Genomic DNA, 115,343 nt, shown 5'->3' with positions numbered 1-115,343 from the left:
TGTGATGATTGCAACTTATTTATTTAAAATAAATTAACTTAGACTTTCACAAAAAGTACTGAGACTTTTATTTTAAAATCTTATCAATGAGAAAAAAAACTCTATTTCTACTTATTTCTATAATTGGTCTTTTCATATTATATAATATATCTGCTCCTCAATCTAATTTTTTTGAACACTATAAAAAGAATGATATAGCTTCAAAAACCTTAAGAGAATTTCAAAACAGAAAAACAAAAAAGATAACTGTTAATTCCGTTTCCTGGCAATATTTATCAACAGGAAAAGGAACAAAAACAATTGTTTTTTTACACGGAATGGGAGGCGCTTATGATTTGTGGTGGCAACAAATAAACTATTTTGAAAATGATTTTAAAATTATTACCTATACCTTACCAGATGAAATTGATAATTTAAATGATGCTTTAGCAGGAATTAAGTCGATTTTAAAGGAAGAAAAAGTTGATAAGTTTATTGCTGTCGGAACTTCTATGGGAGGATATATTACACAATACATTTTAAAATCAATCCCAGAAAGAGTTGAAAAAGTTGTGTTTGGAAATACTTTTCCACCAAATGAAGATTTACTAAAAGATAATTTATTAAAAAGTAAAATTATTCCTTTTTTACCAGAAATTGTAATCTCTAAATTAGGAGACAAAACATTAAAAGATAAACTGCTACCAGCCGCAAAAAACGATACGCTTTTAGCTTGTTTTTTACCTTCGTTACCCTTTTCTAAAAAGAGTTTTATAAATAGGTTTAAAGTAGTTGTAGATCCGTTTACAATTAATTCTACAGAAAATAAATATAAACAGATTTCTAAACTTATTATAGAATCTGATAACGATCCTTTAATACCTAAAAAATTAAGAAAAGAGATAAAAGAGTTGTATCTAAATGCAAAAGTTTACACCTTTCATAATGAAGGTCATTTTCCATATATAAACGCTTCAAATGAATACAATAAGGTTTTAGATTATTTTATAAACGATAAAACACCTAAACTTAAGTAAACAAAAAACCTGAAGAAAATTCCTCAGGTTTTTTTTATATAATATCTTATAGTGTGATTAGTTTTCTTGCTTCCATTTATTATAACCTCCTAAAACATTAACAATTTTATAGCCTTTTTCTTGCAACATTTTGGATGCTTTTAAACTTCTGCTTCCGCTTCTACAATACAAATAAACCACTTTGTTTTTATCTATTTGTTTTGTAGCATCTGTATAAAAACTATCACTATAAAAATTTGCAAACAAAGCTGTTTCTATAAACCCTTGTTTCGTTTCTTTTGGCGTTCTAACATCTATTAGTTGTATTTTTTCTTTCGCCAATAAATCTTTTAATTCTGATGTTGTTATCGATTTTATTTCTTGAGAATTACCACATGAGATAAAAAACAAACTCAAGAAAAAACAAGTTATTACTTTTTTCATTTTATGATTTTAAAGTTGACGGACAAACTGTTGCTGTTCTTTTGATATTGGTTTTTTTTATTTCGTCATAACCCCCAGCAACATCTATTACGTTATGAAATCCACGAGCTTTTAAAATTGACGATGCAATTACAGAACGATAACCACCAGCACAATGCACATAAAAATCTCCTTTTTTAGGAAATTCAGAAATATGATTGTTTAGAAAATCTAAAGGTGTATTTTCTGCAACTTCTATGTGTTCACTAGTATATTCTCCAGGTTTTCTAACATCAAAAACAACTGCGTTTTCTCTTATTTTTTCTTCTAAAACAATTGCAGAAACAGATTCTAAAGTATCCACTTCTTTATTTGCTTTCTTCCAAGAATCGAAACTCCCATCTAAATAACCCAATACATTATCAAAACCAACTCTAGACAAACGAGTTATAGTTGTTTCTTCTTCTCCTAAAGGGGTTACTAATAAAATTGGTTGTGTCACATCTTTTATTAAAGCGCCAACCCATGGTGCAAATGTGCCTCCTAACCCAATAAAAATTGATTGTGGAATAAATCCTTTTATAAATTCTGATTGATGACGAACGTCTAAAATAATAGCATCCGTTTCATTAGCAATCAATTCAAAATCTAAAACCGACAATGCTCTTGCACTGTTCTTAATAATTTCATCAATTGACTTATAACCTTCTTTATTCATTTTAACATTTAACGGAAAATATGCAGGAGGAGGTAATAAACCATCTGTAACTTCTTTAATAAATTCTTCTTTAGTCATGTCTGCTCTTAGCGCATAATTGGTTTTCTTTTGATCTCCAATAGTTCCTACAGTTTCTTTACTTAGGTTTTTACCACAAGCAGAACCTGCGCCATGTGCAGGATAAACAATAACATCGTCTGCTAAGGTCATTACTTTATTGCGTAAACTTTCATATAAAAATCCGGCTAAATCTTTTTCTGTGATATCTCCTTTTTGTGCTAAATCGGGTCTTCCAACATCTCCTAGAAAAAGTGTATCTCCACTAAAAATAGCAAGGTCTTTTCCTTCTTTATTTTTCAGCAAATAACAAGAACTTTCCATTGTATGTCCTGGAGTGTGTAATACTGTTATTGTTAAATCACCAACATTAAAAACTTGTTGATCTTCTGCTATAATTGCTTCGAAACTTGTTTTAGCTGTTGGGCCATATACAATTTCTGCACCTGTTTTTTCTGCTAGTGTTACATGACCACTAACAAAATCTGCATGAAAGTGGGTTTCAAAAATATATTTTATTTTTGCATTGCTCTTGCTAGCTTTGTCAATATAATCTTGCACTTCTCTTAATGGATCTATAATTGCTACTTCACCTTTACTTTCTATATAATAGGCTCCCTGTGCTAAACAACCTGTGTAAATTTGTTCTATTATCATGCTTTAATTTCTCTATTTTTAAACTTCAAAAAAACATTATAAACCATATATTTAAAATGATATTTATCAGTAACATTTATAATTATTTGTATGCTTGATGTATATATTTTGCATACTTTTCTTGATGTTTTCTATCTCCTGTTTTATAAAATCTAACAGCTTGATTTACTTTCATAAAGAAGTGATTGATACCTATAATATCTAAAATTCCACTTCTAAAAAAATCATCTCTTACTGGTCCTTTAACTCCCGCAAAATAAAAAACTACTCCTTTTTTCTTATAGTACTTAATGCGTTCTTTTAACATTTCTACACCTGTACTATCTACTCTATTAATACTCTCTGCGTCTAATACAATCAATTTTAATGCCTTTCCTTTTTTAGCTGCCATTTCGTCTAAATTATCTCTAAAATAATTCGAATTTGCATAAAATAATTGTGCATCAAACCTAAACACTAAAATATCATCTTCAATAATTACTTCTTCAAAACGATTTTTATTTCTGTAAAAATTAGAATCTGGAACTTTTCCTAATTCAGTTACATAAGGTCTTGAAGTTCTAAATATTAAAACAACTAATGACAAACCTACACCAACTATGATTCCGTACTCAATTCCAAAAAAAAGTGTTCCTAGAAAAGTAGCAATCATTAACCAAAAATCTAAAATATTTGCTTTCCATAAAAAAGCTGCTTCTTTAAAATTTATCAAACCAAAAACTGCTACGATAATGATTGCAGCTAAAACTGTTTTTGGCAAATGGTAAAAAAGGGGCGTTAAAAAAAGTAAGGTTATCATCACCATTACTACAGAAACTAATGCTGCCATTCCCGTTTTTGCGCCGCTTTCTTGATTTATTGCAGAACGAGAAAAACTTGAAGTAGTAGGATATGCTTTGAATAATGATCCTACCATATTTCCTAATCCTAAAGCAATTAATTCTTGATTTGGTCTTATTCTATATTCATCTTGTTTGGCTTCTAAAGATTTTCCTATAGAAATGGTTTCTAAGTAACCTACCATTACTAAAGTTAGAGCAATGGGTAACAATTGTTTTATTTGTTCTAAATCGAATTCTGGAATTCCAAATTTAGGTAAACCTGAAGGAATATCTTTTACAATAGACACATCTGAAAAACTATTTCCAAAATATTTCATGGAAACAATACCAAGAACAACAACAATAAGTGCATTTGGAATTTTCTTATTAATTTTTCTAAATACTATAATAATAAACATAGATATTACACCTATAGTAGTCGTATGCCCGTTAAATCTTAAAATTTGACGCCAAATATCTTCAACTATAACGTGAATTTGATCGCTTTGAATAAAATCTACACCTAATAAATTTCTAAATTGATTAAGTCCAATAATTAATGCCACAGCAGATGTAAATCCTGTAATAACTGGTCTAGATAAAAAATTAACAATAAACCCTAAACTAAAAATTCCTAAAATAAATTGAATGGTCCCAACCATTAACGCCAATAAAATAGCAATAGAAATATAACTATCAGAACCTGCTAAAGCCATTGTAGAAACACCTGTTGCTACAATTAAACTATCCATGGCTACAGGTCCAATTGCTACTTGTTTTGATGATCCAAAAATAGCATAAATAACTTGTGGCATTAGCGCACAATACAATCCATAAATTGGAGGTAAACCTGCAATTAAAGCATAGGCTATTCCTTGTGGAATTAAAATAATACTAACAGTAATACCAGCAACTAAATCTCCTCTAAAAAGATTTTTTTTATAGTTAGGTAACCATTCTAAGATTGGTATTATTTTTTTAATATTCATCTTTTAAAATAATTCTCCTTGATTTTTTTCTTTTGTTCTTCCTAGGTGTTTATAAGCCAATTCGGTAACCTCTCTTCCTCTTGGTGTTCTCATAATAAACCCTTGTTGAATTAAAAAAGGTTCATATACTTCTTCTATGGTTTCAGTATTTTCACTAACGGCTGTAGCTATTGTGCTAATACCAACAGGACCTCCTTTAAACTTATCAATAATGGTTGCTAATATTTTATTATCCATTTCATCTAAACCATGCGCATCTACATTTAATGCTTTTAAAGCATATTTTGCAATTTCTATAGTAATGCTTCCATCTCCTTTTATTTGCGCAAAATCTCTAACTCTACGTAGTAAGGCATTTGCAATTCTTGGAGTTCCTCTACTTCTTCCTGCAATTTCAATTGCAGCTTCCATAGAGATAGGAACTTTTAAAATAAAGGCACTTCTTTGAATAATAGTTGTAAGTAATTCTGTTTTGTAGTAATGCAATCTGCTACTGATTCCAAAACGAGCTCTCATTGGCGCTGTAAGCAAACCAGATCGGGTTGTTGCTCCAATTAAGGTAAAAGGTTCTAAATTGATTTGAACAGTCCTAGCATTGGGGCCAGACTCAATCATAATATCAATTTTATAATCTTCCATTGCAGAATATAAATACTCTTCTACAATTGGGCTTAAACGATGAATTTCATCAATAAATAAGACATCCCTTTCATCAAGATTCGTTAACAAACCTGCTAAATCTCCTGGTTTGTCTAAAACCGGTCCTGAGGTTACTTTAATTCCAACTTGTAATTCATTTGCTAAAATATGAGCTAACGTTGTTTTTCCTAAACCAGGAGGACCATGAAATAATGTATGATCTAAAGCTTCATCTCTTTGATTAGCAGCTTCAACAAAAATCTTTAAGTTATCAATTGCTTGATCTTGTCCTGTAAAATCTTCAAAAGAAAGTGGACGTAATTTTTTTTCTACATCTAAATCTTCAGTTGATAAGTTGTCGTTTTCAGGATTCAAGTTCTCATTCATAGATACAAAGATAATATTATTTGAGGTACATTTTTGGTATGTTTTGTTACATAACAAAAAAACCTTTCCAAAAATATGGAAAGGTTTTTATTAAATTATATAAAACATTATTTATGATGGTTCTTCACCATCTAATAAAGGTGTTGTTTGTAACACAAAGTCTTCTCCATGTAAAAAGTCACTGTCATCATCATTTGGATCTACACGTTTACTATAATCGTATGCCCATCTGTGAACTTCAGGAATTTTACCTGGCCAGTTACCATGAACATGTTCAATAGGTGTTGTCCATTCTAATGTATTTGATCTCCAAGGATTTTGGGTTGCTTTTTCTCCTCTATAAATAGAGATAAAGAAATTTGCTAAAAATATAATTTGAGCTAAACCACCAATCAAGGCAAAAATTGTAATTACAACGTTGATATCTGCTAAATCATCAAATAATGGAAAATTTGTATTTGTATAGTATCTACGTGGTAAACCTGCCAAACCAATAAAGTGCATTGGCCAGAAAACACCATAAGCACAGATTATTGAAATCCAAAAGTGCCAGTAACCTAATGTTTTATTCATCATTCTTCCATACATTTTAGGGAACCAATGATAAACACCCGCAAACATACCAAAGATGGCAGAAACTCCCATTACTAAATGGAAATGCGCAACAACAAAATACGTATCATGTACATTAATATCTAAAGCAGAATCTCCTAAAACCAATCCTGTTAAACCACCTGTTACAAATGTTGAAACCAATCCGATAGAAAATAACATGGCAGGATTTAATTGTAAATTCCCTTTCCATAAGGTAGTAATATAGTTAAATGCTTTTACCGCTGAAGGTATTGCAATTAATAAAGTTGTAAATGTAAATACAGAACCTAAAAATGGGTTCATTCCAGAAACAAACATATGATGTCCCCAAACAATTGTAGATAAAAATGCAATTGCCATAATAGAACCAATCATTGCTCTATAACCAAAAATAGGTTTTCTAGAGTTTGTTGATATAATTTCTGATGTAATACCCAAAGCAGGTAATAAAACAATATATACTTCTGGGTGACCTAAAAACCAAAATAAATGTTCAAACAATACTGGTGAACCACCTTGATAATGTAAAACTTCTCCAGAGATAAAAATATCTGATAAATAAAATGACGTACCAAAACTTCTATCAAAGATCAACAATAATGCTGCTGATAATAATACAGGGAAAGAAACAACACCAATAACTGCAGTGATAAAGAAAGCCCACATTGTTAATGGCAATCTTGTCATTTTCATTCCTTTTGTTCTTAAGTTGAAAATTGTAACAATATAGTTTAATGATCCTATTAATGATGAAGCAATGAATATAGCCATAGAAACTAACCATAAAGTCATACCTAAACCAGAACCTGGAATTGCTTGAGGTAAGGCACTTAGAGGAGGATATACTGTCCAACCTGCTGATGCAGGTCCCGCTTCAACAAATAAAGAAATCACCATGATTATACTTGATAAAAAGAATAACCAATACGATACCATATTTAAGAAACCAGAAGCCATATCTCTAGCTCCAATTTGCAATGGAATTAATAAGTTAGAAAATGTACCACTTAAACCTGCAGTAAGTACAAAGAATACCATAATGGTACCATGAATTGTTACAATTGCTAAGTAAATATCTGGATTCATAACCCCATCCGTTTGATGGTGCCCTAAAAACGCTTCAATAATAGAAAACGATTTTTCTGGCCATGCAATTTGCATACGAAATAACATAGACATAAAAACTCCAATAATCCCCATAAATATACCAGTTATTAAGAACTGTTTAGAGATCATTTTATGATCTTGACTAAAAATATATTTAGTTACAAATGTTTCTTTATGATGATGTTCTGACATAATCTTTTTATTTGTAGTATCTTTTAATTTAATTATTTAATAACTGATGCTAAAGTTGGTTGTTCTGCAATCCACTTGTTGTATTCTTCTTCCTCTACAACTGTAATTTTCATTTGCATATTATAGTGAGAAGCTCCACAAATTTTATTACATAATAACAAATAGTCGAAAACGTAAGGGTCTTCTCCTTTTTCTTTTCTTATTTTGTTAATTCCTGCAGTTTTTTCAATTACCTCAGATTGTTGTCTCATTTCTTCAGTAGTATACTTAGGAGTAAAACCGAATTGTGTTACCATACCAGGTACACAGTTCATTTGTGCTCTAAAATGAGGCATATAGGCAGAATGTAAAACATCTTGAGAACGAAATTTAAAGTGAACTTTTCTACCTTTAGGTAAATATAATTCAGTTACATGTTTATCGTCTAAAGCATTTTTATCTGTCATATCAACCCCCATTGTGTTAATACCTTTTATGTAATTTACATTTCCATATCCTAATGTATTGTCTTCTCCAGCGTAACGTGCGTCCCATCTAAATTGTTGAGCATAAACTTCAATTACAATAGCATCTTTATCATCAGACAAGTCCATGGTATTATTCCACTGCCAAAGACCATAACCAATTAACACCACTAAAACGGCTGCAGGTGTAACGGTCCAAATCAATTCTAATTTATGACTATCTGCATAAAATTTAGCCTTTTGACCTTCTCTTCCCCTATATTTAAAGGTAAAGTAAAAGATTAAAAACTGCATTAAAAATTGCACAATACCAATTAACCAGAATGTAATATCAAATAGATTATCATCGTGTTCTCCTTCAATAGAAGCAGATTCTGGTAACATTATTACATTCATGAAAATTAAACAATAAATCATCATTCCATATAAAAATGCCATGAATGCAAGGGCTAATTTTCCTTGTGTAGCGTTGTCCTTATTGGTAGCTATTGAACTTCTTAAGTTCATGATTCTGGTTATTTGCCAAAAACTTACTCCTATTGCAACAACTATAAAAATATAAAATAGAGCTAACATACTTATCTCGTCTTAATTATTTTAATTCAATTATTTATTAATGATGATCTCCTGATCCTTCTCCTCTGTGTTCGATGTTATAGTAGTGAAAGTGTTCACTCTCTTTTAAGAATGGATTTCCAACTGGTATAGGATTTGCTTTTGCAAATGCACTAAAAACAGTAAAAATAAATACTCCTAAAAAGAATAACAATGCACTAAATTCTGTAATACCAAAAGACCAATGTGCTCCTACAGTTGCAGGCATAACCATTACAAAAACGTCTACATAATGTCCTAACAATATTACAACACCTCCTATCACAACAAACCAAGGAATACTTTTAAAATCGCTATTTAATAATAACAATATTGGAAAAACAAAGTTCATACCTAGCATTCCAATAAAAGGTAATTTATATTCTTCAAATCTCATAGCAAAATATGTAGTTTCTTCTGGAATATTTGCATACCAGATTAACATAAACTGAGCAAACCATAAGTAGGTCCAGAAAATAGAGAACCCAAACATAAACTTAGCCAAATCATGAATATGACTATCATTCACTGCTGGTAAAAAACCTTTAGAACGTAAATAAATAGTAACAAAAGCGATTGCTGTTAATGCACTTACTAAAAAACCTGATAATACATACCATCCAAATAATGTAGAGAACCAGTGAGGATCTAATCCCATAATCCAATCCCAAGACATCATTGATTCGGTTAACATAAATAAGAAGATAAATCCAACAGAAACATTATAGTTTAACTTGTAAGTTTTATTAGCATCATTTGCAGTATCTTCTTTAATAGAATTTCTACGAATAAACCATCTATATGCATTCCATATCAATAAATACACAACACCTCTAATAGTCCAATCTGGAATATTCATCCACCAAGATTTACCATCTATAATTGCATCATAATTTTCATGACCTGGAGTAAAAGTTCCTTCTGCCATCCATGGAAATATATGATTCATATGCATAATACTTGCTACAATAAAGAGTAACATAAAAATAGAAGTTGGTACTAAGTTGGCTGTTATCGCTTCCATCACTCTAAATAGAACAACAGACCAAGCCGATTGCGCTACTCTTTGCGATGCATAAAAAGCTAAAACAACTAATGAAATTCCTAAAAAGAAAAACAAAGCTACATAAACTGCAGACCAAGGTTTATTTTGTAATTGATGAAAAACATGCTCGTCATGAGCTGCATCATGATGTTTGCCATGAGCATCTGCAGAAACATGAGCTTTATTTGCATCATGATTTTCGGTTGCATGTTCAATTTTTTTAGCATCTTCATGTAAAACTTCATGACCGTTGCCATGAGAGTCTACTTGTTGTGCTATAATGTCTTTAGCTTCTTCTACTGTTTTTGGTGCAGTAAAAAAACCATATGTAATTCCTAAAGCGCCTAAAAGAATTAGAGCTAATGAGAATGTTTTTAATTTACCAGAGAATTGATACATATCTTTCGTATTCTTTCTTTTTGTAATTATTTTGCTAAATCTGAACGTAAATGTTCTACGTATTGTACTATTTGCCAACGTTCTGTGTACGTTAATTGAGAAGCATGAGATCCCATTAAACCTTTACCATACATAATTACATGATAAATAGTTCCTGCGTTTACATCTCTATCTTTATAGTTTGGAATTCCTTCAAACTTTTCTCTTTGTGACAAAACTCCATCACCATCTCCTTTTTTACCATGGCAAGATATACAATAAATATCGTACATTTTTTTACCATTTTCTAAATTAGCTTCTGTAGCTTCTAAAGGATTGGTTAATTCTGCTTTTGCTTTATCGTAACCTTCGTTAGTGTTAGGAATATCATAAGTGGGATGTCCTCCTCTTGCAATTGTTCCTGCAACTGGTTTTAAGTTAACTGGTTTACCGTTTAAACCTTCAGCACCATTTACATCATAAGGTACAGATACATACATATCTGGCATATATTGTAATTTTGGTGTACGTTTATTACAAGATACCAAACTTGTAAATATTACTAAAGCGATAATTAATTTAAAATTCTTCATTATCTATAAATTAGTGCTTGTCTACTATATTAATTTCTACAGCTCCTGTTTTTTGTAATAATGCGGTTAATTCATCTACATTATTATGTACAGGGATTTCCATTAAGAAATGATCATCTGTAGTTCTAGGATCTGGATTTTCAGCTTCTTTAAATGGCCAAATTCTACTTCTCATATAAAAAGTAATTACCATTAAATGGGCTGCAAAAAACACGGTTAATTCAAACATAATTGGCACAAAAGCTGGCATATTTTCTAACCAAGAAAAACTAGGTTTACCTCCAATATCTTGTGGCCAATCTTGAATCATCATATAATTTGTCATCCAAATAGCAAAACATAACCCAGTGATCCCATAAAAGAAAGCTGTAATAGCTAATCTTGTAGGAGCTAAGCCCATTGCTTTGTCTAATCCATGCACTGGAAATGGACAAAATACTTCTTCAATATGATGATGTTTTGCCTTTACAGTTTTCACTGCATCTAACAAAATCTCGTCATCCGTATAAAACGCGTGAATAACTTTTGATGATTCCATAATTATTCTTTATCTTTTTTATCTGATTCACCCTCTAAGTTTGCTATTTTAATAGCAGGTTTAGTTGGTATACCTTGTTCACTTCTCTTCTTGTAAAACTCACCAGAAGATTTCAATATTGTTTTTACTTCTGCTTGCGCAATAACTGGGAATGTTCTTGCATATAATAAAAATAATACAAAGAAGAACCCAATAGTTCCAATAAAGATACCTACGTCTACAAATGTTGGTTCAAAACGCCACCAAGTAGATGGTAAATGACCTTTACTTAATACAATTGCAATAATATCAAAACGCTCAAACCACATACCAATATTAATAAATATTGATATAATAAAAGACCAAATAAAACTTCTTCTAATCTTTTTAAACCATAATATCTGTGGTGTTAAGATATTAAAGAATAATAAAGAATAAAATGCCCAAGCATATGGTCCAGTTGCAGCACCTACTGATAAATATGTGTAATTTTCATAAGGCGAACCTGTATACCAAGCTATAAAGAACTCGGTTGCATAAGCTACAGCAACAATTCCACCAGTTAAGATAATAACAATGTTCATATATTCCACATGCATACGTGTAATATAATCTTCCATGTTTGTAACCTTTCTCATTATACCTAATAAGGTTTGCACCATAGCAAATCCTGAAAAGATTGCCCCAGCTACGAAATAAGGAGGAAAGATTGTTGAGTGCCAACCTGGATTAATAGATGTAGCAAAATCCATTGATACAATTGTATGTACAGAAAGCACTAATGGCGTTGCTAAACCGGCAAGTACTAAAGATACTTCTTCAAAACGTTGCCAATCTTTTGCTCTACCAGACCAACCAAAACTTAATAAAGCATATATTTTCTTTTGGAAAGGTTTTACGGCTCTATCACGAATCATTGCAAAATCTGGTAATAAACCTGTCCACCAGAAAACTAATGATACAGATAAATACGTTGAGATTGCAAAAACATCCCACAATAGTGGAGAGTTAAAATTTACCCACAATGATCCAAATTGATTAGGAATTGGTAATACCCAGTATCCATTCCATGGTCTTCCCATGTGAATAATAGGAAACAATCCTGCTTGAAAAACAGCAAAAATGGTCATTGCTTCTGCAGAACGGTTAATTGCCATTCTCCATTTTTGACGGAATAATAAAAGCACTGCAGAAATTAATGTTCCTGCGTGACCAATACCTACCCACCAAACAAAGTTGGTAATATCCCAAGCCCATCCAATGTTCTTGTTTAATCCCCAGACTCCAATACCAGTTCCAACTGTATAGAAGATACATCCAAATCCCCAAAGCATTGCTGCTAAAGAAATATAAAATGCTATATACCAATTCTTATTTGCTTTTCCTTCTATAGGCTTTGCAATGTCTTCGGTAATATCGTGATAACTTTTATCACCTAATACTAAAGGTTCCCTTATAGGTGCTTCGTAATGAGACATATTCTTATATCTTAAATTTTAATTACGCTTCGTTTGTATTTCTAACTTTCACTTGATACACTACATTCGGTTTCGTTTGTAGATAATCTAATACGTGATAAGCTCTTTTATCTTTTGCTAATGTTGCTACTTGGTCTTTTTCATTATTAACATCTCCAAAAACCATAGCTCCTGTTGTACAAGCAGATGAACAAGCTGTTTCAAACTCATCGGTATCTACAGCTCTTCCTTCTCTTTTTGCTTTTAAAATAGTTACTTGAGTCATTTGAATACACATAGAGCATTTTTCCATAACTCCTCTAGAACGAACTACAACATCAGGATTTAACACCATTTTTCCATACTCATTGTTCATGTTAAAGTCAAACTCGTTATTATTAGAATAATTAAACCAGTTAAAACGACGAACTCTATATGGACAGTTGTTTGCACAATATCTTGTACCTACACATCTGTTATATGCCATTTGATTTTGACCTTGACGACCATGTGATGTTGCTGCAACAGGACAAACAGTCTCACAAGGAGCATGATTACAGTGTTGACACATCATTGGTTGAAAAGTAACCTCAGGGTTTTCTGCTTCAGTTTCTAAAGCTCTATAGGTATCTCCTCTACTTAACCCTAATTCTTTTGCTTCTTCTCTAGTTTCTACTTCAGAAGAATAATATCTATCAATACGCAACCAGTGCATATCTCTACCTACTCTAACTTCATTTTTACCAACTACAGGAACATTGTTTTCTGCATGACATGCAACTACACAAGCCCCACAACCAGTACAAGATGTTAAATCTATTGATAAGTTAAAGTGATGTCCTATTTCTCTATTGTGCTCATCCCAAATATTAATGGTACTAGCTTCTACTTCATTATGATCATAAGAAACAAATGCAGGCTTATTCCAAGAATGCTTTGGATCTGCAGAACTATTATATTCTTTTAAGGTTGCTACTTTTAAAATATCATGACGACCTGCAATTGTTTTTTGTACTTGTGTACAAGCAAACTTATGCGTTCCTGATACTTTTTCTATAGAAACATTATACTGTATATTATTTCCATTAGTGTATAAAGTATATGCATTAACACCAACTTTCATTTCATCTTTCAAACCAAAAGTTCTTCCATAACCTAAAGCTAAACCTACAGAACCTTTTGCTTGACCTGGCTGAACCATTACTGGAACAACAAGTTCTTTTCCATTTACAGAAACTTTTGCATAGTCTCCATTAATTGCTCCATTATCTTTTACAGGATTCGCAAAACCTAACGCTCTTGCATCAGCAATAGACATTGTTAAGTAGTTATCCCAAGAAGCTCTAGTTAATGGGTCTGGAAACTCTTGCAACCAAGGATTGTTTGCTTGTTTACCATCTCCTAAACCAGTTTTTGTATATAAATTCAATTCAAAAGCAGATGCTTTTGTTGATTTTAATAATTGAGAAGCAACGTCTGAAATAACTATATCAGAAACCGTTGTTTCTTCAACCTCTAAAATTTCTTTTTTATGAAAACCATTATGTAAAGCTGTATTCCAAGAAGCCCCATTTAAAACATTTGTCAAAGCAAATCCTTTTAAATATTCATAATAACTTACAGAATTGCCTGTCCATTTTAATAGTACGTCTTGAATTTGACGGGTATTAAACAATGGTTGAATTGTTGGTTGCATTAAACCATAAGTTACTTGATCGAATTGAGTATCTCCCCAAGACTCTAAAAAGTGTGGTGTTGGCAATGCAAAAGTAGAAGCATCAACAGTCTCATTATTTTCTATTGATAACGCTACAGATAATTCTACCTTTTTAAGTCCTTCAGAAAAATCCGATGAATTTGACAATGAATAAATTGGATTAACATTGTAAGAAATTAATCCTGCAACTTTACCAGATTTCATATCAGAAACTAACTGAGCAACTTCTGTATCATTTCCTTGACGGACATTCAATGTATTATTTACATCAATGATTTCACTATTCAATGCCTTATTGATTGCCAAAGCAACTAGTTGTGCATTTTTATCATTCAAACCTGTTAAGACAACCCCTTTAGCACCTGCTTTTTGCAAAGACTTTGCTGCTGCATTAACATCTGCGTCTACCGAAGTTGTTTTTGAAGGAACATTTGAACCTGTGATTATATTATATAAATTTAACAACGCAAAAACCTGATCAGAAGGCTTTAAAACCAAACGTTTATCAGAATTTGCACCTGTTAAAGACATATTACTTTCAAACTGAATATGGTATGACATATCTCCAGTTTCTGGTTTTCTACCAGCTATATATTGCTTCTCAAACCCTCCGTGAAAATCTCCTAAGAAATCTGCACCAAAAGAAACAATTGTTTTTGCTTTATCTAAATGATAATTTGGTAGTGTACGTTTACCATACATTGCCAACATAGCATCTGCTGCTCCAGATTCTGAAACGGCATCATAAACTACATGTGATATATTTGGATAAGCTGCTATAAACTCTTCAACTATTTTAGATGTTGAAGGACTCGCCATCGTTCCTGTTAATAAAACAACTGGTTTGTTTGCCTCCTTTAATTCGTTTAATTTAGCTGCAATTTCTTTATCTGCATCAGACCAAGTAATTGTAGCTCCACCTTTAGAAGGCTCTTGTAAACGTAATTTTTCATCATATAAAGACAAAACAGCAGCCTGTACTCTAGCACTGGTTGTTCCGTTTGCATCTTTATTTGGCATTATTTGAATTGGACGACCTTCACGTGTTTTAACTAACACATTAGCAAAATCATAACCATCAGCCATAGAAGTTGCATACCAATCAGCAACTCCAGGAGTTACATCATTAGGTTTAACAACATAAGGAATAGCCTTTCTTACTGGCCCCTCACAAGCCGCTAATGAAGCTGCAGCTGTAGTGAAACCAACATATTTTAAGAAATCTCTACGTGAAGTAGAAGAATTTTCTAATGTTTCTTTATCACCTAAAAAATCATCTGTAGGAATTTCTTCCACAAATTCTTTTTTACTTAACGTTTCAACAATAGAACTCCCTTTAAGTTCCTCAACACTTTGCCAGTATTTTTTGTTTGAAGCCATTTATACTTTTTATTTAATGATTGAAAGATTTCAAAACAAAGTTTCTTAATCTTTTAATTTTTAATTTATTGAATTAGTAGTGACATTTACCACATTCTTTACCTCCTAATTGTGCAATTGTTACTTGCTCAACATTATACTTCTTAGCCAACTGCTCATGAATTTTTGTGTAATATTCATTACCTTTTACATCCACTTTTGTTGCTTTATGACAATCGATACACCAACCCATTGTTAATGGAGAGTATTGATACATTTCATCCATTTCCTCTACTGGACCATGGCATTTCTGACAAGCTACCCCTGCAACAGTTACGTGTTGTGAGTGATTGAAATACACAAAATCTGGTAAATTATGAACTCTTACCCATTTAATTGGTTTTGTATTACCTGTATACTCTAAGTTATCAGCATCCCAACCAACGGCATCATAAATTTTTGCAATTTCTTTATCTAACTCTGCTTTACCATAGGTCATTCCATCCCATTCAACTTTTGTATCCTCTGCAACTTCAGAAATATTTTTATGACAATTCATACAAACATTTGCTGTTGGTATACCAGAAGTTTTACTATGTTTTGCTGAAGAGTGACAATATTGACAATCAATTTTATTATCTCCTGCATGAATTTTATGTGAGAATGCTATTTCTTGAAGAGGCATATAATCTTGATCTACACCAACTTTAAACAAAGTTCCGAAAACCACATATGCTCCCATTAATAAAATAAAGATTGTACACATTACTTTTAAAAATGTGTTCTGTTTAAAACCTTCCCAAACTTCATTTAAACTAGCAATTGCTCCAGGTGTTTTTGGCGCTCCTTTTAATTCGCTAATTGTTTTTAACAAACTAGCAATAATCAAAAACGCTACAATAATTGCTGCGGCTAAAATATAAATCAACCACTTTGGGCTTTCATTAGACTTTTGACCAGCTTCAGTAACTACAGCAGCCCCTTTTTTTACAGGATCTCCAACAGTAGTATAATATAAAATATCATCTATATTTTGATCTGTTAACTGAGGAAAAGCAGTCATTGACGCTCCATTGTACTCATCAAAAATTGCATTTGCGTCAGAATCTCCAGAAGATCTTAACGCTGCATTGTCTTTAATCCAAGATTTTAACCAGTCATTTTCTCTACGATCTTCTACACCACCTAAAGCTGGCCCAATAAGTTTCTTGTCTAACTTGTGACAAGAAGCACATAAAGATTTAAATAATTTTCTTCCTTCTTTTTGACGAGCTTCATCTACATCTTGAGAATAAGAAGACAAGCTAAATGCAAAAAATAAAAGTAACGTAATACTCTTTAAAAGTAATGAGGTTAGTCTATTGTGTAGTGCTACACTTTTCATATTTACAAACTATTATTTTAGTAATGTGTATAAATTCGTTCAAAAACATACTTTTCAAACAGTTTGACAAAAGTACTACTTATTGCTAAATTTTTAAAAGCTAAAAGAATGTTAAATTTAATTTATAATAATTCTAAATAAGATTTGACTTCAATTTATTCTATTACAAGTCGTTATTTTTGTAGAAACAAAATTTAAAATGAAGAAAACGATACTAATAACCCTATTTTTAACTGGATTTTTTGCAGGAACTGTTAAAATTTCTGCACAAAACAACACAAATAGCAGTAAGAAAGTAAAAGAATTAATAGAAAAGAAAAGGGCTTATAATAAAAAATTTGGTTTCGGATATCGAATTCAATTATACAATGGACCCGAACAAAAAGCTAGAAGTTTACATAGTAAGTTTAAAGTATTATTTCCTGATGTGTATTCAAAATTAAAATTCGACTCTCCTGATTGGAAGGTACAGGTAGGAAATTACAAAACTAGATTAGAAGCAGATAAAGCTATTGTTAATTTCTCTGAAAAGTTTTCTGGAATTATTGTTATACCTATGGGGAAATAATTAAAAAAAGAGCAAACATAAAAAAGCCGAAATTCAGAAGAATTTCGGCTTTTTTTGTATATAAAATATTCGTTTATTTTAGCTTCTTTTTAACTGCAACTTCTTTATAAGCTTCAATTACATCGCCTTCTTGAATATCATTATAGTTCTTGATCTGAAGTCCACAGTCATATCCTTTAGCAACTTCTCTTACATCGTCTTTAAAACGCTTAAGTGATGTTAAAGTACCGTCATGAACTACAATTCCGTCTCTAATTATTCTTATTTGAGAATCTCTAAAGATTTTACCAGACATTACCATACAACCTGCAATGTTACCAACTTTAGAAATTTTATAAACCTCTCTAATTTCTACGTTACCTGTAACTTCTTCTTTCATTTCTGGAGATAACATTCCTTCCATGGCATCTTTTAAGTCATTGATAGCGGCATAAATAATAGAGTAAGTTCTAATATCTACTTCTTCTCTATCTGCTACGGCTCTTGCATTTCCTTGAGGACGCACATTAAACCCTACTATAATTGCATCAGAGGCGGTTGCTAATAACACATCACTTTCTGTAATGGCTCCAACTCCTTTATGCAAAATATTTACTTGAATTTCTTCAGTAGATAATTTTTGGAAAGAATCTGTTAATGCTTCTACAGAACCATCTACATCACCTTTTAAGATAATATTCAACTCTTTAAAGTCACCTAAAGCAATTCTACGTCCTATTTCATCTAACGTTAATGTTTTCTGAGTTCTTACGGATTGCTCACGTTGAAGTTGAGAACGTTTAGATGCAATTTGTTTTGCTTCTCGTTCATCATCAAATACAACAAATTTATCACCTGCTTGTGGCGCTCCATCTAAACCTAAAATAGATACTGGAGTAGAAGGACCTGCAACTTTTAAATTATTTCCTTTATCATCAAACATTGCTCTAACTTTACCACTGTGTTTACCTGCTAACAAGTAATCTCCAATTTTTAAAGTTCCTGCTTGTACTAAAATTGTAGAAACATATCCTCTTCCTTTATCTAGTAAAGCTTCAACAACCGCACCAACTGCATTTTTATTAGGGTTTGCTTTCAATTCTAAAATTTCTGCTTCTAATAACACTTTTTCTAATAATTCAGGAATACCTTCTCCTGTTTTAGCAGAAATATCTTGCGATTGAATGTTTCCTCCCCATTCTTCAATTAATAAATTCATTGAAGATAATTGTGTTTTCACATTATCCGGATTGGCATTAGGTTTATCAATTTTATTAATAGCAAATATGATAGGAACTCCCGCTGCTTGCGCATGAGAAATTGCTTCTTTTGTCTGTGGCATCACATCATCATCTGCTGCAACCACAATAATTACTAAATCTGTTACCTGTGCTCCACGTGCACGCATTGCTGTAAAGGCTTCGTGACCCGGTGTATCTAAAAATGCTATTTTTTGATCTCCTACATTTACAGAATAAGCACCAATATGTTGCGTAATTCCTCCACTTTCTCCATCAATAACATTTGCTTTTCTAATATAATCTAATAAAGATGTTTTACCATGATCTACATGCCCCATTACCGTAATAATTGGTGCACGAGTTTCTAAATCTTCTGGTTTATCTACTACTTCTTCAATAGATTCTTCTACTTCAGCTCCAATAAACTCAACTTTATGATTGAATTCTTCCGCAACAATAACCAATGTTTCTGCGTCTAAACGCTGATTCATTGTTACCATCATACCTAAAGACATACATGCCGAAATAATATTTGTTACAGGAACATCCATCATCGTAGCAACTTCACTTACCGTAACAAATTCTGTTACTTTTAAGATTTTATTATCTAATGCTTGTGCTTCTTGTTCTGCCTCTGTTTGTTCTCTGTGAGCATCTCTTTTATTTCTACGGTATTTTGCACCTTTTCCTCTAGAAGATTTTCCTTGAAGTTTTTCTAGAGTTTCTCTAACTTGCTTCTGGATTTCTGCTTCTGTTGGTTCTTCTTTTTTAACTGCTGCAGGTCTTTGGTTTCCTCTTCCTCCTCTGAATCCTGGTCTATTATTTCCTTGAGCCCCTCTATTATTTCCTTGACCTCCTCTATTACTAGAATTTGTTCCAGGCTTGCTTACGATACGTTTACGCTTCTTTTTAGCGTCTGCATTTGCATCTTTTTTAGCTTCAGGTTTTTTCTTTTTAGGCTTTTCGAATTGTTTTAAGTCGATTGTTTTTCCTGTAATTCTAGGACCATCTAACTTTTTATACTGAGTTTTGATAGCTTCTGCATTTTCTGCAGTAATTTCTTTAGGGGTTTCTTTTTTTACCTCAACCTCTTTCTTAATGTTTTTCTTAACCTCTAAGTCTATAATTGCTTCCTTTTTAGCAGCAGGCTTAACTTCTACTTTCTTAGGCTTTTCTTCAATAGGCTTAACAGATTCTTTTACAGGCTTCTCTTCTGTTTTCTTTATTTCTTCAACAACAACTTCTTTTTTAGGCTCTTCTACTTTCTCTAGAGGTGGTTGTTCTTCTTTCTTTACTTCTTCTTTTTTAACTTCAGCTTTTTTATTACCGATATTTTCTATATCGATTTTACCTACAGTTTTAAACTGTAATTTATCTGCCTTGGCTTTAAGAATCTCTTCCTTCTTAACCTCTTCTGCTCTTTTCTTTTCTAACTTAGCTTCATGTTCAAGGCGAATTGCTTCTTTCTCTTTACGTTTTTCTTCGCCAACTTCTTTAGATGCAGCTTTTTTGCTAGCATCTGTTTGGAAGCCATCTAGTAACACTTGATAGACATCACCAGAAATTTTAGTAGTTGGTCTCGATTCTATTTCATGACCTTTATCTGCTAAGAATTCTACTGCTCTATCAAGAGAAATATTTAATTCTCTTAAAACCTTATTAAGCCTCATTGTTTTGCCTTCAGACATATATTATTTTTTAGCCTTTAATTTGTAAAAATATACTTTTCTTACCGTACTTTAACTGTTGATTATTCTTCGAACTCTTCTTTCAAGATTCTTTGAACATCTAAAATTGTTTCTTCTTCTAAATCGGTTCTTCTAACCAATTCTGCCACACTTGTTTCTAAGACACTTCTTGCTGTATCTAAACCAATTTTTTTGAATTCTGTTATTACCCAGTCTTCAATTTCATCTATAAATTCTGTTAATTCTACATCTTCTTCTTCTAAACCTTCTCTCTTAACATCAATTTCGTAACCTGTTAATTCACTTGCCAAACGAATATTAACACCACCTCTACCTATTGCTTTAGAGACTTCTTCTGGTTTTAAAAGCACGCTTACACGTCCTTTTTTACCGTTTCTTTCTTCATCATACATTTCTATTTCCATTGATGTCACTTTTGCAGGACTTAAGGCTCTAGAAATAAATAACTGTTCGTTTTTAGTATAATTGATTACGTCGATATTTTCATTTCCTAATTCGCGGACAATGCCGTGAATTCTAGACCCTTTTACACCAACACAAGCTCCAACTGGATCTATTCTATCATCGTAAGAATCTACAGCTACTTTTGCTTTTTCACCAGGAATTCTTGCGACACCTTCAACTGTAATTAAACCATCGAAAACTTCTGGTATTTCTTGTTCAAATAATTTATTTAAAAACAATGGTGAAGTTCTAGAAAGTATTATTGCTGGCTTATTACCTCTTAATTCTACCGATTTGATAACCCCTCTTACAGAATCTCCTTTTCTAAAGAAATCTGAACGAATTTGTTCACTTTTTGGCAATACAATTTCATTACCATCATCATCTAACAAGATAATTGCATTGTGACGAATGTGATGTACTTCTGCTGTGTACAAATCTCCTTCTAGATCTTTAAAATGTTTAAAGATATTTGTACTATCGTGTTCGTAAATTTTAGAAATTAAATTTTGTCGTAATGCTAAAATAGCTCTTCTTCCTAAATCAATAAGTTTTACCTCTTCAGAAACATCTTCGCCAATTTCAAAATCTGGCTCAATTAATCTTGCCTCTGCAAGTTCTATTTCTTCGTTATCATCTTCAGAAAAACCATCGGCAACAACAACTCTATTTCTCCAAATTTCTAAATCTCCTTTATCTGGGTTAATAATAATATCAAAATTATCATCAGACCCAAATTTACGTTTTAAGGCAGCTCTAAATACTTCTTCTAAAATAGACATTAGAGTTACCCTGTCTATACTTTTATTATCTTTAAATTCTGAAAACGAATCAATTAATGCTATATTTTCCATTACATTTTTGCTTAAAATACAATCTTCACTTTTGCTTCTTTAATATCCTTATATAGAATAGTTGCTGTTTTTTCTACAGTAACTTTTCCTTTACCTATCGGTTTTGGTTCTCTTGCTTTCCAGTTTAAAACAATTTGATTTTCATTAGCTTCTACTAAAGTGCCTTCAAATTCTTCATCTGTGGTTTTTACTTTTAACAATCTATTAATATTCTTAATGTATTGTCTTTTTACTTTTAATGGATGCGAGATGTCTGGAGTAGATACTTCTAGCGAAAAATCTTCTTCTTCTCTATCTAAATTGGCATCTATACTTTTACTAATCCTAATACACTCACTTAAAGGGACTCCATTATCTCCATCTACTATAACTTGAATCTTATTGTTTGAAGATATTTCTAAATCTATCAAATATAATGATTCATTCAACGCCAACGCTTCATCTACTAAATCTCTTACCTTAGTTTGGTCCATTTAAATCTTAAAATAAAATATAAAAAGAGGGGACTTATAAGTCCCCTTCATTTTTCATCTGTTATAATTTTCGGTGCAAATATACTAAATGTTTGCGACTTACCAAATTGAGTTTAATTCAAATATTTTTTGTAACTTTAAATATCCATTAATTTTAATTCTAATTCCCAAGTTATGAAAAGAATTTTAGTCCCAATAGATTTCTCAAAACAATCTGAATACGCAGCAAAAATGGCTGCTAGAATTGCTAAAAAATCTAACAGTGAAATTTTTCTTTTACATTTAATAGAATTACCCTCAGGTGTTGTAGACATGGGGTCTGGGAGTAAGTTTAGCATTCCAGAAAGCATGCTTTATTTAAGAATGACAAGAGAACGTATCATTAGTTTTAAAGAAAATTTCTTTTCTAAAAAAACTCGAGTTTCTTATTCTATTAAATTACAAAACCCTCATGAAGGAATTCAAAAATATGCAGATAAAATTAATGCAGATTTAATTGTAATGGGTTCTAAAGGTCATTCTGAATTTGAAGAAATTTTAATTGGATCTAATACAGAAAAAGTAGTAAGAACCTCTACAGTACCTGTTCTTGTAGTTAAAAAAGACGATGAAAAATTTAAATTAAAGAATTTAGTCTTTGCATCTAGTTTTAAAAACGACAACAAAGAAGTATTTCGTAAGTTTTTAGATTTCGCAAATGCTTTTGATAGTAAAATTCATCTTTTAAAAGTAAATACACCTTCAAATTTTGAAAGTACTCACGATGCAAAAGAAAAAGTAAAAGGTTTTATAAAAGAATTCAAACTACCTAAGCATTCTATAAACATTTATAATGATACGTCTATTGAAAGTGGAATTTTAAATTTCTCTAGAGATATCAATGCCGATATTATTGCATTGAGTACACATGGTAGAAGTGGTTTGTCTCATTTATTCTCTGCAAGTGTTACTAAAAACCTATCAAAAAGCGCCTTAAAGCCAATGTTAACAATTAAAGTATAATCATAGAAAAACCTTCTTTTGCTGAGTTTACTTCGGCAAAAGAAGGTTTTTTTTGGTATAGACTAGTTTTAATTTTTATTACAAAATATAATCAGTACTAATAAAATTAGATGTTTTCTTATCTAATAATTCTTGTAAAATTGCATTGTTATATTCCGTGTCTTTAGAGGCAACAAATGTTCTAATTGAAAAAGACCGCAATGCATCATGTACACTTAAGGTTGCTACTGCAGAATCTTTTCTACCAGTAAACGGATATACATCTGGTCCACGTTGACAAGAACTGTTTAAATTTACTCTACAAACCAAGTTAACAAGCCTATCAATTAAAGGAGCTAATATTGCTACATCACTACCAAAAACACTTACTTGTTGTCCGTAATTAGACGCCGCCATATCATCTAAAGGCTCATTAATATTTTTAAACGAAACAATTGGAGTTACGGGTCCAAATTGCTCTTCATGAAAAACACGCATTTTTTTATTTACAGGATATAAAACTGCGGGAAAAATATAATTTTCTGAGGTTAATCCTCCTTTTTTATTAATGATTTTTGCTCCTTTTTCTTTGGCATCATCAATTAGTTCTTGAATATAAGCTGGTTTACCTGGTTCTGGCAAAGGAGTTAATTTTACATTTTCTTCCCAAGGGTTTCCAAATTTTAAAGCATCTACTTTTTCAGAAAAACGCTTATTAAACTCTTCAACAACATTCTCATGAACGTATAATATTTTTAATGCAGTACAACGCTGTCCATTAAAAGATGTTGCACCTGCTAAACATTCATTAATAGCCAAATCTAAATCAGCATCCGGTAAAACAATTGCTGGGTTTTTAGCCTCTAAACCAAATACCAAACGCAATCTGTTTTTATTTGGATGATTTTCTTGTATTGCATTTGCAGATTTACTATTTCCAATCAACGCTAACACATCTACCTTACCAGTTTTCATAATTGGCGTTGCCAAAGTTCTTCCTCTACCATAAATAATATTAACAACTCCAGCCGGAAAACTATTTTGAAAAGCTTCTAATAAAGGAGACAATAATAAAACACCTTGTTTTGCAGGTTTAAAAACTACTGTATTTCCCATTAATAATGCAGGAATTAACAAAGCAAATGTTTCATTTAAAGGATAATTATACGGAGCTAAACACAATACAACTCCTAATGGTCCTCTTCTAATATGTGCATGAACTCCGCTATGTTTTTCAAACTTAGCAGAATCTCTATCCATTTGTTTATATTCCTCAATAGAATCATAGATATAATCTACAGTTCTATCAAATTCTTTTTCTGAATCTGTTAAAGATTTACCTATTTCCCACATTAAAAATTTTACAATTTCTGCTCTTTTGGTTTTCATTTGGGCAGTAAATTTTTCCATGCAATTAATTCGGTCTTCAACCTTTGTCGTTGGCCACAATCCCTGACCTCTATCATATGCTTTATTGGCAGCTTCTAAAGCCTCTAAAGCTTCTTTTTCTGTTAATGTTGGTATGGTTCCTAACAAGGTAGGTTTGTACACTTTCGTTGATGAAATTGTAGAAGTAACTTCTGATGTTGCTCCTGACCATTCTCTTAATTCACCATCTACTAAATATGTTTGTTGATGCAGCAATGCATCTATTTTATATGCATTTGGAATTTCTAAAAACTCTTGTTTCATAAATTTTGAATTTAGAATTGAAGTCTAAAACTTCAATAATCTATTTAGATTAAAATTAGCAAGTTCAAATTAACGAAAAATAACACTAAAACACCTTTAATATTGCAAATAAAAGGTGTGAAAAAACGAAATAAATGTTGAGTTCTTTTGTCTTATTTAGATAATAAAAAGGATACAACTAAACCAAAAACTGAAATAAATCTGGCTTATTGTTTAAATAATCTCCAAAGAAATTTCTTTCTTTCATCTTAAGAATTAATGGTTCTAAATCTTTAGATGATTTTAACTCTAGACCTACAACAGCGGCACCGTTTTCTCTATTTGTTTTCTTAGTATATTCGAAATGGGTAATATCATCATTTGGCCCTAAAATATCGACCAAAAATTCTTTTAAAGCACCTGCTCTTTGTGGAAATTTTATAATAAAATAATGCTTTAAATCTGCATATAACAAAGCGCGTTCTTTTATTTCTGCAGTTCTTGTAATATCATTATTACTTCCACTGATCACGCAAACTACATTTTTCCCTTTTATTTCATCTGCAAAAAAATCTAATGCAGCAATACTTAAAGCACCGGCAGGCTCAACCACTATTGCATCTTTATTATACAAATCTAAAATTGTTTGACAGATTTTTCCTTCTGGTACGGTAATCATATCATGTAAATTTTGCCGACAAATTGCAAAAGTTAAGTCGCCCACTTTTTTAACAGCTGCTCCATCTACAAAAGCATCTATATGAGTTAAAGCTGTATTTGTTTTATTTTTTAAGGATGTTAACATAGAGGGTGCCCCTTCTGGTTCTACTCCAATTATTTTTGTTTCTGGTGAAAACTCTTTAAACACTGATGACAAGCCTGAAGACAAACCACCACCTCCAACAGGCACAAAAACGTAGTCTATTTTTTTATCTGTTTGACTCAGTATTTCCAGACCAACTGTTGCTTGCCCTTCAATCACTTTTTCGTCATTAAAAGGATGAATAAATGTTTTCTCTTTTGCTTTACAGTCTACAATTGCTGCATGATAAGCATCGTCAAAAGTATCACCTTCAATAACAATATTTATAAATTCTTCACCAAACATTTTTACTTGCTCTATCTTTTGATTTGGTGTTGGAGAAGGCATGTAAATGGTTCCTTTTATTTGCAATAATTTACAAGACAATGCAACACCTTGCGCATGGTTTCCTGCACTTGCACAAACAATTCCGTTTGCTTTCTCATCCTCAGTTAAAGAAGACATTTTATTATACGCACCTCTAATTTTATAAGAGCGTACAACTTGTAAATCTTCTCTTTTAAACAAAATGTTACTATCAAATTTCTTTGAATTCTGTAAATTTAGCGTCAAAGGAGTTACAGATGCTACATCTTTTAATCTTAAAGATGCAGCTTTTATATTCTTTATACTTGGAAAATATATGGTTTCTGTTTCCATAAATGGAATTATACTTCGGTTTTTATTACTTTCATTGCAGTCATAGACGCTCTTAATTTTGCTCCAACTTTTTCTACAGGATGATTTCTAATAATACTATTAACTCTAATTAATTCTTGGTTATCAACTTCATTTGAATCCGTAAATTTCTTACCAATAACATCCGTTGAAACCGATTTCATGAAATCTGCTAACAAAGGCTTACAAGCATGATCGAATAAGTAACAACCATATTCTGCCGTATCAGAAATTACACGGTTCATTTCATATAATTTTTTTCGTGCAATTGTATTGGCAATTAATGGTGTTTCATGTAAAGATTCATAATATGCAGAAGCAGCAATAATTCCTGAATCTGTCATTGCTTCAAAAGCTAACTCTACACCCGATCTTACAAAGGCAACCAATAAAGTTCCATGATCAAAATATTCTTGTTCAGAAATTTCCTGATCTGTAATTTGTTGTTTTTCAAATGCAGTATCACCTGTTGCTGCTCTCCAAGTTAATAAATTTTTATCATCATTTGCCCAGTCTTCCATCATTGTTTTTGAGAAATGCCCCGTCATAATATCATCCATATGTTTTTGAAACAACGGACGCATTATGTCTTTTAATTCTTCTGAAATTCTAAATGCTTCAATTTTTGCAGGATTGGACAATCTATCCATCATATTAGTAATTCCTCCATGTTTTAAAGCTTCTGTTACTGTTTCCCAACCAAATTGAATTAATTTTGCAGCATAACTTGGCTCAACACCTTCTTCTACCATTTTATCGAAAGATAGAATTGCTCCTGTTTGTAACAAACCACATAAAATCGTTTGTTCCCCCATTAAATCAGATTTTACCTCAGCAACAAAAGAAGATTCTAAGACCCCTGCCTTATGTCCTCCTGTGGCTACTGCATATGCTTTTGCTTGTGCCCAACCTTTTCCTTCTGGGTCATTCTCTGGATGAACTGCAATTAAGGTTGGCACTCCAAATCCTCTTTTATATTCTTCTCTAACTTCAGATCCCGGGCATTTTGGGGCTACCATAATTACCGTTAAATCTTTACGAATTTGAGTTCCTTCCTCAACAATATTAAATCCGTGAGAATACGATAATGTTGCTCCTTTTTTCATTAAAGGCATTATTGTAGCCACAACTTTTGTGTGTTGTTTGTCTGGAGTTAAGTTAATCACTAAATCTGCTGTTGGTAATAATTCATCATAAGTACCAACTGTAAATCCGTTCGAAGTTGCATTTACATAAGATTCTCTTTTTTGATCAATTGCTGCCTGCCTTAATGTATAAGAAATATCTAAGCCAGAATCTCTCATGTTTAAACCTTGATTTAAACCTTGTGCTCCACAGCCCACAATAACAATTTTCTTTCCTTTTAATGCGTTTACTCCATCTTCAAATTCAGAAGCATTCATAAAGCGACATTTTCCTAATTGTTCTAATTTCTCTCTTAATGTTAATGTGTTAAAATAATTTGACATTTCTTTTTATTTAATTATTGTATGTTTCTAACAAGGTTGATATTTTCATTTCTTCTTTAGTTACGGATATTCTTCCAGAACGAGTAAATTGCATTATTCCAAATACAGATAACTCCCTGTATAGTAATTCTATTTCTTCTTTTTTTCCTGATTTTTCAATCACAAAAAAATCTTTATTTACGGTAACAATTCTTGCGTTACTTTCTTTAATAATATTCTGAATTTGACGTTCATCAAAAAGTAAATCTGATTTCATTTTAAAAATGCAAGATTCTTGATAAATCGTTTCTTCATCATTATGATAAAACGCCTTTATAACCTCTATTTGTTTTTCTATTTGACCTATAATTTTCTTCATGTTTTCTTCGGTCATTTTCACTACAACCGTAAACCTAGAAACTCCTTCAATTTCTGATGGAGAAGTGTTTAAACTCTCTATATTTATATGTCTTCTTTGGAAAATTGCTGAAATTCGATTCAACAATCCAATATTGTTTTCTGTATAAATAGATACTGTGTATAATTGTTTTTCTGTACTCATCTTATTCTAGTCTTATGTCTGAAACACTTGCTCCTGTAGGAATCATAGGAAACACATTTCCTTCTTTTTCTACACAAACCTCTAAAAAGTAAGCCTCTTTACTTGCCATCATTTCTGCAACTGCATCTGCTAGTTCTTCTCGCTTAGTTACTTTCTTTGCTTTTATATAATATCCTTCTGCAATAGCTACAAAATTTGGATTTACCATTTCTGTTGATGCATAACGTTTGTCAAAAAATAATTGTTGCCATTGACGCACCATTCCTAAAAAATCATTATTTAAAACCACAACTTTTACGGCTGCTTTTTGCTGAAAAATAGTTCCTAATTCTTGAATGGTCATTTGGTAACCTCCATCACCAGAAATAGAAACAACTTCTCTATCTGGAGCTGCCATTTTAGCTCCAATTGCTGCTGGTAAACCAAAGCCCATTGTTCCTAATCCACCAGAAGTAATATTACTTTTTGTTTGATTGAATTCTGCATATCTACAAGCAATCATTTGATGCTGACCAACATCACTTACAATTGCTGCATTTCCCTTACTTTGAATATTAATTTCTTTTAAAACCTCAGCCATTGTTAATCCTTCTTTCGTTGGATACAAATCATTTTTAATTACTTTTTCATACTCAACAGCATACAACTCTGCAAATTTTTGACGCCATTCTGGATGCGTGTTTTTATTTAACATTGGTAATAGTAATTCTAAGCTGACTTTTGCATCCCCTAAAACTGCTACATCTGTTTTTACATTTTTATCTATTTCTGCCGGATCAATTTCAAAATGAATTACTTTGGCTTGTTTCGCATACGTATTTATACTTCCAGTAACACGATCGTCGAAACGCATACCAATTGCAATTAACACATCACATTCGTTAGTTAAAACATTGGGTGCATAATTACCATGCATACCCACCATACCAACATTTAAAGGATGCGAAGTAGGAATTGCAGAAGCACCTAAGATTGTCCAAGCAGATGGAATTCCTGCTTTTTCAATTACCGCTTTAAACGCTTCTTCCGCTTCGCTTAAAATTACTCCTTGTCCCCAAACTACTAATGGTTTTTTAGCCCCATTAATTAATTTTGCAGCAGCTTCTACAGAAGAAACAGCTGTTTTTGGAATAGGAATATAACTTCTAACTTTTGTACATTTTTCATATGAAAAATCGAACATTTCCATTTGAGCATCCTTAGTAATATCGATTAAGACAGGTCCTGGTCTCCCACTTTTTGCAATATAAAAAGCTTTTGCCAATACTTCTGGAATATCAGATGCTTTGGTGACTTGACAATTCCATTTTGTAACCGGAGTTGAAATACCAACAATATCGGTTTCTTGAAACGCATCACTTCCTAATAAATGAGAAAAAACTTGCCCTGTGATACACACCATTGGTGTAGAGTCTATTTGTGCATCTGCAATACCTGTAATTAAATTGGTTGCACCCGGACCAGAAGTTGCAATACACACTCCTACTTTACCAGAAATTCTTGCAAAACCTTGTGCAGAATGTGTGGCACCTTGTTCATGACGTGTTAAAACATGATGAATTTTATCTTGATACTTATACAATTCGTCATAGACTGGCATAATTGCTCCACCAGGATATCCGTAAATTATTTTAGTATCTTCTTCAATTAAGCATCTAACAATTGCCTCGCTTCCAGAGATTCTTTCTGTAACTTTTGTTGAAGTTTCTTTGTTTTTTATGGTTTGTGTTTCCATATTATTTCTTGTTTAGATTAAAGAATAGAGAACTATTTTCTCTTGTCTTTTTCTTATCTATTTTGTCTTGATTTTTTTTATAAATCTGTAACACATCCTTTAGATGCTGAAGCTACAGTTTTAGCATATTTATATAAAATTCCTTTTTTATGCTTTAAAGCAGGAGCTACCCATTTTGATTTTCTTTCTGCTAGTTCTTCCTCAGAAATTAGAACATTAATAGAGTTATCTTCTGCACTAATTCTAATTTTATCACCAGTTTCTATCAAACCAATTGCGCCTCCAGATTGTGCCTCTGGCGTAATATGTCCAACCACAAAACCATGCGTTCCTCCAGAAAAACGACCATCTGTAATTAAAGCTACAGATTTTCCTAAACCTGCTCCCATAATTAAAGAAGTTGGTTTTAACATTTCTGGCATTCCAGGTCCTCCTTTAGGTCCGACATACCTAATGACGACTACATCTCCTCTTTCTACTTCACCATTAGAAATTCCTGTATTTGCTGCTTGCTCACCATCATAAACCACTGCTTTTCCTTCAAACAACAATCCTTCATTTCCAGAAATTTTTGCAACCGCTCCTTCTTCTGCAAGGTTTCCATAAATTATCTGAATATTTCCAGAAGATTTTAATGCTTTATCTTTTGGATGAATTACATCTTGTTCATCAAATTCTATTGCTGTTACATCTGCTAAATTCTCTGCTAATGTCTTACCTGTAACTGTCATACAATCTCCATGTAAATATCCATTATCTAATAAATATTTCATTACAGCAGGCGTTCCTCCAATTCCATGAACATCTTCCATTAAGTATTTACCAGATGGTTTTAAATCTGCTATTAATGGAGTTCTATCAGAAACTCTTTGAAAATCTTCTAGAGTAAATTCTATATCAGCCGCATGTGCAATTGCCAAAAAGTGTAATACCGCATTGGTAGAACCTCCTAAAGCATTTACAATTGCAATAGCATTTTCGATAGATTTTTTTGAAATAATATCTAACGGCTTTAAATCTAACTCTAATAAATTTTTAATAGCCAAAGCAGTTCTTTCTGCTTCAGATAATTTATTTGGATTTTCTGCTGGTATGGATGAATTATAAGGTAAAGAAAACCCCATACATTCTATTGCAGAAGCCATTGTGTTTGCAGTATACATACCACCACATGCACCTGCTCCAGGAATGGCTCTTTTTATAATTTCCCTATATTCTTCTTCTTCTATTTCTCCTGCTACTTTTTGTCCTAAAGCTTCAAAAGCAGAAACAATATTTAACTTTCTACCCTTATAATTTCCAGATGCAATTGACCCTCCATACATCATAATAGATGGGCGATTTAAACGCAACATGGCAATTACCGCTCCTGGCATGTTTTTATCGCAACCAACCACAGAAATTAAGGCATCATAACTTTGAGCGTTTACAACAGTTTCTATAGAATCTGCAATAATATCTCTTGAAGCTAATGAGTAATTCATACCCGAAGTCCCCATAGAAATTCCATCTGAAACCCCAATTGTATTAAACCCTAACCCAACTAAACCAGCAATTTTTGATTCAATTTTAACTTCCGCTGCCAAATTGTTTAAGTGCATATTACAGGGGTTACCATCATAACCTGTACTTGCAATACCAACTTGGGCTTTTTGCATATCATCATCCGTTAAACCAACTGCATACAACATTGCTTGTGATGCAGGTTGAGATTCGTCTTGTGTTAATCTTTTGCTATGTTTATTTAATTCCATTTACTCTTTTATTCAATTTGTTGACTAAATTACTATGTTTCACTGTTTTTATTAAATATTATACAATCATACTCTTTAAGTTCACCCCCTTAGAAACAATATTAAAAAACTGATTAACAACTATTTAAATACACTATATTATGATGCTCAATGAGTGAAATAAATCAAAAAAAAAACCTCCCAAAAAAGGAAGGTTCTATTTAAAAAATATATAAATATCACTTCCTTATCAAATCGTAATAATTACGATGATGACAATAGAAATAATATTTAATATTTGTTTGTTCATTTACATTTCAAATATTTAGAATTTTTATTTAGAAATCCTAATTTAATTAAACGTTTCTAAATAATAGTACTTTGCCCTGCGTGAATATTCATAAAATTAAGATTACTATCTTCTTGATTAGAAATATAATCCGCAATAAAATCTCCTACTTTAGAGGTACTTGCAGAAAAATTACTCTTATTCTTAATATCTTCTGTGGTTATTCCTAAAACTAACGATTTTTCTACTGCTCTTTCAATAGCTTCTGCTTCTTCATGTAAACCTAAATGCTCCAACAACATAGCTGCAGATAAAATTGAAGCTAATGGATTTGCAACATCTTTACCTTTAGCTTGTGGAAACGAACCGTGAATTGGTTCAAAAAGTGCACTTTTATCACCAATTGATGAAGATGCCAACAAACCTATAGAGCCACCTATAACACTTGCTTCATCAGAAATAATATCTCCAAAAAGATTTTCAGTTAAGATTACATCAAACTGTTTAGGATTTAAAATCATTTGCATAGCAGCATTATCTACAAATAAGAACTCTAAACTTACATCTTTATATTTTTTTGCGATTTCTGTAACTGTTTTTCTCCATAAACGAGATGTTTCTAACACATTTGCCTTATCCACTAAAGTTACTTTTTTTCTTCTATTTTGTGCTGCTTGAAAAGCCAAATGAGTGATTCTAGAAATTTCTTCAACAGAATATGAACATCCATCAAAAGCGACTTGTTTGTCATCACTTAATTCTTTTATTCCGAAATAAATTCCACCCGTTAATTCTCTAAAGATAGCTATATCTGTTCCTTTAATTATTTCTTCTTTCAAAGGTGAATTTGCAATTAACTGATCATATGCTTTAACAGGTCTAACATTACAATACAAACCCAATTCTTTACGCAAACGCAATAAACCTTGCTCTGGTCTTACAGTTGCTGTTGGATTATTATCATATTTTGGGTCTCCGATGGCTCCAAATAAAATAGCATCTGACTTTTTACAGATGTTTAACGTTTCTTCTGGCAAAGGATTTCCTGTTTCATCTATTGCGCACGCACCCATTTGAGCTTCTTTGTATAAAAAAACATGATTGTAAGTGTCTGCAACTGCATTTAATGCTTTTTTTGCTTGATTTGTTACTTCCGGACCTATGCCATCTCCAGGAATTACAGCGATTGTAAATTTCATATACCTTTATATTGTTGCTTCGTAAGCGTTAATTTTATCTTTTTTACTAATTAAAAAATCGATATCGTCATAACCATTAATCATACAGGTCTTTTTGTATGGGTCAATATCAAAACTTGCATTACCGACTTTTGTTTCTAATGTTTGTGTTTCTAAGTTAACTGTAACTTCTGATGTTGGGTTTTCTTCTAAATGTGTCAATAATTTCTTTAAAAACTCTTGAGATACTTGCACAGGAAGTAGTCCGTTATTTAAAGCATTCCCTTTAAAAATATCAGCAAAAAAACTGCTTACTATAACTTTAAACCCATAACCAACCAAAGCCCAAGCTGCATGCTCTCTACTAGAACCACAACCAAAATTATCTCCAGCAACTAAAATACTACCACTGTAATTTTTATTATTTAAAGCAAAACTTTCATTTACACTTCCGTCTTTGTTAAACCTCCAATCCCTAAAGACATTATCTCCAAAACCTAACTTATCAGTTGCTTTTAAAAAACGTGCAGGAATGATTTGATCTGTATCAATGTTTTCTGGTGGTAATGGAACTGCTCTCGATGTTAATTTTATAAACTTTTCCATTAATTTAAATATTTTGTAATATCCACTATTCTCCCTTCTACTGCTGTTGCTGCAGCCACTAACGGACTTGTTAAAATGGTTCTAGAACCCTGCCCTTGCCTGCCTTCAAAATTTCTATTCGAAGTTGAAACACAGTATTCTCCTTCTGGAATTTTATCATCATTCATCGCCAAACAAGCAGAACAACCCGGTTGCCTTAATACAAAACCAGCTTCTTCAAAAATTGTTTGTAAGCCTTCTTCTACAATTTGTTTTGCTACTCTTTGAGAACCTGGCACTAACCAAGCGTTTACGTTTGCTGCTTTTTGTTTGCCTTTAACAAAGGTAGCTGCAACTCTAAAATCTTCTATTCTAGAATTTGTACAGCTACCTATGAAGACATAATTTACTTGCTTATTAATTAAAGATTCACCCTTCTTAAAATTCATATAAGTCAATGATTTTTCAAAAGAAACATCTTTAATGTCTGGAATATTTTCCGTTATTTTTATTCCCATCCCTGGGTTTGTTCCATACGTTAACATTGGCTCTATATCTGAGGCTTCGAAAGAATATTCTTTATCAAAAACAGCATCAGAATCTGTAGGCAATGTTTTCCAATACGCAACTTTTTTCTCAAAATCTTCGTTTTTTGGAGCAAACTCTCTGCCCATAACATAATCAAAAGTTATTTGATCAGGTGCAATCATTCCTCCTCTAGCCCCCATTTCTATACTCATATTACAAACGGTCATTCTACCTTCCATAGACATTTCTTCAAAAACATTTCCTGCATATTCACAGAAATATCCCGTTCCAGAATTGGTACCTAATTTTGCAATAATATATAAAATGACATCTTTAGGTAAAACCCCTTTTTTAAGTTTTCCATTTACAGAAACACGTAAACTTTTTGGCTTTTCTAATAACAAACATTGACTTGCAAAAACTTGGGCAACCTGACTGGTACCAATTCCAAACGCAATGGTTCCAAATGCACCGTGAGTTGAAGTGTGTGAATCTCCGCAAACCATAGTCATTCCTGGTTGAGTGATTCCTAATTCTGGAGCAATCACATGTACAATTCCGTTGTTTTTATGACCTAAATCGTATAATGGAATGTTATTTTTTTTACAATTTTTAGCCAACTGTTCTAGCTGCTTTCTAGAAAGCTCGTCTTTAATTGGTAAATGTTGGTTTATTGTTGGAGTATTATGATCTGCAGTTGCAACAATTTTATCGGGTCTTGCAATAGGAATATTTCGCTTTTCTAATTCGTTAAAAGCCTGTGGACTTGTAACTTCGTGAATTAAATGCTTATCAATATATAAAACCTGTGGGCCGTTTTCTATCGAATCAACTACATGAGCATCCCAAACTTTATCAAATAATGTTTTTCCCATTAGGCTATTGCTATTTTAGAAATTTTATTCACTGTATCCATTATCTTATGAATGTCTTCATCTATAATTTCTTTTTGTTGATCTGCAAATTCTAAGAAAGATGTATAAGCAGCATCTAATTGTACCTTTGTTAATTCGTAACCAATTTTTTTAGCTCTATATGCCAAGGCTGCTCTTCCACTTCTTGCTGTTAAAACAATTGCACTCTCAGTAACACCTACTTCTTCAGGATCCATAATTTCATAAGTAGCTCTGTTTTTTATGACTCCATCTTGATGAATTCCAGAACTATGAGCAAAAGCATTTGCACCAACAATTGCTTTGTTGGGTTGTACTGGCATTCCCATGCTTTCACGAACCATAATACTTGTATCATACAACAACTTTGTGTTGATAGAAGTTTCTAAGTTTAAATATGGATGTTGTTTTAAAATCATAACAACTTCTTCTAAGGCTGTATTTCCTGCTCGTTCTCCAATTCCGTTTATGGTACACTCTATTTGACGAGCCCCATTAACAACACCAGAAATTGAGTTTGCTGTAGCCATACCTAAATCGTTATGACAATGACAAGAAAGAATTACATTTTCTATTCCTTTTACATTTTCTCTTAAATACTTTATTTTTGCACCATATTCTTCTGGCAAACAATACCCTGTAGTATCTGGTATATTTAAAACAGTTGCTCCTGCTTTGATAACTTCTTCACAAACTTTAGCCAAAAACCCATTATCTGTTCTACCAGCATCTTCTGCGTAAAACTCCACATCTTCTACAAATGATTTTGCATAAGAAACAGCACCTATAGCACGCTCTATTACTTTATCTCTTGTTGAATTGAATTTGAATTTTATATGAGAGTCACTTGTTCCAATACCTGTATGAATTCTAGGGAACTTAGCATACTTTAATGCTTCTGCAGCCACTTTAATATCATTTTTTACAGCCCTTGTTAAACCACAAACCGTTGCATTTTTTACAATTTTAGAAATTTCTGAAACCGAAATAAAGTCACCCGGACTAGAAACAGGAAAACCAGCTTCTATTACATTTACACCCAATAAATCTAACCTTTCAGCAATTATTAGTTTCTGACTGGTATCTAACTTACAGCCGGGAACTTGCTCACCATCTCTTAACGTAGTATCAAAAATTTGTACCTTATTGTCTTGCATAATTTCTATAAAGATTATATAAATAATAAATCAAATGTATATATTGCCTTTTCAAAAGGAAGATAAACAAATACATAACGAACGATTTTCAATGAGAACAATAAAGTATTAAATCATTAAAAATCAACAAAATATGAAAAGAAACACTACATTGTCCAATCATCAAAATGACGCTCTTTTTGTACTTATTAAGTCTTTAACTAAGTCAGAAAAGAGACAATTTAATCTATATGTTGGTAGGTTAGGTGGTAACATTGACGCTAAATTTTTTTCTTTATTTAAATTTTTAGAAAAACTTAAAGTATATGACGAAAAGGTTATTATTGGAAGCGGAATTGTTTCTAAACAACAATTATCCAATTTAAAAGCACATTTATACAAACAAATTTTAATTAGTCTACGTTTAAATCCTGCACATAAAAATATTAGAATACAAATTAGAGAACAGTTAGATTTTGCAACTGTTTTATATCAAAAAGGACTGTATAAACAAAGTTTAAAACTTCTTGATAAAGCTAAAAATCTAGCCTTAGAAAACGAAGAAAAAAATGTTGCTTACGAAATCGTAGAATTCGAAAAGGTAATTGAAACACAATACATTACAAGAAGCATTAGTACCAGGGCAGATGAACTTTCTGTACAAGCCAAAGAATTAAGTTATCAAAATGTAATTACTAGTAAACTCTCTAATTTATCTATTCAATTATACAGTCATTTATTGCAAAATGGCTACGTAAAAAATAATGACGAGTTAAAATTTATCAATAAATATTTTGATAAAAAAATGCCAAAATACAACTTTAATGAACTTGGTTTTAGAGAAAAGCTCTGGTTATATAAGGCGCATTTATGGTATAGTTTCTTAACTCAAGATTTTTTACAAAGTTATAAATACGCGCATAAATGGGTTTATTTATTTAAAGAACATAAAAAAGCAATAGAACTTCACCCTGTTTTTTATTTAAAAGGAAAAAACTATTTTTTAGAATCCTTATTTTTTGTACATAAAAAAACTATTTTTAAAAAGGAACTAATTCTTTTTGAAAAAGAAATTAACGAAGGAAAAATCCCTCTAAACACTAATACAGAACTTTTAATTTTCTTGTATTTATATGCCAATAAGCTTCACTTACACTTTATAGAAGGTACTTTTGAAGAAGGAGAATATTTAGTAGAAATTATCAATAATAAGATTGCAGATTACAAAAACAGATTAGACAATCATTACGTAGTGATGCTTTATTATAAAATTGCTTGTTTGTATTTTGGAATGGGAAAAAATGAATTGTGTATTACTTATCTACAAAAAATAATTAAGAACAAGAATTTAAAGGTAGCTGAAGATTTACAATGTTTTGCAAGAGTTTTAAACTTAATTGCACATTATGAATGTGGATTAGATTATGATTTAGAAAGACAGTTTTTAGATACATATAAGTTTTTAATTAAAATGGAAAACTTACAAGAAGTGCAAAAAGAATTTATCACTTCAATTAGAGATCTTAGTGATGTTTTTCCACATGAAATAAAAAACGAATTTAAAAAGATATATACCCGTTTAAAAAAGTTTGAAAATCACCCATATGAAAAAAGAGCTTTTTTATATTTAGATATTTTATCTTGGTTAGAAAGTAAAATAGAAAACAAACCAATTGCACTAATAATTAAAGAAAAATCAATTAAACCATCAAAAAGATAACAAATCATTATTTTAAAATTACTTTTTTTATCAATTACACATTAATTACCCTTAAACAGAAAATAAACATCATTTAGTTAATTGTAATTAAATAATAATAATATTTTTGCCTTGTGAATCTTTCTAAAATCCATACAGCTAATTACAAAACTATGACTATAGTTCCTGTTTCTACGGAGGCTATTATTCACACTTCTACAATTATTACCCTTTAGGGGTTTATTATATATCATATTAATTCAGGTCAATTATTATTTCGAAGAAAATCGAAATATCATAATAAAATACATTTTCACACATATTTATCATTAAAAAAATGAAAGTATTAAAGTTTGGTGGTTCATCAGTTGCCAGTTCAGAAAACATACAAAAGGTTTTAAAAATAGTTGAAAAATCTTCAAAAAATCAAAAAATTGCCGTGGTAGTCTCTGCTTTTGGTAAAACAACAAATGCATTAATAGAGGGAGCAAATTTAGCTTCAACCAAAAACGAAGACTATAAAAAAATATTAAAAAAGTTAAAAGAACATCATTTTGATATAATTAATGAATTAATTCCAGAAAAAAAACAAGGAGATGTTATTGAGTATGTTCAGCAACTCTTTGACAATCTAGAAACCATTTATAAAGGTTGTTTTTTGTTAAGAGAACTAACTCCCAAAACGTTGGCTAAGATTTCAAGTTTTGGAGAACTTTTATCTTCTTTCATTATTGCAAAAGCCTCAGAAAATTATTTTGAAACTAACTATAAAGACAGTAGAGAATTAATCGTTGCTTCAGATAATTACTTAAATGCTACCGTTAATTTTGATGGAACTAATAAAAATATAATTGCTTTTTTTGATGGAAATCAAAAACAAGTAACACTTTTACCTGGCTTTGTAGCTAGAACTCCAAAAGGAAAAACAACAACTTTAGGGCGTGGGGGGTCTGATTATACCGCCGCTATTATTGCAGCAGCTTTAAACGCAGATGAATTACAAATTTGGACGGACGTAAGTGGAATGTTTACCGCAAACCCAAGTGTTGTAAAACAAGCATTTCCTATTACTCATATTTCTTATCAAGAAGCAATGGAATTGTCTCATTTTGGTGCAAAAGTAATTTATCCACCAACTATTCAACCTGTATTAAAAAAAGAAATTCCGATTGTTATTAAAAATACTTTTAAACCTGAAGATGTTGGAACTTATATCACCAAAGAAACAAGCAATAAAAAACCCGTAAAAGGAATTAGTCATATAGAAAACATCACATTAATTACATTAGAAGGAAGTGGAATGGTAGGAATCCCAGGGTTCTCAAAACGATTGTTTGAAGCACTTTCTTTTCATAATATTAATATCATTTTAATAACACAAGCTTCTTCTGAATTGTCAATTTGTATTGGTATTTCAGATGAAGATGCCGAAAAAGCAAAATTAGTTATTGATGAAACTTTTGAGTTCGAAATTCAAAAACAAAAAGTAAATCCTGTTGCATTAGAACAAGATTTATGCATCATTGCTTTGGTGGGAGACAATATGAAAAATCACCAAGGATTAAGCGGACAAATGTTTAGCTCTCTAGGTAAAAACAACGTAAATATTAGAGCTATAGCACAAGGTTCTACAGAGAAAAATATTTCTGCTGTTATTAATAAAAGTGATGCAAAAAAAGCGTTAAACACTTTACACGAACAATTTTTTGAAGAAAAAATAAAACAATTAAACCTATTTGTTACAGGTGTTGGAAATGTTGGAGAACGATTTTTAGCGCAGTTAGAACAACAGAAAAAATTCTTAAAAAAGAATTTAAAATTAAACATTAGGGTTATTGGTCTTTCTAATTCTAGAAAAATGATTTTTGATGAAAATGGCATCAATCTAAAAAACTGGAAAGAACATTTAACCAATGGAAAAGAAACTAGTTTAGAAAACTTTTTTAACAAAACAAAAGAATGTAATTTAAGAAATAGTGTATTTGTAGATAATACTGCAAACCAATCGGTTTCTGAAGTATATGAAAACTACCTTAGACAGAGTATTGGGGTAGTAACTTGTAATAAGATTGCTTGTGCCTCTTTATTAAATAACTATAAAACTTTAAAAGAAGTTTCTAGAAAATACAATGCTCCATTTTTATTTGAAACCAATGTTGGTGCAGGTTTACCGATTATAGATACCTTAAAAAATTTAATCAATTCTGGAGATAGAATTCATAAAATTCAAGCTGTTTTATCTGGAAGCTTAAACTTTGTTTTCAATAATTTTAATGAAAACTCAACTTTTCATGATGTAGTAGAGCAAGCTCAAAAAGAAGGCTATACAGAACCAGACCCAAAAATTGATTTAAGTGGAGTAGATGTTGCTAGAAAGATTTTAATTCTTGCAAGAGAAAGTGGCTATGATTTAGAATTAACCGACATCTCTAACAATGCTTTTCTTCCTAAAGAAAGTTTAAACACCTCTAATAATGATGATTTTTACACATCACTAACAAAAAACGAGGCGCATTTTCAACAAATTTTTAAAGATGCAAACAGTAAAAATTGTCGTTTAAAATATGTTGCAGAATTTGCAGACGGAAAAGCAAATGTTGGTTTGCAACACATCCCTTCTAACCATCCTTTTTACGACTTAGAAGGAAGTGATAATATTGTCTTATTCTTTACAGACAGATACCCAGAAAATCCTTTAATTATAAAAGGAGCCGGGGCAGGAGCCGATGTTACAGCTTCTGGTATCTTTGCAGATATAATTAGAATAGGTAAAATTTAAATTATGAAATCAATAAAAATATTTGCCCCAGCAACAGTTGCTAATGTTTCCTGCGGATTTGATTCTCTTGGTTTTGCCGTAGATGCTATTGGTGATGAAATGACTTTTACAAAAACAACAGAAAAAGGAGTGAAAATCACCCAAATTACTGGAGCAAATCTAACTTATAATGTAGATAAAAATGCTGCAAGTGCTGTTGTTAAGAAAATACTGAATGAAGCAAATGCTGATTTCGGAATCGAATTAACGATTCACAAAGGATTTTCTCCTGGAAGCGGATTAGGTAGTTCTGCTGCTAGTGCTGCAGGTGCTGCTTTTGGTGCAAACCAGTTATTAGGCAAAATTTATTCTGAGTTAGAACTGACAAAATTTGCTATGTTTGGTGAAGAAGTTGCTTGTGGAACGCCAATTGCAGATAATGTTTCTGCTGCCATTTACGGTGGATTTGTTTTAGTAAGAAGCTACAACCCTTTAGAAATTATAAAACTACCAGTTCCTAACGAATTGAGAGTTGTTGCCATTCATCCTCAGGTGGAAGTAAAAACAAAAGATGCTAGAGAAGTTTTACCAACAGAAATTGCACTGAAAAATGCGGTTACACAATGGGCAAATGTGGGTGGTTTAATTAGCGGTTTATATTCAGATAACTATAATTTAATCAGTAATTCTCTGGTAGATATTATAGTAGAACCTCATAGAAAAAAATTAATTCCGTTTTTTGACGATGTTAAAAACGCAGCAACAAAAGCAGGTGCTTTAGGTGCGGGAATTAGTGGTTCTGGTCCAACAATTTTTGCACTTTGTAAAGGCGATGAAATTGCCAATGAGGTTTACAAAAGTATCGCAGAAAGTTATAAAAATACGGGTATTGCCTTTGAAATGTTTATTTCGAAAGTGAATCACGAAGGAATAAAAATATTAGAATAATCGTCATTACAAAGGAAGAATGACTGAAGTAATCTCTTTCCAAGAAACAGATTGCTTCGTTTCTCTCGCAATGATTAACAATCAAAAAAATGAACTATTACAGTTTACACCATAAATCGCCAAAATCAACATTTAAAAACGCAGTTGTAGAAGGGCTTGCAAAAGACAGAGGAATTTATTTCCCAGACAACATTCAACAACTTTCTAAAGATTTTATCGAAAATATTTCTGATTACACAAATCATGAAATTGCGTACGAAGTAATTAAACAATTTGTAGGCGATGAAATTCCTGCTGAAAAATTAAAAGAGATTGTTGCAAACACAGTTTCTTTCGATTTTCCTTTGGTAAAAGTTGATGATAATATTGCTGCTTTAGAATTGTTTCATGGTCCAACCATGGCATTTAAAGATGTTGGCGCAAAATTCATGGCACAATGTTTAGAATACTTTAACAAAGATAATGATGATGAAGTTACTGTTTTAGTAGCGACTTCTGGAGATACTGGTGGCGCAGTTGCAAACGGATTTTTAGGTGCAAAAGGCGTAAATGTTGTTATTTTATATCCTTCAGGAAAAGTAAGTGACATTCAAGAAAAACAATTAACAACTTTAGGTCAGAATATTACTGCTTTAGAAGTTGATGGCGTTTTTGATGATTGCCAAGAAATGGTAAAAACTGCTTTTTTAGATGAAGAAATCACAAAAACATTAACCTCAGCAAATTCTATAAACGTTGCGCGTTGGTTACCACAAATGTTTTACTTTTTCTTTGCTTATAAAGAATTACACAAAAAACACAAAGATTTAATCTTTTCTGTACCAAGTGGAAACTTTGGTAATATCTGTGCAGGAATCATGGCACAAAAATTAGGATTACCTATCAAACACTTTGTAGCTTCTACAAACGTAAATGATACCGTACCTAATTATTTAGTAGACGGAGTTTACAAACCAAAACCATCTAAAGCAACCATTTCTAACGCTATGGACGTTGGTAATCCGAGTAACTTTATCAGAATACAAGAATTATTCAACAATGACTTAGATGCTCTTAAATGTGCTTTTTCTTCATATAGTTTTTCTGATGATGAAACGCGTGCTACCATGAAAGAAATCTACGCGAACTCTGGTTACGTTGCAGATCCTCATGGAGCTGTTGGTTATTTAGGGTTGAAAAAACACGGGTTGAAAGAAAACGAATTCGGAGTTTTCTTAGAAACTGCACATCCAGTAAAGTTTTTAGATGTTGTTGAGGGAACATTACCTGTAAAAGTAGAAATACCAGCACAAATTAAAAAAGTAATCAATAATAAAAAAGTAGCTTATAAAGCTTCAACTTATCAAGATTTAAAGGATTTCTTACTAAAAAAATAAGAAACCAAACTTGCATAAAAAGTAAAAAGTCCTAATAAATTTAATTTATTAGGACTTTTTTGTTGGCCTACAAGGACTCGAACCTTGAATGTCGGTACCAAAAACCGGTGTGTTACCAATTACACCATAGGCCAATGCTTTAACGCGGGTGCAAATTTAAACCAAAGTTTTAATTAGACAAACATTTTTTAATAATTTTTGTATTTAACAAATTTTTATGAGGATTTTATCATTCATAAAACCACTAACTTCTTATTTTATTGGTATTTATTACTAAATTCGCCCACAGATTATTTTTTCGAATTATGACATCAGAAAACTTTAAAAAATGGAACATCATCTTAGGATGGGCAACATTTACAATAGCTTTAATCACTTATTACCTAACATTAGAGCCTACTGTTAGTGCTTGGGATTGTGGTGAATACATTTCTACATCGGTAAAACTAGAAGTTGGACACCCACCTGGAGCTCCATTGTTCCAGATGTTAGGAGCCTTTTTTGCTATGTTTACATCTAGTTTAGATCAAATTGCTAAAATGGTAAACTTTATGTCTGCTTTGGCAAGTGCATTCACTATTTTGTTTATGTTTTGGACAATTAGTAATTTGGCCCAAAAACTAGCTTTAAAAACTGGTAAACTTTCGGAAGGAAAATACATCGCTATTTTAGGAAGTAGCATTGTAGGGTCTTTAGCATACACCTTTTCTGATAGTTTTTGGTTTAGTGCGGTAGAAGGAGAAGTTTACGCAATGTCATCATTTCTAATGGCTATATTATTCTGGCTGGGTTTAAAATGGGAAAGCGAAATTCATACAGCAAGGGGAAACAAATGGTTAATCTTAATCAGTTTTATTGTTGGATTATCTTTTGGCGTACACATACTTTCATTGTTGGTAATTCCTTCAATTGTAATGTTGTACTTCTTTAAAACTTATAAAAACATCAATTTTAAAACAACAACTATTGCAACCGTTATTTCTGTGTTGATTTTAGCATTTGTTTTTAAGTTTTTATTTCCTTTTACACTTAAATTCTTTAGTGCTTCTGAGTTATTTTTCATCAATTCAATAGGAATGCCTTATAATTCTGGTAGTATTATTGCTGCAGTAATTTTAGTAGCACTTTTCTTCTTTGGATTAAAATACACACGAAAAAACAACAAGGTACACACAAACACATTAATACTTTCTGTATTGTTTATTATGATTGGTTTTTCTTCTTGGATGATGTTACCAATTAGAGCCAATGCTGATACTACAATTAATGAAAATGACCCTTCTAGTGCGCGTGAATTATTAGCGTATTACGAACGTGAACAATATGGAGACGCAAATGTATTTTACGATACATATTACTCTAACACATACTCTAGAGAACAAGACAAAAACAATCCATACAAAGACGATAAGCCTAAATACGAAAAGAAAAATGGCAAATACGTAATTGTAAACAAATATAAAAATGTCGTCCCTAATTGGTCAGACAAGCACAAAGGTTTTATTCCACGAATGGTCGATGCCTCTAAAGAAAAAATGTACAAGAAAATTGCAGGAATTCCTGCAAATAGTAAACGTAGACCAACTTTTGCAGAGAACATTAAATTTATGGTTAGCTACCAATTTGGTTATATGTACGGGCGCTATTTCATGTGGAACTTTGTTGGACGTCAAAACGACATTCAAGGAAATCTAGATTTATATAACGGAAATTGGCTAAGCGGAATTGACGTTATTGACGAAGCAAGATTAGGCTCTCAACAACAATTACCAAGTCAAGCTCTAGAAAACAAAGGAAGAAATACATACTATTTTTTACCTTTTATTTTAGGACTTATCGGTTTGTTTTTTCAAATAAAATTAGACAAAAAGAACTTTTTTACCTTATTATTATTCTTTGCTTTTACAGGTTTGGCAATTATTTTCTATACAAACCCAAAACCTTTTGAGCCAAGAGAACGAGATTACGCTGTAGTTGGTAGTTTCTACATCTTTGCCATTTGGATTGGTTTTGGAGTATTAGCACTCTATGAGTACCTAAAGAACTTTGCCAATAAAAAAGCAGTGGCAATTGCTATTTCTGCAATTTCTCTTTTAGCGGTACCAACTTTAATGGCATCCCAAAACTGGGATGATCATGATCGTTCTAACAGATACACAACCCATCTAAACGCACAAGCATATTTAGAAAGTTGTGATCCAAACGCAATTATGTTTACCATTGGAGATAATGACACTTTCCCTCTATGGTATATGCAAGAAGTAGAAGGTATCAGAACCGATGTGAAATTGGTTAACACCTCTCTTTTTGCTACTGATTGGTATATAGATCAAATGAAACGTGCAACTTATGATGCTCCTCCAATTCCTTCACAATTAAAACACGATCAATATCGATATGGTAGTTTAGATATTGCCTATTCTATAGAACACCCAAGATTTAAAGACTCTATCATTTCTATTAAAGATTTTATGAGGTGGATTTCTTCTGATAGCGATGCTACATATTATATTGATGAAGAAAATGATGTTAAAGAAAAGTTTTATCCAACCAATAAAATTAGAATTCCTGTTAACAAAGAAAATGTTTTAAAAAACGGAATTGTAGCACAAAAAGATGCAGATAAAATTGTTGACTATATAGACATTACTATTGACGAAAGAGGTATTACAAAAAATAGAATTTTAATGTTAGATATTCTTGCTAACAATGATTGGGAGCGTCCATTTTATTTTACAGGTGGCGCAAATGCAGATGAAGAATATATTTGGTTAAAAGACTATTTACAATTAGATGGTTTATCTTATAAATTAGTTCCGATTAAAACTCCTATGGGAAAAAAGAGTTTGTTTGATATGGGAAGAATTGATCCAGAAAAAATGTACTCTAACATTCAAAAATGGAATTGGAGAAACATTAATGATGGTAAAATCTATTTAGATGAACAAACCAAAAGAAATGCCATTTCTATGCGTAACAGCTTAATGCGTTTGTCTGAAGCCTTTGCAAAAGAAGGAGACACCTTAAAAGCCATAGAAGTTTTAAATTTATCTTTAGAAAAATTACCTATTAAAGATTTTGATCACTATAGTTTATCTTTAGGTTATCCAGAAATGTATTACAAATTAGGAGACAACGAAAAAGCAAGAGAAACAGCAAATACTTTATTTAAATTATTTGAAGAAAAATTAATTTGGTTAAGTACTTTTCCTAAAGAAGATACAGACATAATTTTCGAAGATATAGACACTACACTATACATGTATAGTAACGTTTTAAGGCAAGTTAAAAACGGAGATAGTGACACCGCCTATGCAAAATCACTTGAAGGTAACTTTATGAAAATAATGGATCTTTTCAAACATTTAATTCCAGATGACAATACAAATGAACCCTTAGATATTTTAAACGAATAGAACATCTAACGTGAAAGCATATTTCCCTAGAACGCCAAATTTTATAATGAGAGTTTTCTCTAAATATATTTGGCGTTTTTCTTTTAACAAAAAAGAAATCTATCTCACTTTTGATGATGGACCAACCATAGAGGTAACTGAGTTTGTCTTAAGAGAGCTACAAAAACACAACGCAAAAGCTACTTTTTTTTGCATTGGAAAAAACATTACAAACCATCCAGAAATCTTTAAGAAAACTCTTTTAGAAGGTCATTCTATTGGAAATCATACTCAAAACCACCTAAAGGGTTGGAAACATAGCACAGAAGATTACTTGAAGAATGTTTTTGAATGTGAAAACATCATTACAAACACAATTGAAACAACAAAAAACTTGACATTTAAACCTCAAGAGTCAAAATTATTTAGACCTCCTTACGGAAAAATTAAAAAAAGTCAAGCCAAAAAGATTCTAAAAAAAGGATATAAAATAATTATGTGGAGTGTTTTAAGTGCCGATTTTGATTTAACCATCACAAAAGAAAAGTGCCTAGAAAATGTTTTACAAAACACAAAAAACGGTAGTATTATTGTTTTTCACGATAGTTTAAAAGCTTCAGAGAAGCTCAAATATGTTTTACCCAAAGTATTAGATTTCTACTCTAAAAAAGGGTTTACTTTTAAAGCGATATGTTAAAGAAGTAAAGGAATTTAAACGAACTGCTGTACTAGGCCAATTAATGTGTTCGCATCATGAAAACCTGTTTTACGCCATTTCATTTCGCCGTTTTTGTATATTATAAACGTAGGATCTCCTTTAACACGTAAAGCATCTGCTAGTGTTTCGTTCTTTTTGATATCAATCTTTATTACTTTTGCTCTATCGCCTAAAGCAGCAGCAACATCTCTTAATGTTTCTACGTTATTTTCAACTTCATCCCAATCGGAATAAAAATCGATTAGAACTGGTTTTTGAACATTAATTAATTCTCCAAATTTTGTCATAACATTAAAGTCTTTATTGATAAAAAACGTAAAAATTATTCACTCGTTAGTCTGCAAATATAATAATTCTATTTAAATATGCTGATTATCAGCCCTTTTTAAGTTCTATCACTGTTATTTCTGGCCAAACACCAACTCTACCAGGAAATGCATGGTATCCAAAACCTCTATTTACATTTATATATCTCCCCGCTTCATTATACAAACCTGCCCATTGTTTATACACATATTTAGACGGGCTCCATTTAATCCAACCCGGAATTTCTATTCCCATTTGCAAACCATGTGTATGTCCGCTTAAAGTAAGCTGATAATTAAAATCATCATCCTTCACTTTGTGTTCCCAATGACTTGGATCATGAGACATTAAAATCTTAAAGTCTTCTTTTTTGATGTTTTCGGATGCTTTTTGTAAGTCTCCTTTTTTCTGAAAACCTCCTTTTCCCCAATTCTCTACCCCTACTAATGCAATTTTTTGTCCGTCTTTTTCTAAATACCTGTTTTCATTACACAATAATTCAAATCCTATTTTTTTATGAATATCTTTTATGGCTTGTAAATTATCAATTTTATCTTGTGGATTTTTCCAATCCATATAATCTCCATAATCATGATTTCCAAGGATTGAATATTTTCCTTCTTTTGCTTCAAACTTATCAAAAACATCCATCCAATTGTCCATTTCATCAGCTTTATTGTTTACAATATCACCTGTAAATAACATTAGATCCGATTTTTGCTCATTGATTAAATTGACACCATATTGGATTTTTTCTTTGTTGGTAAAACTTCCCGAATGAATGTCTGAAATTTGCGTAATGGTATACCCATCAAAAGCATCTGGTAAATCTTTAAAACTTAACTGATACTTTATGACTTTGTAATTGTATTTTCCTTGGATGATTCCGTAAATAAAAGAAGCAAAAGGTATTGCTGCCAAACCTAAAGCAATTTGAGAAATAAATTTTCTTCTACTTGCTAAAGGTTTTGTTTCTTCTGTAGAAACAATTGAAAACAATTTCAAAATCCATCTATACATATCTTCACCAAAAAGAACAACAACAAGAACCAATTTAGGAATTAAAAAAGTTAACAACAAACCAACAGCCATTTGAAACTGTGGTGTTTGTCCTTGAGTTTTATCATAAGTTAATGCAACATAAAAGAAATTTGCATAAACAATCAAACTAATGAAAAGCCAAGAAAAACGAATTATTTTACTTTTAGTAATGCTCTTTATTGCTTGAAAAGCATAAAACTCTAACACTAAGATTAAAACAAGAATAATTACTAAACGAAAAATCCAACGGGTCATAAAAAAGTTTTTGCGAATTTACTTCTTTTAAAGGTTTAATGATTTGACTTTTAGAAGACTTTAACAAAAAAACTCCCAAAAATGGGAGTTTTAAAAATTAAATACTTTCTATATTACCCTAAATTAGGAATATCTTCTGAAGTGAATTCATACAATTCTTTAGCTTCTTTTTCTTTCAACTCTTTTACCAAGTTAAGTGCATCAGGAATCACATCACTACTCAACACAATCAAAGCTCCTTTTTTGGCATTTTTAACTGCATATAAAATTGCTTCTCTTTCTGATGGAATTACGGTAGTTTTTTTGTTAGGATCTTTCATTATGATTCCGTCTTTTAACATCTTAATCAGCTCTTCTTCTGTTTTACCTCTTAAACGTTTGTCTTGTCGAATGATAATTTCGTCAAACATTTCAGCTGCAATGCTTCCCATTTCATTATTATCCTCTACTCTTCTATCTCCAATTCCAGCAATAATTCCAACTTTTACCGAAGCTTCTAGATTGTCTACAAATTGCTTTAAAGCTCTCATTCCCGCAGGATTATGTGCATAATCAACTAAAATTTGAAAGTCTTTAAATTTAAATAAATTCAATCTTCCTGGTGTTTGTGTTGCTGATGGAATAAAGGTTTCTAAAGACATTTTCATGTCTTCTATAGAAAATCCTTTTATATAGGCTGTTAAAACCGCAGGTAGTACATTTTGAATCATAAATGTTGCTTTTCCTCCGTAAGTTAACGGAACATTTACAGCTTTAATAACTCTCATTTTCCACTCTCCTCTACAAATGGTAATATATCCATTTTCGTAAATCGCAGATAAACCTCCACGTTTTTGAATTGCTTTAATATGCGGATTATTCTCATCCAGAGAAAACAATGCAACATTACATTCTACATTTTTACGCATAGCATATACCAGATCATCATCAGCATTTAAAATAGCTGTTCCTTCTGGCAATACTGTTTCTGGGATAACCGCTTTTACTTTTGCTAATTGTTCTACAGTATGGATTCCTTTTAAACCCAAGTGATCTGCTGCAACGTTTGTAACAATCCCAATATCACAATATTTAAAACCTAAACCCGCTCTTAACAAACCACCTCTTGCAGATTCTAATACAGCAAAATTGACAGTTGGATCTCTTAACACAAACTCTGCACTTGCAGGTCCTGTACAATCTCCAGTCATTAACAAACGATTTTGAATATACACACCATCACTAGTTGTATAACCAACATTAAAACCTTTCATTTTCGCCATATGTGCAATTAAACGAGTAGTTGTGGTTTTTCCATTAGTTCCAGAAATGGCTATAATTGGAATTCTTGAAGTGGATCCCGGAGGAAATAATTTATCGATTACAGGAGCAGCCACATTTCTTGGAAGCCCTTCTGTTGGTGCTAAATGCATTCTAAAACCAGGGCCAGCATTTACTTCTAAAACAGCCCCTCCAGTTTCCGACAATGGTTTAGAAATATCTGTTGTCATAATATCAATTCCACAAATATCTAAATCTATAATTTTAGAAATACGTTCTGCCATAAACACATTGGATGGATGTACAATATCTGTAACATCTTCTGCTGTACCTCCTGTACTTAAATTTGCGGTATCTTTTAAAACCAACATTTCATCTTTTTTAATGATACTTTCTAAGGTATAACCCGCATCCTTTATAATTGTTTTTGTTAAATCATTTACCGTAATCTGAGTTAAAACTTTTTCATGACCATATCCTCTTCTTGGGTCTTTATTTACCTCATCAATCAATTCTTGAACTGTAGATTTTCCATCACCAATAACATGCGCGGGAGTTCTTAAAGCTGCAGCAACCAGTCTATTATTGATCACTAATAACCTATAATCTTTTCCTGTAATAAATTTTTCTACAATTATTGCACCACTTTTAGAGCTATTCTTTGCATGTCTAAATCCTTCTAAAGCATCTTTATAGTTCTCAATATTTACAGTAATTCCACGTCCGTGATTACCATCAATAGGTTTTATTACCAAAGGGTATCCTACATAATCGCAAGCAGCTTCTAAACTTCGTTCCCTTCTAATAATATCGCCTCTAGGAACCTCTACTTCTGCTTGTTCTAACAAGTATTTTGTATCTTCTTTATCACAGGCTAACTCTACACCAATATTACTTGTTTCACTTGTTACAGTTGCTTGAATTCTTTTCTGGTTTGCTCCATAACCAAGTTGACAAAGAGAATATTTATTTAAACGAATCCAAGGTATGCCTCTAGCTTCAGCTTCTTCTACAATAGAACCAGTACTTGGTCCCAAACGCGAACTTTCTCTTAACTCTCGCATTTCCTGAATATCTTCTTCAAGATCATATTTTTCTCCTTTAATTAAAGCTTCACAAATTCTAAATGCTGCTTTTGCCGCATACCTACCTACATTTTCTTCTATGTAAGAAAAAACAACACTATAAACACCTTCTTCTCCATAACCACGAGTTCTACCAAAACCCGTATCCATGTCTGCTAAAGTTTGAATTTCTAATGCTATATGCTCTATAATATGCCCCATCCAAGTTCCTTCATCAACCCTCATAAAAAACCCCCCTTCACAACCTTCAGAACAACGATGCGAATACATCGTAGGAAACATCTCTTTTAATCGTTCAGAAAATCCATCGACTTTATTAGAGGGAAATGCTTCCATTTCTTCTAAGTCTAGAACCATTACAATTAATTTATGTCTTCTAACAGACCAATAATTTGGCCCACGCATTGCATTTATTTCTCTGATTTTCATCTTCGGTAAGTTTTAATTAAATTGAAAGTTTATAAATATATACAATTTTGAAGATAAAATTTAGTTTATTTTTGCCGAGTTAGAAAAACAACTTATTTTTATGAAAGTGATAAAAGGAACCTTAATCCCTATTGGAGGAAATGAAGATAAAGGAATTGAAGAAAATGAACAATACACTCAAGAGTTTATTAGTGAAGGCATTTTATTCCATGTTGTAAAAGAAGCTGGTGGTATTGATGCTAATATTGTAGTAATCCCAACCGCATCTAGTATTCCTACTGAAGTTGGAGCAAATTACATGGAAGCATTTACCACGTTAGGGTGTAAAAACATTACTATTTTAGATATTAGAAGTAAAGAAGATTCAGAAAAAGAAAGCGCTATTAAATTAATAAAAGAAGCTAATTGCGTAATGTTTTCTGGAGGGGATCAATCTAAAATTACAGACAGAATTGGAGAAACAAGCATTCATAAAATTTTAGCTGACAGATATCAAAATGAAGAAGGTTTTGTAATTGCTGGTACAAGCGCCGGAGCAATGGCAATGGCAAACGAAATGATTGCGGGAGGAAGTGCTTCTGAAGCATTTATTAAAGGTGCTGTAACCATGTATAAGGGTTTAAATTTAATACCTGAATTAATTATTGACACTCATTTTATTAGACGTGGTCGATTTGGTAGACAGTCTGAAGCTGTTGCGAAATACCCAAACTTAATTGGTTTTGGTTTAGCAGAAGACACAGGGGTAATTATTAAAAATGGAAACGATTGTACTGTAATAGGTTCTGGTATGGTTATTATTTTTGACGGAAGTAAACTAACACATAATAACGAAAAGATATTAGAAGAAGGGACACCAATGACAATGGCAAACTTAACAATTCATGTACTTTCTAATAGTGACATGTATTCTATTAAAAATAGAAAAGTTAGTGTTTTAGCAATAGATGCTCCTTTTATCTAATTTTTTATAAAGTAAATAAGCTATTTATAAATCAAAACCTCTTCCTTTCCTTTGGAAGATTTACTTGCTCTATACATTCCTTCTGTATTAAAAGGCATTGCAATATTCCCTTTTACATCAACAGCAATTAAACCACCATCTCCACCAATTTCTAAAATTCTTTTATTAATAACCTCATTAGATGCTTCATCTAACGACAAACCTTTATGCTCTATTAAACAAGCTACATCATAAGCAACCACACCTCTAATAAAAAACTCGCCACTTCCTGTACAAGAAATTGCACATGTTTTATTGTTGGCGTAATTTCCAGCACCAATCATTGGAGAATCTCCAACTCTCCCAAATCGTTTATTTGTCATACCACCTGTAGATGTAGCTGCCGCAATATTTCCTTCTTTATCACAAGCAACAGCACCTACGGTACCAAATTTTGAATCTTTTTTTTTTGCATGATCTAATTGAAAACTATCCGTATCTTTTATTTCTAACCATTGATTATGACGAAGTTCATCATAAAAATAGGTTTCATCTTCAATTGTATAACCATTCATTTTTGCAAACTGCATAGCACCCTCACCAGCTAAAAAAACATGCTCGCTTTTTTCCATGACATCTTTTGCCAAAGAAACAGGATTTTTAATTCCTGTAATTAATGATACTGCACCTGCATTTAATGAGTTCCCATCCATAATAGAAGCATCCATTTCATGCGTTTCATCTGCTGTAAAAACAGCACCTTTACCGGCATTAAACAAGTGAGAGTTTTCCAATACAATTACTGATTTCTCTACTGCATCTACTGCGGTTCCTCCTGCTTCTAGTACATTATATCCTGCATCTAGTGCTAACTGTAAAGCCGATTTGTATTTGGCTTCCAACTCCGGAGTCATCATTCCTTTTACTAAAGTTCCTGCGCCACCATGTATGGCTATAGAAAATGTATTCATCGATCATTAATATTTAAGTCTTCAAAAATACGTTTTGATTTTAAATGCTTTGCATTAAATTAAATATTTTTAAGACGTAAACTTCTTATTAATATTAAAAAACAGTGCCTTAACTTTTTTTAATCCTAAAACTATTAAAATAGTTCCTTTTCTATATATTGTTTTTTATAAACAAAGCGCAACAAACTAGAATCAAAAAGATCTAAACAAAGAAATATAAAGTAAACATTGATAATTTATAGATACTGTGAGAAAATATATCATTAACAAAAAAACAACACCTAAATCAATACAGGAAAAACTTATATACTTCGAAAAACAAAGGTTTATACCTCAAAATTATAATACATCGTTGCTCCTGCTCTTTTTTTATCCAAAAAATGATAATACACAACTATATTTAATAAGAAAAATACATTTAACGAATTTTAAGACATTAACTAATAAAAACAGTTTTTTATTTTTTTATATAGAATATTCAACTATTTTAAACTCGTAAAATATGACGACATTTTATTAATTACTAAAAAACTATTTTTTTGAAACTTACTTCTCTATTTATATTCTTTTTTTGTATTCCCTCATTCATTTTTTCCCAAGAAAACACAAACAAGTTACATTCTAAAATAGATTCAATAATTCAAAATTTAGCACATTTAGAATCTCATGAAGCCCGCGTACATAATCTTGTTGAAAGTGCTAGAAAATATGGCTATGTAAGTGACACAAAAAGATTATTTGATAAAGCCATTGAAATTGCGAAACAGACCGAAGAAAAGAGACTTTTAATACAATCGTATTATTCTCTTGGTAATTATTATTACTTTAATTCAAAATTAGATTCTGCTTTATTATATAATGAAAAAGCTTATGAAAAATTACAAAATGATGATTTCCCTTTTTTAAAAGCCAAAGTTCTAAATTACAAAGGCTCTATTTATGCAAAACAAGGTAATATTATTGCAGGAATATCTATGATGTTAAAATCTAAAGATGTTCTTCAAAAAATAGACACCACTTCATTTACCGAAGAAAAAAAATACTCTTACAAGGGGCAGGATTTAGTCTTAAATAACTCATTAGCAAATTTTTACAATCAAATGGACGATTATGAAGATGCTCTATTTTATTATGATGAAGCTTATAAAACTGCTTTAAGTATGGGAGCGAGTGTTAATGCAGGGGTTATTCTATCTAATAAAGGTGATTTGCTTTTAAATTTTAATAAAATACCTGAAGCAATTAAAGCTTTAGAACTTGGGAAGAAACTAAAAATTGAAGGAAAGGGACATCCACGATCCATGGCTAGCTCCGACTTAAACTTAGCAAAAGCATATTTAAAGAATGAAGACTATAAAAAGAGTGCACTATTTTTAAAAAAAGCACACGATTATTATACAGCAAATCATTTAGAGAATATGTTGGCTTTTACTTATGATCTTCGTGGTGCACTATTTTTAAAACAAGAAAAATATACCGAAGCCATCCAAGATGGTGAGAAAGCACAGGAATTAGCACAAAAATACGAGTATTTAGAAACCTATATGAATGCATGTGAGTGTTTATATCTAGCAAACAAAAAATTACATTTATATGATGCAGCTCTTTTAAACCATGAAAAATACCTTGAAGCTAAAGATTCCATATTCAATAAAAAAAATATAAAGAAACAAACGCAATTAGAAATGCAGTTTGCTTTTGACAAAAAACAAGAAGTACAAAATATAGAAGCAAAGAAAAAAGAAAAACAACGTAACTTGTATTTAATATTAGCCATTATAGGTTTAATTTTAGCCTCTTTACTTGCCTTTTTATATTACAAAAACAGAAAAAAGAATCAGTTGCTTGCACAACAAAAAGTGCTTTTAGAAAGTACTGTTAATGATAAAAACATTCTTCTAAAAGAAATTCACCATCGTGTAAAAAATAATTTGCAAACTATTTCTTCTTTATTAAGTTTACAACAGCGTCAAATAAGTGATAAAAAAGCTTCACAGGCTATGCAAGAAGGACGAGATCGAGTAAAGGCAATGGCATTAATTCATCAAAATTTGTATCAAGATACAGACCTTATTGGTGTTCAAATTGATGGGTATGTAAATAAACTAGCCAAGAGTTTGGTTAAAAACTACGAAACCGAGAACAAACCTATAACGCTTAATTTAAATGTAGTTCCTATAAAATTAGATGTAGATACTATTATCCCTTTAGGATTAGTAATTAATGAGCTGATTAGCAATGCTTTAAAGTATGCTTTTACAACACAAAGTTCGGGTACTATTAATATTCAGTTAACTTATAAAAACAACACTCTTACCTTATCGGTTTCTGATAATGGAAAAGGATTGCCAGATAGCTTTGACATTAATAAAATTTCTAGTTTAGGGTTTAGACTAATAAAAGCTTTTAGCGATAAATTAAAAGCCGAAATGCAAATTAACTCGACCAATCAGGGTGCAAAAATTGTATTAATTATACCCAACATAGTCTTAAATTAAAATATAAAATACTTACACATTAAAAAAAAAGGAAGCATTACCTGTTATAACAGGTAATGCTTCCTTTTTTATTTTAAACAAAAAATGCCCCAAGAAAGTATAAAAATCTAGAAATAAAGCTAACACCATGTCCAAAAACAATTAAATATCACCCAAAAGGGTGAGCTACCTCTATTAGCCTTTAATTAATTTTGTTGTTAAGAAACAACATTAACAAAAACACCTATTTTATGATGAAGAAATTACTTTTTTTACTAACTTTAGTTAGTTTACCTGCAATTGCGCAAACCACCTATGTGCCAGATGATAATTTTGAACAATATTTAATAGACAGTGGTTATGATGATATTTTAGATGATTACGTACTTACTGCAAACATAAGCAGCGTTACTAACTTAAGTATGTATAATAAAAATATTGAAGATTTAACCGGTATTGAAGATTTTGAAGCATTAGAAAGATTAACCTGTTCTAATAATACTGCGCTTACGAGTATAGATGTAAGTAGTAATTTAAATTTAACAAACCTAAGCGCTGGAGGGACAGCTATTATTAGCTTAGATGTAAGTAATAATACAGCATTAGAGAGCTTACACATAGGAGGTACTAATATAAACACCATAGACTTAAGTCATAATCCGGCATTAATTAATTTGTATATTCATAATACGGATATTGTTAATATAGATTTAAGCCATAATCCAGCACTAAAAGCTATAGACTGTTATAATACACCTATTACCAACTTAGATTTAAGTAACAATCCAGCATTAGAAAGATTAACGAGTTACTTAACTTCTTTAAACAGTTTAGATGTAAGTAATAATCCTGTATTAGAAGATTTAAATATTAATTACAACTCTTCCATTAGTATTTTAGACGTAAGTAATAATCCGGCACTAAAAAAAATACAGTGTGCTGAAACCTCCATTACTAACCTTGATTTAAGTAATAATCCTTTACTAGAAACTTTAAACTGTAATTCTACTCCCGTTAGAATTTTGAATGTAAGTAATAGTACAGCATTAAAATCTTTAAATTGTAGTTCTACTTCAATAAGTAGTTTAGATTTGAGTAATAACCCTGCGTTGGAGTCTTTTACAGCAAATAATATAAGTGACTTAGAACAAATAAATATTAAAAATGGTTCTAATACTACTATAAGCACTTTTAGTCTTAGTGGTAATACTAATTTAACTTGTGTTGAAGTAGATGATGTAGCTTATAGTACAACTAACTGGACAGCTATAAATAATGCATCAGTGTATAGCGCTAACTGTTATACACAGCCAACCACCTACGTTCCAGACGATAATTTTGAACAAGCTTTAATAACCCTTGGGTATGATACTGTATTAGATGATTACGTGCTTACAGCCAATATTACCGGAATAACAAGCTTAGAAATACATAGTGAAGATATTTCAGATTTAACAGGTATAGAAGATTTTGTAGCCTTAGAAGAATTAAGATGTAATAATAATAATATTAGTAATTTAGATGTTAGTAATAATACTTTATTAGAAAATTTATATTGTAATGATAATCCTATTACCAGTTTGATTGTTAGTAACAATCAATTAATAAAAGATTTAAAATGCTACAACACTAATATTAGCACTCTAGATTTAAGTAATAACCCTGCATTAGAATCTTTAGAATGTTATAATACTTCTCTTAATGTTATAGCTGTATCTGCTAATCCATTATTAGAAACGGTAAGATGTCAAAATAATAGTAATTTAACATACTTAAATATAAAAAACGGAAATAATACTACTGTAACTACTTTTATTGCTAACAACAATCCTAATTTAACATGTGTTCAAGTAGATGATGTTACTTTTAGCACAAATAACTGGACGAGTATTCCTGATGTTGCTCTTTATTCCGAAAATTGTTTCTTAGAAATAAGTACCTATATCCCAGATGATGAATTTGAAAATGCCTTAATTTATTTAGGTTATGATACTGTATTAGATGATTATGTACCTACTGCAAATATTTCTGGAGTAACAAGCTTAAATCTAAATCACAAAAACATTTCAGATTTAACAGGTATAGAAGATTTTGTAGCATTAGAAGAATTAAGATGTAGTGCTACTAATATTAGTAGTCTAGATTTAAGTAATAATACTGCGTTATCTTATTTAAGTTGTTATGGTACATCATTAGAAAATTTAGATGTTAGCAACAATACATTATTAGAATATTTAGATTGTAGTTATAACGATTCGCTTATTAGCGTAGATGTAAGTGATTTAACAGCATTAACTCATGTTAATTGTAGTTATAGTGAGTTGCTTAATAGCCTAAATTTAAGTTACACCAATTCAATAGAAACTTTATATTGTAACAATACAGCTCTTACTAGTTTAGGTATGCCTAGTTCATTAATTAAATTAAGAGCAATGAACACACCTCTTAGCAATATAGGTTTTAGTAATAGCCCTGCGTTAGAAGATATAGATTGTGGTAATACAGCTCTTACTGTTGTAGATTTAAGTAGTAACCCTGCGCTAATAAATATATCTCTTTATAATAATAATTTAACCGAACTAAACGTTAAAAATGGAGCTAATACCAATATTAATTATTTCAATACTATAGGTAATCCTAACTTAAGCTGTATTGAAGTAGATGATGTAAATTACAGTACAACAAATTGGGAAACTATTGATAACACTTCGATTTTTAGCGAAAATTGTTCGAGCTTAAGCGTAGATCAGCTAAGTTTAAACGAGTTCGTATTATACCCAAATCCAGCAACAGATATTTTTAATGTGACTTCTAATCAACCAATCACTAGAATGGAACTGTTTGATATTTCAGGAAAACGTGTTTTACAAACAAGCAATGCCACTCAAGTAAATATTAGTGAGTTACAACCTGGTTTCTATCTATTACGTATTTTTAGTGAGAATACAAAGACCGTTAAAAAACTTATTATTAAATAAACAATAACACTTAAAAATCATGTCTTGTTTAAATGCAACTTCTATTTAAACAAGATATGTTTTTTTTATAAATTAATACCGTTTTTACAATAAAGTACCTGTAGCTTTTATTACTCAGCAACAACTTATATCTTTACATTTAAACCCTTTTATACCTTTACACCTTAAAGTAAAACCCTATGAGTAAAATTCATGTGCTTATTGTTGAAGACGACCCTTTTATTGCAGAAGATATAAGGGAAGCACTAACCAATGTAGATTATAATGTAGTAGCGGTAGCTCATAACAAAACAGATGCCATTAATGCACTTGAAGAAACATCTCCAGACATCGCTTTACTCGACATTAATCTTGGTGATAATCTAGACGGTATTTTAATTGCCGAAACCATCAACACAGAGTTTCAAATTCCGTTTCTATACCTTACCTCCTATTCTAACAGAGAAATTCTTAACAAAGTAAAACACACCCTTCCAATGGGTTATATTGTGAAACCTTTTGATGAAGCAGACCTGTTTTCTGCCATAGAAATAGCAGTTTCAAATTATTATCAATTTAATAAAACAGAGGCTTTACATATCGAATTAATTAATAATGCCATTCCTAATACACTAACTCAAAAAGAATTTGAGGTTTTAAAAGACATCTATCAGGGAAAAACTAACAATCAAATGGCTAATGATCATTTTGTAAGTATCAACACCATTAAAACACACATTAAAAAAATCTACGAAAAACTAGATGTACACTCCCGTTCTGAAGCTATTGTAAAAATAAGAGTTCTTTTAAATCAATAAAATCACGTCTTTCTCCTGCATTGAACAAATAAGAATTTCCTAATTTAACAACTGCGATTTCTATACTCCCTATTGATCCTGCCTCCTTTAATGGTAACTAAAAATTTTTCATTTTTTTAAAATCACTCGAAATCACATTTACGTGCTTTTTAAAATTTCTAGCACAATATAAACTTATAAACGCATAAGTTTTTGTAAATTTATAACTTCAATATTTTTACAATGTCAGATCAAAAAAGAGTTTTTTTAGTAGATGCTTTTGCATTAATTTTTAGAGGATATTATGCATTTATTAAGAACCCAAGAATCAATTCTAAAGGATTAGATACTTCTGCAATTATGGGTTTTATGAATTCTCTTTTAGACGTTATTAAACGAGAAAGACCTGATCATTTAGCAGTTTGTTTTGATAAAGGTGGAAGTGTAGACAGGGTAGAAATGTTTGAAGCTTACAAGGCCAACAGAGATGAAACTCCAGAAGCAATTAAATTAGCGGTCCCTTACATTCAAGAAATTTTAAAAGCCATGCATATTCCTATTATGGTTAAAGAAGGGTTTGAAGCAGATGATGTTATTGGAACACTTTCCAAACAAGCAGAAAAAGAAGGCTACAAAACCTATATGGTAACTCCAGACAAGGATTTTGCTCAATTAGTTTCTGAAAATATTTTTATGTACAAACCACGTTTTGGTGGTGGCTATGATATTTGGGGAGTTCCGGAAGTACAAGAAAAATTTGGAGTAGAAACCCCAGAACAAGTCATCGATTTTTTGGGAATGATGGGAGATTCTGCTGATAATATCCCCGGTTTACCTGGAGTTGGAGAAAAAACAGCTAAGAAATTTTTAGCTGCTTATGGCTCTATGGAAAACCTTTTTGCAAATACACATGAGCTAAAAGGAAAAATGAAAGAAAAAGTAGAGGGAGCAAAAGAATTAGGATTACTATCTAAGCAATTGGCCACAATAATGTTAGATGTTCCGGTAACTTTTGATGCCAAAGACTTTGAATTAGATCAACCAGACAAAGAAAAAGTAACGGAGCTTTTTAACGAATTAGAGTTCAGAAATTTATTAACGAATTTTTTACGAACTTTTGCCGTAGAAAATGCAGAAAAATCAAATTCTGTAGAAAACCCTAAAAAAGAAACACCTAAAACTACCACAGCAAAAGTAACGACAAGTCCAGAGGGTCAATTTGATTTATTTGCCGCTCCCGGAAGCGGATCTGTTTCTGAAGAAGCAATTGCATCTGGTTTTAAAACAATTAAAGATACCAATCATTTTTATCAACATATAGATTCTCCTTTTGCTAGAAAATTATTACTAAAAAAATTAATGGAGCAAACTTCGGTTTGTTTTGATACAGAAACTACCGGTTTAAAAGCATTGGAAGTGGAATTAATTGGAATAGCTTTTTCCTATGAAATTGGTAAAGGATATTATGTTTCTTTCCCAGAAGATCAAAAAGAAACAAAAGCAATTTTAGAAGAATTTAGACCATTTTTTACATCCGAAGGAATTGAAAAAATTGGTCATAATATAAAATATGATATTAAGGTTTTATCGAATTATGAAATGCCTGTAAAAGGCAAGTTGTTTGATACGATGATTGCTCATTATTTGATCAATCCAGATATGCGCCATAATATGGATATATTGGCAGAAACCTATTTGAATTATCAACCCGTTTCTATTGTAGATTTGATTGGTAAAAAAGGAAAGAATCAACTTTCTATGCGTGTTGTTCCTATTGCAGATCAAACTGAATATGCGGTAGAAGATGCAGATATTACCTTTCAATTAAAACAACTTTTTACGAGTGAGTTAGAAAGTGGCAATGTAACCAACCTTTTTAATGATATTGAAACTCCTCTGGTTTCCGTTTTAACCGCCATGGAAATTGAAGGAATTAACATCAACATCGATTTCTTAAAAGAATTATCTGTTGCTCTAACAGAAGACATTGATAGACTTGAAAAAAATATTTACGAACAGGCAGGAGAAGAATTTAATATTGCTTCCCCAAAACAATTAGGAATTGTGTTGTTCGAAAAAATGGAATTGGTTAAAAAACCTAAAAAGACAAAAACCGGTCAATATAAAACAGGAGAAGATATTTTATCATTCTTAGCAAAAGATCATAAAATTATTAGAGATATTCAAGAATATCGTCAGTATAAAAAATTACAAAGCACGTATGTAGATGCATTGCCAAATGAAGTAAACCCGAAAACAGGCAGAATTCATACAGAATACATGCAAGCAGTTGCAGCAACAGGACGTTTAAGCTCTAACAATCCTAACTTACAGAATATTCCAATAAGAACAGAACGTGGAAGAGAAGTTAGAAAAGCATTTATCCCTAGAGATGAAAACTATGTTTTGCTAGCGGCAGATTATAGTCAAATTGAATTGAGAATTATTGCAGCTTTAAGCGAAGAAGAAACTATGATAAATGCTTTTAAAAATGGAGAAGATATTCATGCTTCTACGGCAGCAAGAGTTTTTAATGTTCCTTTAGATGAAGTTTCTCGTGAACAAAGAAGTAACGCAAAAACAGTAAACTTTGGAATTATTTATGGTGTTTCTGCCTTTGGTTTAAGCAATCAAACAGATTTGTCTAGAAGTGAAGCCAAAGAATTAATTGACACTTATTACGAAACCTATCCAAAATTAAAAGCATATATGTCTGCTCAAGTAGATTTTGCAAGAGAACATGGTTATGTGGAAACCGCTTTAAAAAGACGCCGATATTTAAAAGATATTAATTCTAGAAATGCAATGGTTAGAAGTGGTGCAGAAAGAAATGCTGTAAATGCTCCCATACAAGGTTCTGCTGCGGATATTATAAAACTAGCGATGATTAATATTTACAATCGTTTTGAAAAAGAAAACTTTAAATCGAAAATGCTTCTACAAGTACATGATGAATTGGTTTTTGATGCCCATAAAGACGAAATAGAAATCATTAGACCTATTATTAAATACGAAATGGAAAATGCTTTTAAAATGAGTGTTCCTTTAGATGTAGAAATTGATTTAGGTGAAAACTGGCTAGAAGCACATTAAAAACTTAAAAATGAAATATTTAAAATTATTGATTATCCTATTTGTATTCAGCTCTTGTTCCAAAAATATTTATAGAATATCAGAAAAAACATATAACAACCAAGCTAAAAAATTAGGTAATTCTCTTGGTAAGATTAAACAAGACACTATAAAAAACAGGACAACAAATGTGATAAAATCTCAAAATTTTAATTTGAGAAAACCAAACCTAATTGTTATTCATCACACTGCTCAAAACAGTTGTAGTCAAACTTACAGAACCTTTGCTCTAAAACGCACACAAGTAAGTTCTCATTATGTAATTTGTGATGACGGAACCACTACGCAAATGCTAAACGACCTTGTAAGAGGTTGGCACGCAGGAGGTGGAAGTTGGGGTAAAAACACAGATATAAATAGCGTTTCTATAGGAATAGAATTAGATAACAACGGCAAAGAACCTTTTTCATACGCACAAATTAATAGCCTTGTTTTTTTACTTCAAAAACTAACAAAAAAATATAAAATACCAATGCAAAATATTGTTGGACATTCCGATATTGCTCCAGGTAGAAAAACAGATCCTAGCGCACTATTTCCTTGGAAAGCATTATCCGATAGTGGCTTGGGAATATGGTATGATGAAGAAAAACTAAATACAGTTAAACTACCTTTAAACTTTAACTCAACTTTTGCTTTAAAATATATTGGCTATAACACCAAAAACCTAAAAAATGCCATTTATTCTTTCAAACTGCATTTTAACTCGGATGAAGTATCTCATGAATTGACAGAAAAAGATAAAAAAATATTATTTTTATTAATGGATAAAATTTAATTTTTGACTCATTTTCAATATTTTAAAACTGATATTTCTAGAATAGAACTTCCAGAAAAATTTACGTTTCCTTTTTACTATGTTCCACATAAACTTGCTAAAATTGCAAGCAACGAACTACAAGAGTATTTAGAAACACAAGAAGATTTTAATCATAACTTTGGTTTTGACGAATCTATAAAAGAAATAGCAATTGGTAAAATGTTTGGTGTTTTAGTAGTTAAAAACACTAAAAACGAAATAGGCTATTTAGCAGCATTTTCAGGAAAATTAGCAGATAATAGCTGTCCTAAAAAATTTGTTCCTCCTGTTTTTGACTTAAGAACTTCAGGTAGTTTTTTCTTGAAAGGAGAAGAAGAAATCAATAAAATCAATGCAAAAATTGATATTTTACAAAAAGACAAAACCTACCTACAATTAAAAGAAGAAGTTAAAAAATTATCAAAAGAAATTGAAGATGATCTAGAACTACAAAGAAAGAAGATGAAAATTTCTAAAAACAATAGAAAATTTAGAAAAAATGAAGGAAAACTAAATCTATCAAAAAACGATTATAATTTATTACTTAAGAAATTAGAACAAGAAAGTTTTAATGATCAATTTTTTTACAAAGAATTAGTAATTTATTACGAAGCAAAAATTAAAAAGAATAAAAAACAATTTCTAAATTTTGAGGCTGAAATCCATCAACTTAAAAAACTACGAAAAGAAAAATCTGCATTCTTACAAAAAACATTGTTTGAAAAATTTCAGTTTTTAAATCAACAAAAAAAAAACAAAGCCTTAATAGAAATTTTTAATGACCCAAACATAAAGTCACCTGCAGGATCTGGTGAATGTGCTGCCCCAAAATTATTACAATATGCTTTTTTAAATAATTTAACTCCTCTTTGTATGGCAGAGTTTTGGTGGGGAAAATCGCCAAATTCAGAAATTAGAAAACATAAAAATTTTTATCCTGCTTGCCAAAGTAGGTGTAAACCTATTCTTACTCACATGTTAAGTGGTATTAAAATGGATAAGAATTTACTAATTGAAAACACCAACAAAAATCAAGATTTAGAAATAATTTTTGAAGATGATGTTTTAATTGTTGTAAACAAACCAGCAGAGTTTTTATCTGTTCCAGGAAAAGAAATCACAGATTCTGTTTATACAAGAATTAAAGAAAAATACCCAGATGCCACTGGACCATTAATTGTACATAGGTTAGACATGTCAACATCCGGAGTTTTAGTATTAACCAAAACAAAAGAAGCAAATAAAATATTGCAAAGTCAGTTTATAAATAGAACCGTAAAGAAACGATACATTGCTTTATTAAGTGGTACTATCTCAAAACCCAAAGGAAAAATTAGTTTACCACTTCGGGTAGATTTAGATGACAGACCAAGACAATTGGTATGTTTTGAACACGGTAAAAAAGCAGTCACGAAATGGGAAATCATTGAACAAAAAAACAACACCACACGTGTTTATTTTTATCCTATTACTGGAAGAACACATCAACTGAGAGTGCATGCCGCACATAAAAATGGTTTAAATACACCAATTGTTGGCGATGATTTATATGGGATAAAAAAAGACAGATTACATTTACATGCTGAGTTTATTGAGTTTAACCACCCTACTTCTAATAAAAAAATATCTTTTACAATAAAGCCTTCATTTTAAAGACTTAGTAATATTTATTACATTGCAAAACTTATGCTAAAAATCAACCAACTACTTTTCCCAAAAAGGTTTCAATTATTAAAAACCTTTGGCCTTACTTTTTTAGTCTTTTCTTTTATTGTTAGAGTGTGTTTATACTTCTTTTCTTTAAACTATATTGACTTTTCAATCATTAATTTGATAAAAATTTTTGGTATTGGTTTATTTTATGACATTGGATCATTATTATATTTCTTGGCATTATATGCTATTTATTTATTATTAATTCCTACAAAACTTTACGGAAGTAAATTCGATAAAATCATTACAAAATTTAGTTACGGATTATTTCTATTTATAACAATTTTTTCTTTTTTAGCAGAAATTCCTTTTTGGCAAGAATACCAACGTAGGTTTAATTTTATTGCAGTAGATTATTTACTTTACACATATGAAGTTATCGAAAATATTCATCAAAGCTTCCCTTTGCCTTTATTGATTGGGTTAATTATTTTTATTCTCATTTTATCTATTCGATTTGCAAAAAAAAGAAATGCTTACAAGCAAGTCTTTAACAACTCCGACTCTTTTAAAACCAAACTAATTCCTACCTCAATTATCCTTTTAGTTTTAGCTTTATTTCACTTCAACATCAAGAATACACAAGCTGAAAACTTTAAAAATATAAACGAAAACGAGTTAGCAAAATCCGGTTTGTATTCATTCTTTGCTGCATATAAAAGTAACGAGTTAAACTTTAAAGATTTTTATAACACAATCCCTTCCACAGAAAATTACGCTATAATAAGAGACCTTATAAAGGCAAATAATGATAGCTTAATAACAAATAAAAAAGACATTAAACGATTTGTAACAAACACAGGAGAAGAACAAAAACCAAATGTAATTTTTATTGGTTTAGAAAGTTTAAACGCTCGTTTTATGGAGCGTTTTGGTAATGATAAAAACTGGACACCTGCTATTGATTCTATAGCAAAAGAATCAATTTTATTCACTAACCTATATGCAACCGGAACGCGAACTATAAGAGGTATGGAGGCAATTAGCTTAGCAATTCCACCTACCCCTGGAAGAAGTATTGTAAAAAGAGAAAACAACGACAATCTATTTACTATTGGTGAAATTTTTAAAGAAAAAGGATATACCAGAACATTTATTTATGGTGGCGATGGTCATTTTGATAATATGACAAAATACTTTAGCTATAATGGATTTGATATTGTTGATAGAAAAAAACCTCATCGATTAAAAGAAAAATTACCCACAAAAAGAGTTCGAATAGAAGACAATGAAGTTAGTTTCGAAAATGCTTGGGCAGCTTGCGATGGAGACGTCTTTAAAAAACTATTAGAAGTTGCCGATAAACAATATAAAAGCAAACAACCCTTCTTTAATTTTATGATGACTAGTTCTAATCATCATCCCTATTCATTTCCAAAAGGAGTTATAACCTCTGATGAAAAAACAAGAGAAAATGCAGTTAAATATGCCGACAAATCTTTTGAAGAATTCTTCGAAAAAGCAAAAAACAAACCATGGTTTAAAAACACCGTTTTTGTAGTAATATCAGACCATTGTGCCTATAGTGCAGGTAGAACCGAAATCAATGTTAAAAACCATCATATTCCTGCTTTTATTTTTAACTTAAAAAATAAAACTCCTCAAGAAATAGATAAATTATCCTCCCAAATTGATGTTTTTCCTACACTTTTTGGATATTTAAACTGGAGCTATAACACAAATGTTTTTGGAACAGACATTTCTAAAATGACCACAAAAGATGAACGTGCTTTTATTGGAAACCATAGAAAAGTGGGTCTTCTAAAACCCAATAAACTTTTAATATTAGAAACACAAAAACATCATTCTACATATCAATGGAATAAAAAAGAAAACAAACTTACCCCAATCCAAACCGATTCTGTTTTCTTAAAAGAAACCATATCATATTATCAATCTGCTTACGAACTATTTAAAAATGGCGGATTAAAAATTGATCCTAAAAAATAAATCCCTTCACAAAAAAACTTATTTCTTAATTTCATTTTTATAACATAGCTACACTTTTAAGAACCATTCAATTAGATTTAAAAATATTCTAAAACACTATTTGTCAATCAAATAAAAAGCGGTACATTTGCACTCCTTTTTTAAGGAAAACACAAATTATTAATAGAACAAAAACTAATAGTGTAATTATGAACACATTAAGTTACAAAACAGTATCAGCAAACAGCGCTACCGTAAACAAGGAGTGGGTTTTAGTTGATGCAGACGGGCAAACGTTGGGTCGTCTAGCTTCTAAAGTAGCAAAGCTAATTAGAGGTAAATACAAACCAAACTTTACTCCTCACGTAGATTGTGGAGACAACGTGGTGATTATCAACGCAGAAAAAATTACCTTAACTGGAAAAAAATGGACTGACAAGTCTTACATCCGTCATACGGGATATCCAGGAGGTCAAAGATCGCTTACAGCAACAGAAATGTTTGAGAAAGATCCTACAAGATTAATCGAAAAAGCTGTAAAAGGAATGTTACCTAAAAATATTTTAGGAGCAGCTTTATACAGAAACTTGTATGTATATGCAGGTGGTGAGCACAAACACGCAGGTCAAGAACCTAAAGCTATTAACCTTAACGATCTTAAATAATGGATACAGTTCACAAAATCGGTAGAAGAAAAACTGCTGTTGCTCGTATATACCTATCTGAAGGAAGCGGTAACATTACAGTTAACAAGAAAGATTATAAAAGTTACTTTACAACAGGAACTTTACAATATAAAGTACAACAACCATTAATGTTAACAGAAAACTTAGAGTCTTACGACATCAAAGTAAATGTTTATGGTGGTGGTGTAACAGGACAAGCAGAAGCAATTCGTTTGGCTATTACAAGAGCTTTAGTTGCTATCAACGAAGAGCACAGATTGGTATTAAAACCAGAAGGCTTATTAACTCGTGACCCAAGAATGGTTGAACGTAAAAAATTCGGTCAGAAAAAAGCACGTAAAAAATTCCAATTCTCGAAACGTTAATATTGCGCAGAATTTATTCTGCACTTTATTATATCGAGAACTGTTATTATATAATTTAATATTAAACAGTTTAGCATCTAAATATATAAGACTCGAAAGACTACTTGTATATTGATTTCAAAACAGAAAGTAAACACATTTAAAAAATGGCAAACGTAAACATTCAAGAGTTATTAGACAATGGTGTTCATTTTGGACACTTAACTAGAAAATGGAATCCAAACATGGCTCCATACATTTATACAGAAAGAAATGGTGTACACATCATTGACTTGTATAAAACAGCAGCAAAAATAGAAGAAACTTCAGAAGCTTTAAAAAAGATTGCAAATTCTGGACGTAAAATTTTATTCGTTGCTACTAAGAAACAAGCAAAAGACATCGTTGCAGAAAAAGCAAAAGCAGTAAACATGCCTTTCATTACAGAAAGATGGCCTGGAGGAATGTTAACAAATTTTGTTACTATTAGAAAAGCTGTTAAAAAAATGGCTCAAATTGATAGAATGAAACAAGATGGTTCTTTTGACGCATTGTCTAAAAGAGAGAAATTACAAATCAATCGTCAGAGAGAAAAATTAGAAAAGAATTTAGGTTCTATTTCAGATATGACTCGTTTACCTGGTGCATTATTTGTAGTAGATATTAAAAAAGAGCACATTGCAATTGCAGAAGCTCAAAAATTAAACATTCCTATTTTTGCAATGGTAGATACAAACTCTGATCCAAGATTAGTAGATTTTGTAATTCCTGCAAATGATGATGCTTCTAAGTCTATAGACAAAGTATTATCTTTTGTAACTGATGCAATAGCAGAAGGTTTATCAGATAGAAAAGCAGACAAAGAAAAAGTAAAAGAAGTTGCAGCTCCAAAAGCAGAAAAAGCAACTCCTAAAGTTAAAGAAGCAAAGGTTGAAGAGCCTAAAGCTGAAATAACTGAAACTCCTGCTGAAGAAAAATAATAAGTATAATTAAAAAATATAAATAACATGGAAACAGTAAAGATTAGTGCTGCTGATGTTAAAAAATTAAGAGAGGCAACTGGAGCTGGAATGATGGACTGTAAAAAGGCATTAGTAGAAGCTGCTGGAGATTTCGACAAAGCAATTGATATTTTACGTAAAAAAGGTCAAAAAATTGCTGCAAAAAGAGCTGATAGAGAATCTACAGAAGGAGTTGCAGTAACAAGAATTAATGACGATAAAACTGCAGGTGTTGCAATCGTTTTAGCTTGTGAAACTGATTTTGTTGGTAAAAACGAATCTTTCGTTGAATTAGCTGGTCAATTTGCAGACATCGCTTTAAACTCTACAGATAAAGAATCTTTCTTAGCTGCTGATTTTGGTGGAATGACTGTTGCTGATAAATTAGTTGAACAAACTGGTGTTATTGGAGAAAAGTTAGACATTACTGCATTTGAAAAAATTGAAGCTGCATATGTTGGTGCTTATACTCACATAGGTAAAATTGCTGCCTTAGTTGGTTTGTCTGCTGTTGTAGATAACGCAGAAACTTTAGCTAAAGATGTTGCAATGCAAGTTGCTTCAATGGGAGCTACAACTTTATCTTATAAAGATTTTGACCCTGCATATGTTGCTGCTGAAACAGAAGCAAGAATTGCTGTGATCGAAAAAGATAATATTGAATTAGGAAGATTAGGGAAAACATTGAAAAATGTTCCTCAATTTATTTCTATGTCTCAGTTATCTGATGAGGTTTTAGCTAAAGCTGAAGAAGCTGCTAAAGCTGAATTAGCTGCAGAAGGAAAACCAGAAAAAATCTGGGATAGAATCTTACCTGGAAAAATGGAAAGATTTATTTCTGACAACACAACTTTAGATATGGAACAATGTCTTTTAGACCAATCTTTTATTAAAGATGAAAAGAAAAATGTTGCTCAATACGTTAAAACGTATGGTGATGTTGAAATTTCAACTTTCAAAAGAGTTACTTTAGGATAAGTATCCTACTAAATATACTTTTAAAAAAGCCTCGCATCATGCGAGGTTTTTTTTATTTATGAAAAAAAGGAAAATCAAAAAAAATACGTAGTTTTGCACAACTTTCAACAAAACTATGCAATACAAAAGAATTCTTTTAAAATTAAGTGGAGAAGCCTTAATGGGCGATAGACAATATGGTATAGACCCAAAACGTTTATCTGAATACGCTAAAGAAATAAAACAAGTTATTGCAAAAGGCATAGAAGTCGCCATTGTTATTGGTGGTGGAAACATCTTTAGAGGAGTTGCAGGAGCAGCAAACGGCATGGATCGTGTACAAGGAGATCACATGGGGATGTTAGCAACCTGTATTAACGGTTTAGCATTACAGAGTGCACTTGAAGATGAAGATGTGCACACACGCTTGCAAACAGCTTTAGAAATTAAAGAAGTTGCAGAACCTTATATTAAAAGAAAAGCAATTCGTCATTTAGAAAAAGGAAGAGTTGTTATTTTTGGAGCAGGAACGGGGAATCCTTATTTTACAACAGACACAGCTGCTGTTTTACGTGCAATAGAAATAGATGCAGATGCTATTTTAAAAGGAACTCGCGTAGATGGAATCTACAACGTAGACCCAGAAAAAGACAAAAATGCCATTAAGTTTGAAACGATTACTTTTAAAGATGTAATTAAAAAAGGCTTAAAAGTAATGGATATGACAGCATTTACATTAAGTGAAGAAAATAAATTACCAATTATAGTTTTTGATATGAATACTAATGGAAACTTACTAAAACTAGTATCAGGAGATAAAATTGGAACTATAGTTAATAATCAATAATCAAAATCTTTAAATTATTAGGGGAGATGAACGAAGAAATTGAATTTATATTAGATACGGCTAAAGAGGCTATGAATAATGCCATAGAGCATTTAATAAAAGAATTACGCTCAATTAGAGCAGGTAAAGCAACACCTGCAATGCTTGGAACTGTAATGGTAGATTATTATGGTTCTCAAACACCATTAGGTCAAGTAGCAAACGTTAGTACACCAGACCCAAGAACTATTGCCATACAACCTTGGGAAAAAAATATGTTGCAAGAAATTGAAAGAGCAATTCAATTAGCCAATTTAGGATTTAACCCGATGAATAATGGAGACATTATTATGATTAATGTTCCACCATTAACAGAAGAAAGAAGACGTGGTTTAGCAAAACAAGCTAAAGCAGAAGCAGAGCATGCTAAAGTTGGTATTAGAAATGCAAGAAAAGATGCAAATAACGATATCAAGAAAACTGACGTTTCTGATGATATGAAAAAAATTGCTGAAGACAACGTTCAAGAATTAACAAATACATTTGTTAAAGAAATAGACGATAAATTCTCTATCAAAGAGAAAGAAATAATGACCGTATAATTTCTTTAAAATCATTTAAAAAGAGTGTTTTTAAAACACTCTTTTTTTGTTTATAACAGTTCTACAATTTAATTACCTTTGCTTAAATTTTTCTAAATGAATTTCTGGACAAAAGTTGCTGGTTTAATTTTAAGAAACCGCTACTTGGTTTTATTGTGTATTGCCATCATTACTGGGTTATTAGCCTCTCAGATGAAGTATATGAAATTCTCCTATACAGAGGCAAACTTATTACCAGAAAATCATGAAGCAAATTTAGAGTACAATAAGTTTCTAGAAATATTTGGTGAAGAAGGAAACCTTGTCATTCTTGGCATTAAAGATTCAACTGTTTTTACACCCAAAAAATTCAATGCTTGGAACAAACTTGTCGATGAATTTGATGATTTAGAAGAAATCGATTTTACCCTTTCTATTGCTGATGTACAAAAACTAAAAGCAGATAGAAAAAAAAGAAAATTTGTTTTAGAACCTTTATATGAAACAGAACCCAAAAGTTTAAAAGAAGTTTCAGAAATAAAAAAACAACTTTTTGAAAAATTACCTTTTTATGATAATCTTCTTTTTAATAAAGAAACAGGTACTTTACAAACTGCTATCTACATTAAAAAAGAAATCATAAACACCCCTAAACGAAGAGATTTTATTTTTGACAAGCTAATACCTAATATAGAAAAATTTGAGAAAGACAACAATGTAGATGTTCGAATTTCTGGAATGCCCTATATTAGAACATTAAATGCACAAAATATTCAAGATGAAATCATACTTTTTGTTGTAGGTGCACTGGGTATTACAGCTATTATCTTCTTTTTCTTTTTTAGATCGTTTAGAGCAACCTTTATTACTCTTTTAGTTGTTTTAATTGGTGTAATTTGGGCATTTGGATTTATTGGCTGGTTTCGATATGAAATCACCGTTTTATCTGCATTAATACCTCCATTAATTATAGTTATTGGTGTTCCAAATGCAGTTTTTCTTATCAATAAATATCAGCAAGAAATAAAAAAACACGGTCAGCAAGCTAAAGCTTTACAGCGTGTAATAACTAAAGTAGGTAATGCTACTTTAATGACCAATATTACAACAGCATCTGGTTTTGCTACTTTTGTATTTGTAAAAAGTAATTTGTTACGTGAATTTGGAATTTTAGCTTCTGTAAACATTGTTAGTATTTTTATTTTAGCACTGTTAATTATTCCTATTATTTACAGTTTTATGCCGCTTCCAAAGAAGAAACATTTGAATCATCTTGAAACAAGATGGATTGAGAATGTAGTAAATTGGATGGAAAAAACGGTAAAAGATCATCGTATTGCCATATACTTTGCTACAGTTATTGTTATTATGGCAGGTATAATTGGTGTATACAAAATTAGAGTTTCTGGAAGTCTAATAGAAGATATGCCAAAAAGCAAACAATTTTATAAAGACATAAAGTTTTTTGAGAGAGAGTTTGGAGGAATTATGCCCTTAGAAATTTTAATCGACACAAAAAAAGACAAAGGTGTTATGAAATTATCCACTTTAAAAAAGATGGATAAAATCAATGAAACTATAGAATCATTTCCTGAATTGTCAAAACCTATCTCGGTAGTAAATCTTGTAAAATACTCTAAACAAGCATATTACAAAGGAAACCCTAAATATTATCAATTACCTACAAATCAAGAACAAAGCTATATTTTTTCTTATACCAAAAACTCTAATAGTGAGGCTGGAATGCTAAAAAACTTTGTAGATTCTACTGGAAGATATGCAAGAATCACAACCTTTATGAAAGATATTGGTACAGATAAAATGAATGTAATTCAAGAAAGATTACAGGCCGTAATCAAAAAAGAATTTCCTTCAGAAAAATATAAAGTTACAATCACAGGAAAAGCATTGGTATTTATAAAAGGGACGAATTATCTAATAAATAATTTAGTGATTTCACTATCATTAGCCATTCTTTTAATTGCACTTTTTATGGCCTGGATGTTTCGATCTCCACAAATGATTTTAATTTCACTTTTACCAAACATACTTCCACTGTTAATAACTGCTGGTTTAATGGGGTATTTTGACATCCCTATAAAACCATCAACCATTTTAGTCTTTAGTATTGCATTTGGGATTTCTGTAGATGATACAATTCATTTCTTAGCAAAATACAGACAAGAACTCATCACGAATAAATGGCGAGTAAAACAATCTGTTTATGCAGCTTTACGAGAAACAGGAGTAAGCATGTTTTATACTTCTATCGTTTTGTTTTTTGGTTTTTTAACTTTTACCCTATCTAGTTTTGGTGGTACAATTGCATTAGGTGGTTTGGTTTCTATTACCTTGCTTTTGGCAATGGTTTCTAATTTACTTTTACTACCTTCTTTATTGTTAACTTTTGAAAAAAAGATTGCAAATAAGAAAGTATTCAAAGAACCTTCTATAAGAATTTTACCCCCTAAAGAAGATAAAGAATAATTATTTGAGATGATTACTTTGATTGAAAAGCATTGCAATACTTTATCAGTTCATTTGTGGTTTGGACCTCGAGTTTTCTTTTAATCTTCTTCCAATGCTCTCTTAATGTATGTGTCGATATAAAAAGCTTTTCTGCAATTTCTTTCTGTTTTTCTCCTTTCGATAGATATTTTAAAACTTCCTTTTCTCTTTTCGTTAAAGACAAATATTTATCTATATTAGATTTAATGAAATCATTTTCATCAAGAATATTTTTAAAAGATTTTATTGTATCTACAATTTCAGATGCCGGTTTTTTTAACTAAATTATAGCTTTTCCATTAGCATCTAAACCTTTATATAAAATTTCTGTTTTTAAATTCTTTTGGGGAGCTAGTTCTAGTTTATGATCTAACCAATTTCTTGCATCTTGTTCTGTAGCAAAATGTTTTGGTTTAAAAACACTAGGATTGGGTTCATCAAACACCCCCATAACTTCCATATGAGATAACACATCTTTACCAACAACAAAAGCAATGGGATGAAAACCATCCTTATCTACCTTAACATAGCCTGCTTTAAATCTAGGTTTTAAAATATTTTCTTCTACCCACAATTTAGTAGAATTATCTATTTGATGAGTAAAATTTTGTTGTAACCAAATTATTTGAGTTGGGTTAAATTTCTTTAAGCTTTCTAAATAATTCAACAATTCATTTTTAAATGAAGCTAAATCTTTCGGAGTAGAGTTCCAAAAATTAATAAACCTATTATTTTCTTCTTCAAATGCAATAGATAAATACTCACCTTGATAAACTTTCATACAGTAATAAAAATCTTTTATTTATAATAAAAAAACAAAAATTATGGTTTTAGTAAATATACAAAAAAGATAAAATAAAAATTATTAATCATAAATTCCCATATCTCTTAAATATCATTGCTCATCTTACATCAAAAAAGTATCTTTGCATTTCAAATTTTGCCTAAAAGAAGGCATATTTTATTTTAAAGATGATGAAAAGTAACGTTGCCGAAATTTTAAAATCGGATACATTTTTACAAGAAGTAACCTTAAAAGGTTGGGTTAGAACTTTTAGAAGCAATCGTTTTATTGCTCTAAATGATGGTTCTACAATAAAAAACATTCAATGTGTAATCGATTTTGAAAACACGGAAGAAGAAACTCTAAAAAGAATTACCACAGGAGCTGCAATTGAAGTAAAAGGAACCTTAACAGAAAGTCAAGGTAGAGGACAATCTGTAGAAATTCAAGTTTCTAATATTGAAATTCTAGGAGATTCTAATGCAGATGAATACCCTATTCAACCTAAAAAACACAGTTTTGAGTTTTTAAGAGAAAATGCACATTTACGTGTAAGAACAAATACATTTAGCGCAGTAATGAGAGTGCGATCTAAACTATCATTTGCAGTGCATAAATATTTTCAAGAAAATGGTTTTAATTATGTAAACACTCCAATTGTTACCGGTTCTGATGCTGAAGGTGCAGGAGAAATGTTTAGAGTTACCACGTTTGAAGATAATAAAGCTCCATTAACAGAAGATGGAAATATAGATTATACCAAAGACTTTTTCGGAAAAGAAACAAACCTAACTGTTTCGGGGCAATTAGAAGCAGAAACCTTTGCAATGGCACTAGGTAAAGTATATACTTTTGGTCCTACTTTTAGAGCAGAAAACTCTAACACAACTCGTCATTTAGCAGAATTTTGGATGATAGAACCTGAAGTTGCCTTTATGGATTTAGATGGTAATATGGATTTATCTGAAGATTTCATTAAATCTGTTTTAAGCTATGTTTTAGAACACTGTAAAGACGATTTAGAGTTTTTAGACCAACGCTTAACCCAAGAAGAAAAAAGCAAACCACAAGCTGAAAGAAGTGATATGAGTTTGTTAGAAAAACTACAATTTGTAGTTGATAACAACTTTAAAAGAGTTTCTTACACAGAAGCTATAGATATTTTACGCAATTCAAAACCAAACAAAAAGAAGAAATTTCAATTCCCAATTAATGAATGGGGAGCAGATTTACAGTCTGAACACGAGCGGTTTTTAGTTGAAAAACACTTTAAATGTCCGGTAATCTTATTCGATTATCCAGCAAATATTAAAGCATTTTACATGCGTTTAAATGAAGATGGAAAAACTGTAAGAGCAATGGATGTACTTTTTCCTGGTATTGGAGAAATCGTTGGAGGTTCTCAAAGAGAAGAACGTTATGATGTTTTAGTTGACAAGATTAAAGCTATGGGAATTGATGAAAAAGAACTTTGGTGGTATTTAGATTTACGTAAATTTGGTACAGCTGTTCATTCTGGTTTTGGATTAGGATTTGAACGCTTAGTACAATTTGCAACAGGAATGGGAAATATTAGAGACGTAATTCCATTCCCTAGAACACCACAAAACGCAGAGTTTTAAAAAAAACATAAAACTTACTATTCTAAAACGTCATTCCTAACAGAATGACGTTTTTATTTTAACCGATTTCATATATTTGTCTATATGCTAAAACAAAGTTTACATTATAAACTCTTACAGAAATTATCTCCTCAACAAATTCAGTTGATGAAGTTAATTCAATTGCCTACGCAAGCTTTTGAAGAACGACTAAAACAAGAAATTGAAGAAAATCCTGCATTAGATACTGGTAAAGAAGAAATGGATTCTATTGATGATGACATGTCTAACGAGTTTGATGATACTGGTACCGAAAAAATTGATGCTGAAGACATTAATATTGATGAATATTTAAGTGATGATGAAATTCCTAGCTATAAAACTCAAGCCAACAATTATTCTTCTGATGATGAGGAAAAAAATGTGCCTTATGCAGCAGGAACAAGTTTTCATCAATCCTTAAAAAATCAATTAAATACATTTAGATTAAACGAAGAAGAAAAATCAATTGCAGAATTTTTAGTTGGCAGTATAGATGATAGTGGCTATATAAGAAGAAATATTATTGATCTAGTAGATGATTTAGCATTTACTGCAAATGTATTTACTACAGAAGAAAAAGTGATTTCTGTTTTAACCAAAGTGGTACATACCTTAGACCCAGTTGGTGTTGGGGCAAGAGATTTAAAAGAATGCTTAATTATTCAATTAAAGGCAAAAGAGAATACTAAAATCAGGTCTTTAGCTATAGAAATCTTAGAAAATGCATTTGACCATTTTGTAAAAAAACATTATAAAAAATTACAAGAAAAATTCAATATCTCTGAAGAAGAACTAAAAGAAGTTAATAAAGAAATCTCTAAATTAAATCCAAAACCAGGAAGTTCTTATGCCGGTAATAATAAAATTGCAGAACAAATTGTTCCAGATTTTTCTATTAAAATTTTAGATGGCGAGCTCGACTTAACATTAAATTCCAGAAATGCTCCAGAATTGCATATCTCTAGAGAATACAACAACATGTTAAAAGGTTACCAAGAATCTACTGTAAAGAATAAATCACAAAAAGATGCAGTATTCTTTATTAAACAAAAATTAGATGCTGCTAAATGGTTTATAGATGCCATAAAACAACGTCAACAAACATTGTTAGTAACTATGAATACAATTATGCATTATCAATATGATTATTTTTTAACGGGTGATGAGCGCAAGTTAAAACCAATGATCTTAAAAGATATTGCTGATAAAATAAAAATGGATGTCTCTACAGTTTCTAGAGTTGCAAACAGTAAATATGTTTCTACACCCTATGGTACAAAACTGATTAAGGAATTCTTTTCTGAATCTATGAAAAATGATCAAGGAGAAGATGTATCTACAAAAGAAATAAAGAAAATATTAGAAACTGTTGTAACAGAAGAAAATAAGAAAAAACCTTTGACAGACGAAAAACTTGCTGCCATCTTAAAGGAAAAGGGTTATCCAATTGCAAGAAGGACGGTTGCAAAATATAGAGAACAATTAGACTTGCCCGTTGCTCGTTTACGTAAAGAAATTTAGTGAATTTTCACAAATTAATATCAATAATATTACATCCAATAGTAATCCCAACTATTGGAGTAATGCTCTATTTTTTATTAATTCCTAATAACTTTAATAGCAATCAAAAACTAGCTATTTTGGGACTTGTTTTTACCATAACTTATTTGGTCCCATTATTAATTTTAGTAATCTTTAAAAAACTAAAACTTATAAAATCCTTTCAAACAGAAAGTATCAGAGAGCGTAAAATACCCGTAATGTTAATGATAATTTTATTTTATCTATTAGCTAGTACAATGAATAACATTCCAAACTTAAGAGATTTAGGATTACTTTTTTTTGCAACTTCTCTAGGGTTACTTTTTATTTATTTATTTTTTGCATTTAAAATAAAAGTAAGCATTCACATATTATCTCTTGGTATTTCTACTGGTTTTTTCTTGGTTTTAAGCAATATATACTCGCAAAACTTCACCTTTTTAATAATTATATTATTATTACTTTCTGGTATATTAGCAAGTGCTAGATTGCATTTAAATGCTCATACCAAAAAAGAAGTTTATTTGGGTTTTTTTATAGGTATGATTTCCCCTTTTTTGATTTACTATTTTTTATAGAATATAAAAAATCAACCCAAATTTCAACACTTTAGTATTGATGTTTTCTCCGTTAATATTTCCATTTTTAAAAATAGGAGTTAACCCATAAAAAACATTAATATTAAACTCATCATATCCTGCCGACAAGGTTAAACCATACTGTAGTTTGTTAAAATCAGAAATATTTTTGTATGAATAATCTATAGCATTATGTTCAAACTCAAACTTATTAGATACGTTATATAAAAATTTAATTCCTGTATAAATACGCCAAAAGCTATATTTATTTACATTAGATGTTCTCCAACGTAATTCTAGTGGAAACTCTAAATTATGCGCTTTAAATACATTATTACTAATTGTATTATCGCTACTAAAAACAGTTTTGTTATTTATTTCTTCAACTTTTAATTCATGGTTAAAAAAATCGAAACCATACCCTACTCCTCCAGCTATAGAAACTGTACCCGATTTGTTTAAAATAATATCTTTAATAAAGCCTACTGAAATAGCATAAGAAAAATCACTTTTTGTAATTTCTTGGGGTTGGTTAAAAAATTGGGCATAAGAAATAGATGCATAAATTTGATCTTCTGCATAGCGATCTCCTAAATGGAGTGAATCTTTTTGAGCATACATAATAGAGGCACAAAAGATTGAAAAAGTAAAACTTAAAACTTTATTCATGTATAATTAAACGTATTATAAATATACAATATTTCAAAAGTATAAAGTTTATTTTTTTTAAAATAAAAAAGGGTAATTCTAAAGAATTACCCTTTTAATATATTATAATTAAAGATTTTTATTCTGCACCTTTTTGTGTAGAATAACTAACTTTAAGAGCATTTACGTCTCTTAACTTTAATCTTATATCATTAATTGTACCTACATTAGACTCTTTATCAGCTTTAATAGAAGTAGTCATAAATGGTATTTCCGCTTCAGAAACTTTTTCTCTAGAAGCCATAATAAAAGCTGGAACTTGATCTGCTGATGCAATTTTATCATTCAATTGAATCTTATTGTATCCTACTCCATCTCTATTAGGGTCTTTAGACTTACCAACGTAGATTGTAATAACTAGACTTTTATGCTCTAATTTTTTAACTTCTGTAGCACTAGGTAATCTTGGTGCTTCAATTTTTAAAGTAGTCTCTCTCATAGTTGTAGTAACCATAAAAAAGAATAATAGCATAAAAACAATATCTGGCAAAGACGCTGTATTTACAGCAGGCATTCCCTTTTTTTTCTTTTTAAATTTAGACATATTGTTTAATTTTAAAATTAATTAAGAAGTTGGTTCAGCATCAGAAATAATTTGAGGATATGCTTTCTTTATATCTTCAACTTTTTTCTTTAACTCTTCATTGTTCTTATCATCTTTATACGCTGCTTCCAATTCATTAAAAGGCATACCATATCGTTCTCTACATAATCTATTTCTTAAAACAGTATAAGCTTTAAGTAACTCATTTTGCACAATGATATATGTACCATATTCAGTACCTCTATCACTTTGAACAGAAATAATTGCTTTATTTGGATGATCAGATGAAGCATCGCTTCTTTCACCTTTACAATAGTCACAAGCTTTTCCTGGCGTACCATCTTCTCCTGGCTTACCAATTCCACCTCCGTTATCTATAAATTTAATAGCAGCATCTTTTAGTTCTTTAACATCCATTCTTTCGCCTTCAACTAAAAGCTCATTACTTCTGTTAATATTTACTTCAAAGATATTCTTCTCTTTAATTACAGGTGGTACATAATCTGCTGGTGGCTTTTCTGATAATTTCTTAGAAATACCTGAATCTACATTCATGGTAGTTGTTACTAAGAAGAAGATCAATAACAGAAAGGCAATATCAGCCATAGAACCTGCATTAATTTCTGGGTTTTCTCTTCTTGCCATAGTTTATGATTTAATTAATCCTTTAATTAAATCCCATACAAAGAAAACACTTGCAATACCTCCTAAGATAACGCTATACCAAATTCCAGCTCCAACCCAATGATTTACAGAAGATCCTTCTTCACCTCCAGGTTGAATTTTACCAGCGGCATCGTAAACAACATCACTATCAGCCATAAAATAAGCAATTGCTAAAAATACTCCTAAAACAATCAAACTCATTAACATCTTTTTAAGATTTTCTGGGTTTTTGATAATTGTCCAAAAAGAAAGTACGACAGCTATTACAACTGCTGCAATAAATAACCAAAAAGAAAAAGAAATTAATGGACTAATGACGCTGTTTTGAACATCTACACTATTTTCAATAACTTCCTTATCTTCCATAAAAACTCTTATGAAAAGAATAGCTCCTATAATGGCTATAGCTGCAATGAAAATATTTAAAATTTTATTACTTTTCATATTATTTTTTATTTTTTATACTTTACTAATAAATCTATCAAAGAGATAGAAGCGTCTTCCATACTATTTACAATACTATCGATTTTAGAAACGATATAATTATAAAAGATTTGAAGAATAATAGCCACAACTAAACCAAATACGGTTGTTAATAAGGCTACTTTAATACCTACTGCTACTACCGCTGGAGAAATATCATTTGCTACAGCAATATCGTTAAATGCCCCAATCATACCAATTACAGTACCCATGAAACCAAGCATTGGTGCTAATGCAATAAATAAAGATAACCAAGAAACATTTTTCTCTAATTGTCCCATTTGAACTCCTCCATAAGAAACAACTGCTTTTTCAGCTTGATCAACTCCTTCGTCTACTCTGTCTAAACCTTGGTAAAAAATAGATGCAACAGGTCCTTTTGTATTTCTACAAACTTCTTTTGCTGCTTCTACACCACCAGAACTTAGTGCATCATCTACATTTGCTAATAATTTTTTTGTATTGGTTGTTGCCATGTTTAAATAAATAATTCTTTCAATGGCAATAGCTAATCCTAAGATCAAAGCTACTAATACAATTCCCATAAAACCTGGACCACCATCAATAAAGTTTTGCTTTAATACTTGGTGGAAAGTTTTTGCTTCTGTTGCTGCTTCTTGAGCAAAGGTTGATTGAATAGCTCCAAAAAACATAAATCCTGTTACAGATAAGACATTTACTACTTTTTTCATCTTTGTTATAAATTAATTTTTAATAGTTATCGGGTTAAAGATATAAATTTTTATGTTTAAATAAACAAAATGCAAAATACTTTAATTACTTTTTTTTAAAGAATAAAACACAAAATGTTATTTAACAGACCGCCAAGTAACAAAAAATGTTGTGCATAAAAAAATTTTTTTTACGTATTTCTAGATTTTTAATACGATTTTACTAAAATCTTTAAACTTTAAATAATTTACTAGGAATTTAGCAATTTACTTTTTCTTGTAACTTCTCCTCTTAGTGATTTCTCAAAATAATATTCAAAATCTTCAAACGATAAATTTTCACTTAATAAATACATTAATTTAGCCACTGCAGATTCTGTTGTAATATCTCTACCACTAACAATTCCAATCTCTTTTAGAGCAATACTTGTTTCATAATGACCTTGTATAACACTTCCTCCTGCACATTGTGTAACATTTACAATTCGAATCCCTTTAGATATTGCCTTTTTCAACAAATCAACAAACCATGTTTCATCGGGTGCATTTCCTGCCCCATAAGTTTCTAAAACAACACCTTTTAATCCTTTAGAATTTAAAATACTTTCTACAACATGTGCTGTTATTCCTGGAAATAATTTTAAAATTACAATATCTGTTATTAATTTTTTTCTAACAATTAGTGCTGATGTTTCTTCTTTGGGTTGATGAATTAAATGCTCATTAAAATTTAAATGAACACCGCTTTCTGCTAACGGAGGATAATTCATAGATGCAAAAGCTTCAAATTGTTCTGCATTAATCTTTGTAGTTCTATTTGCTCTGTATAATTTATATTCAAAATACAAACAAACTTCAGAGATTACAGGTTTGTTTTCATCTCTTGCACAAGCAATTTCTATGGATGTTATTAAATTTTCTTTGGCATCTGTTCTTAAATCTCCAATAGGCAATTGAGAGCCTGTAAAAATGATAGGTTTCTGTAGGTTTTCAAACATAAAACTCACAGCAGAAGAAGTATATGACATGGTGTCTGAACCCGTTAATACTACAAATCCATCAAAATCATTGTAATTTTTTTCTATAATTTCTACAATACTAACATAGTAATCTGTATTCATATTTGATGAATCGATAACCTTATCAAAAGAAATGCTTTTTATTGTACAATTAAGTTGTTGTAATTCTGGAATTTTAACTAAAATCTGACTAAAGTCAAACGCTTTTAAGGCATTTGTTTTATAATCTTTAATCATACCAATAGTTCCACCAGTATAAACCAATAAAATATTCGGTTTTTTTGTCATTTTGTCATTTTTATTCTCCAAACAATAAATTGGAATACTTTATGTTGTAAATTTATCAAACAAAAATGACATAAAAATTTAAAACAATATATATTATGATGGGATTTTATATTTTAATTGGCGCTATCTCTTTGATAAGCTGGTTCGTTAGCAACAAACTAAAAAGTAAATTTAAAAAATACTCTCAAATTCAATTAAGAAATGGGATGAGTGGTGCTGAAATTGCCACAAAAATGTTAGCTGATAATGGCATTTTTGATGTAAAAGTAATCTCTACACCAGGAAGATTAACAGATCATTACAATCCACAAGATAAAACTGTAAATTTAAGCGAGTCTGTTTACAATCAAAGAAATGCCGCTGCCGCTGCTGTTGCTGCTCACGAATGTGGACACGCTGTACAACACGCAAAAGCTTATAGTTATTTAAAAATGCGCTCTCAATTGGTACCCATTGTAAGTGTTACCTCTAAGTTCTCTCAATGGTTAGTTATTGGAGGATTAATTTTAGGAGCTGCTTCTGGAGCATCAGGGATTGGTTTTTACATTGCCATTGTAGGACTAGTCTTTATGGCATTTGCAACGTTATTTAGTGTTGTAACTTTGCCTGTAGAGTATGATGCCAGCAACAGAGCACTAGCTTGGTTAAAAAACAAAAACATGGTTTCTCAGCAAGAATTAGCAGGTGCAACAGATGCTTTAAAATGGGCTGCTAGAACATATCTAGTTGCTGCTTTAGGCTCTTTGGCCATGTTATTATATTGGGGATTACAAGTATTAGGGAATAGAAATTAAAGACTTCTTTCATTTACAGAAAACCATATTAAAAAAAGCTTCGATTTTCGAAGCTTTTTTTATGGAAGAAACTTTTTATTGATTTTTAATGTCTTTTTTTTATAGAAAAAGAAGTTCTGTTTATCGGAAATTTAACCCACTTCGTCAGATTTTAGTTTTTCTGCTGTAACAAAAAAGGCACTTTTACAGTGTTAAATATAAAAATCAACCTAATGAAATTTTTTATTACTAGTACTTTTACTTTATTATTTGGAATTCTGGCAACCTTTTCTCAACATTCTATTTCTGGTAAAATTGTAGATGAACAAAATGAACCTTTACCATTTGCAAATATTATTTTACACAAAATAGGTAGTAACGAAAATCCTAAAGGAGCTGTTTCTGATGAAAAAGGAGAATACAAAATTGAAAATATCTCTTCAGGGAAATATAGGATTGAAATTTCTACCCTAGGTTTTGAAACACAAAAAATTAAAGAATTTGAATTAAATTCGAACAAAACTTTTAACATCACATTAAAGGAAACAACACAAACTTTAAATGAAATTGTTGTAAAAAGTAAACGTCCGGTAATTAAACAAACTGCAGAAAAATTGATTGTTGATTTAGAAAAATCTGAAATGATAAACACGAGTCTACAAGATGTTATGCGCAAGGTTCCTGGTGTTTTGGTAACCAGTAACGGAATTTCTATTGCAGGAAAAGGCGGAGTAAAAATATTAATCAACGGAAAAACAACAGAATATATGGATATTGAAACTCTATTACGTGATTTTCCTGCGGATAACATCTCTAAAATTGAAGTAGCAGAACAACCTGGAGCAGAATATGATGCTTCTGGATCTAGCGCAATTATCAACATCATCTTAAAGAAAAATGTAAAATTAGGAACACACGGAAGCACAAATGCTTGGATTGGCGAAGATGAAGGTTTTGAATACGGTACAGGTTTTTCTATTGCTAGCTACAAAAACAAATTAAACTGGCAAACCAACATAAATTATTCTCAACCAACTTTGAGAGATGATTTATTTCTAACAAGAACCGTAGGAAATGAAACTTATAATCAGATTACAAAAGAACCTTATAATCCTGTGAATTTTTCTATCAGCGGAAACATCGATTATTACATTAACGATAGACATTCTATAGGAATTGGCACTCGTATAAACACAAGAAACTCAGAAAGAATAGCAAGCAGCAAAACCATTATTTCTGACACAAATAGTTCTAATACTTTATTATCTGAAAACAGTTTTGATAGAGATCGTAAAAATTTTAATATCAATCCTTATTACGAATATAAAACAGATACTGATAGATTGTTAATTGATTTTAATTTTATCGATTATACAAACGACAATACAAATACATTATATGAAACTGCAGGAAGCACTGTTGCCTTTGTAGATAGAAAATACATTCAAGATGGAAAATACAGTATTAAAACTTACAGAGCAGATTATACAAAAACACTTTCAGAAAACTTTAAATTAAGTGCTGGAACAAGATTTGCTGATGTAAATACTGATAATGATTTACAATCTTTAAAAGAAAATAATGGCAATTATTCTTTAGCCGAAGAAGAAAGCAGTAGGTTTTTAATTGATGAAACTATCTTTGCATTGTATTCTAAAGTAAATGCTAATTTAGGAAAATGGTCTTTTTCTGGAGGTTTACGTTATGAAAACAGCAATACAGACGGAACATCTATTTTTATGGATCATGGCACAGAAAAAACTACGGTTAAAAAAAGGCCAATAAAAAAAGTATTTCCTAGTGCATCTATCAGCAGAAAATTAACAGACATTTTAGGAGCAAGTTTGTCTTACAGTTACAGAATTCAAAGACCTTCTTACAATAGTCTAAATACATTTACTACGTTTTTAGATCCGTTTTCGGGTAGTGATGGAAATCCAAATTTAACACCTGCATACACCAACAATTATCAATTTAATTTAACTTATGATGGTCAACCTTTTTTTACTGTTGGGTATAGCAAAACAGACGATGTTATTTTTCAATTAATACGACAAGACAATACAACGGCTCAAATAAGACAACAACAAGTAAATATTGAAAACAATTCTAATTGGAACTTTCGTTTATTTGCTCCTTTAAGCTTTGTAAAAGGAGTAGATGGATACACTGGAATTGTCGTTGTTAACACAAACTTTCAATCATCAACCTATAATGTAAATTTAGATAAATGGAATTTATATTGGTTTGTACAAGCAAGTTATGAATTACCTTGGGACATCAATTTTGAATTAAGCGGAAACTATGGAACAGGTGCTTTAGAAGGACAAGTTGAAGTGGATTGGCTTGCAGAATTAGATTTTTCTTTCAGTAAAAAGTTTTTAAACAATCAATTAAAAGCCAATCTTGGTTTCAGTAAAATGTTAAACAGAGGTTATGTTGGTAAAATAGATTATGGAAATGGAACAGCAGCGGTAGAAAGTAATGGTTCAAGACAAAACATTCAATTAAGATTGGTGTATAGTTTTGGCTCTAAATTTGGAAAGAAAAAATCTAGCAGAAAATCAAATAGAGATGAAGAGAATAGAATTAATGATAATAATTAATATGTTTGTATAAATGAATGCAAAACTAAATAAATCTGACTGGGTAATACTTTCCATTGTTTTTGGTACCACAATTTTGTTAGGTTGTATCGATTACTATCAAGAAGACAATAATTTAATTGAATATTTAATTGATTTTCCGACCGCTACATTATTATCAATTATCATCATTTTAGTATTTATTCAAATTATTGTTCCCAAGTTTTTAATCCAAAAAAAGAAATACATTCTATTTTTTTTGTCTAGCTTACTACTATTAACAGCAATAGGAACTTTAGATAAAATTATAGGGAGGTTAAGTGCTGGTGAATCATTAAGTGATATTTCAAATTTTTTATCCTATTTCCAAAATGGCTTATACAACGCTACAGACATGGTAGGTTTTCCTTTAGGAATTTTACTTATCAAAAAATTCTATGAAGGTCAGAAAGATTTAAGTGAAGTTCAAAAACAACAAAAAGAAAACGAATTAAAATTGTTACGCTCTCAAATAGATCCTCATTTTTTATTTAATAATTTAAATACTTTAGATAGTTTAATTGATAGCAACCCAACAAAAGCAAAAGAATATATTAATAAACTATCCTTGATTTACAGATATTTAATTAAAACAAAAGATGCAGAAGTGATGGAGCTTTCTAGCGAAATTGAATTTGCAAAAAACTACATTTTCTTAATAAAAACTAGATTTGGTAAGGATTATGAGTTTACTATTGAAGAAGACACTTCTTTAGCAGATAAATTTATTCCAACTGGAGCCATACAAATTTTACTAGAAAATGTGGTAAAGCACAATAAATCTGATGGAAAAAAACCTATTGAAACAACAATTAACATTAATGATGGTTGGCTAATTATTGCCAATTCTAAATCCAAAATAAATTCTAAAGAAGAATCTTTTGGAACCGGTTTAGAGAATTTAAAAACTCGTTACAAATTACTTTCCGACGAAGTGATTCAAATACAAAATAAGGAAACAAAATTTGAGGTTTCAATTCCAATTATTGAATTAAGTTATTAAAAAATAAAAATGAATATTTTAATTTTAGAAGACGAAATTCCTGCATATCAAAAACTAACAAAATGCTTAGATCGTTTTTTTGATATAAAAATTACGCATGATTGGGGAAGAACAATTGTTGATGGAGAAAAATTTTTAAAAGAGAATTCTTACGATTTTATTTTATCTGACATTCAATTATTAGACGGCTTGTCTTTTGATTTATTCAATAAAATCAAAATTGAATCTCCTATAATTTTCTGTTCTGCTCATGATGATTATTTATTCCAAGCATTTAACACCAATGGAATAGCCTATATACTAAAACCATATTCTCAAGACGATTTTGATAAAGCCATTCAGAAATATCAATCTTTGTTTAAAAAGGGCGATTACAATGCTCTAAATAGCAATACTATTAATGCTTTAAAATCTGCTTTACAGGAAGAAAATAACAATTACAAAAAACGATTTGTTATAAAAAAAGCCTCTGGAATTCAATTATTAAATGCCACAGATATTACTTTAATTTCTGCTTCAGGTGATTTTTGTTTGGTAAATGATAAAGACGGAAAACGACATACTATTTCACAAAACTTAGGAGCTATTCATCAGCAATTAAATCCTAAAAAATTCTTTAAAATTAACCGAAGTGAAATTGTAAATATTGATTTTATAGAAAATATAGAAAGTCATTTTAAGAATCGATTGTTAATATCAATGAAAAACTACAAAGAAAAAGTGATGACAAGTTCTTCTACAACTTCCGATTTTAGAAAATGGTTAGAGCAATAACAACACAAAAAACAAGCAAACAAGTTTAGCCTTAATTGATGCTTTAAACTCAAAACAAGAAAATTATTTGAGTTCTTTTTTGAGTTAAGAAGAAAATAGCAAAAATCCTTTCTGATTTCTCAAAAAGGATTTCGAATTACTTTATTATTCTAACTATTTTATTTCTTTTTTGGAGGAAAAACTCCGAAGGCAAACAACAATCCAAAAACAGAAAAGAAACCTGTAAAAAAGTCAATAACACTATTTTCTAACTTAGAAAAAAATAGCATGCCCATACAAATTAGACATATTATAATTCCTAAAATTCTGTAATTCTTTTTGTTCAAACGATTAGTCATTTAACTTTAAAACTGCCATAAATGCTTCTTGAGGAATTTCTACATTACCAACTTGACGCATTCTTTTCTTTCCTTTTTTCTGCTTTTCTAACAGTTTACGCTTACGCGAAATATCTCCACCATAACATTTTGCAGTAACATCTTTACGTAATGCTTTGGTAGTTTCACGGGCAATAATTTTTGCTCCAATTGCGGCTTGAATAGGAATATCAAATTGTTGTCTTGGTATTAATTGTTTTAATTTTTCAACAATTTTCTTACCTATAGAATATGCATTATCTGCATGTAATAATGCAGAAAGCGCATCTACAGGTTGTGCATTTAATAAAATATCTACTCTTACTAATTTTGATTCCTTCATACCAATTGGATGATAATCAAAAGAAGCATATCCTTTAGAAACTGTTTTTAAACGGTCATAAAAATCGAATACAATTTCTGCCAAAGGCATTTCAAAAATTAATTCTACTCTTTCTGTTGTTAAATATGTTTGATTAATGATTTGTCCACGTTTTTCGATACACAAACTCATTACTTGCCCCACAAAATCTGATTTTGTAATAATTGAAGCCTTGATATAAGGTTCTTCTACCCTATCTAATCTTGACGGATCTGGTAAATCTGTTGGATTATTTAAGATGATAATTTCATCAGGGTTTTTCTTTGTGTATGCGTGATAAGAAACGTTGGGTACCGTTGTAATAACAGTCATATTAAACTCGCGTTCTAAACGCTCTTGAATAATTTCCATGTGTAACATTCCTAAGAATCCACAACGAAAACCAAAACCTAAGGCAGCTGAACTCTCTGGTTGAAAAACCAATGAAGCATCATTTAATTGCAATTTTTCCATAGAATAACGCAACTCTTCATAATCTTCTGTATCTACAGGATAAATTCCTGCAAAAACCATCGGTTTTACATCTTCAAAACCATCAATAATTTCTTTGGTAGGATTTGCAAAATCTGTAATTGTGTCACCTACTTTTACTTCTTTTGCTGTTTTAATTCCTGTAATTAAATAGCCAACATCACCTGTTTTTACAGATTTTTTTACAACTTGTGTCAATTTTAACGTTCCAACTTCATCAGCAAAATAATTTTTACCTGTAGCCATGAACATAATTTCTTGACCCTTTTTAATTTCTCCATTTAAAACTCTAAAATAAGTTTCAATTCCCCTATAAGAATTGTAAACAGAATCAAAAATTAAAGCTTGTAAGGGTGCGTCAGGATTTCCTTTGGGAGCAGGAATTCTATCAATAATTGCTTCTAAAATATTATCAACCCCAAAACCTGTTTTACCACTTGCGTGAATAACTTCTTCTGGATCACAACCCAATAAATCGACAATATCATCTGTTACTTCTTCTGGGTTTGCAGAAGGCAAATCTACTTTATTCAAAACTGGAATAATCTCTAAATCATTTTCTAAGGCTAGATATAAATTAGAAATTGTTTGAGCCTGTATGCTTTGTGCGGCGTCAACAATTAATAAAGCACCTTCACAGGCTGCTATAGAACGAGAAACTTCGTAAGAAAAATCTACGTGACCAGGAGTGTCAATTAAATTTAAAACATACTGTTCTCCATTATGAGTATAATCCATTTGGATGGCGTGCGATTTTATGGTAATTCCACGTTCTCGCTCCAAATCCATATTATCTAATAACTGTTCTTTTTTTTCACGATTCGTAACAGAACCTGTAAAATCTAACAATCTATCCGCTAACGTGCTTTTACCATGATCTATATGAGCAATGATGCAAAAGTTTCTAATATTCTTCATTTGTTAAATTTGATTTCTAAATTGCTTGCAAATATAGGTTATTTACAAGTTGTTTTTAATACAAAAAAGAACTGAGTTACAGCCTTATAATTCTACCATAAACAGGTAGATAATGTACCTGATTTGTGTTTCTAAATAACAATTTCTTGTTAATCTTGCCATTCTGCAATAAAGAGGTTTGTATCATGACCGCCTCCATTATTTCTATTGGATGAAAAAATCAATTTTTTTCCATCATTAGAAAACACTGGAAAAGCATCAAATGTCTCTCCATGAGTAACTCTTTCTAAATTTTTTCCGTCTAAATCTATCATATACAAGTTAAAAGGAAATCCTCTTTCAGCTTCAAAGTTAGAAGAAAATAAAATCTTTTTTCCAGAAGGATGAAAAAACGGACTCCAATTAGCGTTTCCTAAATCTGTTAACTGACGTAATTCTGAACCATCTGCATTACAGATATACAATTCCATTTCTGTTGGCTGAACCAATCCTTCTTTTAACAAGTCTTGATATTCTTTTATTGCCTCTTTTGTTTTTGGTCTTGAAGAACGAAAGATTAATTTTGTACCATCTGGTGAGAAAAAAGCACCTCCGTCATACCCTAGTTGATTTGTAATCTGCTTTACATCAGAACCGTCAATATTCATAGTAAACAACTCTAAATCTCCTGTTCGCATTGAAGTAAAAACAATTTTATCTCCTTTTGGAGAAACTGTAGCCTCGGCATCATAACCTGGTTCTGTAGTTAATTGCTTGGTAATATTTCCATTTAAATCAGCTACAAAAATATCATATGTATCATAAATTGGCCACACATACTTTCCTTCTCTTCTTAAAGGTGCTGGAGGACATTCTTTTCCTCCTAAATGTGTAGAACCATAAACATAACTTTTATTATCTGGCAAGAAATAAGCGCAAGTTGTACGTCCTAAACCAGTAGAAATCATTGGTGGAATAGAATCTTTAAATGTTTCTCCAACATTCATCAAAAACATTTGATCACATTCTACTCCCCATTTTTTATTGTTCGATTGAAAAATAATTTGTTTATCATCAAAACTCCAATATGCTTCAGCATTATCACCACCAAAAGTAATTTGTTGCATGGTTTTAAAATGCACTTCTTCTGGAAAAATTAAACCACCTTCCCATTTTTTGGTTTCTCCAGACTTTGCATCTGTATTTTCTTTTTTATTGGATTTGCATGCACCAAAAGCTAAAGATATAGCTAGAAAAAAAAGTATTTTAAATTTCATTTTATCTAATTCAATAAGTGGTATTAATTCTCTAATTTTGCAAAAATAATATTTATCATCATGAGAAACATCCTATTTTTAATCTTTTTCTGTTTTTTAATTTCTTGTAAACCAGCAATTGAACAAGAAGCACGAATTAAAGAAGATGCTACATTTTTAGCTTCAGACAAATTAGAAGGAAGACAGACAGGTACAAAAGGAGAAAAAGCAGCTGCAGAATACATCCAAAAAAGATTTAAAGAGTTAGACTTACAACCAAAAGGAACTACTAGTTTTTTACAGCCTTTTACTTTTAAACCAAAAACAAATCCGCATGAACAAGTAAAGTTTGATGTAAATGGTGATGGAACAATTACAGGAAATAATGTTATTGGTTTTATTGACAATAAAGCAGAAAATACTGTAATTATTGGAGCACATTATGACCATTTGGGTTATGGTGGCGAGGGATCTTTATACAGAGATTCTATTAAAGCAATTCATAATGGTGCAGATGACAATGCTTCTGGAGTTGCTGTTTTATTAAACCTAGCTGCAAAATTGAAAAAGAAAAACACCAATAATAATTACCTTTTCATCACTTTTTCTGGAGAAGAAATGGGACTTTTAGGTTCTAATTATTTCGTAAAAAATCCAACAATTGATACCAAAAAAGTTTCTTACATGATTAATATGGACATGGTTGGCCGTTTAAAAAAAGATTCTGCTTTAGCCGTTTACGGAACAGGAACTTCACCAATATTTAAACAAACTTTAAAATCTCATAACGAGAATTTTAAATTGATTCAGCAAGAATCTGGAGTTGGCCCAAGTGATCATACTAGTTTTTATTTAGCAGACATCCCTGTTTTACATTTCTTTACGGGTCAACATGAAGATTATCATAAACCTGGAGATGATTCAGAAAAACTGAATTATGAAGGAATGGAAACTATTAGCAATTATATCTTTAACATTATTACTGATTTAAACGACAATGGAAAACTACCTTTTAGAAAAACAAAAAATGAAAGTGAAGAAACACCACGTTTTAAAGTAGGAATGGGTGTAATTCCTGATTATATGTTTGACGGAAAAGGAATGCGTATTGATGGAATTTCTGAAGAAAAACCAGCACAAAAAGCAGGACTTAAAAAAGGAGACATTGTTATTAAATTAGGTGATAGTACTGTTGTAGATATGATGAGTTATATGCGTGCTTTATCTGTCTTTAAAAAAGGAGATAAAAGTAAAGTTCATGTAAAAAGAGGTAAAGAAGAAATTGAAAAAGAAATCCAATTTTAAGTAAAAACTCCTATTTACATTATGATTAAAATTGGCAACATAGAATTACCCGATTTCCCTTTATTATTAGCACCAATGGAAGATGTTTCTGACCCTCCGTTTAGAGCTTTGTGTAAAGAAAATGGCGCAGATGTTGTGTACACAGAATTTATTTCTTCAGAAGGTTTAATTCGTGATGCGGCAAAAAGCGTTATGAAATTGGACATTTACGAAAAAGAACGTCCGGTTGGAATTCAAATTTTTGGTGCCAATTTAGAATCGATGTTAAAAACCGTAGAAATTGTAGAAAAATCAAATCCCGATATTATAGATATCAATTTTGGTTGCCCTGTAAAAAAAGTGGTTTCTAAAGGCGCAGGAGCAGGAATTTTAAAAGACATAGATTTAATGGTTTCATTAACCGAAGCAATGGTAAAACACACTAATTTGCCTATTACAGTTAAAACCAGACTTGGTTGGGATCATGATTCTATAAAAATTGTAGAAGTTGCAGAACGTTTGCAAGATGTTGGCTGTAAAGCAATTTCGATACACGGAAGAACTCGAGCACAAATGTATAAAGGCGATGCCGATTGGAAACCAATTGCCGATGTAAAAAACAACTCAAGAATGCACATTCCAGTTTTTGGAAACGGAGATGTGACATCTCCAGAAAAAGCCATGGAAATGAGAGATTCTTATGGATTGGATGGTTGTATGATTGGTAGAGCTGCAATTGGTTATCCTTGGTTTTTTAATGAAGTAAAGCATTATTTTAAAACAGGAAAATATTTAGCAAAACCCACCATTGCAGAAAGAACACAAGTAGCAAGAAGACATTTACAAATGGCTATTGATTGGAAAGGACCTGTTTTAGGTGTTTTTGAAACAAGAAGACATTATACCAATTACTTTAAAGGAATTCCGCATTTTAAAGAATACAGAATGAAAATGGTAACCTCTGATGATGCTAAAGATGTTTTTGCTGTTTTTGATGAGGTAGAAGCTAAATTTGGAAATACTATTGTCCCTGAAATTAAGTAGCTAATTATTCTTTAATTTTAAATGATTTTATCATTTTTTCTACATCAGGTACAAATTCATCAAAATTATCTAAAGTAGAACGATACCTAATTAAATAACATTTATTTTTATAAAACAGGTATAAATTTGCTGTTTTGTATTTTATGTTTTTATCATTCCAACTTGATGAAATAAATCTTAAAACAATGCTTTTACCATATTTTTCATGCTTTGTTTCTATTTGTTGGTAGTTAAAATTTTTATACGTTTTTTTTAATTTTTTTATTGAAGCATTAACATAATCATTAATATTCTTCAGTTTATTTTTCTTATTCTCTTTTAATGCAAAGCCTACAAAACTTTTGAAATTTATAGGTGCTTGATTTTTTAATTTTTCTGGCGCGTAATAAAGCCCACCATGAGGCTCAACAAAAGCATACCAATTTTTAGGTTTCTTAATGGAATAAAATCTATTTTCTTTAGCCAGTTCTGTGCTATCTAATATTTTAAACGGATTATCTCTAGTTAAACCATATTTATTTACTTTACTAGATGCACAAGAAAATATTGCTAATAAAAAAAATAAGACTATAAATTGGGTACATTTTTTCATAGAAATTTACTTCTCTATAAACTCTTTAGAAATTCTACTACTTGCAATTTTAGAGGCAATAAAACCTAAAATAGTAATGGTAATAATTACAATAATTAGATTTGTAAATCTAAATTCTACAGGATAAGGAAGGCTTTGCGTAATCATAAACAAACCAAATTGTTTTTGCACAAACACTAAAATTACACCAATTGTTAAGCCAATTAGCATTCCAAAAAAAGTAAGTAAAAATCCTTGTAAAACAAATATTTTTTTCACCTCTTGTATTGTAGCACCTAAACTAAATAGTGTTTTTAAATTATCTTTTTTATCAATAATCATCATAATAATTGCACCAATAACATTAAACAATGCTATAATAACAATCAATGTAAAAATAAGATAAGACACAAAATTTTCTGTATTTATTACTTTGTAAAAAACTTCGTTTAATTGTTCTTTTGTTTGAACTTTAAATTGATTTCCTAATTGTTCTTGTAGTGCTTCCGAAACTTCATCAACATCAGCATCATTTACCAATTTTAATTCGATACCTGTAATTTGATTTTCTTTATATCTAAGCAAACTTCTAGCTTCAGAGATATCAACAAAAACAAATTTATTTTCAAAATCTTCTGTTCCAGAATATACTCCTACAATTTGAACATTCATTTTATAAAACGCATTTCTGGGATTTATAAATCCAGTTCCAGGTTTAGGTACTGTAATAGCTAAAGGTTCTCCAAAATTTAAAATGCCTAATGTGAGTTTTCTTGAAATTCCATTCCCAATAACTGCTGTATTAGAAAAATCTGTATCAATCCAACTTCCTATATTTATAGCAGAATCTATTTGTGTAATCGTAGTATAATTATTCTCTACACCTTTAACAAAAGCAATTTCACTTTTATTATTATATTCTAAAAAAACGCGTTCTTCAATAACTTTTGATGAAGCTTTTATTGTTGAATTACTTTGAAAAGTTTTTTGGATTTCAGCTGTAAACAAAAAAGATTTCCCTTTAACAGAAGTTATTTTTATATCAGGGTCTGATGCATCTAACAAACTATAACTAAAAGTTCTTAAGCCAGAAAAACCCGAAAGAATAATAAACAAGGCAAGCGAACCAACAATTACTCCAAAAGAAGCTATTATGGTAATTATATTAATAGCATTATTATTTGTTTTAGTAAACAAATATCTTTTTGCTATGTATAGTGGAAAACTCAAATATAGAGGCTGGTTTTATCTTTTTTGACGTCTAGGAAGTACTTCTGGATTTTTAATAGGGTTATCATCATTTCCTTTTAAAGATTTATCAATATCCTCAATATAATCTAAAGTATCATCTCCAAAAAACAATAATTCTGGCATTCTTCGTAATTGATTACGAGTTCTTTTAGCCATTTCATGTCGAATTAAAGGTGTATTAGATTGAACTCCCTTTACAATTTCATCTCTTTTTTCCGATGGAAATATACTTAGGTACACTTTTGCCACTCCTAAATCTGAAGTAACATGGACTTTAGAAACAGAAATAATAACACCTTTCATACCATCTTGAGCAGCTTTTTGCAAAACATCTACCAAATCTTTTTGTAAAACTCCAGCAATTTTTCTTTGTCTATTTGTTTCTTCCATAATGCAAATTTACAATATTTTATATATGTAATTTTAAAACATAAAAAAATCTCAAAGCAAGCTTTGAGATTTTTACTTATTTATAATAATATTATTTTAGTCTGCTAAAATAATAGCTTTGTTATCATTTAATTCTAACGTACCAGAATTAATTGCTAAAGATAAAATTCTATCATCATCTTTTTCAACTTCTAGTCTACCATTTAAATCATCTAATATGATATGATCTTGAGTATGAATATGAATCTTAACAAGACCTTCTTTTAAAACAGAAACAATTGGTGCGTGATTATCTAACATTTGAAAATCTCCATCTATTCCTGGAACTACTAAGCAATCAATTTCTGATGAAAATAAAACAGCTTCTGGTGTTACAATTTCTAAAAACATATTTTCTAGTTTTAAGCTTCTGCTAACATTTTTTCTCCAGCATCAATTGCATCTTGAATTGATCCTCTTAAATTAAACGCTGCTTCAGGGTATTTATCTAATTCACCATCCATAATCATATTAAATCCTTTAATAGTGTCTTTAATATCAACTAAAACTCCTGGTATACCAGTAAACTGTTCAGCTACGTGGAAAGGTTGAGATAAGAAACGTTGTACACGTCTAGCTCTATGAACTACTAATTTATCTTCTTCCGATAATTCTTCCATACCTAGAATTGCGATAATATCTTGTAACTCTTTATAACGTTGTAAAATTTCTTTTACTCTCTGAGCACAATCATAATGCTCATCTCCTAAAACATCTGCTGATAAAATTCTTGAAGTAGAATCTAAAGGATCTACCGCAGGATAAATACCTAATTCTGCAATTTTACGAGACAATACTGTTGTTGCATCTAAATGCGCAAATGTTGTTGCTGGTGCAGGATCTGTTAAATCATCTGCAGGTACATAAACCGCTTGTACAGAAGTAATAGAACCTTTTTTAGTTGATGTAATACGTTCTTGCATAGCCCCCATTTCTGTTGCCAATGTTGGTTGGTAACCTACTGCTGATGGCATACGTCCTAAAAGTGCTGACACTTCTGAACCTGCTTGTGTAAAACGGAAGATATTATCTACGAAGAAAAGAACGTCTTTTCCTTGTGCTTCTCCTGCTCCATCTCTAAAGTATTCCGCAATCGTTAAACCAGATAATGCAACACGTGCACGTGCTCCAGGTGGTTCATTCATTTGTCCAAATACAAAAGTAGCTTTAGAATCTCTCATTCCAGGTTTATCAACTTTAGATAAATCCCATCCTCCTTCTTCCATAGAGTGCATAAAGTCATCACCATATTTGATAATTCCTGACTCTAGCATTTCACGAAGTAAATCGTTTCCTTCACGAGTTCTTTCTCCAACACCTGCAAAGACAGATAAACCACCATGTCCTTTTGCGATATTATTAATTAGCTCTTGAATTAATACGGTTTTACCTACTCCAGCACCACCAAATAATCCAATTTTACCTCCTTTTGCATAAGGTTCAATTAAGTCGATTACTTTAATCCCTGTAAATAAAACTTCAGTTGATACTGATAAGTCTTCAAATTTAGGTGCATTTCTGTGAATTGGCAACCCATTTTCTCCAACTTTACTTAAATTACCTAATCCATCTATGGCATCTCCGGTTACGTTAAATAAACGTCCGTAAATATCATTTCCTATTGGCATTTGAATTGGATTTCCAGTAGCAATTACTTCTACTCCTCTACTTAAACCATCAGTAGCATCCATAGAAATAGTTCTAACCGTATCTTCACCAATGTGTTGTTGAACTTCTAAAACTAAAATTGAACCATCAGCTTTTTTAATTTCTAATGAATCGTAAATTTTTGGAAGCTCATTATTCTCTGTATTGAATTCAACATCAATAACTGGTCCAATTATTTGAGAAACTTTACCTGTTGTTGTAGACATTTTGTATCTAATTAAATTATTATTTTTTTCTGAAAGATTTACCTCTCATTTTCAGGGTGCAAAGGTAGTTTTTTTGATTGGAATTAAAAAAGTTTTTTTACACTAAAAACATTCCTTTACAATAAAAAAAGCCTCATCGTTATGATGAGGCTTTTAAATATCTAAAATTGAATCTTAGTTTGTTACTTTAATTTCAACTCTTCTGTTATTAGATCTTCCTGCTCTAGTTTTATTAGAATCAACTGGATAACCTGCACCAAAACCTTTAGCTTCTAATCGAGTTGTATCAACTCCTTTTTTCACTAAATAATCTCTAACAGCGATTGCTCTTTTTTCAGACAATCTTAAGTTAATAGAAGCAGAACCAGTACTATCTGTATGACCTCCAATAGCAAAAGTTGCTTTTGGGTTGTTATTCATAATAGTTGCAATTTCATCTAATTTTGAAGAAACTCCTTTTTTAAATGAAGCTCTACCAGTATTAAATAATATTGTTTTTGCTGCAAAGTTAATTGCTTCTACAGCTTCTTTCTTGATAACTTTTTCAGGACAACCAGCTTCAGAAGCTACACCTGCTACATTAGGACATTTATCGTCTTTATCTAAAACGCCATCTCCATCAGTATCAGGCCAAGGACAACCACTGTTTGCAGCAGGACCTGCTACATTAGCACATTTGTCATCTTTATCTAAAACGCCATCTCCGTCAGTATCAGGACAACCTTTATTTGCTTTTGTTCCTTTAGAATTAGGACACATATCATCTTTATCAGCAACTCCGTCACCATCAGAATCAGGACATCCGTTCATTGCAGCTAAACCAGCAACATTAGGACAAGCATCATCAGAATCTTTGATTCCATCACCATCAGCATCAGGACAACCATTGAATTCAGCTAAACCAGCAACTTCTGGACAAGCATCTTCTCTGTCGTATATACCATCACCATCAGTATCTTTTCCTCCAAATTTAAAAACTAACCCAAGAGAACTTTGGTAATGAGACTTAACATTGTCTGCAAATCCTTTTTTAGTTCCTGTTTGAAAGTTTAAACCTAAGTTTTCATTAAACCAAGTATTGAAACCAAGACCTACATTTAACATTCCTTCTCCTTCAGAATCAGCTGAAACATAAGATCCCCCTAAATACACATAAGGATCAAACCAAGAAGTGTCTCCTACTAAATTATTTAAATCGTATTTTACAATTGCATCAACAGAATAATATAAGAAATCTGAATCATCTTTTGTATTTAATGTTTTAATCTTATTTAAAGATCCTGCTAACTGTAAAGTAAATCCTTTATCAAGATATTTCTCCCCAGAAACTCTTGAAATTGAAGGCAATACATTCCAATCAGAACTACCAAACAAATCTTTAAGTTGGTCTGAAAAATCATTACCATTATAAAAGTCTACAGTATTTAAACCAAAACCTACTACCCAAGGATTGTTTTCATCCTGTGCGTTCACGTTACTAACTGCTACCAACGTAAACAAAGCTATCACAGCTATTTTTAATCGTTTCATTATCAAATTTTTAAATTAAAAGTTCGTTATTATAATACGCAAAAGTAAACCCTTAAAACGTATCTACAAAGACAAATCTACAAAATATTCATAAACCTGCAAGTTTTTATCAATTCTAAATAACACTCAACTCCTTACCAACCTCTATAAAAGCAGTAATTGCTTTGTCTAAGTGCTCTTTACTATGTGCCGCAGATAATTGCACTCTAATTCTTGCTTTTTCTTTAGGAACCACTGGAAAAAAGAAGCCAATAACATAAATCCCTTTTTCTAATAATTTATTTGCCATTATTTGAGAAAGTTTTGCATCATACAACATTACAGGAACAATTGCTGCATCAGCACCAACAAGATCAAAACCAGCTTTTTCCATTTCTGTTCTAAAGTAATTTGTGTTCCATTCTAACTTATCACGAAGTGAAGTATCTTTAGAAATTAAATCAAATACCTTTAAAGAGGCTCCTACTATTGCGGGTGCTAACGAATTTGAAAACAAATAAGGTCTTGAACGTTGGCGTAAAATTTCAATAATTTCTTTTTTACCTGTTGTATACCCCCCCATAGCACCACCAAGGGCTTTTCCTAGAGTTCCAGTAACAATATCAACACGCCCCATTACATTCTTCAACTCAACAGTACCTCTACCAGTCTTCCCAATAAAACCTGTTGCATGACATTCATCAACCATAACTAGAGCATCATATTTATCTGCTAAATCGCAAATTTCATCAAGTTTAGCCACAATTCCATCCATAGAAAAAACACCATCTGTTACAATAACTTTAAAACGATGACTTTGTTTATTTGCTTCAATTAACTGCTCTTCTAAAGAAGACATATCGTTATTATTATAACGATAACGTGCCGCTTTACATAAACGAACCCCATCAATGATTGAAGCATGATTTAAACTGTCAGAGATAATAGCATCTTCTTTTGTAAGTAAAGGTTCAAAAACCCCTCCATTTGCATCAAAAGCTGCTGCATACAAAATCGTATCTTCTGTTGTATAGAAATCTGCTATTTTTTGCTCTAACTCTTTATGAATATCTTGAGTTCCACAAATAAAACGCACAGAAGACATTCCAAAACCATGTGTATCCATCGTATCTTTTGCTGCCTGAATAACCTCTGGATTATTTGACAATCCTAAATAATTATTTGCACAAAAATTAATTACCTCTTGACCTGTAGAAATTTTAATTACAGCATCTTGTGAAGATGTAATTATTCTTTCTGACTTATACAATCCAGCATCTTTTATGTCTTGAATTTCTTTTTTTAAAGTATCTTTAATTTTACCGTACATTTTTTATTAATTTAACAAACACAAAGTTACAAAGTTTATTTTTTTGATTATACCTCAACAACATCAATTTTGCTATTGATGTAAATTAATATTTTTTTGATGATTTTAAAGCCCATCGTTTTTAAAACTCGTTCGTATTTTAAAAGTTGTTGATGATGTTCTTTAGATGGATTTCCTGTTTTATAATCAATAATAACAACCTCGTTCTTAGAATTTAAAACCAATCTATCAGGAATCACAATTTGATTATCAACATCAATTATCTCTCTTTCATTAAAGACTGTAACATCTTTAGAGAAATATGTTTTTAATTCTAAATGATTCACAACTTCTTCTATATTTCGCTTAACGGAAATCATCTGCAAATCATTTAAAATTCCTTTTTGATGGTATTGGCTAAGAACAAAATCAACATCTTGTTTAGTGTTAATTTTGGCAAAAATTTCGTGTAATAAGTTTCCAAAATCTATCGCTTTTCCCTGTTCTGTATTCCATAATTTTGATGAGCTAGCCAATAAAACAATCCGATGAGCTTGCCAAGGAGTTGAAATAAATTTCTCATGATTTTCTGCTAAAGAAATTTTGTTTTCTTTTATACTCACTCTCGCTTTATTACCAAAAGAATATTCTAAAACACTCTCGTTCCAAAGTTTGTTTTCTTTTAAATAATTGATAAAAACTCCTGAATAAAAATTAGTGTTTTCTACTCCTTTTGAAGTAATTTTATTTTCAGTAATTATATGTAATTGTTCTACAGCTCTAGTTAAAGCTACATACAACAGATTAAAATTATCTAACTCTAACTCTTCTCTTTGCTGATTGTAGATTTGGAAACCTGTATCGCTTACAATACTTAAACTTTTACTATAATCTACCAATAACTCATGAAAACCATTATAAGAATCTGGCAATTGACCTAACCAAGCTTTCGGTTTTATTTGCCTATAAATTTCTAAATCACAAGGAAAGATCACCACAGGAAATTCCAATCCTTTCGATTTATGAATGGTCATAATTTGAACTGCATTTGCACTTTCTGGAGCAACAATACTCAATTTATCTTTTTTAAGCTCCCAAAACTCTAAAAATTCACCAACATCAGTACCTCTTCTTTGTTGTTCTAAAATGGTATCTAAGAAAAACTGTACATAGGCATCAGAAGCATTTATTAAATTAAAACCCCTAATAATTTCTTCTATTTTTTCATAAAATGGTAACTGATAAAAAGTTAAAACTTCAAACGAAATCCCATATTTTTTTAAATTTGTTAAAATAGTTTGATTATCTGCTTTAGAAAATTCTTTAAAAAAGAGATGTTTCGGGTTTTTAATTTGTAAATGTTCATGTAAAAAATAAAGCATCTCAAATCTTGTTTCCTCATCATTTGGGTTTTGTAAAACTTTTAAAACATCGACAATAAAATTAACTTTAGCACTGTTTTTAAGTAATAAGGTTTCTGACGAAATAATAGCGATTCCATTTTCAGATAAGTAATTTGCAATTGCTACTCCATCTGCTCGTTTTCTAGTCAATACACAAATTTCACTTAAAGAAAATTCATTTTTTAATTCATTAATTTTTTCTAAAACTTTTCTAGGATATTTTAATTTTCTTGATTCTTTATCCTCTTCTTTCTCTAAAAATGAAAGAGAGACAAACCCACCTTTTTTAGCGTTTTCTATTTGGTTATTTCCTTCAACAAAAAGCTTCTTATACGCTTCATTTTGAATAAAACTTGCTGTATGTTGGAAAAACGAATTATTAAAATTAATAACTTCCGAATAACTCCTGAAGTTGGTTTCTAAACTTTTAATTTCTTTATCAATATGAAAAGGATTTTCTTTATCCGAACCTAGTTCAATAAACTGTTCCGCTTTACCACCTCTCCATCTATAAATAGCCTGCTTACCATCACCAACCAATAACAAATTACTATTTTCTTGAGACAAAGCATTGTCTATTAAAGGAATTAAATTTTGCCATTGTAATACAGATGTATCTTGCATTTCATCAATAAAATAATATTGAAAACGCTGTCCAATTCTTTCATAAATAAAAGGAGAAGGCTGGTCTTTTATGTTATCAGAAATCAATTGATTAAATTCTGCATTTAATCGAATGTTATTCTCTTCTTTTATGTTTTCTAATTCTGAGTTGATATGATTTAAAACCGCTAAAGGAATGATACTTTTTAACGCCAGTTTGTTCATTGAAAATTGCTGATAAATTTGCTCTGACTCTTTAAATAATCGAATAATATCTGGAACTATTTGATCTATAGAAAGTGCAATTTCATCCGAAGTAGACTTCGCATAATATTGATTATTATCAATCGCTTTTTTTATTGTTTCACTTCTTTTTATGAAATCAATATCTACAGATTTAACACTTAAATCAGTAAAGAATTTAGGAATGGTTCCTCGCATAAAACTCTTAGGTTCTAAACCCTTATTTTCTATCAATTGAACACATTCTGCCCCCACTTTTAACAAAGATTCTTTTAATTCTTTTTGCTGATTATAAAGTTTTGTTTTTAAATTAGTGAAATCTTCTATTTTTTTTTCTGCAAGACATCTAAAATGCTTTACATCATCTTCATTCAATAAAATTCTTGCAAATTCATTTAAATCTCTAGAAATATCCCAAGACTTATCATCATCCGTTTTATCTAAAGAATAATCAATTAAAAGATTGGTTAGTTTTTTATCGGTTCCTATTTTAGAAATCAACACATCTACTGCTTCGTTTAATAAAGAAACAGCATCCATTTCTACTTCAAAATTAAGAGACAAGCCTAAATCGTAAGCAAAACTTTTTATAATTTTATGCGTAAAACTATCAATAGTAGTGATTGAAAATGCTGAATAATTTTGAAGAATGGCATTTAAAATTTTCTGACTTCTTTCTTTAATTGTAATTTCATCTAGTGTTGTTTCTTCAAGAATTTTAGGGTAAATATCTGTTGAACACCCTTCCGAAAAAGCTTCTAAATTAAATAAAACCCTTTCCTTCATTTCGCCAGCAGCTTTGTTGGTAAATGTAATTGCCAACACTTTTTGAAATGTAAAAATATCTTCAGAATTCAGTAAAACTTTTAAATATTCTTTTACTAAAGTAAAGGTTTTACCACTTCCTGCAGAAGCATTATAAACTTGAAATGTAGCTAAATTTTGCACAATTTATTTTACTGCAAAATACAAAATTATGTGTTTCTATTTCACTTGATTATTGGATTTATTTTTATCTATTAACTCATAATCCTCCAAATTTGTGCCACCAAAAAAGTAATAATAAAACCTGCTACAATTGGTAATATCGTAGCAACTACAGTCCATTTTGTGCTTTTTGTTTCTTTATAAATTGTGTAAATTGTAGTACTACAAGGGTTGTGCAACAAACTAAACAGCATCACATTTACCGCTGTTAACAAGGTCCATCCTCCACTTCTTAAAATATCACCAGTTGCCGTTACAGAATCCAATTCAAACATCACTCCCGCCCCAGCACCTCCAACAGCTCCCGTTACCATAACAGTTAACATTAAAATAGATGGAATTACGATTTCATTAGCAGGAATTGCCACAATATACGCTAGTAAAATAACACCATTTAAACCTAATAAAAACCCAAATCCATCCAAAGAATGAATTAAATGTACCGCAATACTTTGGTCTCCAATAAAGACATTAGAAATTAACCATATTACAGCTCCTGCTGGCGCAGCAAAAACAATTGCTCTCCATAAAACAATTAAAGTTCTATCAATTAAAGAAGTATAAATGGTCTTCCAAAATAGTGGCGTTCTATATGGCGGAAGTTCTAAATTAAAGGTAGAAACCTCTCCTTTTAAAACGGTTTTAGACAATGCCCAAGAAAAGAAAAACATAAAAAAGATACCTAAAACAGCAATTCCTACAACTGCAGCTAAAGAAACAAAACTAGAATATGATGATGGTACAACAGCTCCAATAAATATTGTTGCCAATAATATCTGAGTTGGCCAACGACCATTACAAAGAGAAAAATTATTAGTAATAATAGCTATTAAACGCTCTCTAGGACTGTCTATAATTCTAGTTGCAACAACTCCCGCTGCATTACAACCAAAACCCATACTCATTGTTAAAGCTTGCTTACCATGAGCCCCAGATTTTTTAAAAAGTGCATCCATATTAAAAGCTACTCTAGGCAAATAACCAAAATCTTCTAACAACGTAAACAAAGGGAAAAAGATTGCCATTGGTGGTAACATAACCGCAATTACCCAAGCAACTGCCAAATAAACACCATCTATTAAAAATCCAGATAACCACCAAGGAAAACCCAAAAATGAAGCACCTTCTTTTAAAAAAGGATGAATTGTATCTAACAACAGACTAGCTAGCATTGACGACGGATAATTAGCACCAACAATAGTTAACCAAAGTACTAAACCTAATAATAAAAGCATTATAGGAAAACCCCAAATTTTACTAGTAACTATTTGATCTATTTTTGCATTTAAATAAAAAGCACCTTTTTTATTATCTTTTACTACAGTTTTTTCTACAATTTTTGAGGCATCGGCATAAATAGCTTCTGTTAAATTATCATGAAAATCATCGCCAATTTGCCAACGTAATTCGTTAGATAATTCTATAATTTTATCAATGTTTTTTGTTTCCATTTATTAAAAATTAAATAAAAGCGCCTGTTTTTAAAGCTTCTAAAATATGAGTATCCCCTTCTAAAACTCTAAAAGCTAACCATCTACTATTTGACACATTAGGGTATTCTTTTTTAATAGCAGCACTTAATTTTTGCACAGCTTCTTCTACATGTTTAGGAATGCTTTTTATTTTATGTGGTTTGCAAATAATTTTTCCATTTGCTAAATCACTAATTGCAGTTATCAATTCAGGAATCCCCTCTTTAGATCTTGCAATAGTTGGCACAACAGGAATTCCTAATTCTCTTGACAAACTTCTATAATCTATAGTTATTTTATTTTTTTTAGCTTCATCCATTAAGTTTAAACACAAAATTGCATTTGATGAAATCTCTAAGATTTGCAGCACTAAGTTTAAATTACGCTCTAATCTACTTGCATCTACAACAATAACAGTTAATGTTGGTTTTCCAAAAAGAATAAAATTTCTTGCAACTTCCTCGTCTTCTGACCTTGACATTAATGAATAAGTCCCAGGCAAATCAATTAATTTATATTTTTGATGCTGATACTCAAAAGCGCCTTCAGCTCTTGTTACTGTTTTCCCTGGCCAATTACCCGTATGTTGCCTTAAACCTGTTAAAGCATTAAAGACGGTACTTTTCCCAGTATTTGGATTTCCTGCAAGTGCAATTACAAAGTCTACATTTGTGGTGTCTACTCCTAATCTTTTTACTCCTTCTACATCATAATGTACACAAGTATCACAAGCTGATTTTGTAGCTGTTTTCATCTCTCTATCTTTTAGTAATTAAAATTTTTACAGCTTGGTCTTTTCTTAAGGCAATAGCTGTACCTTTAATTAAAAATGCTTTTGGGTCTCCTAAAGGATTTAACAAATCGATACTAACCGTAGCTCCTTTTACAAAACCTAAATCTAATAACCTCCTTCTATTTTCTCCTCTACATTCTTTAGAAATTCCAATAATTATTGCTTTTTGATTGCTTTCTAAATTAGACAAACGCATGGTATCTTTTTCTACAACATCTGCTTTATCTAAAGAAATAACTGTAATATTATTAGCAACTATTGGCGATAAAATAAACTGCTCTCCCTCCGATTCAAAAACCAGTCGATTTTTACTGGTTTCTTTCATGTAAACCTGAGAGTCTAAATGGATATTTTTTTCTAAAATTTGCTTATAAACCGCAATAGGTTCGTCTTCTATATGTATAATTTTCCCAAAATTAAAAACAGGCAAATCTGAAAGTAATATTCCTTTTTTCTCATGAATTTTACCGGCCTTTGTAGGTATAGGATCTCCATGAGGATCGTATCTTGGATTTCCCAAAAGAGTTGATAGATCATCAACTTCTTCACCCGATAATTCATGCTCTTTTAGCTCTGCTCTTTTATGCCATTCTTCTTTATGGAAGCCTGTTTTTTCGGATAAATATTTCTCCCACAAACGATGTGCTCTTATAATTCTTAATGCATATTCGTGCCCATCTTTAGTTAGTGAAAAAAGCTCTTTCTCTTTTTTTATCAACCCTGAATCCATCATCGTTTCTATGCTTTCTAACAATAAATTCTGACTAAAATCTAGTTCATTAAAAATAGTGCTTTTTGATATATTCGCATCATGATACAGCAGCTTTAAAATATCTTCTATAGCTGTTTTTTCATTTTCTTTTCGCACCTTTTGGTACTTAAAAAAAAGTCCGTTTTTAGGTTTGAAAATTAAAAACAAAACTAAAACAACACCAAAAAAAACCAAAAGAGCTATTATAGGATTGTATGGATTCATTTTTTTTGAATATATAAATTGTTTGCTATTTTACTTGAAATAGACAATTCTTTTTGGTCTATTTCTATTGATAGTGAATTATCAAAATCTTCTTTATCTAATACCTTAATTTCCTGACCAATTGTAATTCCTTGTTTATCTAAAAACTGTAAAAACTCTGATGACGAATCATTAACACCCACACATATACCTATTTCATTTTTATGCAAAGTTGCCAATAAACTTTTTTCTATTGTTTTTAAATTTCCTTCTTTATCAGGTATTGGATCTCCGTGAGGGTCTTGTTTCGGAAAATCTAAAAAAGCATCTAACTGATTGATTAGTTTAGGCGACTTGATATGCTCTAATTGTTCTGCCACTTCATGCACTTCATCCCAAGAAAAATTTAGTTTTTCTACCAAAAAAACCTCCCACAGTCTATGTTTTCTAACAATATTTGCAGCTGTTTTTTTACCCAAAGAAGTTAATTTAACTCCTTTATATTTTTTATAAACCACAACTTTTTTATCAGACAGCTTTTTAACCATATCTGTTACCGATGATGCTTTAGTTTCTATTTTTTTTGCAATCGCATTTGTACTAATTCCTTTTGTAGAAACTAATTCTAAATGATAAATCGCTTTTAAATAATTTTCTTCAGATTGTGTAAACATATTACTAATTAGATATGCAAATATATTATTTTTTTTATTTATCATAATATATTTTTAGCCTTATCTAAAAGTAATTTTATATTTGCATAAACATTAAAACAACATGAGGCTAAAAAAACTTATTTTATTACTTGTAACTACTTTCAGTTTAAGCGCTCTTTTTTCACAAGAAAGCTCTATTTCTGGTAAAATATCACACAATTCAAAAGTGCTACCCTACGCAAATATTTATTTGAAAAGCACTAAAATTGGAATAGCTTCTGATGAAAATGGATTTTACGAATTAAAAAATATTGAAAAAGGAAACTATATACTTGTAATAAGTAGTGTTGGTTTTAAAACTAAAATGATAAAAATAACCATAGGAGAAAGTCAAAAATTGATTAGAAATATTTCTTTAGAAGAAGATAATTCTTTAGATGAGATAGTTATTTCGGGAACTTTACGACCTGTATCAAAAACAAATAGCCCTGTACCTGTAGAAGTATATAGTAAGTCATTTTTTAAGAAAAACCCTACTCCTTCAATTTTTGAATCCATGCAAAATGTAAACGGAGTAAGGCCTCAGTTAAATTGTAATGTTTGCAATACTGGAGATATTCACATCAATGGTTTAGAAGGGCCTTACACTTTTGTGTTAATTGACGGAATGCCAATTGTAAGTGGACTTTCTACTGTTTATGGTTTAACCGGAATTCCACAAGCTCTAATAGAAAGAGTAGAAGTTGTTAAAGGACCAGCATCTACTTTATATGGTTCAGAAGCAGTTGGAGGAATTATAAACATCATCACTAAAAAACCATCAAACTCACCTGCTTTAGCAACCGATGTATATACAAGTTCTTGGGGAGAAGTAAATACCGATATTGGATTGCGATATAAATTATCTAAAAAAACACAGGGTTTGTTGGGGATAAATTATTTTAATTATCAAAATAGAATTGATAATAACAATGATGGCTTTACAGATTTAACACTTCAAAATAGAATATCACTTTTTAACAAAATCAATATAGAAAGAAAAAGCAACAAAGTTTTTACAATTGCTGGTAGATATGTATACGAAGATCGTTGGGGAGGAGAAATGGATTGGGAGAAAAAATTTAGAGGTACTGATATAAAATATGGAGAAAGTATTTACACAAATCGTTGGGAAACTTTTGGGACCTATCAATTACCTACTTCAGAAAATATTAATTTTCAATTTAGCGCAAATGGGCATTACCAAGATTCGTATTACGGAACAGATGCTTATAATGCAGAACAATTAATTGCTTTTGGACAATTTGTCTATAACAAACAAATTCATAAAAAACACGATTTACTTTTAGGTCTTGCTTACAGATATACTTTTTATGACGACAATACATTTGCTACAATTGATAAAAATGGGATTCAAAACAAACCCTCTATAACACATTTACCAGGCATTTTTTTACAAGATGAAATTCATTTAAACAGACAAAATAAATTACTCATAGGAGCTAGATGGGATTATAATAGTTTACATGGCAGCATCTTTTCACCAAGAGTAAATTATAAATGGAACTCAACAAATAACTCAGATATTATAAGATTTAGTTTTGGTAATGGATTTAGAGTTGCCAATGTATTTACAGAAGATCATGCAGCTTTAACCGGAGCAAGAGAAGTAGAATTTGATGGAGCATTAAAACCAGAAACATCTTGGAATACAAATATTAATTATGTTAAAAAAATAAATACAGAAAATACATTTATTACTTTAGATGCAAGTATTTTTTATACCCATTTTAACAACAGAATTTTACCCGATTACGAAACGGATTCTAATAAAATAATTTATGCCAATTTAGATGGATTTTCTGTTTCAAAAGGAATTTCCTTAAATACAGATATTACATTTACAAATGGACTAAGTGTTAATTTAGGCGCAACTTTAATGGATGTTTCAATTACAAAAAACAATGTAAAAACAAGACAATTACTAACAGAAAGTTTTAGTGGAGTTTGGTCTATTTCCTATAAATTTAATAATCAGTTTACAATTGATTATACAGGAAATCTTTATGGACCAATGCGATTACCTTTGTTAGGAGAAAATGATGTAAGAGATGAATATTCTCCTTGGTATAGTGTACAAAACATACAACTAACTAAAAAGTTTAATAATAAATGGGAAATCTATGGTGGTGTAAAAAATTTATTGAACTTTACTCCTCCAGCAAATAGTATAAATAGCGCAGATAATCCTTTTGATGTTGGTGTAGATACAGAGGCAAATCCAGAATTGGCTTTTGATCCAAGTTACGTGTATGCTTCTAACCAAGGCACTAGAGCTTTTATAGGCTTAAGATATACCATTTTTTAATTTAACTAATGAAAAAAGTTTTTTACATAATTGTTCTCTTCGGATGTTTTGCAACGCAATCTCAAACGAAAAAAGAAAGTTTAAAAGTATATTCTTTTAAAGATGTTGAAGAATTACACCAACAAAATCCAAAACCAATGGTCGTTTTTATTTATACAGATTGGTGTAAATATTGTTTTGCTATGGAAAAAACCACATTTAACAATAAAGACGTAATAAAGGCTTTAAATGATAAATTTTATTTTGTAAAACTAAATGCAAAAGAGAAAAAAGATATACTTTTTTTAAATAAGCAATTTAAATACAAACCAACAGGAAGCAACACAGGGATACATCAACTAGCAAAAGAACTAGCTTTAAAAAAAGGAAGAATTTCATACCCAACTACAACAATTCTAAATTTAGAATTACAAATAGAATTACAAATAACAAGATACATGAAATCTAAAAAATTGATCCAAATACTATCCAAAATTTAATAGCTTTTTAATCCCAAACACGATTTCTTCCTGGACCTCCAGCACCCAATGACATAGAAAATCTATAAACTATCCCTCCAGAACCAAATATATGAGAGCGTTGAGTTCTAGATGAACCTCCATTTAACTTATAAGTTAATTGACCTTGAATACCAAATCTATCAGTTATCCAATACGTAGCACCTCCACCAAAGTTTAAAGTTGGAACTATATCTCCATTAGCTTTAATAAAACTACCTCCTAAAATAGCGTAAGGTGAAAATTTATTTTCAGAAGTTCCAAAACTAAACCTAACAGCCCCATCAATCGTTGTATAGCTTTGTACCTCGTCCTTAAAACCAACTGAAACACCACCAACTAAAGTTATATTTTTAGACATATATTTAGCCAATGTAACTCTTGGTAATTGAGATATATACCTACCGTTAACTATCCTTCCATCTGCTTCAGAATAAATTGCTAACCCAGCCCCTAATGATACAGACCACTCATTCTCTGAGTTTTGACTATTTACTGATATTGAAAAAAACAAAAAACCAGTTATAAAAAAACAAAATTTTTTCTTCATTGTTAGAGGAGTAGATTTATTAAAATTAAAAACTAAAGTCTTACAAATATATTCTAATCATTGAGAAAACAAAATTGTAATTGGTTTTTTCTGTTTTTTGAACTTACATTTGCACAAAACATATTCAGTTGAGCAAGCAGAACATTGTAAACCAATATCAAAAATCTGCGAATGTTTCGCAGATAATTACACAGCTCCAACAAGACAGAAATCATTTTCAAATCACGAATTTGATTGGATCTTCATTGTCTTTTGTTATTTCAGAAACTTTTAAAAAAGCAGACAAACCTTATCTTTTAATCTTTAATGATAAAGAAGAAGCAGCTTATTACCTTAATGATTTAGAACAATTATTAGGTGAAAAAAATGTGCTTTTTTATCCTGGTTCATACAGAAGACCTTATCAAATAGAAGAGACTGACAATGCAAATGTATTGTTGCGTTCTGAGGTTTTAAATCGTATAAATTCAAGAAAGAAACCGGCAATAATTGTAACCTATCCAACAGCTTTGTTCGAAAAAGTGGTTACTAAAAAAGAATTAGAAAAAAACACATTAAAAATTACCGTTGGAGAAAATTTATCTCTCGATTTTGTAAACGAAGTTTTATTTGAATACAAATTTAAACGCGTAGATTTTGTAACCGAACCCGGAGACTTTTCTGTCCGTGGAGGAATTATAGATGTGTTTTCTTTTTCTAATGATGAACCCTACAGAATAGAATTTTTTGGTGACGAAATAGATAGTATTCGATCTTTTGATGTAGAAACGCAACTTTCTAAAGAGAAACTAAAAAAAGTTTCTATAATGCCCAATGTAGAGAACAAAACGCTACAAGAAAACAGAGAAAGTTTCCTAAAATACATTTCTGATAAAACCGTAATTTTTACAAAAAACATTGATTTAATTGCTGGAAGCCTAGATAACTTTTATCAAAAAGCAGAAGAAGCTTTCAAAGATTTATCCAAAGAAATAAAACACGCAAAACCAGCAGAGTTATTTTGTAATGGTGATTTTATTATAAATCAATTGCAAGATTTTACATTGATAGAAATGTCTACAAGAAAACAATCGAAAGATATTTTAGAAATTCAATTCAATACGATTGCACAACCTTCCTTTAATAAACAATTCAATTTATTAATAGATAATTTAGAAGAATATCATAAAGCAAAATTTACCAACTATATTTTTTGTGCAAATGATCAACAAGCAAAACGTTTTCATGATATTTTTGATGATGCAGCACAAGAGGTACATTACGAAACCGTAGTTTTTCCATTATACCAAGGTTTTATTGATATAGATAATAAACTGGTTTGTTATACAGATCATGAAATTTTTGAGCGCTACCATAAATTCCGTTTAAAAAATGGGTACGCCAAAAAGCAGGCAATTACACTCCAAGAATTAAATAAATTAGAAATTGGCGATTATGTAACTCACATGGATCACGGAATTGGAAAATTTGGTGGTTTACAAAAAATCGATGTTCAAGGTAAAAAGCAAGAAGCCATTAAGTTAGTCTATGGAGAAAGAGATATTTTGTATGTAAGTATTCACTCGCTGCATAAAATTTCTAAATTTAATGGTAAAGATGGTAAAGCTCCAAAAATTTACAAATTAGGTTCTGGCGCTTGGAAAAAAATCAAACAAAAAACCAAAGCAAGAGTTAAACATATTGCCTTCAATTTAATTCAATTATACGCAAAAAGAAAACTACAAAAAGGCTTTGCTTATGGCCCAGACACACACATTCAGCACGAACTAGAAGGGAGTTTTATGTACGAAGACACTCCAGATCAATTTACTGCTACGCAGGATGTAAAACTAGACATGGAAAAAGAACAACCCATGGACCGATTGGTTTGTGGCGATGTTGGTTTTGGGAAGACTGAAGTGGCTGTTAGAGCTGCTTTTAAAGCCGTTGATAATGGCAAACAAGTTGCAATTTTAGTTCCAACAACCATTTTGGCTTTTCAGCATTATCAAACATTTACAGAACGATTGAAAGATTTCCCTGTTAAAGTAGATTATTTAAACCGATTTAGAACTGCAAAACAAAAAACAGAAGCCATTAATGGTGTTAATGATGGTTCTGTTGATATTATTATCGGAACACATCAACTAACAAATAAACGTTTACAATTTAAAGATTTAGGTCTTTTAATTATTGATGAAGAGCAAAAATTTGGTGTTACTGTAAAAGACAAACTAAAAACGCTGAAAGAAAACGTAGACACCTTAACCCTAACTGCAACCCCAATTCCTAGAACGTTACAGTTTAGTTTAATGGCTGCAAGAGATTTATCAGTAATCAAAACACCGCCACCCAATAGACACCCAATAGAAAGTAATGTAATTCGTTTTTCCGAAGAAACTATACGCGATGCCATTGCTTACGAAATTTCTCGTGGAGGACAAGTTTTCTTTATTCACAATAGAATAGAAAACATAAAAGAAGTGGCCGGTTTGTTACAACGTTTAGTTCCATCGGCAAAGATTGGTATTGGTCATGGACAAATGGAAGGGAAAAAACTAGAAGAATTAATGCTCGGCTTTATGGCAGGAGATTTTGATGTTTTAGTTTCTACAACCATTATAGAAAGCGGATTAGATGTACCCAATGCCAACACTATTTTTATTAACAACGCAAACAATTTTGGATTATCAGATTTACACCAAATGCGTGGTAGAGTTGGAAGATCTAACAAAAAAGCATTCTGCTATTTTATAACACCTCCGTATCATATGATGACAGATGATGCCAGAAAACGTATAGAGGCTTTGGTTTTATTTTCCGATTTAGGAAGTGGTATTAATATTGCCATGAAAGATTTAGAAATTCGTGGTGCTGGAGATTTATTAGGAGGTGAACAAAGTGGATTTATTAATGATATTGGGTTTGACACCTATCAAAAAATACTGCAAGAGGCCATTGAAGAGTTGAAAGAAAACGAGTTTAAAGAACTCTATCCTACAGATAATTCTAAACCAAAAGAGTTTGTAAAAGAAGTACAAATAGATACTGATTTTGAGATTTTATTTCCAGATGATTATATCAATTCAATCACAGAAAGATTGGCTTTGTACAACAAATTAGGAGAACTTAAAACCGAAGAAGAGCTACAAATTTTTGAAACAGAAATTATTGATAGGTTCGGAGAATTCCCTACGCAAGTTGAAGATTTACTAGATTCTGTTCGTATAAAATGGTTGGCAAAAGAACTCGGTTTAGAAAAAGTAATTCTAAAACAAAAAAGAATGATGGGCTATTTTGTATCAAATCAACAAAGTGAATTTTACCATACAGATGCCTTTTCTAGAATGCTAAACTATGTGCAACAAAACGGTAAAAGTTGTGTGATGAAAGAAAAAGAAACTAAAAATGGTTTGCGTTTATTAATTACATTTATAAAAATAGATTCGGTTAAAACAGCCTTAACTGTTTTAGAAAAAATTTAATGAAGCAAACACACCTAAAAAACATTTTTGGTTTAACATTAGCTACTCTTTTTATTAGTACTTCTGGTGTTTTGGGCAAATACATAGCAATGCCTACAGAAGTTATCGTTTGGTTTAGAGCTTTTTTAGCAATGGTATTTTTGTATGTTTTTTG

General features: G+C 30.8%; 90 protein-coding genes and 1 tRNA gene (2 of these 91 cut by a window edge). 38 read left to right on the top strand and 53 right to left on the bottom strand.

Going from position 1 to position 115,343, the window contains the following annotated elements:
- Both MC378_RS06075 and MC378_RS06070 read left to right on the top strand, forming a co-directional pair.
- Window positions 1-27, top strand: the 3' portion of a protein-coding gene (locus MC378_RS06075) for a hypothetical protein (RefSeq protein WP_242177858.1). The gene continues 165 nt to the left of window position 1, outside the view; the window shows 27 of its 192 coding nt (coding positions 166-192); its start codon lies beyond the left edge, outside the window; the stop codon is at window positions 25-27.
- Window positions 28-86: 59 nt separating this feature from the next.
- A complete protein-coding gene (locus MC378_RS06070) occupies window positions 87-1,016 on the top strand; it encodes an alpha/beta fold hydrolase (protein WP_242177857.1) in 930 nt (309 codons plus the stop codon).
- A gap of 57 nt (window positions 1,017-1,073) precedes the next feature.
- On the opposite strand, the gene MC378_RS06065 is transcribed toward MC378_RS06070, so the two are convergent.
- The 12 genes from MC378_RS06065 to MC378_RS06010 all read right to left on the bottom strand — a co-directional run bounded on the left by MC378_RS06065 (window position 1,074) and on the right by MC378_RS06010 (window position 17,087).
- Window positions 1,074-1,439, bottom strand: a complete 366-nt coding sequence (locus MC378_RS06065; protein ID WP_242177856.1) for a rhodanese-like domain-containing protein — start codon at window positions 1,437-1,439, stop codon at window positions 1,074-1,076.
- Between the two features lies 1 nt (window position 1,440).
- Window positions 1,441-2,850: an MBL fold metallo-hydrolase gene (locus tag MC378_RS06060; protein WP_242177855.1), complete on the bottom strand. Its 1,410-nt coding sequence runs from the start codon at window positions 2,848-2,850 to the stop codon at window positions 1,441-1,443.
- 82 nt (window positions 2,851-2,932) lie between these two features.
- A complete protein-coding gene (locus MC378_RS06055; protein WP_242177854.1) occupies window positions 2,933-4,660 on the bottom strand; it encodes a SulP family inorganic anion transporter in 1,728 nt (575 codons plus the stop codon).
- Window positions 4,661-4,663: 3 nt separating this feature from the next.
- Entirely contained in the window at window positions 4,664-5,686 is a 1,023-nt protein-coding gene (gene ruvB, locus MC378_RS06050; RefSeq protein WP_242177853.1) for a Holliday junction branch migration DNA helicase RuvB, read from the bottom strand.
- A 111-nt stretch (window positions 5,687-5,797) separates the two neighbouring features.
- Complete coding sequence (locus MC378_RS06045) at window positions 5,798-7,579, bottom strand: cytochrome c oxidase subunit I (protein WP_242177852.1); 1,782 nt, start codon at window positions 7,577-7,579, stop codon at window positions 5,798-5,800.
- Between the two features lie 32 nt (window positions 7,580-7,611).
- A complete protein-coding gene (locus MC378_RS06040) occupies window positions 7,612-8,619 on the bottom strand; it encodes a cytochrome c oxidase subunit II (RefSeq protein ID WP_242177851.1) in 1,008 nt (335 codons plus the stop codon).
- Between the two features lie 37 nt (window positions 8,620-8,656).
- Window positions 8,657-10,081: a quinol:cytochrome C oxidoreductase gene (locus MC378_RS06035; RefSeq protein ID WP_242177850.1), complete on the bottom strand. Its 1,425-nt coding sequence runs from the start codon at window positions 10,079-10,081 to the stop codon at window positions 8,657-8,659.
- Window positions 10,082-10,107: 26 nt separating this feature from the next.
- Window positions 10,108-10,653: a c-type cytochrome gene (locus MC378_RS06030; RefSeq protein WP_242177849.1), complete on the bottom strand. Its 546-nt coding sequence runs from the start codon at window positions 10,651-10,653 to the stop codon at window positions 10,108-10,110.
- 10 nt (window positions 10,654-10,663) lie between these two features.
- A complete protein-coding gene (locus MC378_RS06025; RefSeq protein WP_242177848.1) occupies window positions 10,664-11,191 on the bottom strand; it encodes a DUF3341 domain-containing protein in 528 nt (175 codons plus the stop codon).
- A gap of 2 nt (window positions 11,192-11,193) precedes the next feature.
- Window positions 11,194-12,648, bottom strand: coding sequence for an NrfD/PsrC family molybdoenzyme membrane anchor subunit (gene nrfD / locus MC378_RS06020; protein WP_242177847.1), 1,455 nt, complete (start codon window positions 12,646-12,648; stop codon window positions 11,194-11,196).
- 22 nt (window positions 12,649-12,670) lie between these two features.
- Window positions 12,671-15,724: a TAT-variant-translocated molybdopterin oxidoreductase gene (locus MC378_RS06015; RefSeq protein ID WP_242177846.1), complete on the bottom strand. Its 3,054-nt coding sequence runs from the start codon at window positions 15,722-15,724 to the stop codon at window positions 12,671-12,673.
- 73 nt (window positions 15,725-15,797) lie between these two features.
- Window positions 15,798-17,087, bottom strand: coding sequence for a c-type cytochrome (locus tag MC378_RS06010; RefSeq protein ID WP_242177845.1), 1,290 nt, complete (start codon window positions 17,085-17,087; stop codon window positions 15,798-15,800).
- 199 nt (window positions 17,088-17,286) lie between these two features.
- Between MC378_RS06010 and MC378_RS06005 the strand changes: the two genes are divergently transcribed.
- Window positions 17,287-17,655 carry an SPOR domain-containing protein gene (locus MC378_RS06005; RefSeq protein ID WP_242177844.1) on the top strand — a complete coding sequence of 123 codons (369 nt, stop codon included), beginning with the start codon at window positions 17,287-17,289 and terminating at the stop codon, window positions 17,653-17,655.
- 73 nt (window positions 17,656-17,728) lie between these two features.
- Here the strand turns inward: MC378_RS06005 and infB are convergent, their stop codons facing one another.
- The 3 genes from infB to rimP form a co-directional block, all read right to left on the bottom strand.
- On the bottom strand, window positions 17,729-20,563 hold the full coding sequence (gene infB / locus MC378_RS06000) for a translation initiation factor IF-2 (protein ID WP_242177843.1): 2,835 nt from the start codon (window positions 20,561-20,563) through the stop codon (window positions 17,729-17,731).
- A gap of 62 nt (window positions 20,564-20,625) precedes the next feature.
- Window positions 20,626-21,882: a transcription termination factor NusA gene (gene nusA / locus MC378_RS05995; protein WP_242177842.1), complete on the bottom strand. Its 1,257-nt coding sequence runs from the start codon at window positions 21,880-21,882 to the stop codon at window positions 20,626-20,628.
- An 11-nt stretch (window positions 21,883-21,893) separates the two neighbouring features.
- Window positions 21,894-22,355: a ribosome assembly cofactor RimP gene (gene rimP, locus MC378_RS05990; protein WP_242177841.1), complete on the bottom strand. Its 462-nt coding sequence runs from the start codon at window positions 22,353-22,355 to the stop codon at window positions 21,894-21,896.
- A gap of 174 nt (window positions 22,356-22,529) precedes the next feature.
- On the opposite strand from rimP, the gene MC378_RS05985 reads away from it, so the two are divergent.
- Window positions 22,530-23,357: a universal stress protein gene (locus MC378_RS05985; protein WP_242177840.1), complete on the top strand. Its 828-nt coding sequence runs from the start codon at window positions 22,530-22,532 to the stop codon at window positions 23,355-23,357.
- A 78-nt stretch (window positions 23,358-23,435) separates the two neighbouring features.
- On the opposite strand, the gene MC378_RS05980 is transcribed toward MC378_RS05985, so the two are convergent.
- From MC378_RS05980 to MC378_RS05935, 10 genes are all read right to left on the bottom strand, one after another.
- Window positions 23,436-25,028 (bottom strand): NADP-dependent glyceraldehyde-3-phosphate dehydrogenase, encoded by a 1,593-nt coding sequence (locus MC378_RS05980; RefSeq protein WP_242177839.1) that lies wholly within the window; start codon window positions 25,026-25,028, stop codon window positions 23,436-23,438.
- A 178-nt stretch (window positions 25,029-25,206) separates the two neighbouring features.
- Window positions 25,207-26,469 (bottom strand): threonine ammonia-lyase IlvA, encoded by a 1,263-nt coding sequence (ilvA, locus tag MC378_RS05975; protein WP_242177838.1) that lies wholly within the window; start codon window positions 26,467-26,469, stop codon window positions 25,207-25,209.
- Between the two features lie 8 nt (window positions 26,470-26,477).
- A complete protein-coding gene (ilvC, locus tag MC378_RS05970; protein ID WP_242177837.1) occupies window positions 26,478-27,956 on the bottom strand; it encodes a ketol-acid reductoisomerase in 1,479 nt (492 codons plus the stop codon).
- A gap of 10 nt (window positions 27,957-27,966) precedes the next feature.
- The gene (ilvN, locus tag MC378_RS05965; protein WP_242177836.1) at window positions 27,967-28,497 is read right to left on the bottom strand and encodes an acetolactate synthase small subunit; all 531 of its coding nucleotides are present in this window, start codon (window positions 28,495-28,497) and stop codon (window positions 27,967-27,969) included.
- A 1-nt stretch (window position 28,498) separates the two neighbouring features.
- Window positions 28,499-30,232, bottom strand: a complete 1,734-nt coding sequence (ilvB, locus tag MC378_RS05960; protein ID WP_242177835.1) for a biosynthetic-type acetolactate synthase large subunit — start codon at window positions 30,230-30,232, stop codon at window positions 28,499-28,501.
- A 77-nt stretch (window positions 30,233-30,309) separates the two neighbouring features.
- Window positions 30,310-31,986, bottom strand: a complete 1,677-nt coding sequence (gene ilvD / locus MC378_RS05955; protein ID WP_242177834.1) for a dihydroxy-acid dehydratase — start codon at window positions 31,984-31,986, stop codon at window positions 30,310-30,312.
- 345 nt (window positions 31,987-32,331) lie between these two features.
- Window positions 32,332-33,453: a 3-isopropylmalate dehydrogenase gene (leuB, locus tag MC378_RS05950; protein WP_242177833.1), complete on the bottom strand. Its 1,122-nt coding sequence runs from the start codon at window positions 33,451-33,453 to the stop codon at window positions 32,332-32,334.
- Between the two features lie 6 nt (window positions 33,454-33,459).
- Window positions 33,460-34,038 (bottom strand): 3-isopropylmalate dehydratase small subunit, encoded by a 579-nt coding sequence (leuD, locus tag MC378_RS05945; RefSeq protein WP_242177832.1) that lies wholly within the window; start codon window positions 34,036-34,038, stop codon window positions 33,460-33,462.
- Complete coding sequence (leuC, locus tag MC378_RS05940; RefSeq protein ID WP_242177831.1) at window positions 34,038-35,420, bottom strand: 3-isopropylmalate dehydratase large subunit; 1,383 nt, start codon at window positions 35,418-35,420, stop codon at window positions 34,038-34,040. The genes leuD and leuC overlap by 1 nt, the downstream gene beginning before the upstream one ends.
- Window positions 35,420-36,595, bottom strand: a complete 1,176-nt coding sequence (locus MC378_RS05935; protein ID WP_242177830.1) for a 2-isopropylmalate synthase — start codon at window positions 36,593-36,595, stop codon at window positions 35,420-35,422. The genes leuC and MC378_RS05935 overlap by 1 nt, the downstream gene beginning before the upstream one ends.
- 133 nt (window positions 36,596-36,728) lie before the next feature.
- Here MC378_RS05935 and MC378_RS05930 point away from each other — a divergent pair, with 133 nt between their 5' ends.
- The 4 genes from MC378_RS05930 (at window position 36,729) to thrC (ending at window position 43,355) form a co-directional block, all read left to right on the top strand.
- Window positions 36,729-38,294, top strand: a complete 1,566-nt coding sequence (locus MC378_RS05930; RefSeq protein WP_242177829.1) for a hypothetical protein — start codon at window positions 36,729-36,731, stop codon at window positions 38,292-38,294.
- Between the two features lie 316 nt (window positions 38,295-38,610).
- Window positions 38,611-41,052: a bifunctional aspartate kinase/homoserine dehydrogenase I gene (gene thrA, locus MC378_RS05925; protein WP_242177828.1), complete on the top strand. Its 2,442-nt coding sequence runs from the start codon at window positions 38,611-38,613 to the stop codon at window positions 41,050-41,052.
- 3 nt (window positions 41,053-41,055) lie between these two features.
- On the top strand, window positions 41,056-41,979 hold the full coding sequence (locus tag MC378_RS05920; protein ID WP_242177827.1) for a homoserine kinase: 924 nt from the start codon (window positions 41,056-41,058) through the stop codon (window positions 41,977-41,979).
- Between the two features lie 89 nt (window positions 41,980-42,068).
- On the top strand, window positions 42,069-43,355 hold the full coding sequence (thrC, locus tag MC378_RS05915; RefSeq protein WP_242177826.1) for a threonine synthase: 1,287 nt from the start codon (window positions 42,069-42,071) through the stop codon (window positions 43,353-43,355).
- A 62-nt stretch (window positions 43,356-43,417) separates the two neighbouring features.
- Here the strand turns inward: thrC and MC378_RS05910 are convergent.
- Window positions 43,418-43,489 (bottom strand) — tRNA-Gln (locus tag MC378_RS05910).
- A gap of 171 nt (window positions 43,490-43,660) precedes the next feature.
- On the opposite strand from MC378_RS05910, the gene MC378_RS05905 reads away from it, so the two are divergent.
- Together MC378_RS05905 and MC378_RS05900 are read left to right on the top strand one after the other, a co-directional pair.
- A complete protein-coding gene (locus tag MC378_RS05905; RefSeq protein WP_242177825.1) occupies window positions 43,661-46,771 on the top strand; it encodes a glycosyltransferase family 117 protein in 3,111 nt (1,036 codons plus the stop codon).
- Window positions 46,772-46,781: 10 nt separating this feature from the next.
- Window positions 46,782-47,447: a polysaccharide deacetylase family protein gene (locus MC378_RS05900; RefSeq protein WP_242177824.1), complete on the top strand. Its 666-nt coding sequence runs from the start codon at window positions 46,782-46,784 to the stop codon at window positions 47,445-47,447.
- A gap of 14 nt (window positions 47,448-47,461) precedes the next feature.
- Here MC378_RS05900 and MC378_RS05895 read toward each other — a convergent pair whose 3' ends face one another.
- The 3 genes from MC378_RS05895 to cphA form a co-directional block, all read right to left on the bottom strand.
- A complete protein-coding gene (locus tag MC378_RS05895; protein WP_242177823.1) occupies window positions 47,462-47,755 on the bottom strand; it encodes a thioredoxin family protein in 294 nt (97 codons plus the stop codon).
- 88 nt (window positions 47,756-47,843) lie between these two features.
- Complete coding sequence (locus MC378_RS05890; RefSeq protein WP_242177822.1) at window positions 47,844-49,070, bottom strand: metallophosphoesterase; 1,227 nt, start codon at window positions 49,068-49,070, stop codon at window positions 47,844-47,846.
- Between the two features lie 113 nt (window positions 49,071-49,183).
- Window positions 49,184-51,844 carry a cyanophycin synthetase gene (gene cphA / locus MC378_RS05885; RefSeq protein ID WP_242177820.1) on the bottom strand — a complete coding sequence of 887 codons (2,661 nt, stop codon included), beginning with the start codon at window positions 51,842-51,844 and terminating at the stop codon, window positions 49,184-49,186.
- 100 nt (window positions 51,845-51,944) lie between these two features.
- Between cphA and MC378_RS05880 the strand changes: the two genes are divergently transcribed.
- On the top strand, window positions 51,945-52,808 hold the full coding sequence (locus MC378_RS05880; RefSeq protein WP_242177819.1) for a cyanophycinase: 864 nt from the start codon (window positions 51,945-51,947) through the stop codon (window positions 52,806-52,808).
- A gap of 20 nt (window positions 52,809-52,828) precedes the next feature.
- On the opposite strand, the gene MC378_RS05875 is transcribed toward MC378_RS05880, so the two are convergent.
- Complete coding sequence (locus MC378_RS05875; RefSeq protein ID WP_242177818.1) at window positions 52,829-53,758, bottom strand: isoaspartyl peptidase/L-asparaginase family protein; 930 nt, start codon at window positions 53,756-53,758, stop codon at window positions 52,829-52,831.
- Between the two features lie 539 nt (window positions 53,759-54,297).
- Here MC378_RS05875 and MC378_RS05870 point away from each other — a divergent pair.
- From MC378_RS05870 to MC378_RS05805, 14 genes are all read left to right on the top strand, one after another.
- Entirely contained in the window at window positions 54,298-56,256 is a 1,959-nt protein-coding gene (locus MC378_RS05870) for a tetratricopeptide repeat-containing sensor histidine kinase (RefSeq protein ID WP_242177817.1), read from the top strand.
- 230 nt (window positions 56,257-56,486) lie between these two features.
- Entirely contained in the window at window positions 56,487-59,213 is a 2,727-nt protein-coding gene (locus MC378_RS05865; RefSeq protein ID WP_242177816.1) for a T9SS type A sorting domain-containing protein, read from the top strand.
- A 179-nt stretch (window positions 59,214-59,392) separates the two neighbouring features.
- Window positions 59,393-60,010 carry a response regulator transcription factor gene (locus tag MC378_RS05860; RefSeq protein WP_242177815.1) on the top strand — a complete coding sequence of 206 codons (618 nt, stop codon included), beginning with the start codon at window positions 59,393-59,395 and terminating at the stop codon, window positions 60,008-60,010.
- A gap of 222 nt (window positions 60,011-60,232) precedes the next feature.
- Window positions 60,233-63,082 carry a DNA polymerase I gene (gene polA / locus MC378_RS05855; protein ID WP_242177814.1) on the top strand — a complete coding sequence of 950 codons (2,850 nt, stop codon included), beginning with the start codon at window positions 60,233-60,235 and terminating at the stop codon, window positions 63,080-63,082.
- A gap of 10 nt (window positions 63,083-63,092) precedes the next feature.
- Entirely contained in the window at window positions 63,093-63,899 is an 807-nt protein-coding gene (locus MC378_RS05850) for an N-acetylmuramoyl-L-alanine amidase (protein ID WP_242177813.1), read from the top strand.
- Window positions 63,900-63,902: 3 nt separating this feature from the next.
- Window positions 63,903-65,573 (top strand): RluA family pseudouridine synthase, encoded by a 1,671-nt coding sequence (locus MC378_RS05845; RefSeq protein WP_242177812.1) that lies wholly within the window; start codon window positions 63,903-63,905, stop codon window positions 65,571-65,573.
- 33 nt (window positions 65,574-65,606) lie between these two features.
- The gene (locus MC378_RS05840; RefSeq protein WP_242177811.1) at window positions 65,607-67,583 is read left to right on the top strand and encodes an LTA synthase family protein; all 1,977 of its coding nucleotides are present in this window, start codon (window positions 65,607-65,609) and stop codon (window positions 67,581-67,583) included.
- A gap of 188 nt (window positions 67,584-67,771) precedes the next feature.
- Complete coding sequence (gene rplM, locus MC378_RS05835; RefSeq protein WP_242177810.1) at window positions 67,772-68,227, top strand: 50S ribosomal protein L13; 456 nt, start codon at window positions 67,772-67,774, stop codon at window positions 68,225-68,227.
- Window positions 68,227-68,613 carry a 30S ribosomal protein S9 gene (gene rpsI, locus MC378_RS05830; protein ID WP_242177808.1) on the top strand — a complete coding sequence of 129 codons (387 nt, stop codon included), beginning with the start codon at window positions 68,227-68,229 and terminating at the stop codon, window positions 68,611-68,613. The genes rplM and rpsI overlap by 1 nt, the downstream gene beginning before the upstream one ends.
- A gap of 146 nt (window positions 68,614-68,759) precedes the next feature.
- Window positions 68,760-69,572: a 30S ribosomal protein S2 gene (gene rpsB / locus MC378_RS05825; RefSeq protein ID WP_242177806.1), complete on the top strand. Its 813-nt coding sequence runs from the start codon at window positions 68,760-68,762 to the stop codon at window positions 69,570-69,572.
- A 27-nt stretch (window positions 69,573-69,599) separates the two neighbouring features.
- Window positions 69,600-70,571 carry a translation elongation factor Ts gene (gene tsf, locus MC378_RS05820; RefSeq protein ID WP_242177805.1) on the top strand — a complete coding sequence of 324 codons (972 nt, stop codon included), beginning with the start codon at window positions 69,600-69,602 and terminating at the stop codon, window positions 70,569-70,571.
- Between the two features lie 115 nt (window positions 70,572-70,686).
- Entirely contained in the window at window positions 70,687-71,397 is a 711-nt protein-coding gene (pyrH, locus tag MC378_RS05815; protein ID WP_242177804.1) for a UMP kinase, read from the top strand.
- A gap of 26 nt (window positions 71,398-71,423) precedes the next feature.
- Window positions 71,424-71,978, top strand: a complete 555-nt coding sequence (gene frr / locus MC378_RS05810) for a ribosome recycling factor (protein WP_242177803.1) — start codon at window positions 71,424-71,426, stop codon at window positions 71,976-71,978.
- A 96-nt stretch (window positions 71,979-72,074) separates the two neighbouring features.
- On the top strand, window positions 72,075-74,444 hold the full coding sequence (locus MC378_RS05805; protein WP_242177802.1) for an efflux RND transporter permease subunit: 2,370 nt from the start codon (window positions 72,075-72,077) through the stop codon (window positions 74,442-74,444).
- Between the two features lie 13 nt (window positions 74,445-74,457).
- On the opposite strand, the gene MC378_RS15440 is transcribed toward MC378_RS05805, so the two are convergent.
- Window positions 74,458-74,649: a response regulator transcription factor gene (locus MC378_RS15440; protein WP_420851002.1), complete on the bottom strand. Its 192-nt coding sequence runs from the start codon at window positions 74,647-74,649 to the stop codon at window positions 74,458-74,460.
- 96 nt (window positions 74,650-74,745) lie between these two features.
- A complete protein-coding gene (locus MC378_RS05800; RefSeq protein ID WP_242177801.1) occupies window positions 74,746-75,246 on the bottom strand; it encodes a hypothetical protein in 501 nt (166 codons plus the stop codon).
- 191 nt (window positions 75,247-75,437) lie between these two features.
- Here MC378_RS05800 and asnS point away from each other — a divergent pair, with 191 nt between their 5' ends.
- The 3 genes from asnS to MC378_RS05785 all read left to right on the top strand — a co-directional run bounded on the left by asnS (window position 75,438) and on the right by MC378_RS05785 (window position 79,012).
- Window positions 75,438-76,871 (top strand): asparagine--tRNA ligase, encoded by a 1,434-nt coding sequence (asnS, locus tag MC378_RS05795; RefSeq protein ID WP_274704107.1) that lies wholly within the window; start codon window positions 75,438-75,440, stop codon window positions 76,869-76,871.
- Between the two features lie 84 nt (window positions 76,872-76,955).
- A complete protein-coding gene (gene rpoN, locus MC378_RS05790; RefSeq protein WP_242177800.1) occupies window positions 76,956-78,413 on the top strand; it encodes an RNA polymerase factor sigma-54 in 1,458 nt (485 codons plus the stop codon).
- Window positions 78,413-79,012, top strand: coding sequence for a hypothetical protein (locus tag MC378_RS05785; protein WP_242177799.1), 600 nt, complete (start codon window positions 78,413-78,415; stop codon window positions 79,010-79,012). Before rpoN ends, MC378_RS05785 begins: the two co-directional genes overlap by 1 nt.
- Here MC378_RS05785 and MC378_RS05780 read toward each other — a convergent pair.
- From MC378_RS05780 to MC378_RS05755, 6 genes are all read right to left on the bottom strand, one after another.
- Complete coding sequence (locus tag MC378_RS05780; RefSeq protein ID WP_242177797.1) at window positions 79,007-79,681, bottom strand: porin family protein; 675 nt, start codon at window positions 79,679-79,681, stop codon at window positions 79,007-79,009. The two genes, MC378_RS05785 and MC378_RS05780, sit on opposite strands and share 6 nt — an antisense overlap.
- A gap of 118 nt (window positions 79,682-79,799) precedes the next feature.
- Window positions 79,800-80,264, bottom strand: a complete 465-nt coding sequence (locus MC378_RS05775; protein ID WP_242177795.1) for an ExbD/TolR family protein — start codon at window positions 80,262-80,264, stop codon at window positions 79,800-79,802.
- A gap of 21 nt (window positions 80,265-80,285) precedes the next feature.
- Window positions 80,286-80,909 (bottom strand): ExbD/TolR family protein, encoded by a 624-nt coding sequence (locus MC378_RS05770; RefSeq protein ID WP_242177794.1) that lies wholly within the window; start codon window positions 80,907-80,909, stop codon window positions 80,286-80,288.
- A 3-nt stretch (window positions 80,910-80,912) separates the two neighbouring features.
- Window positions 80,913-81,374, bottom strand: a complete 462-nt coding sequence (locus MC378_RS05765) for an MHYT domain-containing protein (RefSeq protein ID WP_242177793.1) — start codon at window positions 81,372-81,374, stop codon at window positions 80,913-80,915.
- 8 nt (window positions 81,375-81,382) lie between these two features.
- A complete protein-coding gene (locus MC378_RS05760; RefSeq protein ID WP_242177792.1) occupies window positions 81,383-82,105 on the bottom strand; it encodes a MotA/TolQ/ExbB proton channel family protein in 723 nt (240 codons plus the stop codon).
- A gap of 230 nt (window positions 82,106-82,335) precedes the next feature.
- A complete protein-coding gene (locus MC378_RS05755) occupies window positions 82,336-83,391 on the bottom strand; it encodes an asparaginase (protein WP_242177791.1) in 1,056 nt (351 codons plus the stop codon).
- A 95-nt stretch (window positions 83,392-83,486) separates the two neighbouring features.
- Here MC378_RS05755 and MC378_RS05750 point away from each other — a divergent pair, with 95 nt between their 5' ends.
- The 4 genes from MC378_RS05750 to MC378_RS05735 all read left to right on the top strand — a co-directional run bounded on the left by MC378_RS05750 (window position 83,487) and on the right by MC378_RS05735 (window position 88,565).
- On the top strand, window positions 83,487-84,185 hold the full coding sequence (locus tag MC378_RS05750; RefSeq protein WP_242177790.1) for a zinc metallopeptidase: 699 nt from the start codon (window positions 83,487-83,489) through the stop codon (window positions 84,183-84,185).
- 212 nt (window positions 84,186-84,397) lie between these two features.
- Window positions 84,398-86,770 (top strand): TonB-dependent receptor, encoded by a 2,373-nt coding sequence (locus MC378_RS05745; protein WP_242177789.1) that lies wholly within the window; start codon window positions 84,398-84,400, stop codon window positions 86,768-86,770.
- A gap of 13 nt (window positions 86,771-86,783) precedes the next feature.
- Complete coding sequence (locus tag MC378_RS05740; protein WP_242177787.1) at window positions 86,784-87,791, top strand: sensor histidine kinase; 1,008 nt, start codon at window positions 86,784-86,786, stop codon at window positions 87,789-87,791.
- Window positions 87,792-87,800: 9 nt separating this feature from the next.
- Window positions 87,801-88,565 carry a LytR/AlgR family response regulator transcription factor gene (locus MC378_RS05735; RefSeq protein WP_242177785.1) on the top strand — a complete coding sequence of 255 codons (765 nt, stop codon included), beginning with the start codon at window positions 87,801-87,803 and terminating at the stop codon, window positions 88,563-88,565.
- A 330-nt stretch (window positions 88,566-88,895) separates the two neighbouring features.
- Here MC378_RS05735 and lepA read toward each other — a convergent pair whose 3' ends face one another.
- Entirely contained in the window at window positions 88,896-90,692 is a 1,797-nt protein-coding gene (gene lepA, locus MC378_RS05730) for a translation elongation factor 4 (RefSeq protein WP_242177784.1), read from the bottom strand.
- A 149-nt stretch (window positions 90,693-90,841) separates the two neighbouring features.
- The gene (locus MC378_RS05725) at window positions 90,842-91,948 is read right to left on the bottom strand and encodes a TolB family protein (protein ID WP_242177783.1); all 1,107 of its coding nucleotides are present in this window, start codon (window positions 91,946-91,948) and stop codon (window positions 90,842-90,844) included.
- A gap of 60 nt (window positions 91,949-92,008) precedes the next feature.
- On the opposite strand from MC378_RS05725, the gene MC378_RS05720 reads away from it, so the two are divergent.
- Both MC378_RS05720 and dusB read left to right on the top strand, forming a co-directional pair.
- Entirely contained in the window at window positions 92,009-93,232 is a 1,224-nt protein-coding gene (locus MC378_RS05720) for a M28 family peptidase (RefSeq protein WP_242177782.1), read from the top strand.
- 21 nt (window positions 93,233-93,253) lie between these two features.
- On the top strand, window positions 93,254-94,255 hold the full coding sequence (gene dusB / locus MC378_RS05715; RefSeq protein WP_242177781.1) for a tRNA dihydrouridine synthase DusB: 1,002 nt from the start codon (window positions 93,254-93,256) through the stop codon (window positions 94,253-94,255).
- A gap of 4 nt (window positions 94,256-94,259) precedes the next feature.
- On the opposite strand, the gene MC378_RS05710 is transcribed toward dusB, so the two are convergent.
- The 12 genes from MC378_RS05710 to MC378_RS05660 form a co-directional block, all read right to left on the bottom strand.
- Window positions 94,260-94,847 carry a hypothetical protein gene (locus MC378_RS05710; RefSeq protein ID WP_242177780.1) on the bottom strand — a complete coding sequence of 196 codons (588 nt, stop codon included), beginning with the start codon at window positions 94,845-94,847 and terminating at the stop codon, window positions 94,260-94,262.
- A gap of 6 nt (window positions 94,848-94,853) precedes the next feature.
- Window positions 94,854-96,056, bottom strand: a complete 1,203-nt coding sequence (locus MC378_RS05705) for an ABC transporter permease (protein ID WP_242177779.1) — start codon at window positions 96,054-96,056, stop codon at window positions 94,854-94,856.
- 15 nt (window positions 96,057-96,071) lie between these two features.
- The gene (gene rbfA, locus MC378_RS05700) at window positions 96,072-96,467 is read right to left on the bottom strand and encodes a 30S ribosome-binding factor RbfA (RefSeq protein WP_242177778.1); all 396 of its coding nucleotides are present in this window, start codon (window positions 96,465-96,467) and stop codon (window positions 96,072-96,074) included.
- A 96-nt stretch (window positions 96,468-96,563) separates the two neighbouring features.
- On the bottom strand, window positions 96,564-96,857 hold the full coding sequence (locus MC378_RS05695; protein WP_242177777.1) for a hypothetical protein: 294 nt from the start codon (window positions 96,855-96,857) through the stop codon (window positions 96,564-96,566).
- Between the two features lie 11 nt (window positions 96,858-96,868).
- Window positions 96,869-98,380, bottom strand: coding sequence for a F0F1 ATP synthase subunit beta (gene atpD / locus MC378_RS05690; protein WP_242177776.1), 1,512 nt, complete (start codon window positions 98,378-98,380; stop codon window positions 96,869-96,871).
- 174 nt (window positions 98,381-98,554) lie between these two features.
- On the bottom strand, window positions 98,555-99,910 hold the full coding sequence (locus tag MC378_RS05685; RefSeq protein WP_242177775.1) for an OmpA family protein: 1,356 nt from the start codon (window positions 99,908-99,910) through the stop codon (window positions 98,555-98,557).
- Between the two features lie 115 nt (window positions 99,911-100,025).
- Window positions 100,026-101,219, bottom strand: a complete 1,194-nt coding sequence (kbl, locus tag MC378_RS05680) for a glycine C-acetyltransferase (RefSeq protein ID WP_242177774.1) — start codon at window positions 101,217-101,219, stop codon at window positions 100,026-100,028.
- A gap of 47 nt (window positions 101,220-101,266) precedes the next feature.
- A complete protein-coding gene (locus MC378_RS05675; RefSeq protein ID WP_242177773.1) occupies window positions 101,267-104,395 on the bottom strand; it encodes a UvrD-helicase domain-containing protein in 3,129 nt (1,042 codons plus the stop codon).
- Window positions 104,396-104,466: 71 nt separating this feature from the next.
- The gene (locus tag MC378_RS15435) at window positions 104,467-105,885 is read right to left on the bottom strand and encodes a nucleoside recognition domain-containing protein (protein WP_420851001.1); all 1,419 of its coding nucleotides are present in this window, start codon (window positions 105,883-105,885) and stop codon (window positions 104,467-104,469) included.
- A gap of 10 nt (window positions 105,886-105,895) precedes the next feature.
- Window positions 105,896-106,660: a FeoB small GTPase domain-containing protein gene (locus tag MC378_RS15430; protein ID WP_420851000.1), complete on the bottom strand. Its 765-nt coding sequence runs from the start codon at window positions 106,658-106,660 to the stop codon at window positions 105,896-105,898.
- Between the two features lie 4 nt (window positions 106,661-106,664).
- The gene (locus MC378_RS05665) at window positions 106,665-107,675 is read right to left on the bottom strand and encodes a metal-dependent transcriptional regulator (protein WP_242177772.1); all 1,011 of its coding nucleotides are present in this window, start codon (window positions 107,673-107,675) and stop codon (window positions 106,665-106,667) included.
- Window positions 107,672-108,328: a metal-dependent transcriptional regulator gene (locus MC378_RS05660; protein WP_242177961.1), complete on the bottom strand. Its 657-nt coding sequence runs from the start codon at window positions 108,326-108,328 to the stop codon at window positions 107,672-107,674. The genes MC378_RS05665 and MC378_RS05660 overlap by 4 nt, the downstream gene beginning before the upstream one ends.
- Window positions 108,329-108,431: 103 nt before the next feature.
- Here MC378_RS05660 and MC378_RS05655 point away from each other — a divergent pair, with 103 nt between their 5' ends.
- Entirely contained in the window at window positions 108,432-110,678 is a 2,247-nt protein-coding gene (locus MC378_RS05655; RefSeq protein ID WP_242177770.1) for a TonB-dependent receptor, read from the top strand.
- A gap of 8 nt (window positions 110,679-110,686) precedes the next feature.
- On the top strand, window positions 110,687-111,157 hold the full coding sequence (locus MC378_RS05650; RefSeq protein ID WP_242177769.1) for a thioredoxin family protein: 471 nt from the start codon (window positions 110,687-110,689) through the stop codon (window positions 111,155-111,157).
- Window positions 111,158-111,164: 7 nt separating this feature from the next.
- Here MC378_RS05650 and MC378_RS05645 read toward each other — a convergent pair whose 3' ends face one another.
- A complete protein-coding gene (locus MC378_RS05645) occupies window positions 111,165-111,725 on the bottom strand; it encodes a hypothetical protein (RefSeq protein ID WP_242177768.1) in 561 nt (186 codons plus the stop codon).
- A gap of 128 nt (window positions 111,726-111,853) precedes the next feature.
- Between MC378_RS05645 and mfd the strand changes: the two genes are divergently transcribed.
- Both mfd and MC378_RS05635 read left to right on the top strand, forming a co-directional pair.
- Window positions 111,854-115,189 carry a transcription-repair coupling factor gene (mfd, locus tag MC378_RS05640; protein ID WP_242177767.1) on the top strand — a complete coding sequence of 1,112 codons (3,336 nt, stop codon included), beginning with the start codon at window positions 111,854-111,856 and terminating at the stop codon, window positions 115,187-115,189.
- Window positions 115,189-115,343 carry the beginning of a DMT family transporter gene (locus tag MC378_RS05635; protein ID WP_242177766.1) on the top strand. Its footprint extends 703 nt past the window's final position, so the window shows 155 of its 858 coding nt (coding positions 1-155); the start codon lies at window positions 115,189-115,191; its stop codon lies beyond the right edge, outside the window. Before mfd ends, MC378_RS05635 begins: the two co-directional genes overlap by 1 nt.

The organism is Polaribacter marinus, from assembly GCF_022662535.1.
GTDB classification, from domain to species: domain Bacteria; phylum Bacteroidota; class Bacteroidia; order Flavobacteriales; family Flavobacteriaceae; genus Polaribacter; species Polaribacter marinus.
Note: the sequence above shows the minus strand (reverse complement) of the source record. Positions and strands in the feature narration are given on the sequence as shown.

What these genes read in the sequence shown, in the direction of transcription:
- MC378_RS05755 (WP_242177791.1), bottom strand. Translation starts at nt 83,391, where the DNA reads ATGACAAAAAAACCGAATATTTTATTGGTTTATACTGGTGGAACTATT.
- MC378_RS05985 (WP_242177840.1), top strand. Translation starts at nt 22,530, where the DNA reads ATGAAAAGAATTTTAGTCCCAATAGATTTCTCAAAACAATCTGAATAC.
- MC378_RS05980 (WP_242177839.1), bottom strand. Translation starts at nt 25,028, where the DNA reads ATGAAACAAGAGTTTTTAGAAATTCCAAATGCATATAAAATAGATGCA.
- infB (WP_242177843.1), bottom strand. Translation starts at nt 20,563, where the DNA reads ATGTCTGAAGGCAAAACAATGAGGCTTAATAAGGTTTTAAGAGAATTA.
- MC378_RS05650 (WP_242177769.1), top strand. Translation starts at nt 110,687, where the DNA reads ATGAAAAAAGTTTTTTACATAATTGTTCTCTTCGGATGTTTTGCAACG.
- MC378_RS05805 (WP_242177802.1), top strand. Translation starts at nt 72,075, where the DNA reads ATGAATTTCTGGACAAAAGTTGCTGGTTTAATTTTAAGAAACCGCTAC.
- ilvD (WP_242177834.1), bottom strand. Translation starts at nt 31,986, where the DNA reads ATGGAATTAAATAAACATAGCAAAAGATTAACACAAGACGAATCTCAA.
- cphA (WP_242177820.1), bottom strand. Translation starts at nt 51,844, where the DNA reads ATGAAAATCAGAGAAATAAATGCAATGCGTGGGCCAAATTATTGGTCT.
- MC378_RS05865 (WP_242177816.1), top strand. Translation starts at nt 56,487, where the DNA reads ATGATGAAGAAATTACTTTTTTTACTAACTTTAGTTAGTTTACCTGCA.
- MC378_RS05655 (WP_242177770.1), top strand. Translation starts at nt 108,432, where the DNA reads ATGAGGCTAAAAAAACTTATTTTATTACTTGTAACTACTTTCAGTTTA.
- MC378_RS05780 (WP_242177797.1), bottom strand. Translation starts at nt 79,681, where the DNA reads ATGAATAAAGTTTTAAGTTTTACTTTTTCAATCTTTTGTGCCTCTATT.
- leuC (WP_242177831.1), bottom strand. Translation starts at nt 35,420, where the DNA reads ATGGGAAAAACATTATTTGATAAAGTTTGGGATGCTCATGTAGTTGAT.
- MC378_RS05860 (WP_242177815.1), top strand. Translation starts at nt 59,393, where the DNA reads ATGAGTAAAATTCATGTGCTTATTGTTGAAGACGACCCTTTTATTGCA.
- kbl (WP_242177774.1), bottom strand. Translation starts at nt 101,219, where the DNA reads ATGTACGGTAAAATTAAAGATACTTTAAAAAAAGAAATTCAAGACATA.
- MC378_RS06025 (WP_242177848.1), bottom strand. Translation starts at nt 11,191, where the DNA reads ATGGAATCATCAAAAGTTATTCACGCGTTTTATACGGATGACGAGATT.
- MC378_RS05665 (WP_242177772.1), bottom strand. Translation starts at nt 107,675, where the DNA reads ATGAATCCATACAATCCTATAATAGCTCTTTTGGTTTTTTTTGGTGTT.
- MC378_RS06055 (WP_242177854.1), bottom strand. Translation starts at nt 4,660, where the DNA reads ATGAATATTAAAAAAATAATACCAATCTTAGAATGGTTACCTAACTAT.
- MC378_RS05685 (WP_242177775.1), bottom strand. Translation starts at nt 99,910, where the DNA reads ATGAAACGATTAAAAATAGCTGTGATAGCTTTGTTTACGTTGGTAGCA.
- MC378_RS06070 (WP_242177857.1), top strand. Translation starts at nt 87, where the DNA reads ATGAGAAAAAAAACTCTATTTCTACTTATTTCTATAATTGGTCTTTTC.
- MC378_RS06005 (WP_242177844.1), top strand. Translation starts at nt 17,287, where the DNA reads ATGAAGAAAACGATACTAATAACCCTATTTTTAACTGGATTTTTTGCA.
- MC378_RS15435 (WP_420851001.1), bottom strand. Translation starts at nt 105,885, where the DNA reads ATGGAAACAAAAAACATTGATAAAATTATAGAATTATCTAACGAATTA.
- MC378_RS05930 (WP_242177829.1), top strand. Translation starts at nt 36,729, where the DNA reads ATGAAAAGAAACACTACATTGTCCAATCATCAAAATGACGCTCTTTTT.
- MC378_RS05775 (WP_242177795.1), bottom strand. Translation starts at nt 80,264, where the DNA reads ATGTCTAAATTTAAAAAGAAAAAAAAGGGAATGCCTGCTGTAAATACA.
- MC378_RS06060 (WP_242177855.1), bottom strand. Translation starts at nt 2,850, where the DNA reads ATGATAATAGAACAAATTTACACAGGTTGTTTAGCACAGGGAGCCTAT.
- MC378_RS05745 (WP_242177789.1), top strand. Translation starts at nt 84,398, where the DNA reads ATGAAATTTTTTATTACTAGTACTTTTACTTTATTATTTGGAATTCTG.
- MC378_RS06045 (WP_242177852.1), bottom strand. Translation starts at nt 7,579, where the DNA reads ATGTCAGAACATCATCATAAAGAAACATTTGTAACTAAATATATTTTT.
- MC378_RS05800 (WP_242177801.1), bottom strand. Translation starts at nt 75,246, where the DNA reads ATGAAAGTTTATCAAGGTGAGTATTTATCTATTGCATTTGAAGAAGAA.
- MC378_RS05750 (WP_242177790.1), top strand. Translation starts at nt 83,487, where the DNA reads ATGATGGGATTTTATATTTTAATTGGCGCTATCTCTTTGATAAGCTGG.
- thrC (WP_242177826.1), top strand. Translation starts at nt 42,069, where the DNA reads ATGAACTATTACAGTTTACACCATAAATCGCCAAAATCAACATTTAAA.
- MC378_RS05740 (WP_242177787.1), top strand. Translation starts at nt 86,784, where the DNA reads ATGAATGCAAAACTAAATAAATCTGACTGGGTAATACTTTCCATTGTT.
- MC378_RS05880 (WP_242177819.1), top strand. Translation starts at nt 51,945, where the DNA reads ATGAAAGTGATAAAAGGAACCTTAATCCCTATTGGAGGAAATGAAGAT.
- MC378_RS05770 (WP_242177794.1), bottom strand. Translation starts at nt 80,909, where the DNA reads ATGGCAAGAAGAGAAAACCCAGAAATTAATGCAGGTTCTATGGCTGAT.
- tsf (WP_242177805.1), top strand. Translation starts at nt 69,600, where the DNA reads ATGGAAACAGTAAAGATTAGTGCTGCTGATGTTAAAAAATTAAGAGAG.
- MC378_RS05735 (WP_242177785.1), top strand. Translation starts at nt 87,801, where the DNA reads ATGAATATTTTAATTTTAGAAGACGAAATTCCTGCATATCAAAAACTA.
- rpsB (WP_242177806.1), top strand. Translation starts at nt 68,760, where the DNA reads ATGGCAAACGTAAACATTCAAGAGTTATTAGACAATGGTGTTCATTTT.
- MC378_RS05710 (WP_242177780.1), bottom strand. Translation starts at nt 94,847, where the DNA reads ATGAAAAAATGTACCCAATTTATAGTCTTATTTTTTTTATTAGCAATA.
- MC378_RS05850 (WP_242177813.1), top strand. Translation starts at nt 63,093, where the DNA reads ATGAAATATTTAAAATTATTGATTATCCTATTTGTATTCAGCTCTTGT.
- MC378_RS05645 (WP_242177768.1), bottom strand. Translation starts at nt 111,725, where the DNA reads ATGAAGAAAAAATTTTGTTTTTTTATAACTGGTTTTTTGTTTTTTTCA.
- MC378_RS05725 (WP_242177783.1), bottom strand. Translation starts at nt 91,948, where the DNA reads ATGAAATTTAAAATACTTTTTTTTCTAGCTATATCTTTAGCTTTTGGT.
- dusB (WP_242177781.1), top strand. Translation starts at nt 93,254, where the DNA reads ATGATTAAAATTGGCAACATAGAATTACCCGATTTCCCTTTATTATTA.
- rimP (WP_242177841.1), bottom strand. Translation starts at nt 22,355, where the DNA reads ATGGACCAAACTAAGGTAAGAGATTTAGTAGATGAAGCGTTGGCGTTG.
- pyrH (WP_242177804.1), top strand. Translation starts at nt 70,687, where the DNA reads ATGCAATACAAAAGAATTCTTTTAAAATTAAGTGGAGAAGCCTTAATG.
- leuB (WP_242177833.1), bottom strand. Translation starts at nt 33,453, where the DNA reads ATGAAATTTACAATCGCTGTAATTCCTGGAGATGGCATAGGTCCGGAA.
- MC378_RS05935 (WP_242177830.1), bottom strand. Translation starts at nt 36,595, where the DNA reads ATGCAAGACAATAAGGTACAAATTTTTGATACTACGTTAAGAGATGGT.
- atpD (WP_242177776.1), bottom strand. Translation starts at nt 98,380, where the DNA reads ATGTCTACAACAACAGGTAAAGTTTCTCAAATAATTGGACCAGTTATT.
- ilvC (WP_242177837.1), bottom strand. Translation starts at nt 27,956, where the DNA reads ATGTCAAATTATTTTAACACATTAACATTAAGAGAGAAATTAGAACAA.
- ilvB (WP_242177835.1), bottom strand. Translation starts at nt 30,232, where the DNA reads ATGGAAACACAAACCATAAAAAACAAAGAAACTTCAACAAAAGTTACA.
- MC378_RS05695 (WP_242177777.1), bottom strand. Translation starts at nt 96,857, where the DNA reads ATGTTTTTAGAAATTGTAACACCAGAAGCTGTTTTATTTTCATCAGAA.
- ilvN (WP_242177836.1), bottom strand. Translation starts at nt 28,497, where the DNA reads ATGAGTACAGAAAAACAATTATACACAGTATCTATTTATACAGAAAAC.
- leuD (WP_242177832.1), bottom strand. Translation starts at nt 34,038, where the DNA reads ATGGAAAAGTTTATAAAATTAACATCGAGAGCAGTTCCATTACCACCA.
- polA (WP_242177814.1), top strand. Translation starts at nt 60,233, where the DNA reads ATGTCAGATCAAAAAAGAGTTTTTTTAGTAGATGCTTTTGCATTAATT.
- MC378_RS15430 (WP_420851000.1), bottom strand. Translation starts at nt 106,660, where the DNA reads ATGAAAACAGCTACAAAATCAGCTTGTGATACTTGTGTACATTATGAT.
- MC378_RS06030 (WP_242177849.1), bottom strand. Translation starts at nt 10,653, where the DNA reads ATGAAGAATTTTAAATTAATTATCGCTTTAGTAATATTTACAAGTTTG.
- ruvB (WP_242177853.1), bottom strand. Translation starts at nt 5,686, where the DNA reads ATGAATGAGAACTTGAATCCTGAAAACGACAACTTATCAACTGAAGAT.
- MC378_RS06040 (WP_242177851.1), bottom strand. Translation starts at nt 8,619, where the DNA reads ATGTTAGCTCTATTTTATATTTTTATAGTTGTTGCAATAGGAGTAAGT.
- MC378_RS05905 (WP_242177825.1), top strand. Translation starts at nt 43,661, where the DNA reads ATGACATCAGAAAACTTTAAAAAATGGAACATCATCTTAGGATGGGCA.
- MC378_RS05765 (WP_242177793.1), bottom strand. Translation starts at nt 81,374, where the DNA reads ATGAAAAGTAATAAAATTTTAAATATTTTCATTGCAGCTATAGCCATT.
- MC378_RS05895 (WP_242177823.1), bottom strand. Translation starts at nt 47,755, where the DNA reads ATGACAAAATTTGGAGAATTAATTAATGTTCAAAAACCAGTTCTAATC.
- MC378_RS05875 (WP_242177818.1), bottom strand. Translation starts at nt 53,758, where the DNA reads ATGAATACATTTTCTATAGCCATACATGGTGGCGCAGGAACTTTAGTA.
- lepA (WP_242177784.1), bottom strand. Translation starts at nt 90,692, where the DNA reads ATGAAGAATATTAGAAACTTTTGCATCATTGCTCATATAGATCATGGT.
- MC378_RS06065 (WP_242177856.1), bottom strand. Translation starts at nt 1,439, where the DNA reads ATGAAAAAAGTAATAACTTGTTTTTTCTTGAGTTTGTTTTTTATCTCA.
- MC378_RS06035 (WP_242177850.1), bottom strand. Translation starts at nt 10,081, where the DNA reads ATGTATCAATTCTCTGGTAAATTAAAAACATTCTCATTAGCTCTAATT.
- nrfD (WP_242177847.1), bottom strand. Translation starts at nt 12,648, where the DNA reads ATGTCTCATTACGAAGCACCTATAAGGGAACCTTTAGTATTAGGTGAT.
- frr (WP_242177803.1), top strand. Translation starts at nt 71,424, where the DNA reads ATGAACGAAGAAATTGAATTTATATTAGATACGGCTAAAGAGGCTATG.
- MC378_RS05660 (WP_242177961.1), bottom strand. Translation starts at nt 108,328, where the DNA reads ATGTTTACACAATCTGAAGAAAATTATTTAAAAGCGATTTATCATTTA.
- rpsI (WP_242177808.1), top strand. Translation starts at nt 68,227, where the DNA reads ATGGATACAGTTCACAAAATCGGTAGAAGAAAAACTGCTGTTGCTCGT.
- MC378_RS06010 (WP_242177845.1), bottom strand. Translation starts at nt 17,087, where the DNA reads ATGAAAAGTGTAGCACTACACAATAGACTAACCTCATTACTTTTAAAG.
- MC378_RS06015 (WP_242177846.1), bottom strand. Translation starts at nt 15,724, where the DNA reads ATGGCTTCAAACAAAAAATACTGGCAAAGTGTTGAGGAACTTAAAGGG.
- rbfA (WP_242177778.1), bottom strand. Translation starts at nt 96,467, where the DNA reads ATGGAAGAAACAAATAGACAAAGAAAAATTGCTGGAGTTTTACAAAAA.
- thrA (WP_242177828.1), top strand. Translation starts at nt 38,611, where the DNA reads ATGAAAGTATTAAAGTTTGGTGGTTCATCAGTTGCCAGTTCAGAAAAC.
- asnS (WP_274704107.1), top strand. Translation starts at nt 75,438, where the DNA reads ATGATGAAAAGTAACGTTGCCGAAATTTTAAAATCGGATACATTTTTA.
- MC378_RS05720 (WP_242177782.1), top strand. Translation starts at nt 92,009, where the DNA reads ATGAGAAACATCCTATTTTTAATCTTTTTCTGTTTTTTAATTTCTTGT.
- MC378_RS05840 (WP_242177811.1), top strand. Translation starts at nt 65,607, where the DNA reads ATGCTAAAAATCAACCAACTACTTTTCCCAAAAAGGTTTCAATTATTA.
- MC378_RS05760 (WP_242177792.1), bottom strand. Translation starts at nt 82,105, where the DNA reads ATGAAAAAAGTAGTAAATGTCTTATCTGTAACAGGATTTATGTTTTTT.
- MC378_RS05890 (WP_242177822.1), bottom strand. Translation starts at nt 49,070, where the DNA reads ATGACCCGTTGGATTTTTCGTTTAGTAATTATTCTTGTTTTAATCTTA.
- rpoN (WP_242177800.1), top strand. Translation starts at nt 76,956, where the DNA reads ATGCTAAAACAAAGTTTACATTATAAACTCTTACAGAAATTATCTCCT.
- MC378_RS05920 (WP_242177827.1), top strand. Translation starts at nt 41,056, where the DNA reads ATGAAATCAATAAAAATATTTGCCCCAGCAACAGTTGCTAATGTTTCC.
- ilvA (WP_242177838.1), bottom strand. Translation starts at nt 26,469, where the DNA reads ATGGAAACAGAAACCATATATTTTCCAAGTATAAAGAATATAAAAGCT.
- rplM (WP_242177810.1), top strand. Translation starts at nt 67,772, where the DNA reads ATGAACACATTAAGTTACAAAACAGTATCAGCAAACAGCGCTACCGTA.
- nusA (WP_242177842.1), bottom strand. Translation starts at nt 21,882, where the DNA reads ATGGAAAATATAGCATTAATTGATTCGTTTTCAGAATTTAAAGATAAT.